Here is a 115,343-nt window from a genome sequence, read left to right as displayed (position 1 = left end):
TAGAGGCGTCTTGCAGGGGAAAATTATCCATGGATCAGATCAATGGTCTGTAAAGCATGCAATTTACTATAATCGACATGATTTAACTCAAAGTCATACACTTATGTTTTTGAGTCGAAGTGATAAAATCAACTGGCAAGAGATTGATAGGAAGGGACCATCCCTTGTCATATCTGATAAACCAGCTACTGAGTTAAAAAATGCGTTAGATAATACAACGGTTTTACACGTCAAAAGCGTGGCGCAGGCCTATTGGACATTTATCGAATATTATCGTGGTCTTTTTCATATTCCGGTTGTGGCATTGACTGGAACCTGTGGTAAAACGACAACAAAAGAGATGCTAAAACATATCGCTAGTAAGCATTGGCAAGTGCAAGCATCTGTAAGTAGTAAAAATGAGCCAAGGCAATCATTACCCTATTTGACGGGCGTGGATGATAAAACACAGGCAGCCATTTTTGAACTAGGCTTGGGGAATACAGGGAACATAAAACACCAATGCATGATTTATCAGCCGACCATCGGCATTATTACGAATATTGGTGTTCACCATCTAGATGGCTGTCTCAATCTTGAAGGTTATATTAAAGCGAAAGCAGAGATTGTAGAGGGTATTCGAGCAGATGGTACACTAATCATTAATGCAGATGATGCTAACATCGAAAAAATATCTTACCAAAAATTTAAAGGGAAAATTATTAAATTTGGTTTACAGGATTCGGCTGATTACAAAGCTTCTGCTATCCAATTTACTCATACAGGCATGAAATTTGTGCTGGAAGTAGCAGACACTAAATACAATGTATTTGTGCCGGGTTACGGTGAGCATCAAGTATATAATGCGTTAGCCGCCATTGCTGCCTGTAGCGAAATGGGACTTTCTATACGCCAAGCTATTGCAGGTTTAAGATCCTTTAAACAAATGGCGAGACATTTAGAATTTACGACAGGTCTAGGTGACAGTACCATTATTGATGATACGTGGACCAATAATCCAACTTCTGTCGAGGCAGCCCTGAAAGTGTTAGATACAGTAGGAAAAGAGAAAAAAGTTATTCTTGTGCTAGGGGATATAAAGCGATTAGGAAATTTTGAAGAAAAATATCATCGGGAAATTGGCTCCAAAGTAGCTGAAAGACAGATAGATACATTAATTACGATTGGCAAAAGGGCAGAGGCAATTGCCGACCAAGCGAAAAAAGATGGAACTAAAGCAGAGGTTCATACGTTTAAAGATGTAATAGGTGTTTTAGAAATATTGAAACCAAAGCTTGACGCGGACACCATTGTTCTCATAAAAGGACCGATGTCAAGTAAATCTATGATTGAATTTGCCAACAATCTTAAAAATTTATCTTAAATAAAAAGGGTGTCTCTAATAGTTGAGACACCCTACCATTTAAAGCTTGTTATTTTAACACACGTCGAGCTGTAACATAGTTCTTTTGCGCCCAAGTGGAGCTTAAATTTTGTTTAACAACATTGTTAGTAGTCATACTAATAAATTGATTATTTCCTAAATAGATGCCTGTTTGCGTGATAGTTGCTCCTCCATCATTCGTTGAGAAGAACAATAAATCACCTTTTTGAAGCTGAGATTTGAGCACTTTTGTACCGACTAAAGCTTGTTTACTCGCTAGTTTATCCTTTAAATCAATGCCATTCTTGTTATATACATAGTACGTAAATCCCGCACTTGTGAAAGTTAGTGCACTCTCATTATACGTATAACCAAATTTTGCTTTGCTAGTTAAACCTGAAGCTGTAGCAATAATCTTATCGGCAGACGTATTCGCTGAAGGTGCACTTACAGAGGGGGTGTTAGAGAAAACCCGCTTAGCTGTAATATAGTGTTCTTTATAGTAATCAACTAATAAAACTCTCGTCATCACACCATCGGAATTTGGGATGATAATACGGTGATCACCGGCATAAATCCCAACAATAGAAGGATTTTTTGAGCCTGCTACACTATTAAAGAATACTAAATCACCCTTTTTCAAGTTTGCACGAGCTACCGTTGATCCTTGGTTCATTAAATCAGTTAACGTTTTTGCACCAAGTGTCACACCGCTTTTACGATAGACGAAATCGACAAATGCTGGGGCTGTAAAGCGTAGGCTCGATTCATTTGTTGAAGAACTAATCGTTGCTTTATTTTTATACGTCAGCGCATTCTCTACAATTTTATCGCCTTTTGTTGCAGGGTTGGCAGATAGAAGGGTAGGTAAAACGCGTCGTGCTGATACATAGTTTTCAGTATAATAAGGTTTACTATTTAAATCTGAGATCACAATATTTTGCTTGGAATCAGCCATGTGAATCATTTTATTGTCACCTATATACATACCTACATGGTCGGGGTCAGTTCCTGTTTTTTTACTCTTAAAGAATAGTAAATCTCCCTTTTGTAATTGGTTACGTGCTACATACGTACCTTGTTGAATCATATAGTTTTCATTATACGTCCCAAGATCTACACCATTTTTCTCGAAGATATACATTAAAAATGAAGCACAAGAAAATTTATAAGGATATGTAGGCTTGTAAACCGTATTGCTATATGTCGCTTGACCCATTAAGCTTTTACCAGTTTGAATCAATTGATTGGCTTTAGCGGCAACTGCCTGAGCGTTGTTTTGTGCATTTGTTGTAGCTGCCTCTACTTGAATTGGCTGCGTCGCTGTTTGGACTAATCCGAATGAGCTAAATCCAATGGTTAATGCAAGTGTTGTAGATAAAAATCGTTTATTCATGTTGTAAATAACCTCCTGAAGCGTTTAGTAGGATTTCTCCTGTATCGTCTTGCCTTGGAAATAATCGTAGCATGAAAATATAGGGCTTCTTGGCGGTAAATGTTGCCAGGGAGATGTGGGGGAGTGCCTCAACGCCTGCTATAAATGGCTTTATCGAAGGAATTTACAGTTATATTACAAATGTTTCAGTAAACTGTAATATGGGAGGATTTCATCTAAAAAAACTGCCCAAAATAGGGCAGTTTAGGCAATTGCCTGTATGATTTCTACTCGATTACCAAAGGGATCTCGGAATTCAAAACGCTCATAATCGGGGATAGGTACAGAGTCTTCTATTTCGATTTGATGTTCGGCTAGTTTCTTCTTCCAGTAATCAATATCTTCAACTTGATACGCAATATGAGCCTTGGTCGACAATCGATCAAAGCCATCCTCTGTTCCTACATGTATCTCTTGGTGACCAAGCTGTAACCAAAAGCCGCCTCTGCCTTTAAGAGAATCGGGTTTTTCTATTTCTTTCAGACCTAAGACACCGCAATAAAAATCTTTCCCTTGATTCTCTGACCCTTTTGGAATAGTAATTTGCACATGATGTAAAGCAATAATCATAGTTAGACCTCCTGTTTCAAATACTTATAGCTAATTATAGATTAATTTCAAAATAGTTGAAATGAAAGGTCGTGTCTACTCTCAGACTGTAGACAAACTCAAAAAATTTGAGAGTTTGCCAACAGTCTTTTTTCTTTTACAATGAAATAAAGTAAAGCCGTTGATTTCCACTACGGGCGGACGCTTTCTGCGGGCGGGGTCGAGCTGCTTCCCTCGCTTCGCTCAGTCCAGGATCTCGACTTTCCCGCTTTTCCCGCAGGAGTCGCCGCCCTTCGTTCCCATCAACTTCTACATAAAGTCTTACTTAATGCAAGTGAAACCATGAAGAATATTATGAAATAGCTGAATGAGTAAATAAACTATAGTTTTTTGAATCTATTAAGATCATACAAACCTTATGGTATAATAATAAAAACGGAATAATAGGATAGAGGTACAAACCAAATTGGGTTTGTTTAAAAGGGAAGATCGGTGGAAATCCGACGCTGTCCCGCAACTGTAAATGGGAGCACATTTCAAGAGACCACTGTTACGCCTTGTAATGGGAAGGTGAAAGGTGTGAAGAACATAAGCCAGGAGACCTGCCTTTATCTAGTACAGCCAAGAAACCTACGCGGATAGGGGGTGTTGAGTGTGACTAGAGAAATTCTCCTGCATGCTCATAGTACGATGATTGCTAAAAAGATAGCTTCTATGAAGAATAGAAAGCTTATTTCCATATGGCAAACATCGTATTATGTCGTGTATTTGTCATAAAAGACATCTTTCTAATGAGGGAAAGATGTCTTTTTTATGTAAATTATTAAAGGAGTGGTCCACATGAATCCACAAGTTGTTGAGTATTATGAAAGTTTATTTAAATTAGAAATTATGCAAGAGCCAAAGCCTTTAAAGGAGCTTGTTGAACAATATGTTGGGCATGATACAGCACATGAGCAATCTATTTTAGCAGCGTACGCGAATGTGATGAAGGAATTAATTGGATAATCAACGTTTGAGGGCTACTTCTTGATGGGGTAGCCTTTTTGATTGTGCATTTGTTGACAACATTTTTGTGGAAGGCGTAAAATTCAATGGCTTATTAATTTTGCAAGCTATGAAAGCAGCGAGAGCAGTGAATTCGAGGTCATTCGAATACTGGCACGTGGGGTAATCGATGGGCAGGCAGTTATGACAAGCAAAATTGCTTTAGAAAATATCGTAGAAAGGCTTTAAAGCATTAATGAAAAATCGAAGTCCGTGTAAAATTCTTGTGAATTTGAGTTTATAAATCTTTCCTAAATCGTAGCTAAACTTGTGTCCACATTTGTTTGGCTATGATTGTTTCATCTTTAAATAGCATAATACCACTAGGAATACATTTGTTTGTCATAAAACCGCCTTTAGGACTTCATTCATATTTCACTTTTACTTTATATAATAAATTTGATATTTATCTTCATTCAGCAACTGTTTGTACTGAAAGTAGTATCAAATACAGATGGTTCCTCCTTCAAAGGGAGTGATGAATGCTTATTAAGTGTTCAAACGCCTACTGAATCAAGATAATGCCTCAATCGGATATCACAGATTTTGAAGAGGAACTTTCCAGCCAAGCTCCTCTTCAAAATCTGGCCGTAGCCTAACGTCAGCGGCCATTACGGTGAGGCGTATTTGATTAAATAGATTGGAGATTAAAAATGAAAAATCTGCTTTATTCAAGGTTTTGGCGTTTGCATTTTTTCGCAGCCCTTTGTATTACGCCATTACTGCTATCTCTCACATTAAGTGGGATTGGTTATTTGTTTTTTACAGATGTAGAAAATCGTTTATATGATGATTATTTTTTTGGCGATAGCCATAAAGAAGAGGTCTTAACAATTGATGAAGCAGTGGAAAAAGCAGAGGCAGCATTTGCAGGTTACTCCACTACAAAAGTGATTATGTTGGAAGAGCCTTATAATACGCGTTTAACTTTATCAAATGGGAATGAACAGAAGTATGTATTTTTAGATGATCATTATCAAATGGTTGGTAGTCAGGATGCCAATTATACATTCTCTAATATTATGAGAAATACCCATAGCTCATTATTTATTGGTGGTACATTTGTCAATTATTTAGTAGAACTAGCGGCATGCTGGACAATCTTTTTACTACTATCCGGACTTTATATGACGTTTAAAGGGGATTTATTGAAAAAGCGCAAATCGGAAAATAAACGACAAAAAAGTAAGAGATACCATGCGCTTGTTGGGACAATCATTACTATTCCCATGGTGATGTTCATTGCTACAGGGCTTTTATGGTCTGCTTTTCAAGGTTCCATATTGGCAAATATAGCGTCAGAAAGTCCAACTTTCGGCTACCCATTATTACAGCAAAAGCCACCAACATCCGATGTGTCTGAAATTCCATGGGCAACGCGTCAATTAGAGGCGCCATCATCTGAGGGAGAACATGCACAGCATCACGGTGGGGGGGCTGTCCGTTATACAAACGACAACCAAATGACCATTGCTAATCTTGAAAAAGAAATAACTGCCATGAATATTGCCAAACCTTATTCGATTATTTATCCATCAAACGAAGAAGGCGTATTTACAGTGGCAAAGGCCAGTAATTCAGGTGTAACAGGACTTGATGTCAAGCCTACAGACGAGGCAACGATGTATTTTGATCAATATAGCGGCAAGTTTATTGATCAGGTTAACTATGAGGATTATGGTATGCTGGCGAAATTCTTTACATGGGGCATTCCTTTACATGAAGGCCATTTGTTTGGCTGGCCAAATAAGCTGTTAAACTTACTGGTATGTTTAGCCTTTTTAGCAGTAATTGTATGGGGGATTCGCACTTGGATTTTACGTAGGAAAAAAGGTGAGCTATCTGCACCACCACAAATTTCACATAAAATCTCACTTCCTTTCGTAATTTTCCTTATTATTTTAGGAATTATTATGCCATTGTTTGGTGCCTCATTGATTGCGGTAGTGTTGATTGAATATTTCATTTTAGGATGGCAAACCAAAAAGAAACTAAGAGCAGAAGAAACTAAATAAAGATAATGGATACGGCACAACCCAAATGTGTCGTATCTTTTTTTGTTGTTTATTTCATTTGGAGTAAGCCGAATACTATGTTGATGCAGAAAATTATTTATAGATTTTTCAGCGCGATTTTATAAAGTTTTAAGATTTGTATGGTACATTGCTATTAGTTTCAGCTTATTGGGGGAATTTAGATGTCGATTAAAACGAGGTTTTTGCTATCTTATGTAGGCGTTATTATGATTGCCATCACGCTTTTACTTGCAGCGGTTTTTCTTTTTTCCTTTGCCATTACAGGTGATGTTAAAGCAATTGAGCATTTTTACAAAAAGTCTTATGTCCAAAAGCCTTTAACAACGGTAGAGGAAAATGCTTTTTTAGATTTGAAATTATTGGCAAAAAAAAATCCCCAGCAGCTTTTAGATATTGAACAGCTACAAACCATAAATGCTCCTTCCATTGAGATTGTTGTGCGGAAAGACCATCAAATTGTTTATGCAACACAACAAGAGCATCAACAACTATTGCTTCAAAGTTTACCAGGTTTTGAAGCGACCAATATTAATTCACGTGACACAATTATGATTAATCAAGCCTTTTATACGTATGTGAAGTTCGATTTTTACTTCCCAGACAAAACAGAAGGGAGTATCTTTGTATTAAGAGAGGTTAGTTCACATGCGGAGGTCACGCGAGAACTGTTACCCATTCTGTTAGGTATCTTATTTGTCTTATTTATGATGATTATCGGTTTACTCAATTATTTAGTGTCTAGAAGTATCATTAACCCAATCACAGCCTTAAAGGAAGGGGCAGAACGGATTAAATCGGGTGATTTAGATTTTGAAATTACATCCCGTTCTAATGATGAAATTGGTCAGCTTAATCGATCGTTTGAGGAAATGAGAGTTAAACTGAAGGAATCTGTACTAATTCAGCTTCAATATGAAGAAAATCGGAAAGAACTGTTATCGAATATCTCCCACGATTTAAAAACGCCAATGACCTCTATTATTGGCTATGTGGAGGGCATTAAAGATGGTGTAGCGAATACTGAACAGAAAATGGATAAATATTTAACAACTATCTATACGAAAGCCAAGGATATGGACGTGTTAATTGATGAATTATTCTTATTCTCGAAATTAGATTTGAAAAAGGTTCCGTTCCAAATGGAAAGTGTCAATCTTCAACAATATATGCATGATTATGTGGAGGATGCTAGCTTTGACTTTATTGCCAGAGATATTCATTTACAATATATATCAGCAGGCTCTTCGCTTTTTGCTATGGTGGACAGGGATAAGCTAAGACGTGTCTTATCCAACTTATTGAGCAACAGTGAAAAATATATGGATAAACCTTATAAGCAAATTATTATTTCCCTACATGAGCGAGTAGATGATGCCATCATTCAAGTTACAGATAATGGTGCGGGAATTGACCCTACTGCATTACCACATATATTTGATCGTTTTTATCGTGCGGAACCTTCTCGAAATTCTCAAACAGGTGGAAGTGGTCTTGGGTTAGCAATTGCCAAACAAATCGTCCTTGAAATGGGTGGCAATATTTGGGCAAAGAGCGAATTAACAAAGGGAACGAGCATTTTCATTTCATTGAAAAAGGATGAGGAAATGGGGGGAAATCATGAAAAAAATACTATTAATTGAAGATGAAGTGAGCATAGCAGAGCTCCAACGAGATTATTTAGAAATTAATGATTATGTGGTAGATATTCAGCATCATGGCGATGAGGGGCTGAAGCAGGCGCTTCATGGCGATTATGATTTAATTATTTTAGATATTATGCTTCCTGGAATGAATGGCTTTGAAATTTGTAAACAAATTCGAGCAGTGAACAATATCCCCATCTTATTTGTGTCGGCTAAAAAAGAGGATATTGATAAAATTCGAGGTCTCGGGTTAGGGGCAGATGATTATATTACTAAGCCTTTTAGTCCTAGTGAGCTTGTGGCAAGGGTCAAGGCGCATATATCTAGATATGAGCGTTTAGCCTCAAACCAACCAACGAACAATATGATGTCTATACATGGCCTTACGATCGATACATCAGCTCGAAAGGTTTTGGTGAATGGTGAAGAAGTGGCCTTTACGACCAAGGAATTTGATTTGCTTGTGTTTTTTGTCAAACATCCAAATCAAGTATTAAGTAAAGAACAATTATATGAGCGGAACTGGGGCTATGAATCCGCTGCGGATGTTTCCACAGTTACCGTGCATATACGAAAGCTTCGTGAAAAAATTGAACGTGATCCAGCACAGCCAAAGTTTTTAGAAACCGTATGGGGTGCAGGTTACCGCTTAAATGTGTAAGACACCGCCTCGTCGTCTTGACGAGGTTTTTTAAATTGAAAATTTTAGACTTTTTTAAGAAATGGTTAATAGGCAATTTAGCAATGAATTATAAACTATACATAGACTGCTAAAATTAAATAGTGAGGGCGGTGAATAGCCAATGAAAAAAATGCAAGCAGCTATGATCGCTTTATCATTTTTATTGCAGGGATGTGCCTCAAATGATACGGAGACCATAAGGCGTGATAAAGGAGGAAATGAGGAAATGGCAACAGATTTGACGAGTCAATTGTTTCAAGCGGTAGAAAAAAGCGATGTAGAATCGCTAAAAAAAGTTATACATGAAAAAGTGAATATCAATGCACAAGACGCAAGCAATCGAACGGCTTTGATGATGGCTACCTACAATCAGGATGTGGAAGCAGTGAAATTACTCATCGATGCAGGTGCGGATGTGAACATCCAGGATGATATGAAAAACACGCCTTTCTTATATGCGGGTGCGGAAGGCTATTTGGATATATTAAAGCTAACGATTCAAGCAGGTGCCGATTCTACGATTGTAAATCGTTATGGTGGAACGGCATTAATTCCAGCATCTGAGCACGGCTACATTCATGTCATTGAGGAATTATTAACTACCACAAACATCGATGTGAATCATGTCAATAATCTGGGATGGACAGCATTAATGGAAGCGATTGTATTAAATAACGGCAACCCTACACAGCAAACGGCCATTCAAATGTTGATTGATCATGGAGCTGATGTCAATATTCCAGATAAAAATAATATGTCACCTTTACAGCACGCAAAACAGAAAGGATTTAAGGAGATTGAAGAAATCCTTGTTGCAGCAGGAGCAAAATAAACGACTAGACTTTAGCCATCGAGAAGCTTCACTCTTGATGGCTTTTATCTCGTCAAAATCGTGATGCAAGTGGCCAACGCTTTGATATTATTACTTCATTGCGCAATCGCTATGTGACTGTGATAACAAGTGAAGGGGAAGAGTTTGTAGCTAATTATGTGCCTTTCCACAAGCAGCTGTTGGAAAATAAGCTCCTCAATTTAGATTACCTGCAGGTCAAACCTTCAAACAAGGTGTTACATACCAAGTGTACTCACATTGGGCAGAAATTGATGTAAAGAGCTTTGTTGCAAAAAAATAGCACCATTTACACTGCAATCTGCTAAGGCTATTAATAGTAATTCATTGGAATTGTAATTAACTAATAATCCTCAAACGGATTTATTAGCTGGCAGAAGTGTGGAACTTCGTGGTAATGGTGGCACATTAAAAGCAGATGTAAATTATACGGTGACACCATTAAATAATTGGGCGATAGCGACAAATGTAGTTCTCCAAGGTAAATAAACAGGTGAATTTGTAATTGAACTATGTAGTATACGTTCTCCTATCAAAAAATCTCGTCACAGAGGTGGCGAGATTTTTCTGATTTATAGCCAGCCTTTATCACTAGCAATTTGAGCGGCCTGCTGTCTTGATTCTACTTGTAGCTTTTGAATAGAGGTTGATAAATAATTACGAATGGTGCCTTTTGTTAAAAATAATTGTTTACTGATTTCGTGAGTGGTTAAGCCTTCTTTCACCAGTTGTAGCACGGCAACTTCTCGCTCATTTAAAGGATTTTGCTCTTTCATAAATAAGGTAGCGGCTAAATCTTTACTGACCACCTTTTCACCTTGCATGATTTTGCGAATAGTAGCAATTAAATAATCAATCGGTTCATCTTTCAGTAAGTAGCCATGTACCTCACAATCCATGGCCTTTTGTAAATAGCCTGGGCGTGCAAATGTAGTGACAATCATCACTTTACAGGGCAAGTTGGCCTCTTTAATTTTTTCTGCAAGCTCTAATCCTGACAGATGGGGCATTTCAATATCTACCAGGCAAACATCGGGTAATTCCTGCTGAATGTAGTCCCATGCTTTTTGACCATCTGAAACTTCAGCTATCACTTCAATATCTGGTTCGAAGGACAAAAGGGATGTTAAGGCACCACGTAACATTTGTTGGTCCTCTGCTAGTAAAACTCGTATCATGTTGAGGGCTCCTTTCCATCTTGAATTGGTATGCTGAATATTACGAGAGTGCCTGTCCTTGTACCCCCTTCAAAAAGGGCATAACCTTGCAGAACACGCATTCTTTCTTTTATCGAGTTCATGCCATTACCCAGCCCCTTCTGTTCCAAACCAATCCCATCATCTTGAATGGCAATGGTAAATTGTCTATTTCGACATTCAATCTCTATGTTGCAGTTTTGAGCCTGACTATGCTTCAGCATATTAGTTGTAGCCTCACGTACACATAAAGCTAACATGGTTTCCTCCACACTTGAAAGAACAATTTTTGGACAATGATTGTTAATAGTGGTCGTAATATTCGCACTTTGTAAGAGCTGCTGGCAGTGTAGTAGCTCTGTTTGTAGAGACACAAAATTCATATCCGAAACGAGCTCTCGTACTTGCTTTAAGGCTGTACGTGTTGTAGCTAATATGTCATTTAATTCTTGTTTGACACTGGAAGGATCTCGGTCGATAAGTTTAGTGGTCAATTCCGTTTTGATTTTAATCATCGTCAGGGTGTGACCAATCGTGTCATGAAGATCTCTAGCAATGCGCTGTCTTTCCTCTTGTTGAACAAGCTGGGTATTGACATCTGCCAATTCAATTTGTAGGTTTTTCGACTTTTCTACAAAATAAATGAGAACAGGGAATACCAATTGAATGATCATTAAGGGTATTAGTACTTGTGTGTCAACAAGTGCTAGGGAATTTGCGGTCGCCCACAAAATGATTAAAAACATAGCAGCTATACCAAGAATTCCGCTAGCAATATGCCATTTTGATTTTGCCCTCCCTAATAAATCGGCAAAGGTAAATCCGAAGATAAGCATGAAGATATCCTCGTAAATAGCAAGGATGGTAATGAGAAGGAAGCCTACAAGTGAGGCAATTAGTAGCTTCCAATCTCGATTCCATAAAGCCATATAGAAGGCGACTAAGTACAAGGCTAAAATAACGATTTTAGCTGTGAAAGGGAGTACAGAATGCGACCATAATACCATGGCAATCAAAACAATTATGGATACAACATCGATGATTAAATAGTGTTTAACTTGTTCTCTGGGATATATTTTTATGGCTTACACCATCCTCTGTTGCTTATTCTTTGTCAGAGCTTGAATCGTTTTTTTACGAACCCATTCCATCGGGCCAATACGGAACTGGTGCTGCCAAAATGTTGCTAGTACTAGCTGTAGACAAGATAGGGCAACCCACATACTTATAATAAAAAGGCTATTTACATGCCCGCCTAAGCCAAGCCCCCAGCCGTAAAAAATAATAGACGCCAGCACGTTTTGCAGGACATAACAGCTCAATGACATTTTGCCGACATTGGCAAACCGTTGCCAAAGCCAATCTAGCTTCTTATATTCTACCAGTTTACCTAAAATTCCAATATAGCCAATGGATAGAATAGGTGCACATAAATAGCGAACAGGTAAATCAAAAAGTCCCCCAGGTATAAAAATTAGCAGATTCAATGGAATACCAATGAATACACCGATTGTAAAAAGCTTTTGTCGAGCTTGATAACCTTTACTTGTTGGTGAAAAAACCTCGTTGCGCATGAATTTGACCCCAAGGATAAATAAAAAAACATTCATCGGGATAATAAATATAGCTTCCGTTCGATAAAATAAAAAGTTTGTCAGGCGATGCTGTACTTGCGCCAGCCATGTACCATTTTCATAGATGGCTGTGACAGTTTCCATCCCATTTAGGGAAACGCTAGCCCCAAGCAATGTAACGACAAAAATAAAAAGAATGAGGAAGACATGAAAACTACCCAAAAGATAGAAAGCCCATGTCATGACTTTGTCGCCTAATCTAATGAGAATAGCCACGATAAATGCCGTAACGGCGTAGCTCATTAAAATATCATATTCCATGACCAGTGTGTAATGAAGTAGTCCTTCCACCCCTAAGAAGACAATGGTCCAAAGATACACGCCAGGCCAAGTATTTCCTCTACGAAGTGCCAGCTGGTATTTTAACTGTAAACCTACCCCAAACATAATCGTTAATAATCCTAGTAACTTGCCGTTTACAAAAAATAGTACTAACATTCGTAAAAAATCATTGAATGACCACCAACCAGAATAATTACTCGTTGTAATATACGATAAATCACCCAGATAAGCAAAAATCCAAATATTGGTTCCGAGGGTCCCTAAGACAGCGAATCCTCTTAGCATATCGATAAAGGGAAGCCTTTGTTGTGTTTGCATAGTTCCATCACTCTTTCTTTGTTTTTCTTATATTCATGATAAGAAAACAGGAGGATAAAACCTATTCACACAAGTCAAAGAATCGTTATGACAGGTGTCATAACAAAAAAACCAGCAACGCTTTGGATGCTGGCTAGATGGTTATTTTGTACAGATATAGATGCGATAATCTAAAATATTATCGTATTTTTCATTCATCATAATATGCTGATTCAAGACATCATACAATGTGGATTCAATCTCCTTGGAAATGTGGAATTCTGGCTTAGAGGAAATATCCTTATTTTTTTGTATGCGAATATCTTGAAACCCTATCTCTTGAAATAATGCAACCCAATCCTTTTTCGTAAAGAGAGCATCAAACCCGTAAAATTGTTGAATATCGTCTGCCAGCTGTGAGGAAAGAAGCGTAGGGATTGTAAATTCAATAGCAATCAAGCGCCCACCTTGTTTTAATAAACGAAAAATCTCTTGCAATGCACGTTGTTTATGAACAAAGGAAAGAACAGATTCAGCAAGCACAAAGTCAAATGCTCCATTGGGGAGTGATGTTTCCTCAATCGAGCCTTGAATGATATTGACTGGTAAACGTGCTTTTTTCATGCGGTGACGTGCCTTTTCTATCATAATGGGATTAATATCGATACCCGTTACATTTGTTGTATAGTAGGAAGCCAAAAAGGCAGCTGTTTGCCCTGTACCACAGCCAACATCTAAAATATGAGAGGTTGGCAGAATACTCTCATTCTTTAGGATTTCCTTTGATAGATTGATGCCACCAGGATGGGCACCACCAACACCAAATTTTGCTAGGAATTGGAGATAATTAGAGTCTTGAATGAAAACCACCTTCTTTTTCATATAGTATGAAAAGAAAACTAGTATGGTTCCCTTACATATGATGAAAAGCTAGAAATCCTATTTTTAAATAGATAATTTTTGATACTTCTTCATACGTCTAATTCCTTCATAGATGATGCACATATACTAGGGGAGAGCTTTTAGATAGGAGGTGTATAAATGCCACATTTTCAGCCGAATTATAGAAGAGGAGTCTATCCTTCAAACAATATGGGAACTTTTGGTCCTCCATTTCGAGGTAGAGCGATGCAACCTAACTATCCACCCAATCGGCAATTTCAAGGTCCTGGTTTAGGAAGATTGCCAGATCATTTACATGCAATCATGGGGCATGCTGGAACGATTACGAATGGCGTAAATATGTTAAGACAGATGGGGGCACTATTAAGTTTATTCAAATAAAAGAAAGAAGCCCTCTTAAGAATGCTTTCTTTAAGAGGGTTTCTATTGCGAACTAATGGGATGGGACAAGTTCTTTTTCGATAATGGAGCGATTTTTCTCTTTAAATAGTTCATTATGAGAGGACACCATTCCATGGCGATAAGCAGTTGGCTCTAAATAAGTTTTAATAGAGTTGACCGCGTTGGCTGCATCTTGGAATGTCCCAAGCAGCAAATTGATTTTTCCTTCAAATGATAAAATATCTCCTGCCGCAAAAATACCAGGCTGTGCTGTTTCACCAGTTGCTTTGCCTTCAAAATAATAATCATCCTTTTTAGGAATAGAAATGGCTTCATCAAACGTGAGGGACGCTTCACAATTATAGCCATGACTAATGATAACCTCGTCAATTTGACGAGTGTAACTTTCCTTCGTTTTCGAATTTTCACATCTCACTAATTGAATAGCGGTTTTATCATCATTCGCTAAAAGCTTTGTAATCGTCGTATTACATTCAATTAGGACCCCTGCATCAATGGCTTCTTTTACAGTTGCTTCATGCGCTGATAATGTATCTTTACGGTAAACCACTGTCACACTTTTAGCAAGGGGGCTCAGTTCTACAGCCCAATCAATGGCCGCATTGCCACCACCAGAAATAAGGATATCCCTATTCACAAAACGTTTATAGGATTGAACGGTATAGTGTAAATTGGACATTTCATATTTCTCAGCACCTTCCAGTGTTAGTTTCTGAGGGTTTATAATACCGCCACCAACCGCTAATAGAACAGTTTTTGAATAATGCCTTTCTCCAGTTGCCGTATGTACAATAAATAGATGTTCTTGTCGTTCAATAAAATCTACTTTTGTGTTTGTTAGAATAGTAGGGTCAAATGTTTTAGCTTGCTGGATCAATTGTTTAACAAATTTCTCACCTAAAATAGGGGGCTGGCCTCCTATATCCCAAATAAGCTTTTCAGGATAAAGTAATACTTTTCCACCAAGTTGAGATTGGCTCTCTATTAATTTTGTTTTTAATCCTCGTAAACCACTATAAAAGGCGCTATATAAGCCAGCAGGGCCTCCGCCAATAATTGTCACATCATACACATGTTGCATTTTTATTGCCACATCCTTAATTGATAGTAAAAAAGTAATTGACAAAATCTTATCATAAAACTAGACTAATTTTAGTGATAATGATTATCATTTTTAACAGTGCCTATCATAGCATGGAATGAAGTAAAATGAAAGAGAGGGTCCGAATTGCGTTTAGAAGTTGAATCGATTCGTGTTGGTTATGAGAATAAAACGATTGTGCATGACTTATCGCTACAAATTCCAGATGGCAAAATCACAACCATCATTGGTTCAAATGGCTGCGGAAAGTCTACCTTATTAAAGGCCATTACACGAATTTTAAAGCATGAGAGTGGACAGGTCATTCTGGATGGTCAAAATATTTCCAAGATGAACACGAAGGAATTGGCGAAAGAACTTGCGATTTTACCGCAAAGCCCAGAAAGTGCACATGGTTTAACAGTGGAAGAGCTTGTATCCTACGGTCGATTTCCCTATCAAAAGGGCTTTGGCAATTTATCACAGAAAGATAAAGAGGTCATTGACTGGGCTTTACAAGTGACAAAAACAGAAGAATTCCGCTTGCAATCTGTAGACGCTTTATCAGGTGGACAGCGTCAACGAGTGTGGATTGCCATGTCTTTAGCTCAAGAAACCGACATTATATTTTTAGATGAGCCAACAACCTATTTAGACATGGCACATCAATTAGAGGTTTTAGAGTTACTTTACAAGCTAAATGAAGAACAAGGGCGCACGATTGTTATGGTACTCCATGATTTAAATCAAGCGGCACGTTTTTCTGATTATATTGTGGCGCTGTCACAAGGAGAGCTTGTTAAATTTGGAACTGCGGAGGAAGTCATGGTTCCAGAAGTATTAAAAAAAGTGTTTAATATTGATGCTGTAATTGGCAAAGATCCACGAACGAACAAACCAATGTGCATTACATATAACTTATTACAAACCGTTTAAAGGAGAATGAAAGACAATGAAGAAGTGGTTATTACCAATGTTTATGATGCTCGTACTAGTACTTGCAGCGTGCGGCAATAAAGAAGAGAAAATAGAAAAGGCTGATGAAGGCTCGAAAGAAGCGACTTCTGCAGAAACAATTACTTATCAATCTGAAGCAGGACCTATTGAAGTACCAGCAAACCCTAAACGTGTAGTCGTGTTATCTTCATTTGTAGGGGATTTATTACAGCTTGATGTTGATGTTGTCGGTGTAGATGCATGGGCAGCGAAAAATCCGAATTTTGAAGATGCTATTAAAGATGCAGTAGTTGTAGAAAATACAGATATCGAAAAAATTCTTGAGCTAGAGCCAGACTTAATCATTGGTTTAAATGGTATTGAAAATGCTGATAAATTATCAGAAATCGCTCCAACTGTATTATTTACGTATGGGAAAGTAGACTATTTACAGCAATTTATTGAAATCGGTAAAGTGGTCAATAAAGAAAAAGAAGCAACGGCATGGGTAGAAGATTTTAAAGTACGTGCAGCGGAATCTGGTAAAAAAATTAAAGAAAAAATCGGGGAAGATGCAACTGTAACAGTCGCAGAAAACTTTAATAAACAATTTTATATTTATGGCGATAACTGGGGACGCGGAACAGAGATTTTATATCAAGAAATGGGCTTAAAAATGCCTGAGAAAGTTAAAGAAACAGCTTTAGAGCCAGGCTACTATGCTATTTCTCAAGAAGTTTTAGGGGATTATGCAGGGGACTATGTGATCTTCAGTATGTTCCAAGACCAAGATAATTCATTTACAGACGCAGCATGGTTTAAAGACTTAGAAGCAGTGAAAAATGGTCATTTATTTGAAGTGAATGCAAATGCCTTTTATTTCAATGACCCGATTACATTAGAACATCAACTGAAGTTCTTTGAAGAGAAATTTTTACAATAATTAGTAGAGAGTAGCGAAGGCAAATGACAAAGTTTCGACAGTTACCATTTTGGCTTCAGGTATTGCTTGCATTGCTCGTATTAATCGGCACAGCTTGTATCTCGCTGTGCTTAGGTGCAGCGAATACGAGCATTCAAGATGTCTATCAAGCAATTGTCGGACAAAGTGGTGGTAAGCATTACACGATTTTACGTGAAATTCGATTTCCTCGTATCATTGCTGCTATTTTTGTTGGCAGTGCACTCGCAGTTGCGGGAGCGATTATGCAGGGGGTTACACGCAATCCATTAGCGGATCCAGGGCTACTTGGTTTAACAGCAGGGGCAAATGCGGCCCTTGCTTTAACGATGGCATTTATCCCGAAATTCTCTTATTATACGTTAATTTTAGCCTGCTTTATTGGAGCTGGAATTGGTATGATAATCGTTTATGGGATCGGTGCTTCTACTAAGAAAGGTTTCTCACCATTGAGACTTGTTTTAGCTGGTGCAGCAGTTACTGCATTATTACAGGCGATTGCTGAAGGCACAGGCATTTTATTTCAAATTTCCAAGGATGTTTCGATGTGGACGAGTGGCGGATTCATTGGCACGACATGGCAGGCGTTATTGATTGTTCCTGTCATTGTCATAGGTCTCCTATTGTCATTTGCTTATAGTCGACAATTAACGATTTTAAGTTTAAATGAAGAAGTTGCGGTAGGAGTTGGACAAAACACAACATTGATTAAAGGTATTATGATGTTTGCTGTCGTTATTTTAGCAGGCTCTGCCGTAGCTCTTGTTGGGAATCTAGCATTTGTTGGCTTAATGGTACCTCATATTGTTCGCGCATTTGTAGGAACGGATTATCGTTTTGTCTTACCGATGAGCGCAATTATTGGCGGCTGGTTTATGGTGACGGCTGATTTTGCAGGTCGCATGATTAATGCACCATTTGAAACGCCAGTTGTAGCGATTGTTTCGATTCTTGGTCTACCATTCTTCCTACTATTAGTAAGGAAGGGAGGACGCCAATTTGTTTAAAGAAGGTCGCAAAAAACAACGAAAATGGCTTTTTACTTGGCTTGTCGTCACGTTATTCATTTTTGTTCTAGGCATTTCTTTAGGACCAGCCTCAGTTTCGTTTGATCGCATTCTACCAACCTTGTTAGGCAACGGTAGCTTTAAAGAATCCTTCGTATTATTCTCAGTTCGCTTACCAAGAATGTTGGTATTAGCAGCGGCAGGGATGGCGTTAGCTTTAGCAGGTGCGGTCCTACAAGGGGTTACACGCAATGATTTAGCAGATCCAGGGATCATTGGTATTAATGCGGGAGCAGGTGTCGGGATTACAGTCTTTTACTTACTTGTAAATGGCGATCTCCCACATTTTGCTTATATATTGCCAGTTGTAGGGTTTTGTAGTGCTCTTTTTACTGCCCTTTGCATTTACTTTTTCTCTTATCAACGCCATAAAGGGGTGCAACCTGTTCAATTGATTTTAATTGGGGTAGGGGTAGCCTCTGCTTTATCTGGGGTTATGATGGTATTAATCTCCTCAGCAGAGCGTAGTGATGTGCAATTCATTGCCCAATGGCTTGCAGGTAGCGTTTGGGGTACGGATTGGCCATTTTTCTGGGCTTTAGTGCCCTGGCTTGTGCTTGGGATTCCGTACATTTTCTATAAATCCAATGTCTTAAATGTCTTGGCGATGACGGAGCAAACAGCCGTAGGTCTTGGGATGAATATCGGGCGCGAGCGGTTACGCTTATTAATCGTCGCTGTGGCACTAGCAGCAGCAGCAGTTTCTGTAACAGGTGGTATTGCCTTTATAGGGTTGATGGCACCTCATATTGCCAAACAGCTTGTCGGACCACGCTACCAATTCTTTTTACCATTGACTTTATGCATTGGCGCAAGTTTATTAATGCTGTCCGATACGATTGGCCGCGTTGCCATTGCTACTGCAACAGTGCCAGCGGGAATTATTGTGGCCTTTATTGGCGCACCTTACTTTTTATATTTATTACGGAAAAGTGTATAGAAAAGTGATAGCACGAGTAAATGGATGCTCGAAAGCAAAGGCTTTTGAACTACTGAAATGAAAGAAAGATTTATTTTACTAAATGTATATGGCAAGTTTTTAGGAACCTCATTTGTTGAGGTTCTTTTTTTATATAATCAAGACAGGAGGTGAATAAATGATTCTATTAGCACGTCGAATATCGGAAACACAGAAGACACTAGAAGCCATTGTTCGAAGACTCTCAAACTCTCACCAGGAGTACTCGAATTATGATGAAAACTTAAGACGTTTAAAGGCTGGACACGCAGGCGAACAGCGTGTAGATGCAGAGTGGCTTGAGATAGACCTTCCTACCCCCTATTATTTTCTCCATGATTTTCAAACGATGAATAACTTCGGCTCTACTCACCAAATGGACACCATTTTTCTATGTCCACACTTTTTACTGATTGTAGAAATCAAAAATATAACAGGCGTTCTCTCATATGATACCTCCTTTGCACAATTGACACGGATGACCTCAGAAGGCAAGGTAGAGGGAATGACTGATCCATTTCTTCAACTTGAACGACATGTAGGATGGATGAAAAAACTGTTACATCAAGAAAAATTTCAATTGCCTGTTTTGCATGCAGTCGTGCTTGCAACAAAAAATGGAATTTTATCAGAAGGTTTTCATGGACAGCCAATATTTCATGTAACCGGATTACGTACACATTTACAAAAATGGTTCGACCTGCATCAACCAGTAGAGAATGAAAACCTCTTTCGATTTGCTATGCACCTCATGTCCCTGCATAGCACAATAAAAAGAGAGGTGAAGGTACCTCTTGAGGAGATGGTAAAGGGGGTTCTATGTCCCCATTGTGCGAATGGTCAGCCAATGAACTACCATTATAAAAAATGGCATTGCCCTGGCTGTAAATGTGTCGACCAGGATGCATTGAAAAAAGCCCTCGAAGATTATCGATTATTAGTAGGTCCAAAGCTCACCAATAAAAGCTTCCGCGAATTCTTTGCCATCGATTCCCCAAACGTCGCCTACAAGCTACTACAGCAGCTCCCATTAAAAGCAGACGGAATAAAGAAACATAGACAGTATTGGATCATGGAATAGAAACGAACTACAATTCAGCCAGACTGAGTTGTAGTTTTTTTGTGGGGAGATAGTGAGGCAAAGTGAGCGGAACATCAAGAGTGACGGATAGAATGAGGGAATCGCAAAGAGTGACGGATAGAGTGAAAGAAGTGACGGATAGAAAAGGAAAAGTGACGGATAGAGAGCGAAAAGTGATGGATACGCATGAAGAAGGCGCGGGTGGAGAGGCGAAAATGAGGGAATCGCAAAGAGTGACGGATAGAGGGAGGAAAGTGACGGATAGAATGGAAAAAGTGACGGATAGAGAGTGAAAAGTGATGGATACGCATGAAGAAGGCGCGGGTGGAGAGGCGAAAATAAGGGAATCGCAAAGAGTGACGGAAAGAGTGAGGAAAGTGACGGATAGAACGGAAAAAGTGACGGATAGAGAGTGAAAAGTGATGGATACGCATGAAGACGGCGCGGGTGGAGAGGCGAAAATGAGGGAATCGCAAAGAGTAACGGATAGAGGGAGGAAAGTGACGGATAAAACGGAAAAAGTGACGGATAGAGAGTGAAAAGTGATGGATACGCATGAAGAAGGCGCGGGTGGAGAGACGAAAATAAGGGAATCGCAAGAAGTGACGGATACTCCTGCTCGCTTTCTACTCCTTGTCCACCTTTCTCTTCTCCATTACAGCCGACTAATAAAATTGACATAAATACCATGCCTGAAATTATTCCCTTTTTCATTATTTCTCCTTCTCCTTCCAAAGAAATTCACCACTTAATCAAGTGCTATATAAAAATAACAAATGCACCCAAACTACCCTTATTTTATAGATGTGATATCCCGACTAGACAAATAGAGATTTTAGGTTTATAGTTAGCTAGGCTAACTAATATAAAAGGAAGAAGTGATCTTGTGACAATTGAGCAGGAGTTTTTTAATCAGTATCGTTTAATGTATAGGCCTTTTATTAATAAGCTAAATGTGCAACTTGAACCGTATCAGTTATATAGCTCACAGTGGGCAGTTCTTCGTTTATTAAAGGATAAGGGTCCGCATTCCTTTGTTGATATCGCGAATTTTATGTCTATTGAGAAGCCGAGTGTGACGAAGCTTGTACATAAGCTTGTGGAGCTAGGCTATGTGGAAACGATGGTGGGCAAGGATAAGCGAGAAAAGCTTGTGTATTTATCGTCGTATGGGGAGGAGCTTGTGCAGGAGATTAAAGCTCACTTGAAGCCATTTTTTGAGCATGCACTGGCAGGTGTACCTCAGCGAGATATCGAAATTGCGACACAGGTTTTTGAAAGAATTTGTATGAATATTAATCAATAGGAGAGCGAGTAACGTGGAAGTAACAGCAAGAAAGAAACTATGGACAAAGGACTTTTTAATTGTCTCTCTCATAAATTTTACCATTACGTTAATCTTTTATTTATTAATGGTTACGATTGCTGCTTATGCAGTGGAACATTTTAATGCGTCTACAAGTACAGCCGGTCTTGTATCGAGTATTTTTATTATTGGAACATTATTAGGCCGTCTTGGAACGGGCCGTATTATTGGGGATTGGGGAAGCAAGAAAACATTATTCTGCGGATTACTTTTATTTATGTTGTCAACGATGTCCTATTTTATAGCAGGAAATTTACCGTTACTTATGCTGAATCGTTTAATACAGGGGATTGCCCTTGGAGTAGCGAGTACAGCGACGGGGACGATTATTGCACAGATTTTACCACCTGAGCGACGCGGGGAAGGGATTGGTTATTATAGCTTAAGTGCGATTTTGGCTACAGCTATTGGACCTTTTGTCGGTATTTTATTAACACAGCTATTTGAGGATTATCGCATGATTTTTGCTGTTGATTCCGTTTTAGCTATTATCTGCTTTTTCATGTATTTTATCGTAACAGTCCCAGATGCGCCGAAGAAGGCAGTGGATGCAGCTGTGAAGGCTGGCTTTAAGATGACGAATTTCATTGAATTGCGTGCTGTACCGATTGCCTTTGTTGCACTGGTAATTGGTTTTGCGTATTCGGGTGTTATGTCCTTTATGACGTTTTATGCGAAGGAGCTTGATTTAGTATCAGCAGGCAGTTACTTTTTCATCATCTATGCTATTGTCATTTTAGCTACACGCCCATTTACTGGGAAATTACTAGATACACGAGGTGCTAATATTATTATTTATCCATGTTTGGTGATTTTTGCTATTGGTATGTATGCATTTAGTTCAGCGTCAACAACCATTGCTTTTTTAATTGCTGCAGCATGTATAGGTATTGGCTATGGTAACTTCAACTCTGTTGCACAGGCTGTTGCTATTAAGGTAACGCCGAATGAACGTTTAGGACTTGCGACATCTACTTACTTTATTTTTTATGATTTAGGATTGGGTGTCGGGCCTTATTTCTTAGGATTATTTGTGCCTTCAGCGGGCTACAGTGCCATATTCTTTGCGATGGTCTTTGTCATTTTATTATCCATTGTGCTTTATTATTTCTTACATGGTAAATATGAAAAAATGAAACAAGTAAAAATTTTGTAGATTAGAATCATTATATTGTGGAAAAAACGTCTTTTTTCTAGTTGTTTATAAAAAACAACTTAAAAATGACGTTTTTTTCTTTTTAAAAAAAATTATCTTGCATTAGAGGATGATAATCATTATCATCACAATATAAAACAAAATCGGGAGTAGGTACGAAGTATGAAAAACAAATCATTATTGTCTGTATTAGTAGCAGGAGGCATTCTAATGGCAGGCTGTGGTAATACAGAAGATACAAAAAAAGAAGATAAGCCAGAAACAGAGCAATCAGATAAAGCTGCACAAGAGGTTGATTTATCTTCTGAACTAGCAGCCTATCAACAATTTGCATTAGAGCAAATGGATCAATTTTTACTAGAAACAGAGAAATTTGTCAATCTTGTTAAGGCTGGAGATATTGAAGGAGCAAAAGCTGCGTATGCACCAGCACGTATGTATTTTGAGCGTTCTGAACCCATTGCAGAAAGCTTTGGCGACCTAGATCCACGTATTGATGGTCGTTTAGCTGATATACAGGAAGAAGGAAAAGGTGAAGAAGAATGGTCAGGCTATCATAAGCTTGAGTATGCGCTTTGGGAAGAAAATACAACAAAGGGCTATGAGGTAGTGGCTGATCAGCTTCTGGCAGATGCGAAGGAATTACATGCCCTCGTACAAACAGTTGAAGTGACTCCTGATTTAATGATAACGGGTGCAGTTGATTTATTAAATGAAGTGTCAACATCTAAAATTACAGGTGAGGAAGAAATTTACTCCCATACAGACCTGTATGATTTTAAAGCGAACATTGAAGGTGCTGAAAAAATCTTTGAAATTTTACGTTCAAAATTAGAAGCGAAAGATTCAAAATTAGTCACAGCGCTTGATGAAAAATTCAAAGCGGTGGACGATTTATTAGCACAGCATGCCACTGCCGATGGTGGTTATATTTCCTACGAGGAATTAACAGAGGACAACACAAAAGCGCTTGCGGCAGCGGTGAATCAGCTTGGAGAACCATTAAGTCAAATGGGAATCATTTTGGAGTGAACATAAATGACAGCATCAAATGAAGAAAAATGGATGAATAAAAAAATCTCTAGACGTGATATGTTGAAACTGACAGGCATTGGGGTGGCAGGTGTTGCCATTGGTGCCTCTGGTTTAGGTGGTGTAATGAAAGCAATGGGCTATGATGTTTTTGAGCCTGTGGCTGACAGTACTACGGCAAGCAATAAGGTCAATTTCTACGGCACCCATCAGTCAGGTATTGTAACACCTGTACAAACGAATATTTATTTTGCTTCTTTAAATGTGTTAGTGACATCGAAGAAGGAACTGCAAGAGTTATTCCAGCAATGGACACCTCTTGTTGTGCGTTTAATGAATGGTGAATTAATGGCTGATATTTCATCGAATACGAGAGTACCGACTGGTGATACCGGTGAGGCAGAGGGCTTAGATGCTGCCAATTTATCAATTACTATTGGTGTGGGTGCTTCCTTATTCGATAAGCTTGGTATGCAGCATTTAAAGCCAGCGGAGTTAAAGGATTTACCACATTTCCCAAAAGATCAGCTACAGAAAGAATATACAGGTGGTGATTTGTGTATTCAGGCCTGTGCAGATGATCCACAGGTGGCATTCCATGCGGTCCGTAATTTAGTGCGTGCAGCATCTGGGAAAGTGGAGATTAAATGGTCACAGTCAGGCTTTAACTCGTTCCCAGCAGGTGGTGGGACCCCCCGAAATCTTTTTGCATTCAAGGACGGCACAGTGAATCCATCCATTACAGATGAAAAGGATTTAAAAAAAGTTGTTTGGGTGGATAAAGGTTGGCTAAAAGGCGGCTCTTATTTAGTTGCACGTAAAGTTCAAATGCATCTTGAAACATGGGATCGTACATCTTTAAAAGATCAAGAAGCTACATTTGGTCGTTACCGTGATAGTGGGGCACCGATGGGTAAAACTAAGGAATTTGATGATTTTGATGTAGAGGCGAAGGATGATAAAGGGAATTATATTATGCCTGATACATCACATGTTCATTTGGCTCGTAAAGCAGGAGCTCGTATTTTGCGGAGATCGTATTCCTATGCATCTGGTGTGATGTCGAATACAGGCACTCATGATGCAGGGCTTATCTTTATTTCATTTCAAAAGGACCCTGCCCAATTTACAACGATTCAAAATAGCTTGGGACGTATGGATAAAATGAATGAGTATATTACCCATCGAGGCAGTGCAGTGTTTGCTTGCTTCCCTGGTGTACAAAAGGGGAGTTATTTAGGTGAAGCACTTTTTAACGCGCTGTAGTATCGTTATTGCTTTATTTCTGACTTTAGCTTTACCTGTGCAAGCTGCGCAATCCTATAGTCATTTATATATTGCAATTAGTGATGCATTAATGAATACAAAGCAGGATAAAGAGACAGAGGCTAAACAGGCTCTTGAACAGTTTGCCACAGATTGGGCTAAGGTTTCTTCAGAACAAAAAGAGGCGAAAGCTAAGGTTGATGACATCCTTGCCCAAGCAACAGAGGCCACATCAAAGGATGACCGATTAGAGGCGCTGTCTGCCCTGTCGAATGCTTTACGAGCCCTAGAAAAACTGGAAAATCCAGTAGATGAGGCTGCACAGCGAGCGGAGTTTGGGCAAAAGATGAAGCCGATTTTGGCAGACTTTGAAAAAGCTTTAGCTAGTGAGGATGCTCAGGCAATTGACGAAGCTTATAAGGATTTTAATCTCAAGTGGAACAAAAGTGAGCGCCCCGTACGTGAGCAAAGTATTGCCATGTATGGACAAATCGAAACACAGATGGCATTTCTACGAATCTCTATTTCTGCTGAAGAGCCTGATATCGCGTTAATGAAAACTCAATTTGCAGATTTACAACAAACGATTACAGATTTTGTAGCGGGTAAAGAAACAGCAGAAGCGGTAGAAGGTGACTATTCATTAGCTACATTAATTGCTTATATTGATGAGGCGATGGACTTTGTAGATGACGGTGATTATAAGGCAGCCTCTAATAAGGTTCGAGAATTTATCATGATTTGGCCACGTGTTGAAATAGAAATCTCAACTCGTAATGGTAGTCTTTATACTAAAATTGAAAGTGATATGCCTATTATCGCAAGTGATTTATTAAAATCCTCTGTCGATCAAGAAGCAATTACAAAAAAATTAAATACATTCCGTACAGAAATCGAATTGATTCAAGGAGATTCGGATTATACGCTTTGGGATGCAGCGTTAATTTTATTACGAGAAGGGCTAGAGGCTTTACTCATTATATTAGCTCTTGTATCGTTTCTTAATAAGTCAGGGCAAAAGAAAATGCGGAAATGGATTTATATTGGAGCATTTGTGGGTGTTTTGTTATCAGCCGTTGCCGCAGTTCTTATGTCAACAATTTTAAACTCGGCTACAATTGATACGAATCGTGAATTAATGGAAGGCTATGTAGGCTTACTGGCCGCTGCGATGATGATTGGTGTAGGTATATGGCTGCATAGTAAATCAAGTGTGGTCAGTTGGAATCGCTATATTTCGAAGCAAATGGGCAATGCTATTTCCAGTGGCTCTATTTTTGCCATGGCAGCGATTAGCTTCTTATCTGTTTTCCGAGAAGGGGCAGAAACGCTTGTTTTTTACGCGGGTATTGCACCGAAAATGGCGACTTCTCAGTTTATCCTTGGGATTGTAGTTGCACTCATTATCCTTGCCTTGCTTGCCATTGTGTTGTTTAAGGCAAGTGGGAAAATTCCTATTCATAAATTCTTTGCCGTAGCAACATGGCTCATTTATATATTAGCCTTTAAGATTATCGGTGTCAGTCTGCATACATTACAGCTGACTAATAAGATTTCTACAACAATTGTCGATGGCTTACCTGTCATAAGCATGATAGGTTTCTATCCAACCGTGGAAACAATGATTGGCCAAGCCATATTATTAATTTTAATCGTGGCAACCATCATTTATAAAAAGAAGCAAGCCTGAACGTCTTTCACAAACGCTTATGGCCTTAAGGGATGTCTCGATGGAGGCATCCTTTTTTACTGCCAGTGTGCTGGACGTTTAATATAAGAAGGTAGTTTGGTAGTGTTATCACCCTGTGCGGCGTTGATTTGCATTTGTGTTAAAAATAAACTTGTCGATAGATCAGCACCACGTAAATTGGTATCACGCAGATCGGCCCCAATGAAATCTACCCCTTGTAAATTGGCTCCTTGTAAATTGGCAGCAATTAAATAGCCACCTCTTAAATCAGTAGCTCGCAAATCTTTACCCTGAAAATTTTTACCTATCCAATCAGCGCCGCGCTGATTCAATTTGAGAGAAGCTTTCCCCTTTACAAGATGTTGTCGCATTTGTTCGCTAGTTTTTAAAAGAAGAGCATTTACTGTCATACGAATAGCCATCATGTCCAGTGCCAATAAACCATTAGCGTCAAGTTCCGCTGCCTGCTGTAGCTGTTCTAATTGAACGAGGAGCTGTTCTTGGAGCATACTGTCAATTTGATAGGATAGAGCTTCCGCTACATAAGCAATCATTTCATATAGCTGTTCCATAATTGGAAACACTTGAAACATTTTGTCAGCAAGTTCTCGTGATTGGCGCCAATCTTGCCCTTTAAATGTCACTTGGGAAACGTGCTGACCGGCACCTAAGCAATCAAATACAGTACAGCCTTTATAGCCGCTCATCCTTAGCTTGCTATGAATTTGACAGCTATAGTCCTCTGTTAAATTGGAGCATGGCTTGCCTGCTGGTTTATGCATGGCAAAATCACTGGAAGCGACTATATTTAATGCTGTACAACATAATCCAAAGCAGCTTCGGCAATCTGCCTGTAAGCTTTCTCGAATTGTCATGCCAAACGATGTGTCTCTAATTGTTCGATTAGACATCCTTTTTTTCCCTCTCTTCCCTCATGAACTTTGCTATTATTTTAGCACGGGCATATGTAGGTTATGAAATATGCAGATAACCATATTTTGAAAGACAGGTGTGATTATGTTATTCTTCTTCACAAGACGTTGTATAGAAAATTTAGAAAAGTAGTGGTGGTTGAACATGGGGTAACGGTGAAAGATTTATTGCAATTGCCTTCCTTTCGCGGGGCAGAGGTTTTAACAGGTCGAGATAATCTGCATCGCACGGTCTCTTCTTTATCTGTTTTAGAAGTATCGAATGTTGATTTTTATTCGAAAATTATTAATCGTGTGCAAGAGGAATGGTATGCAGAAGAGCTGGTGATTAGCTCCTTTTATTCCATTCGAGATAGTGTGGAACAGCAATGTGAGACAATTCAGCATTTACACGATTTAGGAGAGCTGGGCCTTATCTTATATTATGTGGGTATTGTGTTGCCACATATACCAGAGGAAGTGCTTGCCTTAGCCGAATCTCAAGGGTTTATAATTATCTGTATGCCCAAAAATGATTATTCTCTCCGTTATAATGAAGTTATTTATGAAGTTATGGAAGCGATTGTTAGTAATCAAGGTGTTAATGACCATTTCGTTAAAGAAACCTTAGAGAAGGTATCCTTATTGCCTGAGCATTTAAGAAGTGTCGAAATTACATTGAAAATGCTATCAGATCGCTTGAAAGCCAATATTCTGCTTACCAATAGTCATTTGGATATTATCAATCAAGTCATGTGGCCAAGAAATTCATCATTAGATGTGGTCTACGCTATCCATGAATGCTCACAATCACAAGTTTTTCGTGAAACAGGTAAATTTGAATTAAAACAAAGTGACATCTCATGTGTGATTGACTATAAAAGAGTGCATCAAAAAAATGGGGAGCCTCTCTTTTTATTCCTTATAAAGGAAAATACCGATTTACCTGCCAAGACAATTGAAAAGGTGAGTGAGGTTGTCCAAGTCGCCATTAATTTATGGGGAGACAAGCATGATGAGGTCAGCGAATATGCCCTGGTCAAAGCAATCATCAATGATGAAAGTGAAAAAATGAGAAGATTAGCCAATCTCCTGCATATTGATGTTTCTGCTATTCAAATGATGTGGTTAGTATATATGCATGATTTAGCGGATGAAAAAAAGGTTCGAGATGAGCTAGAAGAGCAGTTGTCTAAATATTATCAAACAAGAGTCATTCAATGTATTGACCACTGTATGATTGTGCTACTCGGAAATTGCTTGTACAAGCACCATGAGTTTGAAATTACTGTCGAATTTAATGAAACTACCAATTATGCTGGACAAATCGTAGAAATCGTCTATGCACCCAAAATGAAAAACACGAAGGCCGTTCGTCAGATGTATCAGTTAGTCAATCAGGTAGGGGATAAAGCCCACACGATATACCCCATGCGAAAATTATTTACGGCAGCTGAGGTTCGTTCCATGAAACGAGCTATTGCTGTAAGTAAGCAAGGGGAAGAAATGATTGAGGAATATTTATCGGTCATTGAACCCATCTTACATGATCATGATACATTACAGACATTGATTACCTTTTTATTAGATGCAAATGCAAGTATGGAGCGCTGTGCGGAACTACTTTATATTCATAAAAATACGGTGAAATATCGTATCAAAAAAATTAGCGAGCTGATTGGCACAGATGTAACTATTTACGCCGAATTTTATGATGTGTATATGGCTTGCATGCTCTATCGATTAATTAATGATTAAAATAATCTGAAATTTTGTTATTTTGAACAAAATTTCAGATTATTTTTTTTATTTAGGCAAAAGACTCCCTTCTATGCTTTCTTTATAATTAAAAACATTCATCCATCAACTAAGTATAAGGAGGGAGTCGCTTGAGAAATGACAACAATGTTCAATCATGGTATAGCTTAGGGATTATTTGGGGTGGTGCCATGATATGTATTCCTAGTTTATTGGTAGGAAATACACTCATTACAAGTATGAGCTTATCGAAGGCACTGGCTGTAGCATTTGTAGGCTACGCAATCGTCGTCTTCATTATGGTATTACAAGGAATGCAAAGTAGTGATTTAGGTAGGCCGACTGTCCATGTCGCTGGGCAAGTGTTTGGTAAAAAAGGCTCTCGTACGATTTTATCTATTATCCTAGCAATCGCTTGCTTAGGGTGGTTTGGTATTCAGGCTAATGTTTGTGGGGTTGCCTTAGCGAATTTGCTAGCCATCTATCACTTGAATATACCGGTTCCTCTAGCATCGTTCATAAGTGGTATGGTCATGGTGGTCTCTGCTATATATGGCATGAAGGTATTACGTATATTAAGCTATATTGCTGTCCCATTATTAGTCATTATTTGTGTATATGGTTTAGTCCAAACATTAACAGGGGAGCAGCTTGAGTTCATTCGTGCTTATGAGCCACAAGGAAATATGAGTTTTATGGATGGTTTAGCAGTGACCATTGGTTCATTCGCATTAGGGGCAGTCATAGCGGGTGATTATTCGCAATATTCCAAAAAACGTTCGGATGTTTTCAAGGCCGCTACGTTAGGAATTATTCCTGCTGGAGTGTTAATGATTGGCGTAGGAGCTATTTTAACAATTGCTTATCAAACAAGTGACATTACCGCAGTCTTTTTGCATATTGCTACACCATTTATCGGCGGGGTTGGCTTAATTTTAGCCACTTGGAAAACCAATTTGGTCAATGCAATTTCAGGCGGTATTGCCTTAATTAATGTATTTGACGTAGCAAAAAACAAAGAGAGAATGGCGATTTTTGTTGCTGGGACAATCGGTACGATTTTAGCAGTCGTAGGGATTTTAAATTACTTCACACCGATTATGTCCATTCTATCCGCGATGATTCCACCTGTTGCAGGTGTCATGATTGCTTCTTATTGGGTTATCCATAAAGGACATAAAGATAGCTGGGCTGAGGTAGAAGGCGTTAATCGCTTAGGGGTGTTTTCTTGGCTAGTAGGGGCAGTGATTGCCTGTATGCCCGTTGTATTCTCTTTCGTTCCTGGATTGCCGACATTACCTAATCAACCGATGATCGGCATTATTATTTCATTTCTTATTTATTATATTGGGTATCGTGTATCCGTACAAAAAACTGCCATATTGGAGGAACATAGATGAGATATTTAGATCAAGCGGCTATTGAACATATAGCTATAGGTGCAGCATTTTTAGGAACAGGTGGTGGCGGAGATCCGTATATTGGGAAATTAATGGCGCTTTCTGCCATTGAAAAAAATGGTCCTGTTAGGCTGTATTCCGTGAAGGAAATTGAAGATGAGGATTTTTTCATTCCCGCAGCTATGATGGGAGCACCATCAGTTTTAGTCGAGAAATTTCCTCGTGGTGATGAGTTTGTAAAAGTTTTCCAAAAGCTTGCGCAGTATTTAGGGAAAGATAAAATTGCCGGTACATACCCGATGGAAGCGGGTGGGGTCAATTCAATGATTCCAATTGTGGTGGCTGCACAGCTAGGTTTACCTTTGATTGATTGCGATGGTATGGGGCGGGCATTCCCAGAGCTGCAAATGGTGACGTTTAACTTAGATGGTATTTCCGCAACGCCTATGGCCATCACAGATGAAAAAGGCAATATAGGCATTTTTGAAACGATTGATAATAAATGGACAGAGCGTATCGCCCGCGCCGCTACTGTTGAAATGGGCGCTAGCTCTTTGGTGAGCCTGTATCCAACAACTGGTGCTCAACTAAAGAAAAGTGGTGTGCATCATATTGTGACACTTTCTGAAAAAATCGGTGAAATTATTGCCTCTAAAGATCAAGAGGTGAACGATAAGCTTGCAAGCCTTTTAAAGCTCATTGCAGGGTACGAGCTATTTCAAGGGAAAATTGTCGATGTAATTCGCGAAACGAAGGGTGGCTTTAACTTAGGGAAAATGCTTCTAGAAGGAATTGATGGCTATAAAGAGGGTCAGATGAAGGTTCATTTCCAAAATGAAAATTTACTGGCAGAAAAGAACGATCAAGTTGTTGCGATGACACCAGACCTGATTTGTTTAGTCGATTTTGAAACCTTGTTGCCTGTGACGACAGAAAGTTTAAAATATGGCAAACGTGTGCGCGTAATTGGTTTACCATCACATGAAAAATGGCGCACAGCAAAAGGGATAGAAACTGCAGGACCAAAATACTTTGGCTATAATTATGATTTCGTGCCAATTGAAGAATTGGTGAAAAAGGGGGTAGCTGAACATGTATAAGATTGGAATTGACGTAGGTGGAACAAATACAGATGCTATTCTTTTAGATTATAATAGTCAGCTAATTTATAGTGTGAAGTCACCGACAAGTTTAGATATTAAATCAGGTATTGAACAATCATTGCAGCAATTATTACAAGGTGCAAACATTGATAAAACGAAAATTACACATGCCATGCTAGGGACAACACAATGCACCAATGCCATTGTTGAGCGTAAAAAGCTAGCAAGGGTTGGTGTTATTCGACTAGGTTATCCAGCTACAGCCTCGGTGCTACCTTATACAGCTTGGCCTTCCGATATGATTGATAAATTATCAGGGAATTATGCAATCGCACATGGAGGCTATGAATACGATGGCCAGCTATTGAGTGCGCTTAATCACGCAGAGATTACAAAGCTCTTAGAAGAGTGGCGTGACCAGGTAGAATCAATTGCCATTGTAGGTGTCTTTTCATCTATTAAAAATGATCAAGAATTGCAGGTTCGTGACTGGATTCGAGCGATCTATGGGGAAGATTTCCCGGTTTCTTGCTCATCACTAATTGGCTCTGTAGGCTTAATTGAACGTGAAAATGCAACGATTTTAAATGCCGCTTTATGCAAGGTCATTGAGACGACAACACAGGGCTTTATTCAGGCACTTCAAGCGGAGGGTATTTTCAATGTAGACGTGTACCTATGTCAGAATGACGGAACATTAATGTCCATCGACTATGCAAAGCAATTCCCAATCTTGACGATTGCTTGTGGGCCTACTAATAGTATAAGAGGGGCTTCGTATTTATCACAAATTCAAAATACAATGGTATTAGATGTAGGTGGTACGACTTCGGATATTGGCGTGTTACAAGATGGATTCCCCCGAGAATCTTCAGTCGCAGTGGAGGTAGGGGACATCCGCACCAACTTTAGAATGCCTGACATTATTTCAGTCGGGCTAGGTGGTGGTAGTATCGTTCGAGTGAAGGAAAATAAAATTACCGTTGGCCCCGATAGTGTCGGTTATAAAATTAGTGAAGAGGCATTAGTATTTGGTGGGTCAACTATGACAACCACAGATATTGCCGTCCGTTTAGGTCTTGCAGAAGTAGGAGATCGAAATTTAGTGGCACATATAGATGAAGCATTCGCTAAAGCCGTTCAAGAAGAAATTTCTTCATTACTAGAACAAGCCATTGATAAAATGAAAACATCATCAGAGGATGTATCGCTTGTTTTAGTGGGCGGTGGTAGTATTATTGTGCCAGAAAAAATTCAAGGTGTTTCTACTATTGTTAAATCAGAGTTTGGCGGTGTGGCAAATGCGATTGGAGCATCCATTGCACAAATTAGTGGGCAATACGAGCAAATTTATATTTATTCTAAAGAACCTCGGGAGGAATCTTTAGAGGATGCACAAAATAAAGCAGTAAAACAAGCTGTATTAGCAGGTGCCCTTGCGGAAACAATCGAATTGGTTGAAGTGGAAGAAACACCATTAGCGTATCATCCAGAAAACGCAACAAGATTAAAAGTGAAAGTTGTAGGCAAAATGGTGTAGCGATGAAAAGAGTCGTAAAAAGGGCTCTTCTCAGACTGTAGACAAAAGTCATCGAGAAATGTATTCTCGATGGCTTTTGTCATTTTTCTTTCTCTTTCATTTTCAATATTTGGTAAATCATTGCTGTATCCAACATACTCTTCGAGCATAAATGCTCTCTTAAGCTGTCTGCCACGTCCAAGTAGCTAGTTTCTTTAAATTAATTCATGGCAGCAAAAGTAAGCATCGCCTGCATGGATCGAATACCAAAAACGTACTGAATAAACGTCATTTTAAAGAGAACAACAGGATCAGTACTAGGACGCCCATTAGGTAAATAGAGCTGTTCGACTAAAGGATAGATAAATGAAAAATCAATAGCAGCCTCTAGTTTTCGCACTAAATGATTGTTGGGAACTAATTGATCAATCGTTAACATTTCTAATTGTTCTCGTTCATTGGATGGATTCTTCGTCATCATCGTTTATCACCTCAAAAATTTACTTTTCAACACTCTATGTAGATAAAGTAAGTACTTTATGTAGAAGTTGATGGGAACGATGGGCGGCGACTCCTGCGGGATAAGCGGGAAAGTCGAGATCCTGGACTGAGCGAGGCGAGGGAAGCAGCTCGACCCCGCCCGCGGAAAGCGTCCGCCCGTAGTGAAAATCAACGACTTTACTTTATTTCATTGTAAAACAAAAAAGACTGTAGGCAATCTCTCAAATTTTTTGAGTTTGTCTACAGTCTTAGAAGAGTCCTAAAAAGGGCTCTTCTTTTTTTTACTTCATGATAGTGGAATTAATAGCACTCTTCGGACTAATCTGTACGTCCTAATTTCTCCTTTTTGGTTTGTCTTTTAAGTTTTTCATTCATCATTTTCTTGTTAAGAATGCTTACTCTATCAACCATTAGCAATCTCATATCCTCTACAATATATTGGGCTAACTTCGGATATGTCATCTCCTTCAATACCGAGTCGGAATTTTTGCCCTTGAATGCCCCCTCTATTTGTAAACTCAATATAGTAGTAAAATAGCACCATTTTTTCCATTTTGGTTCTGCCTTTTGTTGTCTTTGTGTCCTCGCAATGTATTCTGTTTTAGACTTTATTGATAGCTGAAGAGAGCTCATGCTATACAAGTTAAATGTTTCATTTTAATCAAACGAGGCTCTCATTTCCTTTTTCTTGTATTTGGTACTTGAAAATAAAGAAGTCATAGTGTAATATCTGACTAGTACACTATGACACGAGGTGTTGAGCATGAAAAGTTTTGTAGGACTTTTAAAAAAAGAATGGGTACTTTACCGCTCATGGTTTTTAATGGGGATATTTGCGGGAATTATGTTTTCTTGGATCGTTCCCTATGGATTACATCAATTTGTTGATCTCTTCCCTAAAGAAAATCAGCTAGCATTTGCCTTTACGCTTCTTGTCCTTTTTGTAGGTGGATTTTATTCTGTTTTACAATTTTTAGCGAGTATGCGTTTGGATATTAAAGCTAAGGAAAGCTGGCTCCATTCCACTAGTTCCATCACAAAGCTAGTAGGAGCCAAGATGGTCTGTTCGCTCATAGGCTATGCGCTTTTTAATACGCTCTTTGTGGGTATTGCCATCTTTAATATAAAAGAAGAGTTTATCGCAAATATTGGACAAATCGTATTCGTTTTAATAGGAATTGTGATTGCGTTAACTATTTTCCAATTTATGTTATTTGTTTTGCTGTTGTTCTTTTTAGCTTTTTACTTGCAATTGAAGCATGTGATTGGGCGTTTTTCCATTGTATTGACGATGGTTGCTTTTGGACTTACCACATCGGCTTGGGTACGAATAACGGAGAGTCAGTTTTATGACACGGTTTTCCACCGTGGCGCCATTTCGTTAAGCAAATTAGAACCGTTTTTACCCAAAGTAAAAGCAACGACAACGATGGAATGGAGGCTGGGCTCTATTTATATTGTTGAAGAAGTAGCTTCTATTTTACTCATCGTACTGCTTTTTTTAACGGCATCCAAGTGGCTTGAAAAGGTGGTATTACGATGACGATGGATTTTTCACGTGATAAACCAATTTATAGTCAGCTTGTCGATCGGATATGCGGGGACATTTTAAAGGGGCAGATATTGCTTGGAGATCGACTGCCCTCTGTAAGGGAATATGCAGTCGAAACGGGTGTCAATGTTAATACGGTGCAACGAGTCTATAAGGAGTTAGAGGCAATGAATATAACGGAAACCAAACGAGGACAGGGTACTTTTATTACGACTAATGAGGAACGCATCGAAGGATTACGAGATGATATGAAAAATAAGTTAGCCGAAAGTTTTTTAACATCTATCGAGGCGTTGGGATTTTCGAAAGAAGAAATGCTCGTTGTATTAAAAAATAAAGCATGAGGTGAAGGAATGTTACAGCTATTAAATGTGTCTTTTCAGTATAAGAATAAGCCCATTTTACAGGATTTATCCTTTTCCTTTCCTATTGGACAGATCATTGGGCTCGTTGGGGAAAATGGTAGTGGTAAATCTACACTTCTCAAAGTTTTAGCTGGCTTATTACGCTCCTCAACTGGTGAAGTGGTATTGAATGGTCAACCAATTACTCGACGAAGTGCGGATCAAATTGCTTATTTACCAGATACTGATTTGTTTTTTGATTATTATACGGGGGAACAGCTCTTTCAGCACTACGCTTCTCAATTTGAAGACTTTTCCTATGATAAGGCATGTATAGTAGCTGAATTTTTACAGGTGGATAAAAATAAGAAGCTACGTCAATTATCAAAAGGGAATCGTGGACGTATGAAAATGGCTGCTACACTGGGCCGAGAAGTTCCTTATTATTTAATGGATGAACCATTTGCTGGGCTAGACCCCATTGTGCGAGAGCAGCTCATTAAAGGTTTAATTCAATTTACGGACATTGAAAATCAAACGATTTTGCTGTCTACGCATGAATTATATGAGGTTGAACCTATTTTAGATCAAATTATTTTATTAAAAGCTGGCTCTATCACAGCTTATGAAGACGTAGAGACATTGCGTGATGTGACCAATAAAGATGCGGTTCAATGGATGAAAGGTTTTTATGGTCATTCTTCCAATGATAACGATCGCCAACACTTTTAACGATAAAGGCTCAGGCGTAACTAAAAAGAAAGGGTGAATAAATATGACAGAACCAATTGTTCAATTGCAAAATCTATCGAAAACCATTCGTGGAAAGCAATTAATACAACAATTAAACATTGATTTATATCCAGGACAAATTACAGGTTTTTTAGGACCCAATGGGGCAGGGAAAACAACAACGATTCGTATGATGACGGGCCTTATGCATCCAACAGAGGGCAAGGTCATCATTGATGGACTATCGCTACAGGAGCATTATGAGGAAGCGATTAGCAAGGTTGGTGTGATTGTCGAAAATCCAGAAATGTATAAATTTATGTCGGGCTATAAAAATTTATTGCATTTTGCACGTATGCATAAAAATGTTTCAAAGGAACGAATCATGGAGGTCGTTAAACAGGTTGGTCTAGAAAATCGTATCCATGAAAAGGTTGCAACGTATTCTCTTGGTATGCGTCAACGACTAGGGCTTGCTCAGGCGCTATTACATCGACCAAAATTTCTAATATTAGATGAACCAACGAATGGTTTAGACCCAGCTGGTATTCGCGAATTCCGTATGTACCTTCGCAAAATTGCGGCAGAAGATAACGTGTCGGTTTTTGTATCCAGTCACTTATTATCTGAAATTGAGCTAATGTGTGATCGAGTGGCCGTCATTCAAAATGGGAAGCTAATCGACATTCGTGAAATTCATAATGAAAGCACGTCGTTTTACTATGTGGAAGCACAGCCACAAGAGCAGGTTTCTGCCCATCTGGCACAACATGATTACAAGTTTGAGGAAATAAAACAAGGCTATGTAATTGAATTGAAGAAAGAGGATGTTCCTGCATTGACATTAGGGCTTGTGCAAGCAGGTATGCAACTATTTGCCGTACAGCCACATCAGAAAACATTAGAGGATCAATTCTTAGAAATGACTGGAGGCGGACAAATTGCTGAAGCTAATTCAAAATGAATGGATGAAATTATGGCATAAAAAAGGGACGTGGGCAATGGTCGCTATGCTTGTCCTTGTCATTCTAGTTCCTGGCGGCATCATGAAATATTATGAGGGTAAATCGTCAGATGAGGGATCATGGCAGGAGATAGAGCAGCAGTCTATCCAAAATAATAAGGCAATGCTGGCAGAGGAGGACATATCCGAGGAAGACAAAGCATTTTTTGAAGAGCGAATTGCTATTTCGGAGTACCGATTAGCCCATGATGCGCCGAGTCAAGAAGATAGCAGCCTTGCAAGCTTTATGTCCTTTACAAGCAATATGCTAACACTTGTCACTTTATTTACGGTGATTACTGCCGCAAGTATTGTCTCCAGCGAATTTTCAACAGGTACTATTAAAATGCTGTTGACTCGTCCTATGTCCCGTGCGAAGGTGTTAACGTCTAAATTATTGACGACCTTCTTATTCGGTTTGTTTTTAGTTGCTGTAAATGTAGTTGTGAGTGCAATTGTAGGTTTAGTATTATTTGGTGTAGGCTCAGGTGTGGAATTAGAGATTGTTAATGGTCAGGTGGCTGAAAAGGCAGTATGGAATGATTTAGCCTACCATTATCTATTATCTGGCGGTGATTTTGTTATGTCTACATTATTTGCCTTTTTAGTTGGTTCAGTATTCCGTTCGAGCTCATTAGCAATCGGCTTAACGATGTTCCTGTCATTTACAGGTGGCATGATCATTATGTTCTTAAGTAGATACGACATTGTCAAATACATTTGGCTAACACATGCAGATTTAACTCAGTATGAAAAAGATATGTTAATGGTTCCAGATATGACAATGCCTTTCTCGCTAACTGTATTAGCTATTTATGCTGTAATTTTCCTAGTGATTAGTTATACATCCTTTATGAAACGAGACGTTACTGCATAATTTAAAGAAGAACTGTGCCCTAATGCTTTATTAGGGTACGGTTTTTTTACATCAAGAATTATTAAAAAAGTATTTATTTTTTTTCAAATTGCGCCTATAATAATAGCAACTTAATGAAAACGCTTTTTTTTCATAAAAGTGGTCTAGACAACTATACCAAAGGGGGATAAAGAATGTTTGCTTTCTTACAAAAAATCGGTAAGTCACTTATGTTTCCAATCGCGACATTACCGGCAGCAGCCTTGCTTTTGCGTTTAGGTTCTGGGGATATGCTTGGAGCAGTGCCGAATGAAGCCATTCAGTACATTGCTAGTATTATGGCCGCTTCTGGGAATGCTATACTAGGCAATTTACCTATTATTTTTGCGATTGGTATTGCGATGGGGTTAGCACATGATAGCAGTGGGGGAGCAGCTCTTGCAGGTGCGATTGCTCACCTCGTATTAGTAGCCGTTTTAGGGACGGTTAATGAAGAATTAAATATGGGTGTGTTTGGTGGTATTATTGCCGGTATTACGGCAGGCTTACTGTATAACAAATATTATAATGTGAAATTTCCAGAATGGTTATCATTCTTTGGTGGACGGCGGTTTGTACCAATTATCACGTCCATCACTATGGCGATTTTAGGGAGCATTTTAGCCATTGCTTGGGGACCAATTCAGGGCGGTATTGATGCTGTCGGCAATTGGATGATCGGTGCAGGATCACTTGGCGTTGGGATGTATGGTTTCTTCAACCGTCTATTAATACCAGTTGGTCTTCACCATGTAATCAATACGGTTATTTGGTTTGATTTCGGTGAATTTACGAATGCCGCGGGTGAAATTGTGAAAGGGGATATCCATCGTTTCTTAGCAGGCGATCCAACAGCTGGACATTTCCAAGCTGGTTTCTTCCCAATAATGATGTTCGGTTTACCAGCAGCTTGTCTTGCGATGTATTTCACAGCGAAAAAAGAAAAACGACCGATTGTGGGTGGAATGTTCGTATCTATCGCTTTAACAGCCTTTTTAACAGGTGTGACGGAGCCGATTGAATTTTCATTCATGTTCTTATCACCTGTTCTTTATGGTATCCATGCAGTATTAACAGGTATTTCCCTTGCAGTTGCCTATATGGTTGGGTTCCGTGATGGCTTTGGATTCTCAGCAGGGTTAATTGACTACTTGCTAAACTTAGGTTTGGCCGATAAACCATTAATGCTTCTACCATTAGGTTTAGGCTTTGGGGCCATATATTTTGTCGTCTTTTATTTCTTGATTAAAAAACTGGACTTAAAGACACCAGGACGTGAAGATGATGAGGAAGAGGATGGGGAATCAAATTCAGCCATTTCCGATGATATTGATGTACGTGCCTACTACACAATTGAAGCATTAGGTGGTAAAGAGAATATTCAGCAAGTGGATTACTGCACGACTCGTTTACGTATGTCCGTACAGGATGCCAGTGTCGTGGATGAGAAAACATTGAAGCAAACAGGTGCGCGAGGTGTTATGCGTATTAGTAAAACCAATGTACAAGTAATTATTGGAACATCTGTTGAGTTTTTAGCGGAGGCTATGAAAGAACGTCTGCAAAAAGGCAACCCAGCACCTGCTAATGCCCAGTTGCTGACAGAACAGCCTGTAGCGACAGCAGAAGTAAAAAGTGACGCAACAACAACTTTCCATGATTTTGAAATGCCAATGACAGGGGATTTATTACCGTTATCAGAAGTACCGGATGAAGCATTCTCTGCTGGCCTGATGGGTCCTGGTTTTGGGATTCGTCCAACAGATGGAACTGTTTATGCACCGTTTGACGGTCAAGTGGTGATGATTTTCCCAACGAAGCATGCGATCGGTTTAAAATCTGAAACTGGTGTAGAATTATTAATTCATGTCGGTTTAGATACTGTAACACTGAATGGTGAGGGCTTTGACATGCTTGTATCAGATGGTCAAACAATTAAACGTGGAGAGGCATTATTAAAAGCAGACATCACAAAAATAAAGGAACAAGTGCCTTCCATTATTACCCCTGTCGTTTTCACTAGCCTAATGGGGCAAGAGATTACGTTAGAAAAATCAAGTTTCCAAAGAGCAGGCGCTACCAATATTATTTCATTGAAAAAGTAACAAGTCATGGGGCTGTGTGCAGAGGGAACATAGGCAATCATATTGCAAATGGATACCTTTTCAACAGCCCTTGTTCAAGAAGAGGAGATGTTTTTCTTGAGTTTAATAATTCGGAACATCACAGTGGTCAATGCGAGTGGTCGAGATGAACAGATGGATGTGTGGATGAAGGACGGCAAAATTGCTCAGATTGCCCAGCATATTCACGCGCAGGGCGTTGATCAATTAGAGGGTTCAGGAAAGTTTTTATTGCCAGGATTTATTGACATGCATATTCACGGGTCTGCCCAAATGGATACGATGGATGCATCTGATGAAGGGTTACATATCATGGCCCAATCACTATTAAAAGAGGGTACAACCAGCTTTTTAGCCACTACGATGACCCAAAGCTTTGACAAAATCGAACGGGCCATCGTCAATGTGGCACAATTTCAGCCAAAGTCAGATGAAGCGGAAGTACTTGGTCTGCATATTGAGGGACCTTTCGTATCGAAGCAGCGTGCAGGAGCTCAGCCACTTGATTATATTGTCCAGCCAGATGTGGAAGTCATTAAAAAATGGCAAGCATTAAGTGGTCAAAAAATTAAACAAATTACGCTGGCACCGGAGGAACCTAATGGAATGGCAGCTGTCCAAAGCCTTTCTGAAAGTGGCGTTATTGTATCAATTGGTCATTCCGACGCTACATTTGAGCAAATGCAGGAAGCTGTTCAATTAGGTGCATCACAGGGGACTCATTTATACAATCAAATGCGTCCATTCCATCATCGTGATCCAGGTGTGGTTGGTGGTGTTTTGCTAGTAGATGCCATAAAGGCTGAACTAATTGTTGATTTTATTCATATGCATGAAGGAGCTGTGGAAATGGCTTATCGCTTGAAGGGGGCAGACGGCATTATTTTAATAACGGATGCGATGCGAGCGAAGGGTATGCCCTACGGTGAATATGATTTAGGTGGTCAATTGGTGCATGTGACAGAATCAGGCGCACATTTATCGAACGGTTCATTGGCAGGTAGTATTTTAACAATGGATCAAGCAGTACGAAATATGCGTCAGATTACCAATTGTACATTGGAGGAGCTTGTGAAAATGTCCAGCTATAATGCTGCCCAGCAATTAAAATTAACGAACAAAGGGCAGCTTACAGAAGGTTATGATGCGGATGCAGTGATTGTAGATGAACACTTGCTGCTCCATCAAACGATTAAAGCTGGCCGGATCAGGGTGCAGACAAACAATTAGGAAGAAATGTTTGAAATGAAAAGGTGATAGATGATGAATACCTATTTTCAACAAGTCAATCGCTATTTAACAATGGTGGCACAACAAGAAAGTGAACAAATTAACCGTGTAGCTCAGTTAATCGTTAAACGTCTAGTACAGGGAGGCATTATCCAGTTATTTGGTTCAGGTCATTCCATGTTATTAGCACAAGAATGTTATTTCAGGGCTGGTGGCTTAGTTCCAGTCAAACCGATACACATTGAATCCTTAATGCTACATCAGGGAGCCCGGCAATCTTCACAAAATGAAAAGAAGCAAGCATTTTTAGCTCCTTATAAGGATGAGCTACAGTTTGATGACAAAGATGTTTGTATCATCATTTCAACCTCTGCCAACAATCCAGTACCAATTGATATGGCGATTTACGCAAAAGAAGCAGGTGCGCATACGATATCACTACAATCATTGGCCTATCAACAGCAGCCATCACGCCATCCCTCAGGTCAACGTTTAGAGGATATCGTGGATGATGTTTTAAATACGCATGTACCACTAGGGGATGGGGTTTTAACAGTTGATGAGTTCCAATATGGACCTGTATCTACCGTATTAGGGGCAGCGCTACTAAATGCTCTATGCGCTCAAATTATTGAAATTCTGCATGAACAAGGGGCAAGCTTACCCGTATTTGCTAGCAGTAACTTAGGGAACACCAATAATGATGAGCTCATTGATCAATATGGTCAGCGTATTCATTTTTAAGACCTTAGGAAAAGGAGGATATGTGGTGAACATAGAAAGATTTAATTCAAAAGAAGATTTATATGCACGAGCCGTTGCCATCATTGCGGCTGCTAAAAATAATGGGTCCACAACGTTCGGGCTAGCTACTGGTGGAACGATGGAACCGTTGTATGCTAAAATCTGTAAAACAGATATTGATTTTTCGAATTGCATCAGCTTTAATTTGGATGAATATGTAGGGCTTGAAGCTAACCATGAGCAAAGCTATGCCTATTACATGCATCAGCATTTATTTCACGAAAAACCATTCCAAGCTTCTTATTTACCAAATGGCTTAGCGACGAATCCTTTAGAGGAAGCAGCTCGCTATGAAGCGCTATTACAACAACATTCCTTAGACTTTCAATTGCTTGGTATCGGACAAAATGGCCATATTGGCTTCAATGAACCAGGTACATCATTTGAGTCCTTGACACATCTTGTAACATTGGAAGAATCGACTCGTCAAGCCAATGCTCGCTTCTTTTCATCGATTAATGAAGTGCCCACGCAAGCGTTCACTATGGGGATTCAATCTATTATGCGTGCAAAATGCATTTTGTTAATTGCAGTGGGAGAAACTAAGCGTGAAGTATTAGAGCGTGTGCTGGCCTCTGATTATACAGAGGAAATTCCAGCAAGTGCTTTAACCAAACATCCAAATGTCATCATTTTAACAGATTTACAAGTAGAGGAGAATAAATCATGAAAACACAACAATTTACAGTAATCGATCCGTTAGGAATTCATGCACGTCCAGCAAGCCAGCTTGTGGCAAAAGCTACACCATTCGCTTCCGCAATTGAAGTGCGTACTGAAGAAAAAGCAGCGAATTTAAAATCTATTCTTGGCGTAATGGGATTAGCTTTAAAGCAAGGTTCTCAATTTACACTATATGTAGAGGGGGAAGACGAAGATCAAGCATTTGAGGCATTAGCAACATTACTGACAGAAATGGGGCTTGCACAATGACACATCTCGCTGGTATTGCCGCTTCAGACGGCATTGCCATTGCTAAAGCGTATCGGTTTGTACAGCCGAATTTAACATTTAGCCAAACAACGGTTCAAGATGTTCAGGCGGAGCAGCAACGTTTAGCCGCTGCCCTTGCCAAAACGGAGCAAGAGCTAGAGGCCATCAAACAGCAAACATTAAAAAAATTCAGTGCCGAGGAAGCAGCCATCTTTGAAGCGCATTTATTAGTGGTGAAGGACCCAGAATTAATTGGGCCTATCAATCAAAAAATAGCTGATGAAGGAGTCAATGCAGAATTTGCCTTACATGAAGTTTCATCAATGTTTGTGGCGTTATTTGAAAGTATGGATGATGAATACATGAGTGCACGTGCTTCAGATATTAAAGATGTGACCAACCGCATTTTAGCACATTTACTCGGTGTACATATTCCTAACCCAAGTAGTATTACTGAACAGGTGATTATTGTAGCTAATGATTTGACTCCTTCAGAGACAGCTCAATTGGATCGTAACTTTGTCCTAGGCTTTATTACGGATATTGGGGGGCGCACCTCTCATTCAGCCATTATGGCACGTTCATTAGAGATTCCAGCAGTAGTTGGAACTGGTGTAGCAACGACTACGATTAAAGATGGAGATATATTAATCGTGGATGGTTTATCCGGTCAAGTGTTTGTCAATCCAACGGCTGATGTGATCGTTAGCTATCAAGAAAAAGCCCAAAGCTATCATACTCAACAAGCGGAATGGTCGACCTTAGTAAACGAACAAACGGTGTCCAAAGACGGTGTACATGTAGAGCTAGCCGCTAATATTGGCTCTCCAGGCGATTTGGAGGGCGTATTGCGCCATGGGGCTGAAGGAATTGGCCTATATCGTACAGAGTTTTTATATATGGGCAGAGAAAACCTGCCATCTGAGGATGAGCAATTTACGGCTTATCAAACGGTTCTTGAGGGAATGCAGGGGAAGCCAGTAGTCATTCGCACACTAGATATTGGTGGAGACAAACATTTGCCCTATCTACCGCTACAGGAGGAAATGAATCCATTCCTTGGTCATCGTGCCATTCGTCTATGCTTAGAGCAACAGGAATTATTCCGTACGCAATTGCGCGCTCTACTGCGAGCATCTGTATATGGAAACCTCAAAATTATGTTCCCGATGATAGCGACTATTCAAGAGTTCCGTGATGCCAAAGCGATTTTGTTAGAAGAGCAAGAAAAGCTAAAAGCAGCGGGAGAGGAAGTAAGTGCTGACATTGAAATTGGTATGATGGTTGAAATTCCTGCTACAGCAGTGATGGCTAATGTTTTTGCGAAGGAAGTGGACTTTTTCTCCATTGGAACGAATGATTTAATTCAATATACAATGGCTGCAGATCGTATGAATGAAAAAGTATCTTATTTATATCAGCCTTATAATCCAGCTATTTTACGCTTGATTCAAATGGTCATTCATGCCGCCCATCAAGAACAGAAATGGGTAGGGATGTGCGGAGAGATGGCAGGCGACGAGCTAGCAGTTCCTTTATTGCTTGGCTTAGGCTTAGATGAATTTTCAATGAGCGCAACATCCATTTTGAAAACACGCTCTTTATTGAAGCGTCTGTCTGTTAAGGACATGCAAGCTTTAGCGACTGAGGCGTTACAAGTAGCAACAGCTGAAGAGGTTATGGAAAAAGTAAAGCAAGCGGTGAAATAACTTTTCTATTAGCTACACGTGGTAAATGGTTCAGGCTGTAGATGAGCTCAAAAAAATGTTGAGTTGTCTACAGTCTTTTTTCTTTTTCACAGCAAAACCCGATTTTTTTGCCATGACATAAAATCATCTCCTCCATACGTGTGCTTGGAGATAAAAAAGTAGTTGAAGTGCTCTTCAACTACTTTTTATTGAATTTATATATGCTTTGAAATAAGTTGTTGAAGTTTTTCTGGAAGCGTCGGTAGATCATGCATCGTAATCGTTGTTCGAACGTAGCTTTCATCCATCTCTAGAGCCTCTGCGAAGAAGCTTCCAATCCCTCTTACTTTGCGGTCAATTTGTAATAGAATTTCTGCAGAGTGATTGGACTGCGAGAGGAAAACTATTTCAAGTTCATCTAGATGTCCTCTAAAGGAACCTGTTGGTACAAATTCAAACTCCTGTACAAATGGATAATATCCACGGAAGCGTGCTGGGGCTTGTTCACATTCTGCTTCTCGTAAACGAAAACCTAATTGCCCTATAGCGTCAAGTATATGTGATGCGAGGCTTGTTGGCTCTACACGAATATAATCTTTATCACTTGGGTCTACGGCATTTTTAATATCAAGTCCAGTTTGAATCCAAACTTGCGTTTTGCCCGCACTAATGGGTGTTTCAAAGGGCAGTGTCAATGAAATGGGAATGACCTTCTCTTCACTAGCTGCTAGTGTAAAAGGCTCTGTTACTTTGACTTTTTGTAGAGTGGCCACCTCTGTATGTTTATGATCATTGGACTCTCGTATATATGTCGTATTTATAGATAAATAGATAGAATCCACTTGTTGTTCAACTTGACCACCACGCACGATGATTTCACCTCGCATGACTTCTCCAGCTCGATAAGTATCCTTTTCCAACCTTGTATCAACTGTTGCTGAACCTATTCCAAAACTTGCTAGTGCTTTATGAAAAAAAGACATTCTTACATTCCTCCTACTGACATTGTTAGATATACATACGCACAGTTTGAAAAAAGGTTTCAAGACTCATAAATTTTTCGCCATACTCATTGGAAATCGAAAGAGGGATGGCGATAGCACGAGCAATGAAACCATATCTAGTATCGCTCTCCCGGTGTGGATTCGTATGATAGCGTCTACCAACAAAAAGACATACTTTGATCACATCATAGTTTTCTCAAAACGGTGTGTTCGATTTCTGCACCGTTTATTCATATTTAACCTTTATACTAGTTTTGGCTAGTTTTAAAGCTGAAATGATGAACAGATAGAGGGTGTTTCAATTGTATAGTTTTTTGTCAGCGATTAGTCAATTTATGAGTGAGCCAATCAACCAATTTTTAAATGCCTATGAGCATTCAGCTTGGGCTATGGCGCTTCTTTTAGGTCTCATAGGGGCACTAGCTCCCTGCCAAATAACCGGTAATATGAGTGCTGTTACATTTTATGGAAATAGGACGCTTCAAATGAAAAATAATTGGCAGGATATTCTGTTTTTTATTTTTGGAAAAGTAGTTGTTTTTAGCGGACTTGGTTTTTTAGCATGGTTATTTGGACAATCGTTTGAAACTAAAATGACATTGTATTTCCCCATTTTTCGTCAGGCCATTGGACCAATTATGATACTGACAGGGCTCGTTTTATTAGGTTTATTAAAGCTAAAATTTTTAAATCGCCTGTCGAATCTTATTCCTCCTGTTATGAAAGGGGGCAAATTAGGCTCCTTTTTAATGGGGGCTAGTTTCTCTATTGCCTTTTGTCCAACCATGTTTGTGCTGTTTTTTGTATGGCTAATGCCCATTGTGACAGGCACTTCCTATGGGTTTATCTTACCGAGTATTTTTGGGGTTGCCACTTCTGTACCACTACTCATCATGCTTCTCTTCATTTATCTTTTCGATGCTAAGCGTCTCATTTTACGAACAAGCATGAAGATGGGGAGAGTTATTCAATTAATGGCAGGCATATTGTTACTATTACTAGGTATAATGGACACCATTACATATTGGGGGATAACTTAACTTGTAAGATGTAAGGAGCGAACAAAATGAATCCAGATATGAATCTTTTTTTAGCCTTTGGCGCAGGGTTTTTAAACTTTATTTCGCCTTGCACCTTACCGCTCTATCCAGCTTTTATTTCTTATATTACAGGAATGTCATTGGATGAGCTTCAGGGAGACAATAAAAAATTAAGAACGATTGGTATGTTGCATACACTATTCTTTTTAATTGGATTTTCTGTGATTTTTATTTTCTTAGGCTATGGCTCATCTGTTGTGGGGTGGTTTTTCTTCCAGTACCAAGATGTTTTGCGACAGGTTGGGGCTATATTAATTGTGCTGTTTGGTTTAATTATTATAGGTGCTTTATCCCCGAAATTTTTAATGCAAGAAAAACGTCTTTCCTTTAAAAATCGTCCCACAGGCTATTTGGGCTCTTTTTTTATTGGTCTTGCCTTTGCAGCGGGCTGGACGCCCTGTACAGGCCCAATTACGGGGGCAGTTTTTATGATGGCTTCCCAGCATCCAGGGATGGGTATGTTTTACATGATCGCCTATGTGTTAGGGTTCGCCATCCCATTTTTCCTTCTATCACAATTTGTCACGAAATTCGCATGGATACGAAAGTATAGTCACATGATCACAAAAGTGGGTGGCTATTTTATGATTGTGCTAGGCATTATTCTATTTTTCGATGGTTTAACAAGAATCATCATTTGGCTAAGCCCCTTGTTCGATGGTTTTTCAGGATTTTAACGACCTTCATCATTTCTCCATACTTCTTTGTTACATTCGTTTTGTTGTAACAAAAGGAGGAAAATAGATGAAATCTAAAGTATGGTTTTCATTACTGACGCTATTGATTTTACTAATAGGCGGGTGTAGTACTAGTAAAACAGCTGACGAATTATCTACTAAACCAATGAACAAGGCTCATGAGGGAATGGATAGGACAAATGGTCATATGAGTCATACAAATCCCTTACAGCTTGCACCTTCTACAGGAGAAAATGAGTTGGTCATCCCACCTTTACTAGAACCAGATGGAGATAATCCAGCTCACTATTCAATTGTCGCACAAGAAGGGACAACAGAGTTTTATCAAGGGGTTCAAACAGAAACCTATGGCTATAACGGGTCCTTTTTAGGGCCGGTGATACAGATTCAATCGGGACAAACTGTGCAATTTTCAACAACAAATGAAATGAGCAAAGAGACAACATTTCATTGGCATGGTTTAGAAATACCAGGTGAGGGGGATGGTGGCCCTCATGAACGAATAGAACCTGGTCAATCGAAGCAGCTGACTTTTAATATCCGCCAGCAAGCAGCTACTTTATGGTTTCATCCTCACCCAGAAGGACAGACGGCTGAGCAGGTATATAAAGGCTTGGCAGGACTGATTTACGTGGAGGATGAAAATTCACAGCGTTTAGGATTACCTCATGAATATGGCGTGAATGATATTCCGTTAATCTTTCAGGACCGCCAGTTTGATGATCAACAGCAATTGAACTACCAGCAATTCAAAAATAATGATGGGACAATTGGTGATACATTACTCATCAATGGTACGCTCAATCCGAAGCTTCATGTCCGCCAAGAGCCTGTTCGACTTCGATTAGTGAACGGCTCCAATGCTCGGAATTTCACTTTTAAGCTTAGTACAAATGAGAATTTTCAACAAATCGCCACAGATGGAGGATTTTTAAATAGCCCTGTTCCACTAAATAAACTGACCTTAACACCAGGTGAACGTGCTGAAATTATCATCGATTTTTCCAAGCTACGTACTTCCACTGATTTATCATTGATAAATGAAGAAGGTGTAGTCCTGTTACCGTTTACGATCACAAATGAACGCACTACTCCACAGAAGATGCAGGATGTATTTAATCAATTCTCTACAACTAGTGAAGAACAACAATTACCTGTATCTAAACGTATAGAGCTATTTGGTATGGGGACGATGGTAACGATTAATGGCAAGCAATTTGATAAGAATAGAATTGATTTTGTTCAACAGCAGGGAGTGACAGAAATTTGGGAAATTTACAATAAACCTGATATGATGGGAGGCATGACCCATCCGTTTCATATACACGGCACGCAATTTAAAATTGTATCCATTAATGGTCAGGCGCCACCGCCCAATGAACAGGGCTGGAAGGATACGGTGTCCATTGAACCAGGTGAGTCAGTTAAATTAGCAGTGAAGTTTCAAGATAAGGGCATCTATATGTTCCATTGTCATTTATTGGAGCATGAAGATAATGGTATGATGGGACAAGTAAAGGTAGAATAGAAATTTTTGGTGGATAAAAAGGTAGCTGATTTTTAATCAGCTACCTTTTGTTATTGCTCAAGCTTTGTTAATGTTTTGCCACTCCAGCCAAAAATAACGGTTAGAATCGGGCCGAGTAAACAGAAGAAGGTGAAAGGTAGATAATCCAGTGTGGAAATTCCAAGGACACTTGTGATGAAAATACCACAGACACTCCAAGGGACAAGTGGATTGACAACCGTTCCAGCATCCTCCATGACACGAGATAGGTTTTTAGGAGCTAGGCCAACCTTCGCAAATTGAGCTTTAAATGCTTCACCAGTTAACAGGATAGATAAATACTGCTCACCGATTAATGTATTGATGCCAATGCCAGTAATCGCCGCGCCTGTAATAACTGAGCCAGCACTTTTTAATAAGCTTTCAACCTTGGCTAAAATACTTTGTATGATACCAAGTGTGAACAAGAGGCCACCCATTGTTAAGGCCAGTAGTACAAGTGCAATAGTAAATAGCATGCTATTCATGCCACCGCGTGTCAGTAAGGCATCTACATCCTTATTACCAGAGTGAGAGACATAGCCATCAAATAAAATTTTGAAGACGTCTGAAGCAGATAGGGGGTCCAGTGTATAAGATAAACCCACTCCAAGAATTGAGACAACCGCTAATGTAATAACGGCAGGAGCTTTATAGAATGTCATAATAACAAGGACAACTATTGGCAATAATGTATACCAATGAATAAGTCCTGTAGACAGCAATCCTTCTTTAAATTGCTCAACCGTATCAAAAGATGTTGCTTCACCTGTTGGTGATAAAATGGCGTATAGTACGAATGAAATCAGGAAAGCAGGGATTGTTGTCCAGCCCATATTTTTAATATGTTCAAATAGATCTACACCGACTGTTCCTGAAGCAAGATTGGTTGTATCGGATAAGGGTGACATTTTATCACCAAAAAAGGCGCCAGAAACAATTGCACCAGCAGTTATTGTTAACGAAATGTCCATGGCACCTGCGATACCCATAAATGCCACACCGACAGTTGCCACGGTTGTTAACGAACTACCAACAGAAATACCTACAATGCTACAAATTAAAAAAACGATGGCAAAGAAAAAGTTTGGTGAAACGGTTAAAAAACCATAGTAGATGAGCGTTGGGATTGTTCCACCCATAATCCAGCTCGAAATTAAAATACCAATAAAGAAGAAAATGAAAACAGCGCCCAATCCAGCACTAGCACCAGCAATCATCCCACCTTCTAAATCGCGAAAGGAAACTCTTTTTAACAATCCATAGGCTAGTAAAAGTGAAATAACCAGAAATATTGGGATATGGGGTGTTGCTTTTAAATACCCAATACTAAAAGCCATTGTGGCAATAATTAAAAGTATAACGAAGCTTGCCTCAATAAATCGAGGGTTGCTTTTAGCTTCAATTCGAAACATATGTAACCTCCTACTAAATACTTCTTCGCTTCAATGCGGTGAAGCCCAAAAGTATTATAGCACGCTAATATTTTTTGTCAATTGACAGAAAATTGAAGAATTCCTTTAAGTTATACAAAATTGTTGTTTTTTATTTTATGTATAAGCAACAACGAGGACGAGCATAACAAATAGGAAAGGTTACATGTTTCGACATTCTTTAGGTAAAAAATAACAGAGGAATATTTATTTAGAATGTAAATCTTGTTTACAATTCCTTAACATTTCAAGTGGTAAACAAATAGAAGGGAAAAAGTAAATTTCAAGTATTTTTATAAAAATAACAGAAAAAACGCTCATATTTAAAGAAAAATAGTGATTTTTATTATTTGATTTCCAACGTTTTCAACTTGGAAACTGCCCTGAAAATAAATGTGGCAAATTTTATATTACAGTTTTGTAAAATCAACACGTAAGTGTTTAAAATTTTGTAGAATTGTGTAAATGTTTTGTTATGATGGTTCAGATATTGATAATTTTTATTTTACAGGAGGAACAAGATGTTCAACTCAAACAAGCAAGATCCTTTTTTTCAGTCCTTATTAAAAATCGCTAAAAATGTGAATGAGGGAATTTATTATGCTCATAATGCCCATATTCAAGATATAGATGCGTTAAAAGAAATTGCCGATACAATGAAAGAATATGAAACAAGCGGCGATAAATTAATTCATGAGCTCATCGTTATGCTTAATAAATCATTTATGACACCAATTGAGCGAGAAGATATTTTAGCTTTAGCGAATAAATTGGATGATGTGATTGATGGAATGGAAGGCTGTATTGCCCACTTCAATATGTACAATTTAACGGAAGTAACGGAGCCAATGCGTCAATTCCTAACATATATTTCGAAGAGTACAGATGAAATGGTACAAGCCATGGAGCTATTAAATAATAAAAAGCTTGTTGAGATGCGTAAACATGCTATTCAAATTAAAGATAACGAACGTGAATGTGATGAAATCTTCCGTTCCTCAATGAAGCAGTTATTTATTCAAGAAAAAGATCCAATGCGCCTCATTGTTTTCAAGGATATTTATGAGCAATTCGAGGATATTGCTGATAGCTGCCAAACAGTGGCAAACACAATTGAAACAATAATTATGCGTAACGCATAAGATGGAGTGTAACAAATGGATACAATATTACTCATTACCATATTAGTCGTTATATTTGCATTAGTATTCGACTTTATAAATGGCTTCCATGATACAGCGAATGCTATTGCAACATCTGTATCAACCCGTGCGTTAAAACCACGTACAGCGGTTTACATGGCTGCAGTTATGAACTTCGTCGGAGCCATTACATTTGTTGGAGTAGCAAAAGCCTTAACAAAAGACATTGTGGACCCGTTTAGCTTAAATGCTTTTGATGGCGATATCACGGGTTCTGTCGTTATTTTAGCAGCTCTATTATCTGCTATCACATGGAATTTACTTACATGGTATTTTGGAATTCCGTCAAGTTCTTCCCATACATTAATTGGGTCAGTAGCAGGTGCCGCTATTGCAGCAGCAGGATTCAATATTTTGAACTATGCAGGGTTTATTAAAATTTTACAAGCACTGATTTTCTCACCATTATTAGCATTTGCCGCTGGTTTCCTAATGATGACCCTATTGAAGGTCATCTTTAAAGATATGAATTTATACCGTACAAATAAAGGCTTCCGTACCATGCAAATCGGGACAGCTGCCCTACAATCATTTACACATGGAACGAACGATGCGCAAAAAGCAATGGGGATTATAACACTTGCTTTAATCGCAGGAGGATTACACACAGGTGACGATATCCCTTTCTGGGTGCGCTTTGCAGCAGCTACAGCAATGGGTCTTGGTACCTCAGTAGGTGGATATAAAATCATCAAAACGGTGGGCGGTAAAATTATGAAGATTCGCCCAGTGAATGGCGTCGCAGCCGACTTAGCATCGGCTTCCATTATCTTTGGTGCGACATTAATTCACTTACCGGTATCCACAACACATGTTATTTCTTCATCTATCATGGGTGTAGGAACAGCACATCGTGTCAAAGGCGTTAAATGGGGAATGGCCCGTAAAATCGTAACAACTTGGGTCATCACTATGCCAATCTCTGCAGTAATGGCAGCATTAATTTACTATATTTTAAGTTTATTTTTCTAGTTTGACGAGGAGAATGCACAACGACTGTGCATTCTTTTTTTGTTTTGGGAAGAAGGATAGCTCCGCATAGTAGAAATGGACAATCCTAATCATTTGTGCAAAATAAGAATTCGTTCTAAGTTAATTATAAAGAAAGTGTAAAGTTCAGGGAAAATCACTTTTTCCGTAGTAAGGTTTAAGCAGGAGGAGAACTGATGAAGGTAAAGTTATTACTGATTGAGGATGATGCTGCAATTGGTCGCATTGTCAAAGATACACTGGAGCAAGAGGGCTATCAAGTGACGTGGGCAACTACGGGTCTTGAAGGGCTGGAAGATTTTCAGAAGCAACCATTTGATTTAGTGTTAGTTGACTGGATGCTACCAGAAATGGATGGTCTTACGGTTTGTCAAAATATACGCTGGGAAAGTGATGTCCCCATCCTCATGATGAGTGCTCGTAAGGAAGAAGCGGATAAAGTGGAGGGCTTGCAAGGAGCGGATGATTATATCGCGAAACCGTTTAGTTTGGAGGAATTAAAGGCTCGTGTGGCATCGCATCTTAGACGCTGGAGACGCTATAACAAGCAAGACGAAGTAGAAGAGCAAACTGCCTATGCAAATGGATTAATCATTGATTGGAAACGGGAAATAGTGAGCATTAATGAGCAAGAAATCGCATTAACCCAAAAAGAATTTGCTCTTGTCAAGCTACTAGCAAAAAATCCGAGTCAAACCTTTACGAAGAAGGAACTGTATCAGTATATTTGGCAGCAGGCAACGTTAGAGGACACTCATACTGTTACAGTACATATTAAGGCACTAAGAGAAAAGCTAAAAGATTCAGTGAAACATCCATATTTTATTCAAACTGTATGGGGCAAGGGTTATCGTTTTATTGGTGAACCGCTATGAAAATAAAATCTTGGTTACTTATCACTTTTTTTATTGTTATGGTGTTGCCCATATCTGGTGCTTATAGTCTGTATGTGTGGATAAATGCTTATTATCAAGATAAAAATGTTGCGGAATACTTTGACAAGTGGACAGAGCTAAATCAGGTAAAAGCAATCGTTGACAATCCAGCACTATATCAAAAACAGGCAAATTTAGAAGAAATAGAAGAGCTGACCAATGAGCAGTTGGCGATTACACTTTACACGAAATCTGGTTTTGTCTTATATTCCTCTAACCCGTTAAAATCGGGCTATGTATGGAAAGAGCGCATGTTTAAAGGTTTATATGAGTTACAACAATCATACAACGCCTTTACCTACAAGGAACCAGTATATCGCAATGGGGACTTGTTAGGCATCTATGAAATTCAATTAATAAGAACTGATTGGGTGAAAGGCGTGGAGAAGCGTTCATGGCTTGTCATTACAGGCTCTATCTTGCTGTTTCTAGTGATTTATATAGGGGTCATTTTGTTGCTTAATCGAAAACTTAATCGACCATTACGAGAATTGATGCATCAAATGCGGAATTTTGCCAAAGGTGAGCATATAGAATCTAATTTAAGTACAAGGAAAGATGAGATTGGTTCACTCGCTCAAACATTTGTGGCGATGCAACATGAAATTGAAAAGACCCGAGCTTCCTTAAAAGTAGAACAACAGCAAAAGGAAATGATGATTGCAAGTATCTCCCACGATTTAAAAACGCCTCTTACGGCTATTCAAGCCTATGCGGAATCCTTACTAAACAATGGCTTATCACAACAGCAGCAAGCAGACTATCAGCGGGTTATCATCACGAAGGCTGATCGAATGAAGCATATGCTAGAAGATTTATTAATGTTTACATTACTCCAATCTACGAGCTATGAATTAGAGCTGGTAGACGTAGATGGGGAAGAATTTTTTGAGATGGCTTTGTCAGACTATGAACCGTTATGTGAGGAACAGGGGTTTACATTAGAAGTGTTCTGTGATGTAGATGGGCTATATGCTGTGCATCCTAAACAACTTCAACGTGTAATTGATAATTTATTGAGCAATGCTTGGCGCTATGGTGAGATCGGCACATCTATTGGTTTAGCAGCGGTTAAAGCTGGAAGTGTTCCGGAATGGGGGTTTGATTTCCTTAAGCCAGCTTTGACGAAGCAAGAGGGTATGTATATGATTGTGCAAAATAGCGGACAGGGCTTGCCACAAAAGGACATTGTAAAATTATTCGAGCCCATGTATCAAGCGGACCATGCCAGATCAAAGGCTGGAGAACGAGGCACGGGACTTGGCTTAAATATTACGAAACAAATTATTGAAAAACATGGTGGTACGGTAGAGCTGCTTTCTCGTGAGAACATTGGAACAGCTGTTGTCTGCTGGCTTCCACCTAATAAAGGAGTAGACGAACTATGAGTTGGAAAAATTCATGCCGAGCAGCAGGCTTAATCGCTGTCATGACATTTAGTTTAGTAGGCTGTAATACCGAGGCATCGTATTCACCCCAGGAAATTATTGAGCAGACGCTCCAAGAATCGAAGCAACCGCTTACCTATTATGGCGAATATACGTTAGATATGGGAGAGCTAGGGGGCAAAGCTCAGGTAAAAGAATGGGTCAAGGATAAGTATAGACGTATAGAAATGAAAGGTGACAATGGTGAACATGTCATCACGGTCAAAACTGAATCTGAGCTGATAAGCTATGATGTCACGGAACATACAGCCTTTAAAATGGCGTATCCACAAGGCGAACTTGACGGGCTACGATCGCCTAGGGAAGAGGTACAGCTTGTTTTTAATTTGGTTAAAGATACACATGAGATTAAGATAGCAGGCGAAGAGAAGGTCGCTGGGAGAGACACATATAAAATTGTAGCAAAAACTAAAAAAACCGAATCACTATTTGGGGATATAGAAGCATGGATTGACAAAAAAACATGGCTGATGTTAAAAATGAAGTCAGATAATGCAGGTAATCAAATAATCACCGAATACTCAAAAATAAATGTTGATGAAAAAATAGATGATCAACAATTTATACTTGATCTACCAGAGGATGTAACGATCCAAGAAATTAGCGGTGAAGATACTTCAGCATTAATTTCATGGGACGAAGCAAAGCAACAACTAGGAAAGTTTTTAATGGTTCCGCAAGAAAATGCCCTTTCTATAGATAAAATTTCAATGGTTAAAGGATTAGAGGATCGACCAGAATATTCCTTTGACTTTGGATTAGATGGGCAGCCAGCGTTTTTCATCACTATTTTTAAAGCGGATGAGAGTATGAGTGAAATTGGTCCCATCTTAAATGAAAAAGAGATGGATATTCGAGGACAAAAAGGAACGGTTATGGATGATAAAAATTTCCGTTCGATTGCTTGGCAAGAAAACGGCTATCAATATAGTATCGTTGGCGAAAATCCAGAGTTAACGATTGAGGATCTTATAAGCTATGCACAACAAATGGAAATTGTACAATGAGGTGATGCTATGAAAAGAGCACATGGGATGAAATGTCTTGCATTGTTTTTATTTACAACTATTTTTTTATACGGGGTAGGGGATACCTATCAAGTGTCTTGGCTACAATTTCATTTTACGGGTCGATACGATGAAGTAGGCTTTTATTTCAGCTTTACTTCACTTATTCCGATATTGATTGGATTATTGATGGTAGGGCTATATGAATCACTTTTAAAACGATTAATATAAAAAGTGAAAGGCAGGATCTCAGATGAGGATCCTGCTTTTTATAGTAGGAGTACGCTATTGTTTTATCGTTGACCACCTTTTTTTATGGTTTTGCTCAACCATTGATATTCCTTTATTCAGGCTTCTTCTTATTCATTAAGCAATCTGCTGTAAATGTGTTTTCGTAAAGGCTTCCTCATATTTTAAACCGTAACCGAGTGCTCGATCTAAGAAAATATGTGCTAGCCAAATCAAGGCAACCATTAGAAGTATTGGCGTAGATAGCGTAAAGCCGATTACGAGAAGTAAGGCCGGTATGACAAAGCTATGTCCAATATTATAGAAAAGGGCCCCCATTTTTGAATTGATCATATATCCGAGCATCGTGATATCAGGTAAAAGTAAAAATATCATAAATGATAGCCATGAAAAATCTAAGTGCCCATAAAAAAAGATAGTCATGATCAAGGCGATGACATATTCTAGAGAGAGAATTTTACGTAGTTTCATTGTGACCACGACCTTCCTGTAAGTTTTGGTACATATCTTCCATTAGTAAGTTAATTTTTTCTTGGTTGTTCTGAAATTGTCCGTCAGCCATTAATGCTTTGGTTAGCTGTAAGGAATGTAGTGCGTGCTGATAAAAGTACATGAGCTGTTCAATATGGGCAATCTTTGCAGAAAATAGCTGTACGGTTGCTTCATTACATTCCGTGGATATAGGTTTCTGTTCGAGTGTCAGTAAAAAATTAATTTCTTGTAAGCTAAAGCCAAGCTGGCGTAGGACGAGAATAAATTTCATGGTCTGTTCACATGTGCCATCATACACACGGTAGCCATTGTTTAACTTCTGCGGATGTAAAAGTCCTTCTTTTTCGTAATAGCGGACTGTATCGGTGGATAATCCAAACTTCTCAGCAAATTGTTTAATTTTCATAAAAGCACCTCCTACAATCATCCTAACATTGGAGTAAGCTCCAAGGTCAATACACTTTAAGAAAAAATTTGATACGGTTAGGGGGAGGGGGGCGTATTAAAATATAGAAGGGCTATTGGAGGTTTACTTTATCTCCAAAAGAGAGGAAGTGGAGAAGTTAAATTTACCTCTGCAAAGGCCAAGAAATTAAAAGAATTATTGGGTATTGAAGAATCTTAACAAGTCTCTGTGAAAGAGGCTTGTTTTTTGGTTGCGAGAAAATTATAGTGAAAGTACCATGTTAAATTTACCAGTAAAATATAAAAATAGTAACATAGTAAAATATACACAATCACTCATTTGTCTAGTATTAATTGCTTAATTTTGTAAAAACAAATGAGTCCAAAGAATTGTAATATTTTATTCGTGCAGGTAGTATTAAAGATGTAAGGGTGAAAATAAGGGGGAGCGGTATGAACGTACAAGAATTTGAAGAATTATGGATTACGCTCAATGAATTATATAACGCGGATCGTTTTTTAGAATATATAGAAATAAGTAGTGCCGCAGTCGAAAGTGCCATTAAGCTTGGAATGTATGATAAGGCCATCCTTCTATTACGTTATAGCTGTGCCAGTTATTTTCAAACTGGTGATTTACAGCTATCGATTAGTGTACTTGAACAATATCGAGAGCTGACTTTTCAACATGGTAATGATATTGATCTTATTCAATATTATAATATAGCTGCCATTTATTGGGGGACTTTTGGTCACTTAAAGAAATCTGAAGAGCTGATGTTAAAGGGATTAAAAATTGCTGAATCTATTCAACATGTGGAGAGCCTGGGGAAAATTTATAATAATCTAAGCGATTTGGAAATATCAATGGGCAATTATCGCACAGCCAAGGAATTCGCCTTAAAAAGTCTTTATTACTCAAATGCGTTTGAAGTGCAGCATAAAGAACCTTATACAGGAATTATGTATCCAAAAACAAACCTAGCAGTAGCACTTATATGGCTGGAAGAGTTTGATGAGGCTAATGTACTATTACAAGAATTATTAGCAACAATTCATAACCCACCCTATTCAAAAGTACAATTAGAGGTCTTCAATGCATATGCTGTTCTTTGTGAACGACAAGGACGCGTAAGTGAGGCTATTGATTTATATCAAAAGACTAAACATTATGCTTTGCAAAACAATGACCTGTCCTTGCTCCAAATCATCTATAATTCATTAGTGAAGCTAATTGAGGATCAAGGGAATAAAATTGTTTTATGTGCTGTTCAGAAGGAATATATTAATATTTTGTTAGAAATCCAACGTGAAAATTACTCTCATGTATTATTTGAAATGGAGTACAATGATCATAAAAAGCAATTTGAAAAAAATGCTTATTTTGATCCGCTAACGAATATTTACAATCGACGTTATTTTGATGAAAATGCCAAAAGGATGCTCGAAAAAGCAGCTGAAAGCAATCAGCAACTAGCGTTGATGATGGTGGATTTAGACCATTTTAAAGAAATCAATGATATGAATGGCCATTTATTTGGAGACGATGCGCTAACGAATACTGCTAAAACATTACAAGATTATTTTCAACCCTTTGAAGCTATCGTTGCTCGCTTTGGGGGAGACGAGTTTATCATTCTCAGTCAAGTAAAAGAGGGGGAAACGGTGCAAACATTGGCCGACAACCTCTATCAAACCTTAACGGCTTTGTCACTCACGGTAAATGGCGAAACGGTTCAATTGGAATTTAGTATCGGAGTTAGTACGAATCATTTTGGCAAAATCAAGAAAGTGGAAGAGCTGATTCAGCATGCGGATGAAGCACTTTACAAGTCAAAGCGTAATGGACGTAACCAAATTACACACTATAATCATTATTGTGATGTGGGAAATGGTATTTAAAGAGAAAGAGGCATGACTTTATAGTAGGTGCCTCTTTTAAATACGTTTACAAGCTGCTGTCAGGATTAATAATGCCGTAAAATACGATATCTTCAAAAGTACCATTTTTAAAAACATGAGATTTTAACGTTCCCTCATAGCACATGCCACACTTCTCCATGATTTTGCCAGAGGCGGGATTAGATAGAAAATACTGCGCGAAGACACGATGATACTGTTTTTCTTTAAAGGCAAATTCAATGATGGCACGAGCAGCTTCTGTTCCATAGCCATTCCCCCAATACGGTTCCCCAATCCAATAAGCCATTTCTCCATTTCGATGCTGTTGTCGATTGGATAGCCCGATAGCCCCATATAAATGTCCGCTTTGTTTGTCCGTTATAGCAAATTCATATAGTTTCTCTTGTTCAAAATTTTGTAGATGGTTGGAAATCCATGACAAAGCACAATCTAACGTATAAGGATAGGGCAAATTTAACGTGCTCTTGTAAAGGGCAAAATTGTTACATAACAAACTTACTTCAGGTGCATCAGCCTCTGTAAAAAGTCGGAGCATGAGACGCTCTGTTTCGATTGTTTTGTCTGTTGCTTGGTAAAACATTGAATTACCCCCTTCAAAAATGGTAAAACAGATTATAACACAATTAAATAGAAGGAATAAACTACATAATGGAAATTAATGATTTCTTGAAATTAGATAAAAATTTATTGAAAAACGATAAATGTTATGGTAAATTGAACAAGATAATAAATAAAAGAGGTGCGTAATATGAAACGAGAAACGCTCTTTTTAAAGATCGCTGTTTTTCTAATGGGATTGCCGGTTTTTGCTTTATGTATATGGGTGGTGCCACGTGTTGCTTTAGATACAGCTCAGCATTCTCCAATCTTAACCATTGTTGCATTACTTGGCGTCTATGCAACGGCAATTGCTTATTTTGTTGCTCTATATACAACAATCAAGCTGCTAAGCTATATTGATCAAAACATTGCTTTTTCAGAGCTGTCAGTGAAAGCTTTAATTAATATTAAATATTGTGCAATTATCATTAGTAGTGTTTACGTGGTGGGGATGCCACTGATATACTATGCTGCAGAAGTAGACGATGCCCCTGGTCTTATACTTATTGGAATGGTTATTATTTGTGCTTCTTTTGTGGTTGCAGTTTTTGCTGCTGTTCTTCAAAAGCTACTAGAAAATGCCATCGATATCAAATCAGAAAATGATTTAACGGTTTGAGGTGAATACTATGGCGATGATTATCAATATTGATGTCATGTTGGCGAAACGGAAAATGAGTGTAACTGAACTTTCAGAGAAGGTTGGCATCACGATGGCGAATCTTTCTATTTTGAAAAATGGCAAAGCGAAAGCAATTCGCTTTTCAACATTAGAGGCGATTTGTGAGGCGTTAGAATGTCAGCCTGGGGATATTTTAGAATATAAACGGAACGAAGGATAAAGACTGTAGTTCAAAGCCGTCGAGAGAATAAGTCTCGATGGCTTTTGTCATTTTTTCACACGGGTCATCCGTATTTACTTAGAATAAAAAAATGTAGTAAATATTGCCAAAAGAATATAGTTATGCTACGATAAAGCTAAGATAAATCGACAGTCAGTCGGTCTATTGAGAGGAGTGTTTGGATGAGGGAAATGAAAAAAGCAGAGGAACGGAGAAATGAAATTTTAGATGCAGCAGATGAGCTGTTTACGCAGAAGGGGTTCGATGGCACTAGCACCAATAATATTCTTGAAAAAGTTGGGATTGCCCGCGGTACGCTATATTACCATTTTAAATCCAAGGAAGATATTATGGATGCCCTCATCGAACGATATACCGAAACCATGTTAACGAAAGCAAGGGCAGTTGCAGTGGACAACAGTATTGCGGTGAATGAGCGCATATTAAGGGTTGTGATGGCATTAAATATGCAGAATGAAAATGAAAATGGTCAGGAAATTATGGACCACATTCATAAGCCGCAAAATGCATTAATGCATCGAAAAATACAGCAGGTAGTCATGAATCAAGTGCCGCCATTATTGACGGACATCATCCGTGAGGGTATTGAGCAAGGGATTTATCATACACCGTACCCATACGAATGTATGGAGATGATTGTCGCTTATACAAATACCGTCTTCGATGATGACTTGGTATTGTTGTCAGATGAAGAGCGGGCCGCTCGTATCCCACCATTTATCTTCAATGTGGAGCGAATGCTTGGCGTGGAAACCGGTAGTTTGTTGTACATGATGAAAATGTTTAGTCATGCAGGGCAAGGCGAGACGAAATAAATGGATGAGGGTCTTAATACTGACAAAGGGGTGACCTATGTATTTCAAAATTGTACGGAATGATATAGCGAATAGTAAGGTGATTACATGTTTGACAACATTATTTGTGGCAGGTGCGGCTATGCTTGTTACGCTTTCGGCCGTTCTTATTGTTCATTTATCCACTTCCATTGATACATTATTAAAGCAAGCGGAAACATCTCATTTTCTTCAAATGCATTCGGGTACTATCGATCAAGAGCGTCTCATTCATTTTGCGGAGCGCAATGAGCAGGTGGATGAATTTCAGATAAATGAATTTCTCAATGTAGATGGTGCCAAGATAAACATTGCAGGCAACACACTTGCACAAAATGTACAGGACAATGGGTTTACCACCCAAAGTGAGAAGTTTGATTTTTTACTAGACCTTGATGGCCGTGTGATTGAAGTGGAAAAAGGAGATATTTACGTACCTGTAGGCTATATGAGGGACGGCACAGCCAAGCTTGGTGATACAGTAATGATCCATAATAAGCCATTTACAGTTGCAGGTTTTTTAAGGGATTCACAAATGAATTCTATGCTAGCGTCGTCTAAACGATTTCTCGTTAGTGAAGAGGACTATGCAGCCATTAAGGCAGTTGGCACTATTGAATATTTAATAGAGTTTCGTTTGAAAGATTTGGCTGATTTGAGAAGCTTTGAAGAGGCCTATCAACGTGCAGATTTAGAAGCGAACGGACCTACGATTACGTGGCCACTCTTTAAAATGCTAAATGCCCTATCAGATGGTTTGATGATCGCTGTTATTTTATTAATCAGCGTGCTAGTGGTGGTCATTGCATTGATGTGTATCCGTTTTACATTGCTAACTAAAATGGAAGAGGATTATCGTGAAATTGGTGTAATGAAGGCAATTGGTTTACGGGTTGCCGATATACAGAAAATGTATCTTGCAAAATACGGTGTGATAGCGGCCTTGGGCTGTGTACTTGGCTTTACCTTTTCATTTATGGTAAGGGATATTCTTTTAGCAAATATCCGTCTTTATATGGGGGATACAGCCAATACGGCACTTATCTGGCTGTTCACCATTATAGGTCTTGTGCTAGTATTTGCTTCCATTCTGATTTATGTACAATTTGTTTTGAAACAGTTTCGTAAGCTTTCGGCTGTTCAGGCTATCCGATTTGGAGCGGTGCAAAGTAAAGCAAGACATGCGAGGTGGCTAAAAATTAGCACCAATAAAAGGCTTCCTATCAATCTCTTTTTGGGCGTGAAGGATGTACTATCCCGTAAAAGATTATATGCCACGATGCTTACTGTCTTACTATTAGCAACATTTATCATTATTGTACCTCAAAATTTATACAATACCATTTCCTCCAAAAAATTTATCACGTATATGGGGATTGGCAATAGTGACATCCGCATAGATATCCCACAAGGGGACCAACATATTCAGCATGTAACAGATGTGCTCGAAACGCTAGAGCGTGATAAAGATATTACGAATTATACGGTTCTGACGACAAAAAAATTTACAACAATGACAGATGACGGAGTGGAAGAGAGTCTAAAAATAGAGTTGGGCGACCATACCGTTTTCCCAGTAGAATATGCGCAAGGTAGGGCGCCGGTAGCCCAGGATGAAATGGCCCTTTCTGTTCTTAATGCGGAGGAGCTTCACAAAAAAGTGGGTGATACTATTATCCTTATCGTCCAAGGTGAAATGAAAAGTTTAACAGTGAGTGGCATTTATTCAGATATTACCAATGGTGGGAAAACAGCGAAGGCAGCATTCTTAGATGATTCTACAGATAGTATGTGGAACGTATTTTATGGAACGTTGTCTAATCAATCGGAAGTCGAAAAAAAGGTTACGGAGTATGCAGATAGATTTCATTTTGCCAAGGTTTCAGGCATCGAGGAATATATTTATCAAACATTCGGAACGACCATCAGTGCTATTAAGAAAGTTTCAAGTGTAGCACTTGTAGGAGCTCTCCTTATGTGTGTGCTGATGACAGTGTTGTTTATGAAAATGCTTATCGCAAAGGATCGATCTCCCATTGCTATCTTGAAATCGATGGGCTTTACAAACGTAGATATTTCCATACAATATGCGGCACGTTCAGTTGTTGTCTTGATGCTGGCCATTACTGTGGGGACAGTTCTCGCTAACACATTAGGAGAATTCCTGACATCCACGATCATTGCATCATTCGGTGCAGCTTCATTTAATTTTATCATTAATCCACTATCTGCCTATGTTTTTTGCCCGTTAGCTCTCCTAAGTGTCGTACTCCTAGCAACACTTATTGGTACTTTTAAGGCGGGACAGTTAAAAATAATGGATCATATAAAGGAGTAGAATATGAAAAAGCTTTTGAGTGGTGAACAAATAGCCAAGTCATTTCAGGTCGGAACTGAACGACATGAGGTTTTAAAGTCTATATCTATTGATGTATATGAAGGCGAGTTCGTTTCAATTATGGGCCCTTCTGGTTGCGGTAAATCAACCTTACTATACGCTCTTAGTGGGATGGACAGCATTGATCAAGGACTGGTTTCTTTTGATGGAGTCGATGTAACAACACTCCATGACAAGGAGCTAGCTGAACTTCGTCGAACGAGGATGGGTTTTGTGTTTCAGCAGCCAACCTTTCTTAAAAGTTTAAATATCCTTGATAATATATTGTTACCAGCAGTACGTGATCAGCGAAAGAATATCGTAGCTTTAACGGAAAAAGCACAGAGCATCATGAAAAAAGTAGGGATTGAGGACTTAGCAACGCGTGATATTACGCAAGTTTCAGGTGGCCAGCTTCAGCGGGCAGGCATTTGTCGTGCTTTAATTAGTAGTCCATCGATGATTTTTGGTGATGAACCAACGGGCGCATTAAATTCAACGACTGCCCAGGAAATTATGGATATTCTAGCCTCCATCAATCAAGAAGGTACAACGGTTATGCTTGTGACACATGATCCGAAAATTGCTGCACGAACCGAGCGTATTCTCTTTATGAGTGATGGTTCTATTATCAGTGAATTGCGTTTACCACGATTCAAGGGTATTGATTTGGATGATAGAATGGCAAAAGTTGCAACCATGATGCGAGAAATGGGTATTTAATAGATGAATTCAAAAAATCCGCAATGACTTGGAGTAGCTATTGCGGATTTTTTTATTTTTTTTAGAAAAAATGAATCGCTTTAGCAATGGCGTCCGTCAGTAGTATAGAAAGTAGGTGAGAGCAATGATGGATATTGAACAAGTAATCGAGGAGCATGGGGATTACTTACTAAAGGTCGCCTATTTATACGTGAAAAATAAAGCGACAGCGGAAGATATTGTGCAGGATGTGTTCATCGCCTTTTATCAAAAGCAGGAACAATTTCGCCAGCAAGCATCATTGCGTACATATTTAGTAAAAATGACAGTAAACCGGAGCCATGATTATTTACGGAGCTGGAAAAGTAAACGACTGACATTATTTGAAAAGATTATGAGTCGTACAACGGCAATAACGCCGGAGATAGAAATGCTCGAGAAGTCTGTTAAAAAAGAGCTGACAGAGGCGTTATTTACGTTATCAGTAGCCTATCGCGAGGTTTTAGTTTTGTATTATTTTGAGGAGATGACAACTGTGGAAATTGCACAGCTTGTACGATGTCCAGAAGCAACAATTCGTACAAGGTTACAACGAGCGCGTAAACAGCTGGCAACAGCAATGGGAGACTTTGATTGGGAGGTGCTACGTCATGAATCAATTTAAAGAAGGGCTATTAAAGGAACTACAAGATGTGAAATTCTCTCAGAAACGTAAACAACTAATCGCAGAAAAGGCTCGACGAAAGGAAAAACATCAAGTAGGTCATCAATGGACGTATCGTATCGTACTGGCAACCTTTACGGTATTGGTCATTGGTTTTAGTTATCTTTTAACAGAGCAAAAGGAACAGCATTCCACAGGTCACCAAGCAGCAACTATTCAGTCGGATGCCTGGAGTTGGTGGTCACTATTCAATTCGGATTATGTGCGAGGAATGTTGTTGTTGGGCTTTTTTGTCGGTGCCGCTTTTATTGTCAAGCGTGTATTAATAAAAAAAGGATACGGTCTTCCTATTTGTATTGAATGCGGGGAGAGCTGGTCTGCAAAAGGCGCGCGCAAATTGTATCGCAAAAATGGAGAAATTGTGTGTCCTCATTGTGGCCAAAAACAGTATCGCACGAAAAAATCTATGCAATTAGGGGGGATGCTTTCTATGCCAATACCACTAATCATTTTGTTGCAACATGTGTTCCATAATTACTACATCGGTTTTATTTTCTTCCTAGTAGGGGTGATTATTTTTCTTTATCAAATCGTACCATATGTATTTAAGCTACAAGATAAGGATTCTATGAATGAACCTTTATGGTAATCATCATATCGAAGGGGAAATTGCGAAGTTCATCTAGCAATTTCTTTTTTATACTAAAATACATTGACAACCGTTTTCATTTGCATTATCTTTGTGTTAACTTATTTTTATTATTAGTTAACGTATAGCAAAGGGAGGCTTTTTACATTGAAAAAAGGAAGTACATATCAATATGTGTTAGCGGCATTTGGGGCAGCGATTATTACTGTTTTGGCACAGGTGACTATTCCACTACCTCTAATTCCAATTACAGGACAAACTTTAGCAGTTGGCATCGTCGTCACTATTTTAGGGACAAGATTAGGGACATTATCTGTTCTTTTATATATGTTGTTAGGGGCAGCTGGTTTACCTGTGTTTAGTGGGATGTCTGGGGGACTAGGAATTTTGGTTGGGCCGACAGGGGGATATATTGTAGGATTCCTTGCCACAGCAATTATTATGGGCTTATACTTAGATAAATTTGGTATTTCATTTACCCAAGCGATTATTGCAAATATCATAGGGATGATTATTACCTTATCATTTGGTACAGTTTGGTTAAAAATTGTAGCAGACTATACGTGGACAGCTGCCTTTATGGGCGGTGTGGCACCATTTATCGTAGTAGGAATCGTTAAAGCGGTGCTTGCAGCATGGATAGGTGTCATTGTCCGTCGCCGCTTAGAAAGAGCACATTTAATTGAAGCAATAGCGTAGGACATAGGGGGAATTGTTTTGGCAACATTATGGACAGGTGGAAAGATTTACACGATGGCTCAGGTTGATGAAACAGTAGAAGCAGTCCTTGAAGAAGATGGGAAAATTGTGGCGACAGGCTCTGTAGAGAGCTTGTCGCCACTAGCTACTTCTACTCGACATTTACAAGGCAATGTGATGTATCCAGGTTTTGTGGATAGTCATTTACATATTATTGGTTACGGGGAAAAACTGAAGCATATTGATGTATCGGCGATAACGAGTAAAGAGGCGTTACTAGCAAAGCTTCAAGAACGTATGTCCAAGGCATCGTCCAATGAATGGGTCATAGCGATTGGATTAAATGAAAACCAATTTGAAGAGCCCATTTTTCCTACTTTAGCGGAGCTGGATGCGCTTGGTGAAGCTTATTTAATCATAAAACGTAGCTGTCACCATTTAATTTTAGCTAATTCTAAGGCACTTGCATTTGCAGGGATTACCAATGCTACGCCTTCACCAGAGGGGGGAATCATTGAAAAAATAGATGGTCAGCTCACGGGCGTATTAAAGGATGCGGCATTATATTTAGTGGTTAATCATATGCCCCATATTACACCTGCGTATATTGAGGATGCCTTGGTAAAAGCTGTGGCCTCATTACAAGCATATGGTTTAGTGGGTGGTCATTCGGAGGATTTAAGCTATTACGGGCCGCCAAACCAACCCATTCAAGCTTACCGTAAAATAGTGGAATCACAGCATTCATTCAAGGTTCATTTATTGCAGCATCATACGGTTTTTGAGGAGGTCGAAAAATTGGATACTACATCCTCGCCTTTCTTGGAGTTTGGTGCTATGAAAATCTTTATTGATGGGGCCTTTGGAGGAAGAACCGCAGCGCTACGTCAACCATACAGCGATGACCCACATAATACAGGAATGCTTATACATACGACAGAGCAATTAACGAAGTATGTTCAGTTGGCTCGTCAATCTGGACAAACTGTCGCTGTCCATGCAATCGGTGATTTAGCCATCGAACTGATTGTAGATATTTTTGCGGCATATCCACCACAGGCCGGTCAGCTTGATCGTGTGATCCATTGTAGCTTGGTCGATGATGACATTTTAACTAAATTAGCTAAATTGCCTGTTGCTATCGATATGCAGCCGCAATTTGTTCAGGGAGAATATGACGCTGAGCTATCGAAGCTTGGTGAGGAGCGCGTTCAAGGTTTACACCCTTTAAAGTCACTTCTTGACCATGGGCTTGTAGTTGCTGGTGGTAGTGACGCACCGATTGAAGTACCGAATCCATTAATGGGAATCTATGCGGCTGTCACAAGGTGCAATGTGGGAGAAAAACATGATGGCTACAATCCTAAGGAGAAAATTTCTCGTTTTGAAGCAGTCCATTTGTATACAGGAGGAGCGGCTGAAATAATTGGTCAGCAGCACACTCGTGGTAAAATCGCAGCAGGCTATTCAGCTGATTTTACGATTTTAAAAGAGGATATTTTCACTGTGGATATAGAGCAACTACCTCAAATTGACGTATTTTGTACCGTGGTAGATGGGAAGATTGTATATGAAAATCGCTGCGAAGGGTAACCTTGCAGCGATTTTTTTGAAGCTATTTTCTATTTACAATATGATGTATTTGTTGTTCTAAGGTTGTCACACGTTTTGTTAAGTCCTCTACTTGCTGTTGCATGGTTGGTGGAGGAGGCACAGGAATCGTTGCTTTCATTTTTTTGATCATACGAATCATCCCGAAAAAGATTGCTAAAAACAGGCCTAAAAGAACCGTTGTACTAATCATATCGCCAATGTCGAATTTCATGTTTGCGCTCCTTTCTCTACAGGGTATCTAGTTATATACAGGATGGCTTCGAGAAAAGTTTCAAGAAAATGGAGAACGTCACGATAAATACACAAATATTTTTTCTACAAGTTGCATAGGATACTTGAACAAATTGCTATTTTATTGCTTTGAGTACTGTGTCATGGCGGTCAAAACATACGTTAGAAGAGAGCGATTTTAACTGTAACAGGGGTGATTATGTGCACAAGGCAGGACAAGTAATGCGACAGGCTGTTAATAATATTTATATTTATCGATTAGACTATGTACAGGTTTTCGCATTAATTAGAGTCTTTCAGTTTTTATTAATGATCCCTGTAAGTACTATGCTGTTAAAGCTCATGCTACGAGTAACAGGATATACACATATAACCGAGCAAAATTGGCAAAGCTTTATGGCACATCCTTTTGTCATAATGATGATTTGTCTATTAATCTTGTTGTTCTTATTATTTGTTTATTATGAAATGGGCTTTCTATTTTTAATGGCCTTTCATCAACAAAGAGGAATGCGCTATCGATTTTTTTCTTTATGGCAGCAGCTAAATCGGAAGGTTGTTTATTTTTTTAGTGTCCAAGTCCTATTTTTAATCGTCTATCTTGCTCTATTAATGCCACTTGCTTCTTTTATGCTACCACTCACCTTAACCCAATCCATCTCACTTCCACATTTTTTAACAGAAGAAATCATGAGTAGTCGAACTGGTAGATTAGCATATGCAGCAGTGGCAAGTATTTTAGTAATGATCGGTATTCGGAGTATTTTAACGTTACCTATCTTTACAATCCAGCCAAAGATTTCTATTTTACGTTCTTTCAAGCAAAGCTGGCGATTTTCCAAAAAAGGTTTATTGGAGCTTTTAGCCCTATTGGTTATGCTTTTAACAGGTCATCTATTCGTCATGCTCAGTATAACAGTAATTAGCACACTTCCACTTTATTTTATGGAGCGCTTATTACCAAGTGCCGCATTGATAACAGCAGGGGTAACGCTCGCCTTTCTAGAAATGGTGTTTGTGGTGCTCTTTAGTTTATTACAGGCCATGTTTTCACAAGTTATGGTTGCCATCACCTACAATACACCTATCCTAGGGAAAATCAACAGGTCTGCTAAACAAAGAAAACGACGCTATAAACCTTTACTGCTCATTAGCCTTGTTGTTTTTGTTGTCTTAAGTATGATGAATATTAATTCGTTAGAGAAAAGCGTCTATGCACCCGATACTAAAATTATTGCCCATCGAGGCTATGTGGCGGGCAATGTGGAAAATACGATTAGCGGGCTAGTGAGCGCAGCAAATGCCGGAGCAGACCTCATTGAAATTGATATTCAGCAAACAGTGGATGGCGAATTTGTTGTATTCCATGATCGTACTTTGAGGCGATTGGCAGGGAAAAATGGAGTCATTGCTAATATGACCTTACGTGAATTAAAAACATTAACGATTCATCAAAATGGCTATAGCGATAAAATTGCTTCTTTAGAGGACTGTATCGAAATTGCTAAAGCTTTAGACGTCGCGTTACTAATTGAGTTAAAGGTACATGGCAAGGAAACGGAAGATGTGTTGCCCAAATTAGTAGAAAAGCTACGAAAATACAAAGTACTGGATTCGTATTATGTGCAATCTGTAGATGGGCAGAAAATGACTCAATTAAAAAAAATAGTGCCGAATTTAAGAGTGGGTATTGTCTATGCACTTAATATCGGCCCAATGGAAGAAAGTGTGGATTTCATTGCCTTAGAGGAGTCATGGGTAACTGAGCAGCTTATTGAAGAGCTGAAGCAAAACCCGATGGATTTATTTGTTTGGACGCTGAATGATGACCGTTCCTTACAAACCTTTATCGAGAAAAATGTGAGCGGCGTCATTACCGATCATCCTGATGTTGCCCGCGATTTAAGGACAAAGCAAAGCGAACATCAATATTTTTTACAACGGATCCTTAACCGATTGAAATTTATATTTTAAGTATGGAATGCGATACCTGCCCAACGGCTTTTAAAAAAATCTGGCCATATTGTAACCTTTTTCATATGAACACGACTACTTCTATGAATTCGTGAAATAAAGGAGATGCTTTTTATATGAAAATGACGAAAGTCGTACCATTTGCTATGACAGCACTATTAGTAGGGAGCGCGATGGGCGTTCCAACTGCATCAGCGAGCGAGGCTGAGACTGTAGTACCTGTTTCAGAAACTATTGAACAACAAGCTCAGCCAGTTTTTATTAAAGTAACTGGGAAAGTTGAAAATGTAGAGGTCCGTGAGAACGCAACCTACTATACAGTAGTAGAAGGTGAACAGACGAATATAGTGGTTGTCGATAAAGATTCATTCGTGTTCGACAACATGGGAAAAGAAGTGAAGCTTCAAAAAGGGGATAAGGTGTCAGCTTACTCTTATGCGAAAAAGCCTATGCTTGCTATTTATCCACCACAATATAACCCAGAGGTTATTATTGTAGAAAAAGATAATATGGGCAGTGTGGAAGTCGATTACTTCGATAAAAACTTAATCGATACGGACAATTACTTGAAATTAAACGTTGGAGAAGACACAAAAATTGAAAGTGCTTCTGGAAAAAAACTAAAAGCAAGTGATTTAGAAGAACAGCACTTAGTTGTGTTCTACACAATCGCAACAATGAGTATTCCTGCTCAAACACCACCTTCAAAGGTTATCGTGTTGGATACTATTGAGAAGGAAGAGCCAGTTGAGGTGGACCCAGTGCCAACGCCTGAACCAACACCAGATCACGCTGCCATTGAAGAGATTATGCAAAAAGATTTTTATGAGGTAGAAGGGACGAAAATGGTTCCTTTACGATTAATTGTAGAAAAGCTTGGCTTTGACGTAGAAGTAACGCCTAAAGGTGCCATCATTTCTAAAGGTGCTGTTTCCTACACAATTACTCGTGGCCAAAAAGAATATGGCTACAATAAAGCGCTTCGCCAATTTGACGTAGCACCTGCTTTATTAGAAAATGGTAAAACATATGTATCTGTAGAGTTCGTCAAAGAATTAATGAAATAAAGAGGATGAAGTATCTAGCAAATCGCTAGGTACTTCTTTTTTTTGTATTTTCTTCCCATGAAAAATTCAGTACAATAATTAAGAAAAAGTCGCCAATAAAGGAGAAACCTATGAAACAAGCTCTTATCATTATCGATATACAAGAAGCCTTCTTTTTAGATAACGAACAAAATCTATGGAATGACGAAACGATCATCAAGCATATTAATTCGTTAATCGCATGGGCACGCCACAATGAGGCACCTGTTATTTTTATTCAGCATACAGACGCCGAGGATGTGGATTTCGCTTATGGTCAGCCTGGGTGGGAGCTATACCACGGTCTTCATCGACAAGCGGAGGATAAGGTAATTCAAAAACCAACATGGGATGCCTTTTATCGAACTGAGCTTGCCGAATACTTGCAGGAGCAGCATATTGAGCAATTAATTTTTGCTGGTGCACAAACTGAGTTTTGCCTTGATACAACCATTCGTAGTGCTTTCAGTCATGGCTATCATCACAATATTTTAGTGAAGGAAGCCCACAGTACATTAGCTAATGATATTCTTGAAGCACCTCAAATTATTCAGCATCATGAATGTATCTGGCACAATCGATTTGTGCGAATTCAACCAGTTGCGGGGTTCCAGCATGTGGATTAATAAGAGAGACTATCCCTGTAAAGAATGGTCCTACACGGTTCGCTGTGCCGAATGGGATGATGCACAAGCCTTGTCAGACCTACGTTTACAATTAGATGGTGAAACGGAATACTTTGACCGAGCACAAGGGGAGGGATTCATTGACCGAGCAGGATTCGAGCAGCTCATCTCTAATGACCTAGCAAGCCCCAAAAATCTATGCTTAGTAGCGGTCGTTGATGATCAACTTGTAGGGTACTCAAGATGTGAGGGTTCTACATTCATAAGGCTTGCCCATAAGGTTATTTTTGGCGTAGGCGTTAGGAAGGATTTTTGGGGGTACGGCATTGGAAAAGCCCTGCTGCAAGTATCTATCGACTGGGCAGATGCAAATGGTATTCAGAAAATGGCACTAGAAGTGTTAGAATCTAATGACAAGGCCGTTCAGCTCTATCAAAAATGTGGCTTTGAAGTGGAAGGTATGCTAAAAAATGATAAGCGCCTTTCTGATGGACAATACTATCACACTATCCTGATGGGCAGATGGAAGGCATAGGGAAGTTGAAGGAATTTACAGTATGACAAATTTTATGTATCTATTTTGTTTAATCGTATGGGGTCTTAATTTTATTGCCGTAAAAATACAGGGGACCCCCGTTAGTTTAGAATTATCATTAACCTATCGTTTAGTCATAACAGCTCTATTATTTTTAATACTTGCTTGGTTGATGAAACCACAAGGCAAACCACAGAAGCAGGATGTCCCCTTTATCATTGTTTTTGGTGTTTGTAATTTTGCATTCAGTTATTTATGTTTGTATTACGCAACGATGCTCAGTTCAGCAGCCATTGTCACGTTAATTTTTTCATTAAAAGTGATATTAACGCCCATTGCTTTACGAATTTTTTTGAAAGAACCTTTGCACCGCCGTGTACTTCTTGGTGGTATTTTAGGCGTCATAGGAGTGGGTGTATTAATCTACCCAACTTTACATAGTTTTTCAGGGTTAGCTGATTTCAAAGGGATTTTTATTGCTTTTTTAGGGACACTACTGACAGCAATCGGTGATGCTAGCTCTGCCAGAAATGCGAAGCGCCACATTGACCCGGTTTATGCCAATGCGATTGGCTTTGCCGTTGGGAGTTTGGTCATGTGTGGAATTGTCTGGATGGCAGGACAAAAAATAATGATTCCAACATCCATAACCTATTTATCAGCATTGCTGTATTTAACGGTAATCGCCTCGTTTCTCGCCTGGCTATTTTATTTAAAGCTAGTCGAAAGGATTGGAGGAGCGAAGAGTGGCTATATGGTCGCCTTATTTCCTGTCATAGGCGGCATTGCCTCTGTCCTGATTGGTGAATCTACAGTAAGCATCTATTTGATCGTGGGCTGTCTATCCAGTTGTATCGGAGCGGCGATTGCCTTAGGTTTTAAAATTAAGCCTATTTTACGATGAACGAAAACCCTTATCCTTTCATAAACTAGATAAGAACGTTTGAAAAGGGTGAGGGAGTTGGCATTCGTTCCGAGAAGCACAGAAAAAGATCAGGATCATTGGGATATCGATCGTTGGGAAAATGATGGTGGCAGTAGTTTAGGGGGGAAAGGGAGGCAAATTTGTCTCCCTACAAATAGTTGAAACCTTTTTCATCTCTGTTCGTATGAATTAGTAGAGACAGATTTGATTTGAAAAGGGAGAATTGAAATTTTTGAGCTATTGAACAAAACGATTACTTTTGATTATTTATGTGATTGTCATTGCGGATGCGTATTACTCAACATTGTATATGGAACCCAAAACACCACCGCAACATCAAACAATCAAAGCGACAGCTATTACCATTAACATACTACGGTAGCAAGCCTAACAAAAAGAAACGGACAACCCGTCGTTTAAAGCCGATGATCATGCAGCCATTCCAAGGGAAAAGGATTGACAAAATGGTCATGTCGATAAATAGTTTAGACGTTCGTCCACCAGTACTTATTTTTTTACGATATCAACAGCTTCGTTGCTGACGCCCTGTCCACTGACAGGGTATTTTTTATGAGGTGCATCAGTGTGGCATGAACCAAGGGAGAGGGAGATGCGTATGACGAAAGTCTATGTGATGACCATGACGAAAGGGAATGATGAGCAGGATTACGAGCAATGGGTGAACGAAAAAATATTTGAGAAAAAATCAGACCTAAAAGAGTATTTAAACAAAGAAGGCTATTTGAAGAAATCTACATATCAATATATGAAAATAGAGGCAGAATCTATAGTTGTTGCTGACATTCAAAAAATTAAACTTAAATAACAATCGTGTTTACTAAAAAATAAATAAAGCAATCTTCGCTCTTTTCATATAAAATATGGAAGATATAACATACTTGAAAGAGGTGGCCACATGTTCCCTACTTTAAATACGGATCGATTAGTGTTACGAGAAATTACAGAAAAGGACGCGCAAGCTATTTTAAATTGCTTTTCTAACCCTGACGTATTACGTCATTACGGTCAAAATCCATTAACTAGTTTAGAGCAAGTTAAACAAATCATTAATCGTTTTTCAAAAAACTATGAGGAACAACAAGGCATTAAATGGGGGATAGAACTGAAGGGGCGAGAAGGCCTAATAGGTACTATTGGATTTCAAGAATGGTCAACAGAGCATAAGAGAGCTGAGATAAGCTATGCCCTTTTCCCTGACAGTTGGGGAAAAGGCTATGCACAAGAGGCGCTGAACAGAGTCATTTCATTTGGCTTTCAAGAGATGGAGTTATTACGTATAGGAGCCATTGTTTTCACAGAAAATGATGCTTCCAACAAGCTATTAACAAAAGTAGGCTTTGAAAAAGAAGGCTTATTAAAGAAATATATGCATCAAAATAATGTGCCATATGATACGTATGTTTATTCTCTAATCAATATGAAAAATCATAGTCTAGAATCGTGAAACATAAAAGGATTGGGGAAATGACCCCAATCCTTTTACCGTTTTTCGCCAAATGGTAGGTGAATACTTATTCTTACATTATTTTACGTTCGGGTAAATCATTGTAGCGGGGTCAACATATTCATCGAACTGCTCTTCTGTTAGCAGACCACTTGCAATAGCTGCTGCTTTTAACGTAGTGCCTTCTTTGTGAGCTTTTTTCGCAATTTTTGCTGCGCTTTCATAGCCGATATATGGATTTAATGCTGTTACAAGCATTAATGAGTTTTGTAAGTTATGATCGAGTACTTCTTTATTCGGCTCAATGCCAATTGCACAATGGTCATTAAATGATTTCATTGTATCTGCTAATAGGCGAGTTGATTGTAAGAAGTTATAAATGATGACGGGCTTAAAGACGTTTAGTTCAAAATTCCCTTGAGATGCTGCGAAAGCAATCGTCGCGTCATTTCCTACTACTTGTGTGACTACCATTGTCATCGCTTCACTTTGTGTAGGATTTACTTTACCAGGCATAATGGAAGAGCCTGGCTCGTTTTCTGGGATCGTAATTTCACCAATCCCTGAGCGTGGCCCACTTGCAAGCCAACGAACGTCATTGGCAATTTTCATTAAATCAGTTGCTAATGCTTTGAGAGCGCCATGTGCAACAACGGCTTCATCATGGCTTGTTAATGCATGGAATTTATTTGCAGCAGAGGCGAATGTTTTGCCTGTTAGCTCACTGATTTCCGCCGCAACACGATCACCAAATTCTGGATGTGCATTGATCCCAGTACCAACCGCTGTTCCACCAATCGCAAGCTCTTTCATATAGTCTATATTTTGAATAATCATATGCTCGGATTTCTCTAGCATAGCTGCCCAGCCGCTAATTTCCTGACCCAATGTAAGAGGTGTGGCATCCTGTAAATGTGTACGACCAATTTTAATAATATCTTTAAATTGAGTGGCTTTGTCTTCCAAAGTTGATTTTAATAATCGTAGTCGTGGTAATAAATAATCTTCCACTTTTAAAACTGCCGCAATATGCAATGCAGTTGGAAATGTATCATTCGAGCTTTGTGATTTATTGACATCATCGTTCGGATGAATGCGATCTGCCTCACCAGCATCCTGTAAAAGTTGGTTCGCGCGGTGTGCAATCACCTCATTAACGTTCATGTTTGATTGTGTACCACTGCCAGTTTGCCAAACAACTAGTGGGAATTGATCATCCCATTGTCCATTTAAAACTTCATCTGCTGCCTGAACGATTACATTCGCTTTAAGATCTGAAAGCTTGCCTAGTTTATTGTTCGCGATTGCAGCACTTTTTTTTAAAATAGCCATCGCCTGCACAAGCTCAATAGGCATTTGTTCCGTGCCAATTTGGAAATTTTCTTTACTGCGCTGTGTTTGCGCACCCCAAATTTTATCAGCAGGTACTTTGATTTCTCCCATAGTGTCTTTTTCAATACGATAATCCATGTCAAAACAGCTCCTTTATTATGTAAAATTCCTCCAATATACAGATAAAAACGGATACTCTTAGTCTGATGTAAGAATATCCGTTTGATACATGCTTATTCAAAAAAGAGGGGGATTCTGAAATAAGCAATTTGGAGAAAAGAAATAATCTATTGATAATGATAATTGTTATCAATTAAAATGTCAACAAATTTGTTTGGAGAAATAATAGGGTGAGAATAATTCGCAATAGTACTATGGTTATTCCCGAATTTAGAGGAAATAAACGTTATAGATTATCTCTTTTTCTTACCTAAATCTTTAAGTGGCTGCTTTTTAGGAACTTTCTCAAAAATAATCTTCACATGATAATGGTGGTCGTCAATTTGAAGCACCTCAGTTACCTTTGCCTTTCGTCCTTTAATACGAATATCCTCTTCGATGGCAGGGAGTTTGACGAGCAATTGGCTTAATACGGACGTTTTATTTTCATAATAATGAGTGACAAACATTGTTCTTCTCCTTCTAATATTTGATTGTTACTCAATTTATGAGGGGAGCCTAGTTTCTAGAACTTTTATAGATGGAATAGGTGCACGGAGAAAATTTGTTACTCAAACAGCATATAAAGGACCATGGCCTGCAAAAATGCTGATGATCTTGGGTATAATCATAGAACTCCGTTGAATATTGCTGGGAAATTACACTCTTCGCAATTGAAAAATTTCATTCCATACCGAGAATCACGCTGCCACTTAATTTTATAAAAATCAAAAATATGACATAATTTTACGGAATGAAATTGCAACTTTCGACATATTTCTTATTTATTTCTCGGGAAATATCTCTTACATAATGGCGGTGTTGAGTGGGACTACGAGCGCTCAATTTTGCACTATTCCTGCTGTGAACTTTCATTGAAAAAATAATGACTTTATGATGTGATTGACTATTCTTAATTCTTTTTTATCAAAGAGGTAGTGCGATAACGTTTCAGTAGAGACATTGTTCGTTATAATAAGAGGAAGGAGGAAATAAAATGTATTTAAAATCATGTAAAGTGCTACAGGACACGATTCCTAATAAACAAATGTATCCTTTTAATATCCCGAGCTTGCAGGATTTACAGGAGTTAGAGTTTCCAACTAATGTGACCTTCTTTGTTGGGGAAAATGGCTCGGGTAAATCAACCTTACTGGAAGCCATTGCAGATCGTTGCGATTTTAATACGGCAGGTGGTGGCCGCCAAAATCTGTATGAAGTACATAAGGCAGAATCTTCACTGGGTGAGTATATCCGTTTGTCGTGGATGCCGAAAATTTCAAATGGTTTTTTTCTTCGATCCGAAACATTTTATCAATTTGCCAGTCATATTGATTTGATAGAAGATCCAAGGAGATATAACGCTTTTGGTGGAAAATCTCTACATCACCAATCCCATGGTGAATCCTTTCTGGCACTATTTATGAATCGTTTTAAGGGTAAAGCGATTTATTTATTGGATGAGCCCGAGGCAGCATTGTCTCCAACAAGGCAATTAAGTTTGTTGAAAATTATGAAGGATCTAGAGCATGAGGCACAATTTATTATTGCCACACATTCACCGATTTTACTGGGCTATCCTAATGCAACGATTTATAGCTTTGACAATGATGAAATTGAAACAATCCGTTATGAGGATTCCATTCATTACATTGTCACCAAACGGTTTTTAGATGCACCGCAAACTATTTTTAGTGAGTTATTTGATGAGGAGAGGGAATCATGAATCAACGAAAAGGCTTAGTCATGCGAGAAATTCGATTGGATGAAATGGCACAATCTATTGACTTATTAAATTATGTCTTTCAAATGTCCATGTCTATTCATAAGGACCGTCGTTTTGTGAATGCGAAAAGTAGACAATTTAATGAGGGACATGCCATCGGATGGTTTGATGGCTCGCATTTAGTATCGCAAATTTTAAGTTTGCCTTTTGAAGTCAATGTCCATGGGAAGATTTATGAAATGGGGGGGATTACAGCAGTTGGCACCTACCCAGAGTATTCGGGCCATGGCTTGATGGAGAGCTTGATTATTGAAAGCCTACAAAGTATGCGCAACGAGGGACAATGTATATCCTATTTATTTCCATATTCAATTCCCTATTACCGAAAAAAGGGATGGGAAATTATGAGTGACATTGTAGAGTTCCAAGTGAAGGATACACAGCTCCCGCATTATGCCGGACTCAATGGGAAAATTCGACGTGTCGATCCAAAGCATCAGGATGTAGTGGATATCTACGCCCGATATGCCGAAAAAACACATGGGGTAATGGTGCGAAATAGCATTGCGTGGAATGAGAAGTTTCAGGAGGATTTCTGGGAAGAGAAATTCATTGACAGTGATGTTAACCTGCAGGCTGCCGTCTACTACGATGAAGGAGATGTGGCGCAGGGCTATATGTTCTATCGTATTATGGAGGAAAATTATTATATTGATGAAATCGTCTATTTACAGGAAGAAGCACGTAAAGGGTTATGGAATTTTGTCTCTGCCCATAGCTCCATGATTTATAATGTCTATGGGAAAACGACAGGTAATGAAGCCGTAGCATTTCTATTAGAGGATAGTGAGATTATTCAAAAGGTCTCTCCTTATTTTATGGCGAGAATTGTGGATGTTAAAGAGTTTTTATTACGCTATCCATTTGTCAGTCAAGACTTTGAACTTCAGCTAGCCGTAACAGATCGGATTGTAGCTTGGAATAATGGTACCTTCATCATCAAAATGGTGGATGGTAAGCTGTCTGTCCAAAAGGTGAGTGAGACATTAAATGAAAATGCTGTCCATTTAACGGTGCAAACCTTGGCCACGATGCTGCTAGGCTATAAACGACCAAGCTATTTAGAAAAAATCGAACGGTTACAGGGACGTAAAGAGGAAATTGCCTTACTGGAGGACATATTACCCGTAGGCATACCGACCTTCATTGATTATTTCTAGGCACATGAAACAGCATATTGAGCTGAACTACTTCTCACAATAGTTCAGCTTTTATTTGTCATAATGTTACTGCATAGTTGAACAAGGTTGTACCTTTAAATACATAGACATTCATGGATATAGTGAGGGGGATAGAAATGGATTTAATAGTCGGAATAGCTATTGTACTCATTGTGTTTTTCTCTTCTAGCCTAATTGAAAAAAGGTTGAAGACCATTGAAAAACAAAACAATCGTGTCATCGAAATACTGGAAGAAATAAGAGATAAAAAATAAAGGCATTTGCCAATAGGGGGATTTTACTTCAAGTAAAGGGTAGAGTCCTATTGGAATGGAGTTTTTATTATATGGATCTATATATTGAACGATTACAAGTGGCAGATGCCGAAAGTTTGTATAAATTTGAACTTGAAAACAGAAAATTTTTCGAAGAAATGGTACCTACTCGTGGAGAAGAATACTATAACCCTGAGATTTTTAAAAAAAGACACGAAGCTTTACTTGAAGAACAAGCTCAGGGAGGGTCATATTTCTATTTAATTAAAAATGAAGATAGTTCTATTCTAGGAAGAATAAATTTAGTGGATATTGATAGATTTCATAAAATCGGTCATCTCGGTTATAGGGTGGGGCAAGAACATACTGAAAAAGGAATTGCTAATCAAGCATTACAAAAATTAATTGAAACAATAGCTGATGAGGATATAAAACAAATTAAGGCGGAAACAACAACAAATAACATAGCTTCTCAAAGAGTTTTAGAGAAAAATGGTTTTGAGAAAATAACGACTAGCAGTGAGAGTTTCGAAATGAATGGTCAGAAATTAAATTTCATCTACTATGCTTTAACTATTTCGCCTTGTTAAACTAACAATTGAATGAACTTAAAATGTGGTAATAATTTACTATGAATGTGTAATAGTTAAAGAAACAATGCTATAATTCATTTAAATATGTATGGAAGATCAAAAAACTTGTGATAAATCGATATCCCCCAGATTTATCCGCTAGATGATAGGAGTCAAATTTCAATGAATAGTCCAATCTAATATTCCCCGATTTAGTCAAAATCAGATTGAAATATCGGGGGATATAAAATGAAATTGAATAGAAATTTTTCTTTATTACTTTTAGGTCAGTCACTCGCTAATATAGGCGATGTATTATATATAGTCAGTGTTATAAGTACAATTTTTTTGTTAACAGGCTCTGCCATTGCAGCATCGTTTGTGCCATTTACAATTGCCTCTTCTATGTTTATATCTAGTCTGCTGACACCTCTTTTGGTGGAGAAACTAAATCTTAAATGGTTACTAGCTGGGTCACAAATTGCAAAAACGATTTTACTCTTTATTCTAGGGTTTATGGTAATGGGTTTATCAGCAGCTAATTATTATTTTATCTTTTTCATAATAGGAATGATTGCTTTTTTTGATGGATGTGCTAACCCAATCAGGCAGACATTGACTCCATACTATGTTAAACCTGAAAAGTTACTTCAAGCTAATGGAATTTCGGAAACGATTACGCAGGTCATCCAAGCAGGTATGTGGTTCGTAGGAAGTTCCTTGTTAATTATTATGAGCGCTCAACAACTGATTTGGTTAGTTGGATGTTTATTTGTCACGGCAAGCGTATTACTTTGTCTGCTAGAAAGTGTAAACAATCATCCATCAACCGAAATAAAGGGGAAACTTGAAAAGATTAAAGAGGGTTGGCAAACTTTATCTAATACGCCAGTTTTAAAAAGGATTGCTTGGATAGAATTTTTAGAAACTATTGCAGCAACAGTTTGGATAGCTGCTATTTTATATGTGTTTGTCAGCGATGCTTTGAACGTTGATGAAAAATGGTGGGGATTTATCAATGGAGCCAACTTTTTAGGGTTGATTTTAGGAAGTGCCTATTGTATTAAATTTTCTTCTGTGGTGGAAGAGAAAATAGGAGCTTATATTTTTGTTGGTTCCTTTGCAAGCTTCATATTTACAATGTTATTTAGCATAAACAGCATTCCAATGATTTCCTTACTTTTATCACTTTGTGTAGGGCTTTTTGGACAAATTAAACAAATTCCTCAACAAACAGTGATACAAACCAGTGTGTCAAAAGAACAGTTATCAACGGTTTATACTTCATTAGGTGCTATCGGGACTGGGATTTTCGGCATTGGCTCTCTTGTTATGGGGGTGATAGCAGATTTAGTAGGAATTAGACTGGTTTTTGTCATTTCGGGGCTATTACTTGCGATAGTCAGTGTAATCGCTCACAAAAATAAGCAACTGTTTGTTAGAAATGTTTTAAAACAATAAAATGAAAGAAGAAGTTGGACCATCATATTTTTGATGGTCCTTTTTATGAAACTCATTGTACGAAAAAGGTGTTATTTTGAAGGGGTGACCATGCTTTTTTTAGTAGTTGAACGCCTAATTTAATTTCTTCCATTGATAACTTACTGAAGCCTAGTTGTAGCATCGGTTCTATACTTGCTTGCTGGAGAAAAAACGGACTGGTTGGATAAATTCTTACACCGTGGGACTCTGCTTGTTGGATGAGCTGTTGTTCAGAAAGTGAAGTCTTTATTTTCACTAATACATAGAGGCCCGATTGTTCGCCTAAAATAGTGATTTGCTCTCCGAATTGTTGTTGTAGCTCCTGCACAAGGCAATGCATTTTTTGTTTATAGGTTAGACGCATTCTTTTAATATGGCGTGTCCATTCGCCTTGCGCCATAAATTGGGCCATGGTGCGTTGATGAAGGGTGGATGCGTTTTGTTCAAAATGAGCAAATTTCCTTTTGTAAGGCTGCACGAGGGCATTAGGTAACACCATATAGCTTATTCGTATGCCTGGTAAAAAGGATTTCGAGAATGTACCCAAATAAATTACCCGAGATGGGTCGATGGAGGCAAGGGCAGGGAATGGCTGTTGTGTATAGCGAAATTCTCCATCATAATCATCCTCAAGAATATAGCCATTCACTTTTTGTGCCCATTGTATCAGTGCTTGCCGTTGTTGAATGTTCATCGAGACACCATAGGGGAAATGGTGTGAAGGTGTGACATACAAGAGACGTGAAAGACAATTTGTTAAGACATCAAGCTGTGCACCTGCTTCGAACACAGGTAAGGTCTCAATGTCAAAGTTATGTAATTGAAATGCCTCCCGAGCCCCATCATAGCCTGGGTCCTCCAGCAGTATGCTAGGGAAATTTTCCTTCAGTAAAAATGCAAGATACAGAAGCATCTGCTGTGTACTACTTCCAATAATGATATTTTCATGATTGGTATAGAGCCCTCTTGCCTGTAGTAAATACTGGACAAGCTGTTCTTTTAGTATAGGCTCTCCAAACAGTGCCCCATATTGATAACAGGCTGGCTCCTGTAAAACCTGATTGGCGATTTGACGCCAGGCCTTGATGGGAAAGTGTTGTTGATCGACAGCCCCAGCTAGGAAATTCACAAGTAATGCCGAAGTATCCTTTATTGCCTTCGATTGAATAGGCTGTGGTTGCTCTTGTAAGAAAACTTGCTCCAACGCATTCACAAAGTACCCTTTCCGACCTTCACCTCGAATATACCCCTCAGCTACAAGCTGATCGTAGGCCGTTAATGTCGTATTGCGACTCACCTGCAAAGTTTCTGCTAGCTTCCGAATAGAAGGCAGGGTATCATTCTTTTCCAATGTGCCTTCCATAATGAGGGTTTTCAGTTGCTGATAGATTTGTTTATATTTGGCTTCTTTGTCCGTTAATAAAAAGATGAAATCGTCCATAATGCACCTCATCGACATGTTGAAATGTTTGAAACTGTCTCTTTTGAAATGTCAGATAATCTACTACCATCATACTAGAATGACCAATAAATTGAAATGGGGAGTAGAATATGAATATTTGTACTGTATCACAGACAACAATTAGGATGTGGTCCCGTTATTTAATGCTTATCGTGAGTTTTATGGACAACCGACTGATTTAAAGCAAGCCTAACAGTTTATCCAAGAACGTGTGGAAAAGGAGCAATCCACTATTTTTCTCGCATACTTGAATGGGGAACCAGTAGGTTTTGCGCAGCTATTTCCTACCTTTTCATCAGTAGCTATGAAAAGGGCATTTATTTTAAATGATTTATTTGTGGCAGTGCATGCCAGAAAAAAAGGGGTGGCCAAAGCATTAATCGAACAATGCTACATCTATTGCCAGCAGGAGAACGCTCGTTACATGATGCTCGAAACAGCAAAGGACAATGTTAATGCCCAAAAGCTCTATGAAAAAGTAGGGATGACCACAGATGATCATGTGTATTACTACAGTATGTATTGGTGAAAAGCGGCGCTATAGTTTTTAAAAGTCATTGTTTGTATGAAATCTACTAATCACCTGGTGAAAGCCCCCGCCAATTGAGCTAAATGGCGGGGGCTTTCGGTTAGGCATGACTCATCCAGCCTGCAAAAAGACCAGAAGTGAAAAAGCGAGTAACCTGCTTAAATCCAGCCTCTTTCAGTAATTCCTGCATGTCTTGATCGGATAGGAAAGAGATATTCATAATGACTTTCCCCATATCTTCGACCTTAGCTTTTTTGTATCCTGCGTCTAAAAAGAAGCTTTGCCAGATTTTAATGCGATCTTGCAGTTCGTCACTATTTCGATCTCCATAGGCACATGCGAGGATAAAAGGTTTCCCGGGCTTTAATTGCGCATGAATGTTGTGTAATAAGTTAAGTTTTTGCTGTCGATTTTCGATAAAATGCAGCACAAGGATGCAGCTAGCAGCATCATAGGTTAATGGAGAGGGGGGCAAGGTTTCGATGGTTCCTTGAAGAAGCTGAACTCGGCTTTCTATAGATAATTGCTGTGCCTTATACTGAGCAATTTGTAGCATCTCTTCAGACGGGTCAATACCTGTAAAAGTCCAGTTTGGATTAGAGGGTCCCCATGCGGATAGCTCATTACCGCCCCCAGCTCCTACAACTAGCAGGGATGAGTCTTGCTCACCTAAATGAGCTCGGAAATAGGCTTGTGTCATGGCGAATAAAGTGTCATAAGCTGGTACAGAGATACGAGTACTTTGTTCATAGATGCGAGCCTTCTCTAATAGATGTATATTCATAGTTATTACCTCCAATACTATTACATACATTAAAGACCTTAATAATCTGTAATTGAGTATATATGAAATTTTACCAAAGCACAACAAAGAAATCTCACCCGATTATAATTAAAGTGAAACGATGAATAATTAATATTTAAGATTAATAATTTAATGATTATCATTAAATTATTATTGAATTTAATAGCTCTTTCTTCTACACTTAACGTAATGAATAGGGGGAGAAAATATGATTAATGCTATTGTGCAAGTGTTGTTATTTTCAGTCATACCGTATGTTTGGTGGAGTTTTTCAGCAAAAAAGGAACAACCCTTTCTTGAATGGTTAGGGTTGCATAGGCCTATTATTGTCGATAAGGGGAAATATGCCATATTTTATATACTTTCTATTGTAATAGTAGTGATGCCTAATTTCGCTCTCGTCTTTTTTTATATGGATGGTTCCATATTAGCGTCCAATCAATTTGCTGGCCTTGGCTTAGCGGGGCTCATACCCGCTCTTCTATATGCTATGATTCAAACCGGCTTATCAGAGGAGCTATTGTTCCGTGGTTTTTTATTGAAAAGGCTGGCAAAATCCTTTGGTTTCCAAGTCGGAAATTTACTACAAAGCCTCGTTTTTGGGTGTATTCATGGGGCTCTGTTGTGGACGGTATTACCATTTCCAATCATCTTGTTAGTTGTACTATCTACAGGACTAGCAGGCTATGTAATGGGATGGATGAATGAGCGAGTTGGCGGAGGTTCCATTGTGACAAGCTGGAGTATTCATAGTTTGACTAATTTAATGACTGCTTGCTTATCATTGTTTCAAATTCTATCTTTTTGACTTATTTGCATTTCTTTGACGTCACTTGCATAATAGGGCAGAGAAGATTTTTCGTGAAGGGAAGTGCAAACATGACAGAATGGCCAAAGGGAGTAGCCAAGCCTGCAATTCGTGCATTACAAGCAGCAGGCTATACACAATTGAAACAGCTGGAAAACATTGAGCTTTCCACTTTAGCTCATTTACATGGAATGGGTCCAAAAGCGCTTGCCGCGATTGAGGCGGCATTAGAGGAAAGTAGGGAGCCGCGTGAATAAGCTAACATTATTTTTACTGGCAATGGTGGTCTATTATATAGTCGTTGTTTTCCTCATCAGTAAGCTTTTTATCATTCCTATCATGAAAGTAATGGCACTTGTCTTCTTTATAGGAGCGGGTTTCATCTTTTCACGTAAGATGCGCAGGAAGCTGCAGTAGGAGGCATTATGAAAATTGTTCAATTAACAGTCATTTATTTAGCCATTATTTTGCTGGCAATGGGGCTATCTTTATCAGGGGTGCGGCTATCCTTTTCCCTCGGTATAATTGCTTTGTTCGTGGTAGCTATTATTTATCGTCATGTACATATTTTATATCGAACAAACAATATGGAACTTGTAGATAAATGGGTGAAGCGCCGTCGGAAAGAACCAATATTTGCGGCTCTCTATGCATCCGCTTATGAAACGGTAGACGAACAGATTCGTGCTATGGATGTCATCATCCACCATTATAAGCAGCCAGCCATCAAAAACAATTACCTATTTACGAAAGCGATTATGGAAAAAAATCTTGGAGCGGCAAAGGCTGCTGCCCAGCAAATTAACAAGGAGCCATTGTCAAGCTACGCCCTATGCTATATTGCAGCCATGGAAGGTCGAACGGCAGCTATGAGAAGTGACAAGCTGACACAGCCTTGGATGCAACCTGCTGTAGAGGCAGTTTACGCCCATAGCCAAAACAATAAAGAATTGTTCCGCCAATGGGCTGATGCTAGCATCGAACAAGCGCGTGGTGTACAAAAGTATGGTTTAATACATAATTTTAGACAAATGGAAAGAGAATTGGATGGTGAATAACTATTTGGTATACTAAATAAAACATGAAACGTATGAGGAGTCGATCATTTGAAGGTAAATAGATTTCCTACAATTGTTCATAAGGGGACGAATGCCTAAGTTAGTGATGATCAATGAGCACCGACTAGTGGAAGGTGGAGAGGTCCGTCTTACAGTGGTTGATACAATAGTCTAAAGTCAATCGTGGTTCGGATAAAGAGATGAAAAATGTTCTTTTGAAGGTGGAACTAGAAGTAATCGTTTTGTAGAGCGAAACGGTAACAAATTCTTTTGAGTAGAAAAACTGAAAATACAGCATTTCATTGTGAGCAGTGTGGGCTGGACGTGATCCCATTAAACAATGGTAGTTTCCGCAATCATTGCCCACATTGTTTATATTCTAAGCACCTAGATATTATACCTGGTGATAGAGCCAATCCATGTAAAGGGTTAATGCAACCGATTACTATTGATTATTCATCTAAAAAAGGTTATCAAATTGTACATCAATGTAAAAAATGTGGTCACCTGTCACGTAATAAAGTTGCCATCGATTGCATACAAGAGGATCAGCTTATTTTATTTATGCAATCCATAGAGTAGTTTCATGTTTGGAAGACGTATTAAAGAGCAACTCTTTAATACGTCTTTTTTAATGCTTTTTATTCAATAAAATGCCTCGTACGATTCCCATACTGAAAATACCACAGAGCAAGAAAAGAAAGAGATACGCATGCCATTGCTGTAAAATACGATCGTGCCCAAGTGCGATCGTAAGGTCATTGAAAAGGGAGTACGTAAAGTACAATAAAATACTATTTTTTATGAGACAAAATGTCATGATGCCATTTTGACGCTGACTATGGGACAGCGGCGGTTTATTTTTACGCATCACAGGATAGGCTGCTTTCATCTCTAAATAGTGCAAAAGTAAAAATAGCATGAGTGCAATAAAAGGTAAATAAAATATGGCGATTTTTGGTCCGAATTGTGCGTGGTCACTCGTAAAGCTTTGTAAAACTGGAATCGTTGCAGGAAGCTTTTGATATTGAATCAGTGTAGCTGTGAAGCCAGCTAAAAAAATGATGGCCACGACGACCGTTAGCTGGTGACAAAAGCGTGGTGTTGGTGTTTTTTGTTGTGTTTGCATCCTTGCCCTCATTTCCATCCTCATTCAAAATTACAATCTGTTATACTGTATCATAGAATGATTGCTTTTGTGAGAGAGAAAGAAGGATATGATGGAATACTTGTTATTTTTATTCATTGGAATCATTGGGAATGTCATTGGTACATTAGTGGGTGGCGGTGGTTTAATCACCTTACCAACGATGATGTTAATGGGGGTGCCAGTTCATTCTGCCATTGGCGCCAATAAAGTGTCCAATATGGTAAGTGCTTTTTCGAGCTTTTATACGATCTATAAACGAAAAGAATTAGCATGGTCAGAAATGCAGCCAGTCTTATTAGTATCGTTAATCGGTGGAACATTGGGTGGACTTTTTGCTTCGTTTATGAGTAGCCAAGCATTGACGTTTATTGCCATCGTTTTACTAGGCTTTGCGTTAATGATGTCCTTTATGGGTGGGGCTGATTTTGGCCATAAAGAACTCTTTATGATGAATCGAAAGAATGGTCCAATCCTTCTTGGAGTTGGTTTTTATGATGGCATGTTTGGGCCTGGCAGTAGTACACTAGCCCTTTATACATATGCTCATGAGAAAATTTCTTATATTAAAGCAGTTGGACTCTCAAGGGTAGGTGTATTCGCCATGTGCTCAGGAGCAGCAATTACTTATATTGCTACGGGAAAAATTGAATGGCCACTTACATTGATTTTAATGGTAGGCTCTACGATTGGTGCGCAAATTGGCATTGTTTTAGCAAGAAAGGTGAAGGCAAATCAAGTAAAACTCCTACTTCGTATTGTAACCATTGTGTTGATCGTACAGCTTGTTTATGATTTTATCCAGCAGTTATAGGAGGTGATTGTCCTGTTTGAAATTACACCATATCCTACCTTTTCGTGGTCACTGTCACGCCATAAAACGCTAACAAGTTGTGCCCGTAAATATGGCTATGAATATTATTTTTCTCATAACGGGTGGCTGAGCTACAATGTGGAGCCTTATCATCAACTTGTTTATCGTTTGAAAAAGCTGCAGCCCATGCCTATTTTATTTGGGCAAATTGTTCACCGTTTTATTGAGCAGGCTATTAATGATTATTTACAAACCGGACAGCCCCCCACATTAGAGGAGCTGATTCATGGGGCTAGAGGACAGCTGAATGCGGCATTTATAGATTCTACTCGCCATCTTGAATCTTGGAGGCACAAGCCAAATAAATATTATATGATGCAGGAAATATACTATTCTGGCAAACTTTCTTCTGACCTAGTAAAGGATTATAAAGAACGAATCCAGCTTGTCTTTGAGCATTTTTTGATAAGTGAAACATTTCAACAAATTACATCACAAAGAGGCTCTTTACGAATTGGAGAACCAGAACAATTTCGGTCGATGAAAATCAACGATATCCAAGTGTTTGTTGTAATGGATTTTCATTACTTTAATGAACTAACAGATAAATGGGTTATCGTGGACTGGAAGACGGGGGGAGAGTCAGATGATGATCGTCAGCAATTAGCCCTCTATGCCTATTATGTGCAGCAAAAATATCGGGTGCCGCTTGAGCAAATCGAGGTCTATAATGAATATTTACTAACGGGAAAACGGAAAAAATATAGCTTCACCGATATTGATATGGAAAATATTTTACATACATTTCAGTATAGTGTGTTAGAAATGAAAAAGTATCAAGCCGATATTTTTTCCAACGAGCCTGTAGACCTTGTGGATTTTGAACAAACACAAGAAAAATGGCATTGTCGTGGATGCAATTTTAGAGAATTATGTGCGCAAAAGTATGACGAAAAATCGAGCAAGTGACCAAAAAGTGACCAATTAATTTAATTCATCGAAATGGTCGCTTGCTTCATTTTTATCCTTTTTGGTTAAATGACTGTATGTGTTAATTGTCATTTTTATATCAGAGTGACCTAGTTGCTCCTGTATGATCTTAAAATTTACATTCCGACTGACCATAAATGAGGCATATGAATGTCGTAAAGCGTGAAAATTCAACTTTGGTAAACTATTCTTTTCAATAATTCTTCTCCAAGCAAGATCTATAGCAGCAGGTTTTGATGGATAACCATCTGATTTTGTAAAGATTAAATTTAAGGGAGTACCATCATCATCTTTTATCGGATTCCAAGCGTCATCCATTTTATTTTTTAGTTCCAAATAGTCGTCAACAAATAACTTTAGTTCACGAATTAAACTCTTTGGGACGTTAACTAATCGAGGCTTTTTGTTTTTTGGAGGTAAAATTTTTAGTTCTCTAATTTCAATATCAAATTGAAGGGTTTTATCTATATAGATAGTATTATTTTCAAAATCAATAGATTCCACACATAATCCTGCTACTTCTGCTAGTCGTAGTCCGACCATTGCTGCCAACTTAATCTGGAGTTGTGTTTAGGATTTACACTTTCCAATACTCTGAAAAGATGTTTTAACTGTTCTTCATCGTAAAATTCTAAGTCCTTCTTTTTGGTTTCCAAACGAAGAGATTTAATGTTGTCCATAGGATTATCTTTAATTAATTTCCATTCAATTGCTTTAGAGAAGATGCTTTTTAAAACAGTATATTGTCCTTTTGCTACACTAGGACATCTTTCTCTCCATCTTTTTAGACATTCCACTAGGTGTAGAGTTTTGATGTTAGAAAGTTTATAGTTACCTAAATCCTCTATAATACCGTTATTCAAGCTCACTTTGTAAGTATCTCGTGTTTTAAAAGACAACTCAGCTTTAACATACAAATTCATCCATTGATCAATAAAATCTACAAATTTAATATTTTCAACTTTTTTTAAATTTTCATCTTCTTTATTTGATACTTCAATTTCGAAATCTGTAATAGCTTTCTTTATTGCACGATCAGACATGGATTTCATACGTATGGTTTTAGTATATCTAAGTCTTTCACCCGTATCTTCATCATACCCATGCTCAACAGTAACTTTTATTCGAGGTTCTCCTTTCTTGGTAGGTGGTAAAACTGTATAACTTGCCATAATTATTCTCCTTTCTTAAATCTTATAATTGCTGTGAAACTTACATAATAACCACCACCTTTAAAGAATGTATGTTCTATTCAGAGATAAAAAAATTTTATAAAAAAGTTTAAGAAATGTTATGTTCCATATTTTAATTTTGGTGTTTCAATCCAATCAAATTTCAATAACCCCTAATGGTTCGAAACAAATAGTGAAATTATCAATTGATACACATAACCCATATTTGTTTTCATACCAATCAAGAGCATCATCTAAAAGGGAAGGCCATACCCAATCTTTATACATTCTTTGGTTCAGGAACTACAGGTTGGTTGCATTAAAACATGGCCGTAATTTTATTGGAATAGAGCTTATTCCTGATTATATAAAATAGCTTAAATGTATAGTACAGCTAGAACTAATTCACGTACTGGGTTGCTGAACAATATGAGGATAGAAATTATAAAAGGGTCACTGTGGCATCATCAGCGACCCTTTAAGATGGAGGTATAAAGTAAATAAGTTAGCTTTATACACTACTATTTTATGATTTGAAATGTATTTTTTATGGGTATTTATCTGTGAGGAAGAAAGAACTTGTTAAACAATCTGTGCGAATTTAAAAAGGGCCACTTCCATTTCTGGATGTGACCAAGAATTTTTTCGGGTGGGTTTATTGTGGAAACACTATTATGTTATTCGTTGTAGTTAGATGATTCTAGGTGTAGAGCATGTATAAATAAAAAAAGCCGCAGCGTTTGCACACGCTACAGCTCGAATTGGTTTATGCCCTAAATGAAAAAGGGTTTATCTGCTTTAATAATATCAATTACTCTTGTTTTATTTTTCCATCCAAAGACAGGAATCGAGATGAATGAACCCACTCAAGACTAACGCACTTAGAATGCAGGATATGCACTCATGCTTACTCCTTATATTGAAAAAGATTTGACTAACTAAAATACACCTCTTTAAAAATATATATAAATTTATTATTAACAATCCCTTTAGCTTCAACAGTAGTTAACTGCACAATATGAGTAAAGTGGTGATTCAATGATGAACTACTATCAATTGGCACCATTAAAGAGTTAGGGGAAGAATTTAATGTTGGTGAAAGGACTATTAAGTTTAATATGTCACCAACCTATAGAAAGCGTACTAGAAATACTAAAGGTAGACGATTAGCTTGATTAATGAAATAAACAAGGTAGGTGCTGCACATGCCTACGTTATCGAGTAGTGAAGCACAAAATGCCATTTATAAATTGTGGAGGGCATATGAGTAAATTATCAACAGTACAAAATAAAACTATAGAAGAATATTGGTCAAGTTTAGATGAGCTTAAAAAGCAGTTGCGCTATCGTGAATGGGAATTGTTGAATGCACATCAAGAAACAGATGCAAATATTGGTGGCGGCAAATCTAATCGAATTTCAGACAATACAGGTAATAGGACTATTATTCTTGCAGAGGATAAGAATTATTAGCATTTGAAAAACATCATCACAACACTTGAACAACTTTACAAAGAATTAGATCATGACCAAAAAACAATTGTGGACATGCGATATTTCGATAAGCACGAAGCGTACGAATGGCAACATGTTGCAGATAAGTTGTATATGTCAATACAAAGGGTATTACGTAAGAGAAATATGCTGATTGATGAAACAGCTAAACGATTGGGATGGGTTTAATATTCATTGAAGAAAGAAGTCCTTTTGTACAATCAAATATTTTTTTACAAACATAATATATTCTAATCGTAATGATAGTGGGAGGAATATATTTGTCATCTAATAAGAGAGAATTCAAATCGAGTTGCGAGGATTGTGAAAGCTGTAAAAACTTCCCTAGGTTTAGAGTTTCTAGTTGTCCACTTGGGCCAACTGTTCCTCAAAATGGACCAGAACCACCAGTATTTACCCCAGTTTACGGTTCATTGTATCGCACTTCATCAACATTTTCTTTACCTGGTACAAATGTTGATTTTGACACAGTTGGACCTTCTAGTGGAGTAACGTTAGATATCGTTGGTAATTCTATTACTGTTAATAGCACAGGTGTTTATAACATCACGTTTTCAACTATAGTAAACGCTATTGGTGTCGCAGCAACCCTTCATGTTGTTCTTTTTAGCCTAAGAATTAACGGAACTGATGACACAACAAAACAAGCTATATATCAAACCGAAATAGTTACTATATCCAAAAGCAGTACATTATCTCGAACGGATCAAGTAATGTTAAACGAAGGTGATGTTATACAAATAAGAATAGTTGCATCTACAGTTGGAAACATGACCTATGATGATTCTGCATTGGTAGTAACGAAAGTTGCATAGTTCAAACAAATTTTTTGTAATTGTGCCATATAGTGAATTACGCTAAAAAACAGTGTAAATTGATATTATCAAGTTTTATCAAAAGCGTACGGAAATACGCAAACAAAATAACAACTACAAAATAAACACGTTCGCTTGTACGTGTATGTCGGAAACAAGCATTTGAGACTACTAAATTGGTAGTCTCTTTTTATGAGAACAAGTTATCACCGATATATGCAACAGCATATAAAAATGCGAAAGTAATAATGATTGTTATAATCGGTACTATAATTTTGTTTCGAATAAATTGCATGATTTCACTCCTATTACTTATAATTTTCAATCATGCATCATACTTCTTTTAATAACAATTTGTTCCATTTGTCCTATGATATAGGTAGATGGGAGGTGGAATAATGGATAACAAAAAAAGTATAATAAAAATTTTATCTGTATTAAATGACACTATAACTGATGATACAATTCCTGTACAAAAACTAAATGTACAAGCATTAGGTATGACTGAACCGGAATATGGTAGATTAATTAAAATTATGCTTGAGGCTGGTTTAATTAAAGGTTTCCATCCTATTAGAAAAATGGGCCAAACATATTACGATTATAAAATTGTAAATCCTAGTTTAACTCTTATGGGTATTGAGTATTTTAATTCCAACAAATAATTCGTAAGTCAAGTCACACTCATTACGAGTTGTGGCTTTTTATTATGCAATTAACTAAGAATTGTGGAGGGATGAATAATGCAAGTTTGTGAATGTATGAATGACTCGTCTCATGTATGTATAGGTAGACATTTAGATGGTGTGTCTTGTCCTATTTGTGGAGGACCTGTCTTACCTAAGCCTTACGATGAGAGGAAGGATAGTAACCTTCTGTGTTACAGGGACTTAAAGAAACAATCGTCAAAACCAAAGTCTGCAATCACTATTGATTTGAATTTCGATGACAAATCTAAATTAAAGTTACGAGCAATCGCCAAGCATGTTGGTGCATTGGCTGATGAGTTGGATGCGATTGATAACTTTGAAGAATGTCCTAAGTGCAGTAAGCTAATGAGTACTTCTAAATTGTATTCGAGTGATGAATTAAAAAGCATGAACAGCGAATGTGAATGTGAATATATTATGGGTTGTGACTTCGGAAATAAACTACCAACTCAATTAGAAGGTAGTGAATAACATGGAACCAATCTACGCTAAGTGTAACAAGTCATGTGGTCATAGGTTTTATGTCCAGCACTTCAAGTTAGACAAACTGGATAACAAAGTAGAGAAGACATACTTCACCTGTCCTAACTGTGGACGTGAGTATGTCTGTTTTTATACAGACGAATCAACACGTAAGCTACAAGCAAAGATGCGTGAGCTACACCGAAAAATGAAGTGGACTGATGGCCATAAGCTAGACCAGCTAAAACAGGACGAGGCACAGCTAAAGGACACCATAGCACAGAGCATGGATAGGGTGAAGCAAGAGGTAGAGCAGCATGAATAGTAAACCTCTACGACCATGCAACAAACCAGGCTGTCCGAACCTAACACGTAATGGATTGCGAACAACATAAAACATCCAAGACAGATAATAACCGTTACTATGACAAGTACATCGTAACAAGAAGCACTATCGCTTTTACCATTCGTCATCTTGAATTAAATGTCGTGACTACATCAAGATTCGAGATAACGGTTTGTGCCAGCATTGCCTAAATGAAAAGCGAATCACAGTCGGGGTTCTTGTGGACCACATCATGCCACTAACTGCTGACTGGATCAAGCGATTAGATGAAAACAATTTACAATTGCTTTGTCAATCTTGTCATAACAAGAAGACGACCGAGGATGTACAGAAGTACGGCAAGAAATAGGGTATCCCCCCTCCATTCGTTTCCCATACGGCAGGGGGCCTTACATGGGCTGAGTGAGTGAATTACGATGAACTATCGCAACAACAATAACGCAGGTCGTATGAACAAGCGCGCTACTTTCTTTAATCAACCAGGTACGATAACTAATGGATGGCCAAGTGAAGAATGGACTCAACACGTAACGGTATGGGCGGAATTGAAGACTGCAAAAGGTTACAGATTATTTAGTTCTGATGCTACACAATGGCAAGGGAAATGTGTTATTGGTATACGGTACCAGAAGGATATTACAGAAGATATGCGGGTTGAAGTAGCTGGCAAAACATATAAAATGGATTCACCACCTGTGAATAATAATGGAGATAATCAGAGGCTCACAATCTTTTTAAAAGAGGTGGTTTAGATGTATTTTGAAATATAAGGTATGGACGCTTTAATGCAAAATCTAATGAATTTGCCATTAGAAGAGGATGAAGAAAATAAATCACTTAATGCAGGAGCAAAAGTAGTCAAAGAAGCTGTTGAAAAAGAAGTGCCTGTTAGGAAATCAAAAATAAGAAAAATAAATTGAAAAGTAACATTAAAATAAAACGGGCAAAAAACGGTGAAGCAAAAGTACACACTGATTATATATTAACACGCTGTTTACTGGTTCGTTGGAGGGATACTCATAAAATAATCTATTATTTTCTTGAAATTCTTCAGTCAAAAAAGATAACTCAACAATTAAAACCAGGTGCCCTAAATGGTGAGTATCTTACATATTGATGTTTATTCTTATCTTTTAGTTCAAAAACTCTTTTTTGAAAATCAGAAAAATCTAGTATACAAGTCCATATAGAGATTTAATCGCTACATATTCTAGCAATATAGAGAGCGCTCTCTAATACTAAAAAATGAAAAGAGGAATTATTTTGATTGAACAATCAGAAAATCTAAATCAAATATCACCTTGTCCTGTAGCATCAACGGAGCAAATACCATTAACAAATGAAGTTACACCAGTAATCGCTACACCGGTTACAGCTCCAACTATTAAAATTCCAGTTGTACTTGCAGAACCAACACTTCAAATAGTTGTGGAGTCAGATATTACACTAAATCCTGCTGCAACTGAAATCAAAAGAGTGAAAAAAAATGTTTTCCTAAATCAAGTTAAATTAGTGCCTGTTAGATTTGCACGTATTGATAACACTGACTTTTTTAGGGTAACAAGAGCTAAATTGTTTGTTGCAGGACATATTCGTAAAAATATAGAATATGCTTCATCAGCGTGTAATGGAGCACTTCGAGATAGAATTGCTGATGTTCCGTTTTCTGGTTTTACAGAACTTATTTTTCCACAAACACCTGAAGGACCTACTCCAATCATCGGAATTTCCGAGTTTGCCGAAGCGAACTTCCTGAACGAAAGGACTCAATTGGATGCTCGTCTTGATAAAGCTTTCTTCCAAAATCTTGTGAAATACAATGAACAACCATTTGGTGAATTAGTAGCAGCGAACTTCTTTGAGCTTGATTTTTCACCAATTATGGCAGCACCAGAAGGTACTTTCAGCACATTACGTGAAAAAATCGTATTAGAATTAACTGTGAAAGTATTGCAAGTTCAACAAATTCGTTTGGGAGCCGGTAGTGCTGTAATAACTCCTATTTTACCAGGGTTGACTCCACCGGTTAGTCCTTAATCTAGTTTTTAGTGGTGCAAAACAAGTAAAAAAGGCAATTTACTGCAAAAATGTAATCAAAAACAACCCTTTAATATTTAAGGGGCACTAATAAAAATATAATATTTGAGTTGGCAGTTGAAAGGTCGGTTGAATTTTCAACTGCCTTTTTGCAACTTAATAACCAAGATGTATTAGACGGTGTGTAATTTAGGGAGGTCTATTTATGTAGGATGATGTTCTAGTGCATTTCTACAATTGGTTAAAAGAACGTGGTAGTCGTTCAGAGATATTTAATAGACCAAGTTTAAAAACTGGCTTGAATGGTAGAGATGGGATTTATAATTTGTGTATTTGAACTATTATTGAGTAATAAAAAAAGAGATAAAATTTACTGAAACTATATTTAAACCTAAAACGTAATAAATACATGGTTTACATAACTAATAATTATTATAATTATCACTTTTTGAATGCATTGGAGGATAAGGAAAATGACAGTTAGTTATTGGACTGGGGAAAACTTACATTACGAGCAAAACAACCAGAAGATATCATTATTTTTGAATTTTTAGATGACGAAATTCTGCGAAATATGGATTCGATTCATTTTCCTCGCTCTGCTGATAAAATGACAGAATGGGTAGAGGAGCAGTTGTCTGAAGAAGATGATGAATTCCTTTTTGTTGCAGTAGATAAAGACAATAATATTGTTGGAATGATAGAAACGTTTGATTGTGATTTGAAAAATGGTATCTTTGATTACTATTTAGCTGTATTTGAGCCTTATATAGGTAAAGGGTATGCAAAAGAAATGATTCTCATGGTTCTTCGATTCTTCTTTTCGGAGCGCGCTTATCAGAAAGTAAATACAACAGTTTACTCTTTCAATGAAGCATCAATGTGCTTACATGAAAAATTAGGTTGCATGAAAGAGGGGCAACTAAGAAAAATCAATTTCACGAAAGGCGATTATTTCAATGGTATTTGCTATGGAATGACAAGAGAATAATTTGAACAATATCATGATTCACTTTAAAAAAATAATTAATCAATAAATTAGCCATACAAATTGAATTAGCTGATTTTCCTAATAGAGAAGATTAGCTTTTTTGTATAAACATAAACCTTTCACAAATGTTAATAAATCTGTTGATAAGAAAGTAAAAGAGCCTCGCAAAGTTGGGTATATTGTTCGGTGATTTTTATACCCACTTGTATACCCAATACTGTGCCTGATTGAATGCCATGCGAGTATTGAAGTGGGCATAAATGAAATGTTGTTAGATCAAAGCTTGGTCAATGATTATGAATGCTGGGCTGGGTTATGTATTGATAAACCTTAGTCCACTATTTCTGCAAATTTTAAAACAAATAGGTGAGGCTATTTAATAAGAAAAACCACCCATACGAGTGGTCTTTTGCTATAAAATAAGTGACTAAAAAGTGACCAAAAAGTGACCTAAAATGACTTTTAGTAACAGTTGGTGATTTATAATGAAAATACAATGATTGAAAATCGTTATTAAATAGAGCTTTTGATTTACACTGAAACTTTATGAAAGTTATAGTTAACTATCAAGGTGATATTTTTTCCAACGAGCCTGTAGACCTTGTGGATTTTGAACAAACACAAGAAAAATGGCATTGTCGTGGATGCAATTTTAGAGAATTATGTGCGCAAAAGTAGAAATGGAGAATCGCCTATTTTCATTTGTACAAGAGGAGGGGGAAAATGATAAGAAATAAAAAGGCGCTTGTTACTGCCATTATCCTTTTAGGAATTTGTATGTGTTTATTTTTCCCATTTCCTAATTATCAAATGCTGAATGCTCGAATTTCTTTTATGTCGTTTCCTATCCTCAAAGATGAGGGCTATGTGTTGCTTGGTATACTTGGTTCAGTTCTCTTTATCCTTGCTGTGATTTTATTGGTCAAAGGTATAAAAAAATTCCATCTGCTTTCGATTGGTGTAGTGCTAATCACCTTTACCTTTTTCCCTTTACTTCTGATAACCATCTATCAAGAGACTTTCGCTAGCGGCATCATGGCGATTTCCTATACAGAGAATGGCGAATGCCAATTTGATGTAGTTAGCCAACATATATTACAGGGGGAATGTCATCTTGAATTACAAAATCGAAGTAATGAAGCGGTGTCATTTGAGCTAGAGTTTTTAGATGATCATTTAACGGAAAAAGGACAGCGTATGGAGTCGCTCATGAATGTAGCTGGTCCTTACTTTATGACGATTGAGCCTAACCGTAAAAAGTCCATTCATATAAAGGAATTCCTTGATGTATCTGAAGTGCCAAACCATTTTATTCAAGGTGGAGGTTCGTCGTATATACATGTTAAAATTATCGACGGGAAGACTGCACGAATTTTATAAAAAAGTGTTGTTAAAACAGTTGAAGTGTAGGTAGTAGCTTAGGAGTTGCATGTGCAGCTCTTTTTTATTTAACTTCTGAGCGGTTTAGTTGAATAAGAAATGAAATGATTTATGTTAAAATAATGGAAGAAAAAACCATAAGGGGTGAGGTAATGGTGTTTAGAAAATATTTGAGTATGATTTCATTGTTATTATTTTCTTTGTTCATTCTTTTTGCTTTTATTACCCCCATTGTAGTGAATGGAACCTCTGAAATTGGGGACATTGTGGTCATCTCCTTAATATTAGCGTCATTTCTAGCCGCTCTTTTTAGCCAAAAAGGGAAGTTGAAAATAGTGGCTTTAATTGTTTCCTTGATGCCAGTCCTTTTACTAGTAGGATACCTTTTACTTCCTAGTAGATTGATTAGTAACTTGTGTAAATCAGGCTGCCCTTTTTTATTTAAATAAAAGAACTAGGGATAAAGTTGTCTATATTTTTTTGAGTATGACTCTCTTTTGAAAGGAAATGGCTAGTATAAAAACGAGTTATGAATCATATATAAGAAAAGTAGGCAATAGTATGTACATTTTTAAAAATCATAAGGGGGGATGAATATGGCTAAACAACTAACCATGTTTGAACTTTTGATAACTCCTATGAAAAAAAATCCAGATGATCGTATGAAAAGTGTTGAAAAGCAAAACGTAGTGGCTCCACGTAAGGTGGGGTATATTGTGCACAGATAAGTTCCTAGGTTGTACGAAGTGGCGCTAAATGATTGTGATGGTGGAAAACTGAATTTGCATTTTTAATTATTTTGTATTAGATTATAATGTATTGATATTTCGAAAGGAGGCAAAAAGTGATGGATACTATTTTTAGAATGGCTGCAATGGAAGTAAAGACATTTTTACAATTAGCTGATGTCCATTCAACGGGACCAGTCTGTCTTTTTTTAGCGAAACTTCATATAGAATTCAGCAACCGGAAGCTTTTTGCCCTTGTATTTAATAGATAAAGTTTTTTTAAAATACTCTATGCATTTCCTGACGCCGGTTTTCTGGCGTCTTTTTGCGTTTTTTAAAAAAATAATTGACCAAAAAATTTTTGAAAGGGTGAGACTATTGCTGAAAAAGTTAAGGCAATTTAGGAATGTTTCAGTGTGCCAAGCGCTTCTAATTTAAAAGATTAATTAGAAGCGAGGAATTTTAAAATGAAAAAACAAACTATTTTTACTTCAGCATTTCTTTTATTATTTATGAGTAACTTTTTAACTTTTATAGGATTTGAAATGTTACTACCTATTCTACCTGCCTATTTGATGAGCTTACATGCTTCTCCCTTTCAGGTAGGGTTAGTGACTACAGTATTTACAATAGGCGCTATTATCATTCGACCTTTTGTAGGCTATTATTTAGTCGATAACAATAGAAAAGGTTTAGCTATGGGGGCAGGCATAACGCTAATGATTATTACAATCATTTATCCCTTTATGAACACGATTTGGCTCATTCTACTGTTACGGTTTTTCCATGGAGCCACATGGGGAGTGTCGACTACTGCAAATAGTACAATGGCGGTGGATTTAATTCCTAAAACTAGATTAGGTGAAGGGATAGGCTATTTTTCTATTTCGACAACCGTAGGAGCTATTATTGCCCCTAGCTTAGGCATTCTAATCTATCATTCTTTTTCTTTCAGTATATTAATCTATTCTTCTTGCATGCTTTGCCTTTTGGCAGTGATAGCACTTCAATTTGTTTATTCGGCTGAACCGGTTAAGCATGAGAAACAGCCATTTCAATTTATGGAAGCAATTTTTGAGAAAGAAGTATGGTTTCAAGCATTATTGACTGTTATGACGACGCTTGGCTTTGGTGCAATTATTACCTTCCTAGTGCTATACGGCGAACAAAGAGGATTAGATCATATTTTTTTATTTTTCCTTATCAATGCAATTGTTTCCACCTTACTACGTCCCTTTACAGGAAAATGGTTTGATAAAACGGGGCCATGGTCTATTATCATTGTGTCAGCAGTAGTAGGGTTTTTATCATTGATGGTGTTGTCTTACGCGACTAATAGTTGGTTGCTTATTATCGCAGCCATCCTGTTCGGAGCAGGCTATGGAACAGTTATGCCTTGTTTACAAACATGGACTGTTCAAAAAGTCAGTGAGGCAAAAAGTGGTGCGGCTAATGCAACATTTCTTTCTAGTTTTGATAGTGGAGTTGGCATTAGTGCCTTTCTATTAGGGCTTTTAGCTGAATGGATGAGTGTAGAGATGATTTTCCGTCTTGTTAGTCTAAGCTTTCTACTTGTTGCTCTGTTCGTTTATATAGATGCTAAGAGAACGAGAAAAAATAATCACATACAGACTACAAAATTTTAAAGTCCATGACGGGGTTGGCAGGAAATTTTAGTCTGAAAGCAGAAACTAAATAGAGGATCACATTATCTCTTCATGTTTGGCAAAGGGGGCGAATGCTATAGAAATATCGAAAGGCGTAAAGGTACTGGAACTGAATTATCAAGGATTCATGATTCATCCTACGCTTTTGTGGGATCAAGATATGGCTGTTTTAATAGACGCAGGTTTTCCTGGACAAATGGAAGAATTGCGAGAGGCTATGGCACAGGTTGGTGTTTCATTGAACCAGCTAAGGGCGGTCATTCTCACGCATCAGGATGTGGATCATATTGGTTGCCTGCCGGATTTAATAGATACATGTGCACAGGAAATACGAATATACGCGCATGCACTAGAGCAACCTTATATTCAAGGGGAACTACCCTTATTAAAAGATGCACATTTAGAGAATCCTCCTAAGGGGCGAGTGGATAAGACTTTAAGTGATGGTGAGGAACTGCCGTTTTGTGGAGGTATTCAAATCATCCATACACCTGGGCATACGCCGGGACATATTAGCCTTTATTTGACACAAAGCAAAACGTTAATTGCCGGAGACTCGCTATACAGTGTTGATGGCAATATTGTGGGTATCCATGAGCCATCCGTATTAGATTTGGCGGAAGCTCAGGAGTCTTTAAAAAAATACCTAGACCTCGAAATTGAGACGGTTGTTTGCTATCACGGGGGCATAAGTAGAGGAGCGGTCCTTGATCAGCTTCATCAAGTGCTATCATAAACAAGAGACCACTCCAATTATTGGGTGGTCTCTTATTGTTATTCGGTAAGAGTTTCTTCAAACGATTTTCGCCCTGGGCTTACTTTGTTGATATGAATATCGATTTTACTGATGGATTCCTTGGTTAAAGGGATTTTGCCATCCTTCTGTATTTTTTTCCATACCTTCACATTGTCACGATAGAGATATTCTGACAAACGAAAGACGTCTGTATCCAATTTTAAGCCTTCCTCAAAAGTAGCTATAATTTCCTTTTTGACTTCTTTCTCCACCTTTTTCCTGACCTGACTCGGTGTCACTTTCCCTTTAAAGCCATTCAAAATAGTATTAAATTTTAAATACACTTCAAATTTCACTTGATTGTTTCGCACAATCGGTTTGACCTTGACATCTAATTTTTTAATATCAACAGTTAAGTAGTCCCGCTCCTCGCTATTGTCTAATTTTACCGTAATTTCCCCTTGCTTCGTTGCATCATTCATCCATTCAATTCCTCGAGCTGTATTGCCTTTAATAAAGCCTTTGAAACCGTTCTTTGAAAGAATGCCAACACCTGCAAAAGCGGTTTCAGTTTGGGATTCCTTTTCCGTTTCCCAGTTTTGATTGATAGAAATGAATGGGACTTTCATTTCATGATTCGGCTCATTCAAGCCAATAACTAGCTGTCTCAAGTTAACAGGCTCTATAAACGACTCTTGTTTCGAAGTATTTTTGGGATTACTCAATTTGGTAGCAGTCGGCGATTTTTCAAGAATAGGGGCTACTAATAATACTTCATCGATTGGGTCTTGTGTACAATAGACCCAAATATGATATCTTGTTTCTCGAAAGCGTAAAAAAGTGTCGATTATGGGAATGGCATGTTCACTTTCCATTGCTTTTTCCGAGAAAAGGAGAAAGGTCATATGTCCCCAAAAAACTTCTTGGTCCATTGAACGATACAATTTATAAATGGCTTCTTCGATAGTTTTTCCTGTAGCTTTACCGACTTCAGTTGGTGCCGCTTGTGGGTTCGATTGTTCAGTTTTTGCTACGTTGGCGAAGTTCATAAGTTGGATGTACGCTATATATTCATTATCCTTATAATCAACACCAACACCTTGCACATAATACATCCGTTGGGGTTCTGTTACATCCCAACAGCCTGACATGAGTAGTGTGGTCGTAAGCATTAAAATAACAAGCAGTATATTTTTTTGGCTCATATGTCTCCCTACTTTTTAAAGTTCCTATTATTTATTTTGTACAACTAATAGGTGTATTATAAGTAGAGATTATAAGTATGTAAGGAAAAAACCAAATAAGAAAGTGCTGCTCGCAATGTTTACGCGACAGCACTTCATCATTAATGGAAATATTTTTCGACACGCTGAACGACATCGTTAGCTGAAAGCCCATTCGCATCAATGACAGGACCCTTTATAATTGGATCACTAATCCCCATGACGTCACGGTCCTGACCAGTAATGATGCAGGCATCACATTTTTTAGCATCCTCTTCATTTCGAAGCTGGATGACTTCATAGCCTTTCGCTTTTAAAGCATCTTCAATATTGGATAAAGACTCTTCAACACCAATAATTCTAGACATAATTTGTCCACCTCCTATAAGTAATGTGCCATTACATGTAGCGCATTATTCATATTATTTTTTTGAACGTGGATCATGACTGTGAAAGTGACAAACTATGATGATGAGAAATCTTCTCTTCATTATGGTTGCTAATGGTTTGTCTGTTAAAAATTCATTATCTTTCAGATTATGCTTGGCTGGAAATGCAAATTCTGATTGAGCCTACACAACTTTTTTTAAAAGTACAAACTAAAGGATACATGGTACTTCCTCCTGTTACATGAAATATCTTTATCATCCCCCTATACTGAGGAATATAGTTACTACATAGTGAACATACATACAAAGGTGGTGAACAGATGGGCATTGCAGAAGTATTGACTATTGTTTTTGTCCTATTAAAGGTAACGGATATTATTACTTGGTCATGGTGGCTTGTTTTATTACCGACCATACTATCATTTAGTGTATATGTAATCATCATGGTGGTGAAGCTCATTATGGTATTGGTAGCTGTATTCGTGGTGAAAAAGCGAGATGCGACGAGATAAAAAAAGGGTGGTAAGCATAGTCGAATAAAAGGATGACTACCCTTACCACCTGATTATTTGCTTAGCTCGTAGGTTTTTATAGCGGGAGGAACAAAATTTTGACATTGATCTAAAAGCGCTGTAGCTTCTGCCTCAACAATTAGGGCTTCCCGATATTGGGCCTTTAAAAATTGTTCCTGTTGCATATGATCAAAAAATGAGATTAATAAATCGAAATACTGTTCAATATTGAAAATGGCGCAAGGTTTTTGAATGAGGCCGATTTGATTCCAAGTAAACACTTCAAAAAATTCCTCTAGTGTACCAGGACCACCAGGCAGGGCGATAAAGCCATCTGCTAGTTCCATCATTTTACTTTTGCGTTCATGCATGGTGTTGACAACAATCAGCTCTGTTAACTGCTGATGAGCAATTTCACGCTCCTCTAACAAGGTAGGAATCACACCAATAACCTTTCCACCTTCCTGTAGCACGGTATTGGCCACTGTTGCCATAATGCCGACGCTTGCCCCACCATAAATAAGGGTAATTTGACGTTTGGCTAACTCTTTCCCTAGCTGAATTGCACCTTCACGATAGGCGTCTAAAGCGCCGATACTAGATCCGCAAAATACTGCGATACTTTTCATTGTTGACTCCTCCATATCTGATGAGATTCTTTTATAGTATAATTTAATTTGAATAGGAAAGAAATGGAGGGGGAACGAAAATGGAGTTAAATGAGTTTCAACATTGGGTAAAGGACTACTATGAAAGCCGCGGGTGGTCAGAGCTTAACATATTTACACGAATTGGCTTTTTAGCTGAAGAAACTGGTGAGGTAGCTAGAGCAATACGAGCATTAGAAATTGGCCGAGATCGACCAGATGAAATTCCACCAACCTATGAGGAAAATAAGCAAGAGCTCATTGAGGAGCTAGGCGATGTAATAGGGAATATTATTGTCATTGCCAATCAATATGATATACCACTTGAGGAAATTTTTGTCGCGCATCAGGATAAACTATTGAAACGTTATCAGGATTAGGAGGAACTTCATATCGATACGCATATTTCTATTTTATAAGAACCGTATGATGATTTTACGAATTTTTCACATGATAAAATTCGTAGCTTTAATAACGAGCATTCTCCATATCATCTGGAAAGTAGACAGAAGGGAGCGGTTCGTCCTCTCCATTTGATCGTAACGGATCAACAACAGCAATGGGTCGGTGGTTTGACCGCTGAAGTTTATTGGGGATGGCTGGAAATACATAAATGTTGGTTTCAAGAAGCGTATCGGGGAAAAGGCTTGGGCAGTAAGCTGCTAGCACAGGTAGAAATAGCCGCACAGGAAATGGGTGCTAAGAAGGCTTTGCTTACAACCTATTCGTTCCAAGCTCGTACGTTTTATGAGGAAAGAGGGTATCAAGTAGTGGGGGAAATAAAAGATTATCCGCCTGGCAGTAGCTACTATACAATGGTCAAAACATTTAATGCTGAAGAAGGCTGTCTCTAAAAATAGGCAGCCTTTTCTAATTGATGTCACCTAAATAAATAGTGGTTTGTAGCCCTTGCTCATATCGCTGAAGCTGTGGAATTAATAATTTGGGATATAGTGGGAACTCGTGGAGCCTTGCCACTGAGACCCATTCTGTCCCAATTTGGTGACTATCTGGATTAGTGGGTTGGGGCAATTGCTCATGGAGCTGACATAGAAAATAATATTCTACTTGATGAACATCCGCGTCAAAGGCAGCATGCTCATGATTTTTCCCAATATATTCGCGGATAAAAAGAAGCTCTCCAATATGCACAGATGCGCCTATTTCTTCAAGGCATTCTCGTTGGAGAGTCGCATGAAATGTTTCACCATGCTCTTGTCCACCTCCAGGACAAAGATAAAAATGTTCCTCCGAAATTTTATTTTTGATCAGCAAGATTTCACCATCAACGAGGATGATGGCTTTGACAGAATTTCTTATCATAGGAACCTCCCTAGCTTGGTTAATTTTTTATGTCTATGACTAAAACGTTCCATGAATGTCTACCTTAATAAAAAGGGGAGATGAAGCGTGTATTCAATGTCCAATTTTAAAATACTTGTTGAAAAACAGACTGAGATTGATACAATTTATCAAAATTGTGATGATTTAATCCAATCAACGGTCACGCCAAAACTAGATGCTGAGGTTGATCAGTTTTTACAGCTCGTTGAACAACATTTAACAGAGCAAGGCTTTAACATTACGAAAACTTCTACAGGCCTCATCGCCCATTTTCAAAAGGCGGTCATTAATATCGATAAACATTCTAAGCATCTGGAACAATGCTTTTTTATTAATTTAAATAGCTACGCAGAGGATCAGGTATCAATTGTGTTAGATATCTCACCTATTATGCTACCTAAAATCTCGAATCAGCTTGACGGCTATACGGATATTATTGAGCAAATGACAGATAAGTTAAAGCAAGCCAAAAGTCTTGAGAAAGCCTGTATGAATCCAAAATTCCTTTATAAGACTCAAAGCAATAAGGTGTTTCAATCCGCACAAGAAGTTGTGGATCACTATTTTCAATAAAAAAGAAGCCACCCTGTAAAACAGGGTGGCATTTTTGTTTTAGTAGATAAGATGCCCGCTAACATCCATTATCGAATATATTTTTTTGCACTTAACCACATCATGGTCGTTAATCCCAAGAAATAAAGTGGCATCGTCAGCAAGGATTCATTGTGAAGCAAACTCATACCATATGTGATCACACTGACAAGCAAGTAATAGCCGAGACTAAAGATGGCGCCTGCTGTTCCAATGACGTCCTGAAAGTTTACTAATGCTAGACTTAAACAGTTAGGAAGAGCAATGCCCGAGCCTAACAGCAAGATAAAAACTGTACCCATAATGCCTATGGCTAGCATACTTGTAGGCAATGGCAAAGTACAGACAATTATTAAGAGGAAAGCCCCTATCAACATCACCGAACAACCTATATGAATAATTTGTTGAGGTAAACGTGTGGTGATAAGTCGCTTAGAAATCATAGCCCCTATAATCGAGGCCAATGCTACGATGATGCCAAGAAAACCATAGAGACCCGGCGTCATCTGAAAGTAATCAATGAAAATAAAAGGTGCCTCCGCATAATAGCTAAATAGCACACCGTTAATGCCCCCAATGACCAAACCGTAGACAAGAACGGTCGGGGAAGCGAAAATGCGTTTGACGACAGGCCAAATCGCTATTCTTTGCCTAGCAGTTGGTTGCGTCGTTTCAGGTAACCTAACAAAGGCATAGATGAACAACCATATACTCATGACCACTAGGACAAAAAATACTGCCCGGAAGCCAAGTGCTTGATCCACCCAGCCCCCAATCAATGGTCCTACCGCAGGAGTAAACGCAATGACTGCGGAAATTTGTGCAAACATTGCATGTCGTTTATGACCGGCTACACTTTCTCGCAAAATGGTTTGCGTAATAATAGAGCCAGTAGCAGCACCGAATGCTTGAATAAAACGACTTACAATGAGAAAGGAGATTGTGTCCGCAAAAAAACATAATGCGCTCCCGATTCCATAAAAAACTAAACCGCCTAACATGGCAGGTCTTCGGCCAATAATATCAGAAATCCATCCCCAGCTAAAAACACCGAATGCAAATCCAATAAAATAGATGCTTAAGGTTAATTGGACAGAACTATTGGATACACCAAGTGCATCTGCAATGTCCGGTAGAGATGGTGTATAAATGGTTTCACTAATTTGTGGGAACGCCACAAGAACAATCATTAACAATAAAGATGGTACAGCCTGTTTTTTCAACATATTGCCCTCCTACAAGCAAATTCTACTCTGTTAGTGACAAGTAGAAAGCGTAGCTAGGGAACCGGCGGGACCATTATTAGAATACGTTCATAAGATAGCATGTTGAAATCACCTTTATATGCTTAATGTAGGAGTGCATAGTCAGCTTTCTATTATAAGCTATTTTATAAATTTTTTATAGTAATATTTGTTATTTCTATTAAAATTTAAGAGAAATGACTTGTGCAAAAAATGGAAATTTCATAAGATGGAATAAATATATTTTTTGTAATAGGTGATAGTATGTATCGATCATGGTGTATGAGAAGTCGCCTTTATGCTTGAGATTAAAGATATAGAAGTGGGAAGGGGGAAGAAGGATGTTTCCAAAGTTAGAAACAGATCGACTAAAATTAAGAAAACTGACGCAGGCTGATGTACCTGCCATTTTTCATTGCCTTTCCAATGAGGAGGTAACACGCTATTATGGGCAGGAACCTTTTATTGAAAAACAGCAGGCTGAACAGTTAATCAAGCTTTTTGACAAAAACTATGAGGAAAAGAGAGGCATACGGTGGGGTATTGAGCGTAAAGAAACTGGAGAAGTCATGGGTACGATTGGTTATCATTTATGGTCTGCTCCACACAAACGAGCGGAAATCGGCTATGAAATCCATCCAGATTACTGGCGACAGGGATATATAAAAGAAGCCATTCAGCAAGTAATCGCCTATGGCTTTGAACACATGAATTTACAGCGGATTGGGGCTGTTGTGTATTTAGAAAATGAAGCATCCAATCAGTTACTGCTGAAGCTAGGTTTTCAGCAAGAGGGAATTCTAAGAGACTATATGGTGCAAAATGAAAAAGCATATGATACGTTTATCTATTCTTTATTAAAAAAAGAAGTAGCCACTAGGTAGATTGATTTGTTTACATAAATTGAATAACAATTCTTAACAATTAGGCGCAATTCTGCAACAAGAATTGTGCTTTTAATCATGACAAGAGCCGTATTCTGAGACTATATGTGAAAGATACCGTGAACAAATGTACGTAAGCGAACGGCAAAGGAAAAAGATTTGAATGTCGTTATTTTCATTAAATGTATAATGTGGTGCTTATTAATAAGGAGTGATACAATTGAAAATTTATCCTGATTGCCCTGTTATTGCTAAGTCAATAGAGGTTGGTGGACTAACGAAATGGCAGCTAATTCAAAAGTTACAAGAGCATTCTATCTCGATGAATCATTACGGAGAGAAATTATTATCTGATGATAAATTTATTACTTCTGAAAGAAAGTATAGCCTAAAAATTGTTGAACTTGCTGTTAGAAATCTTGGTTTTCCTGATGGAGCCACGATGCCTCGGCTTATTGAACAAGCAAACAAACTTGGCTTGGATTTATGTCCTCTTGAGGTCGGACCTTACGTAAGACTTGCATATTTAGACCAACCTGAAAGTAAATCAGGGAATCCTCAACAACAAAATCGAGCGCCTTCTGGGTCCATCACAATTGCCTCAGAAATCGTAAGTGATGAGGAGGATTTTCCTAAAGGATTTTACATTAGAAAAATAGATGGAGTACTTTGGCTACGTGGATATCTTGCTGACGACTTGCATGTTTGGAATCCTGATGATCTATTTATCTTTCGTAATCATTCAGAATAATTCAATGTTGGCAATTAAAAATCAAGATGAGGAAATAACAGAAATCCCCCTCACTGTTTTAATGATGAGGGGGGATGTTAATTATTTAACTAATGCTAGCAAAAACTGATCGCGATCCGATTCATCCTGCATTTTACTATCCACTAACATTGCACCTGATTGAACATTTGTCCTATCATTGTCAACAAGGAATTGCACATTGACCTTTGCAACCTTATTATTAACGGAGCAATCTCCTTTGAACTCGACTACATCCTGTCTTTTTTGTGTTTCAAAATAAACCCAATAGGGATTTTCGCAGGCAGCAGCAAAGCCATTTTCTAAAGTTTTTGTACTATTTTCATAAGTATAGTTTTTTACATATGTAATATATTCATTGTCAGTAATATCCTTTTGTGGACCATAGAAGTACCAAAATACCCCTAAAATGCCGATTGGTACAATCCACAATATATTCCTTTTACTCAATTTTCCCATACCTTGCCTCCCCCTTTATGAGAATATTTTAACATTTTCCTTCGTATTTTTGCTAGCTTACGATAATATTTTCTAAAGAGTGAATCGTTTCTGTTGATTTCACATGCTTTGTATTCATTCATTAGATATGATAACGTTAGCTGGTAGAATGATTTATGATTCTTAGGGTTGGATTGAGGAGGTTTTTTCATGCATAAAAGAAGACGTGGCTTGCTCCTATTTCTTGTGCTGGTTTTAATGGGTTTGCTCTTTTTTATCGGTATGAAGATGCGACCAGCCACACAAACGACTAGAAATTCGGAGTCACCCCCAGTCCAGGAGCATAGCGATTATGCAACTGAGGGCGGCGATACCGGAAATCTTGACGTAGTCATTCAGGATATTGTCAACCTAGCAGGAGAAGGAAAAGTACCTGATGTGCCATTTGTCGCAGGGGAGTCAGATAGCCGTACGGTTCATCAGCAATGGGGGGACCCTCAGCAAGTAACGGAGTCCGCTAATGGACAATACGAGGATTTTCTTCAACAAGAGATAACGATTGGCTTTCAAAGTACAAAAGCTTTCGATATCCGTTCATTTAAAGCAGATATAAGGAATATTCATTTAGCAGATATTAAAAATAAATTGGGCGAGCCTGATGAGGTCCGCTATTATCAGGACACAAAGACCAATCAAATTATTTTAGTGTATCAGGTTAACGACCACTATCAACTAAAGTGGATTTTGCCAAAGCCGACTGACGGTGATGCCAATCCTGCTGTTCATCACATCTCTGTCTATACAGCAATAACGGATGATATAGCAGAGACAATCAACCAGATGACATTGGATGAAAAGCTGGGTCAAATGATGTTTGCCGGTGTTTCGGGCACATCACTTCAGCAAGAGACAACGAGTTTAATTCGTGATTACAAGGTTGGAGGATTGATTCTTTATGCCAATAATCTTGAAACACCACAGCAAACAGTCTCACTGATGAATGATCTAATGGCAGCGAACGGGACTAATCGACTACCATTATTTTTGGGAACTGACCAAGAAGGGGGCAAAGTAGTCAGATTACCAGGGCCGTTAAAAAATTTCCCAACGAACCAAAAGATTGGGCAAATCAATCAATCACAATTCTCCTATGAGATTGGTCAATTATTAGGGGAACAATTAAAGGCATTTGGCTTCAATCTAGACTTCGCCCCTGTAATGGATGTGAACAGCAATCCGAACAACCCGATTATTGGTGATCGTTCGTTCTCTAATAAGCCTGATATCGTTAGTCAATTAGGAATTCAGACTATGCAGGGGTTAGAAAGTCAGCAGGTAATTCCAGTCATTAAGCATTTCCCTGGTCATGGTGATACATCAGTAGATTCTCACTTAGAGCTACCCAAAGTGTCGAAAAGTCTAGACGATTTAACTAAGCTAGAACTTATTCCATTTAAAGCGGCGATTGATAAAGGCGTTGATGTGGTTATGGTCGGTCATATTTTATTACCTAAAATCGATCAACAATACCCTTCATCGATGTCAAAGGAAATTATTACTGGGATTTTAAGAAATCAGCTTGGCTTTGATGGGGTTGTAATGACTGACGATATGACGATGAAGGCCATTACGAATCATTTTAATATTGGGCAAGCTGCTGTAGATTCTGTGAAGGCGGGTAATGATATTATTTTAATTGCCCATGAATTCGCCAATGTCACAGCGGCCATAGATGCATTGAAGGCAGCCGTAAAGAACGGGGAAATCACAGAGCAGCAAATTAATGACAGTGTCCGTAGAATCATTCAGCTGAAAGAAAAATATCAGCTTGTGAATCAGCCAGTATCAGCAGTTGATCTTAATAAGCTCAATGCACATATGGACCAAGTATTAAATACGTATTTGAAATAAGAGGGAAAGGGACATACATATCGATATGTATGTTCTTTTTTTGAAGGGTAGAAGAGGATGAGCGCATGGATCAGGTATTTACATTAGCTAGTCAATTGACGAACCACACCTTGATAGTGTAACTATTAAGGTGTTTTTAGTTTGGTGGCGGATAGAAGTGTTTATAACTTAATGAATATGTAAGGAATGAGTAAGAAAAAAGTGATGACTGATAGATACAATGAAACTAGATTAAAACAAATAGTTTGATGAGAAGATAAGGAGGCAATAGGAAATGGGCATGATGATTGGGATTATTACAGGTGCAATAATAGGGGGTGTTTTATTAATCATCAGCTTCATTTTATTTTGGATAGGCAAGAGAAAACAGGAAGAAAACCGATATGCGCTATGGATGATGCTTGCAGGTTTATTAGCGCTAATAACCTCTGGAAGCAATGCTTTAACATATTTCTTTTGAGGTAGTGGGAAAGAAAGGGCGATATAAATATATCGCCCTTTGAAGTGCCTTCCCGCCTAAATGCTCTATTATTGAGGAAATTTAAAATGTACCCTATGTTCTTGTTTATCCCAAATAAGATGCGCATTGAAGGTTTTTTGTCCCTTCTTAAACCCTTTTATCATGTCTGTTTCACCAGTGGCTAGTAGCTTTCTTACATTCGTCTGTGAAATGGTTTTACTAAGAATTTTCTTGGACACAGAAAATTTACAGTTTGCAGCTTTATAGTTTGAACAACCGTAAAAAGTTCCATGATCTATAATAGAGCCATTACAAAGAATACATTTTCCGACAACGGTTTTTTCTTTTTTATATTTCTTTTGATAAGGATTATTGGCACTGATTTTTTCGACTTCCTTTTGATCGAATGTCCATGCTTTTTCGCGTTCATGTGCATCGGTAATCAATTTGTAGGTAAGCTTTTTTACTTGCTCCATAAATGCTTGAGGAGAAGCATGTCCTTCACCAATTTCAGCTAGTCGCTGCTCCCATTTTGCCGTCATGGAGGGTGATGTTAATAGGCTGTTTTCACCGAGCGCTTCAATTAATAGCATACCTTTAGACGTAGCAAATACTTGATTTTTCTTTATTTCAATGTACTGTCGATCTTTGAGTGTACCAATAATACCCGCTCGTGTTGCTTCAGTCCCTAAACCTTCTGTTTTAGACAAAACCTTTTCTAATTCCGCATCATCAAGATGTTTACCAGCTGTTTTCATCAATGTAATTAAATGACCTTCTGAATATCTATTAGGTGGCTGTGTTGCCCCTTGTTTAACGCTAGCTTGAGCCACAGTTCCTAGCTCATTTTCATGAAGCAGGGGAAGCATTTCTTCCTCTTCTTGAGATGAACTATCTTTAGCTGGATAAATGACTTTACGCCAGCCCTCCTCGATTTGCTCCTTCCCCTTCGATATGAACTCTGCTCGTTTATCGACAAGCGAATGAATGGTGGTGTAAGCAAAAATGGCATGGTTATAATGTGCTGCAATGACTTGTCTAGCTACTAAATCGTAAATCTTCTCTTCTTCCATGCTTAGCTTACTAAGATTAGGCATCTGTTCTGTCACAATGATTGCATGGTGGTCCGTAACCTTTTTCTCATTTACATATCTTTTGTTATGCATAATGGAGTTTATTGGGGGAGGCAGAAGGTTTTTATATTTATCCATTTTGCTCAAATTGTTTAATATAGTTGGTAGTGTTTTGGCTTCTTCGCTTGTTAAAAACTGTGAATCAGATCTTGGGTATGAAACTAAACCTTTTACATAAAGCTTTTGTAAAATATCAAGAGTTTTTTGTGGTGAAAACTTATAAGCCTTATTTGCTGTAGCCTGTAACCCTGACAAATTAAATAAAAGAGGCGGTGCGTATTCCTTTGTCTCTTTAATTATTTTTGTGATGTCTACATTTTTATGTAGACAGAAATTAGCGATGGCTATCGCTTGTTTTTCTTCCAATACTCTTGACATATTATTTTTGTGCCATTTTGCTTTTAGCATCTTACCTGCAAAATGAAAGACTGCTTCGACTTCCCAAAAAGGCTCTGATTTAAAATTCGCGATTTCATGTTCTCTATGAACAATTAATGCAAGGGTTGGGGTTTGTACTCTGCCAATTGAAAAGACATCTTTGACACCGTTTTTCTTAAGTAGGACCGTATATAATCTCGACGTATTAATACCAATTAGCCAATCTGCACAGGAACGACTTAAAGCTTCGTAATAAATATCCTTCGTTTGTGCTTCAGGTAGTAAATTAGAGAAGCCATTTTTTACCGAGTTTTCGGTTAAGGATGATATCCATAATCGCTTCATCGGTTTGTTTACACCGCATACCCTTAAAATGGTACGAATAATTAATTCCCCTTCACGACCCGCATCTCCACCGATAATAATTTCCTGAATGTCTGCTCTTTTAACTAGATTTTTGATGATAGTAAATTGTTTATACTTAGATTTAGAGACTTTATATTCAAATCGATCGGGGATAATGGGTAATGTTTCCAACTTCCACTTTTTCCATGTAGAATCATATTCTTCGGGTGTTTTTAATTCACATAGATGCCCAATTGCCCATGTGATAATTGCTCCATTTGGGAAATATGAGTTGGCTTTGACTTCAAAATATCCTGTCTTTTTAGTAAAAGAAAAGGGAGCAGCTAACTTGGCAGCTTGGTCTGGTTTTTCTGCAATTACTATTTTCATCTATCATTCTCCTGTTAATAATCATTCCAGCTCTTGTCATATCATTATAAATTAATATTCAGTA

123 protein-coding genes, 3 pseudogenes and 1 riboswitch (1 of these 127 only partly in view) are annotated in these 115,343 nt (G+C 38.3%); of the genes and pseudogenes, 97 read left to right on the top strand and 29 right to left on the bottom strand.

Going from position 1 to position 115,343, the window contains the following annotated elements; translation table 11 throughout:
• Positions 1-1,363: the 3' portion of a UDP-N-acetylmuramoyl-tripeptide--D-alanyl-D-alanine ligase gene (locus tag ACOZBY_RS13380; RefSeq protein ID WP_422762470.1), read on the top strand. The gene continues 26 nt to the left of window position 1, outside the view; only the last 1,363 of its 1,389 coding nucleotides appear in the window; its start codon lies beyond the left edge, outside the window; its stop codon occupies positions 1,361-1,363.
• Between the two features lie 49 nt (positions 1,364-1,412).
• Here ACOZBY_RS13380 and ACOZBY_RS13375 read toward each other — a convergent pair whose 3' ends face one another.
• Complete coding sequence (locus tag ACOZBY_RS13375) at positions 1,413-2,759, bottom strand: C40 family peptidase (protein WP_036167966.1); 1,347 nt, start codon at positions 2,757-2,759, stop codon at positions 1,413-1,415.
• Positions 2,760-3,002: 243 nt separating this feature from the next.
• On the bottom strand, positions 3,003-3,368 hold the full coding sequence (locus ACOZBY_RS13370; RefSeq protein WP_012293959.1) for a VOC family protein: 366 nt from the start codon (positions 3,366-3,368) through the stop codon (positions 3,003-3,005).
• Between the two features lie 414 nt (positions 3,369-3,782).
• Positions 3,783-3,971, top strand: a riboswitch (cobalamin riboswitch).
• Between the two features lie 30 nt (positions 3,972-4,001).
• Between ACOZBY_RS13370 and ACOZBY_RS13365 the strand changes: the two genes are divergently transcribed.
• The 6 genes from ACOZBY_RS13365 (at position 4,002) to ACOZBY_RS13340 (ending at position 9,587) form a co-directional block, all read left to right on the top strand.
• On the top strand, positions 4,002-4,124 hold the full coding sequence (locus tag ACOZBY_RS13365) for a hypothetical protein (RefSeq protein ID WP_258858684.1): 123 nt from the start codon (positions 4,002-4,004) through the stop codon (positions 4,122-4,124).
• 63 nt (positions 4,125-4,187) lie between these two features.
• On the top strand, positions 4,188-4,355 hold the full coding sequence (locus ACOZBY_RS13360) for a hypothetical protein (RefSeq protein WP_012293960.1): 168 nt from the start codon (positions 4,188-4,190) through the stop codon (positions 4,353-4,355).
• Between the two features lie 692 nt (positions 4,356-5,047).
• Positions 5,048-6,409 carry a PepSY-associated TM helix domain-containing protein gene (locus ACOZBY_RS13355; RefSeq protein ID WP_031419645.1) on the top strand — a complete coding sequence of 454 codons (1,362 nt, stop codon included), beginning with the start codon at positions 5,048-5,050 and terminating at the stop codon, positions 6,407-6,409.
• A 182-nt stretch (positions 6,410-6,591) separates the two neighbouring features.
• The gene (locus ACOZBY_RS13350; protein WP_036215595.1) at positions 6,592-8,070 is read left to right on the top strand and encodes a sensor histidine kinase; all 1,479 of its coding nucleotides are present in this window, start codon (positions 6,592-6,594) and stop codon (positions 8,068-8,070) included.
• Positions 8,048-8,734 (top strand): response regulator transcription factor, encoded by a 687-nt coding sequence (locus ACOZBY_RS13345; RefSeq protein WP_031419648.1) that lies wholly within the window; start codon positions 8,048-8,050, stop codon positions 8,732-8,734. The genes ACOZBY_RS13350 and ACOZBY_RS13345 overlap by 23 nt, the downstream gene beginning before the upstream one ends.
• A 142-nt stretch (positions 8,735-8,876) precedes the next feature.
• Positions 8,877-9,587, top strand: a complete 711-nt coding sequence (locus tag ACOZBY_RS13340) for an ankyrin repeat domain-containing protein (protein ID WP_080720007.1) — start codon at positions 8,877-8,879, stop codon at positions 9,585-9,587.
• Between the two features lie 590 nt (positions 9,588-10,177).
• Here ACOZBY_RS13340 and ACOZBY_RS13335 read toward each other — a convergent pair.
• The 4 genes from ACOZBY_RS13335 to ACOZBY_RS13320 form a co-directional block, all read right to left on the bottom strand.
• Complete coding sequence (locus ACOZBY_RS13335) at positions 10,178-10,783, bottom strand: response regulator transcription factor (RefSeq protein WP_031419650.1); 606 nt, start codon at positions 10,781-10,783, stop codon at positions 10,178-10,180.
• Positions 10,780-11,406 (bottom strand): sensor histidine kinase, encoded by a 627-nt coding sequence (locus ACOZBY_RS13330; RefSeq protein ID WP_422762520.1) that lies wholly within the window; start codon positions 11,404-11,406, stop codon positions 10,780-10,782. The genes ACOZBY_RS13335 and ACOZBY_RS13330 overlap by 4 nt, the downstream gene beginning before the upstream one ends.
• A 480-nt stretch (positions 11,407-11,886) precedes the next feature.
• Positions 11,887-13,035: a DUF418 domain-containing protein gene (locus tag ACOZBY_RS13325; protein ID WP_422762469.1), complete on the bottom strand. Its 1,149-nt coding sequence runs from the start codon at positions 13,033-13,035 to the stop codon at positions 11,887-11,889.
• Between the two features lie 141 nt (positions 13,036-13,176).
• Entirely contained in the window at positions 13,177-13,884 is a 708-nt protein-coding gene (locus ACOZBY_RS13320) for a class I SAM-dependent methyltransferase (protein ID WP_281486590.1), read from the bottom strand.
• A gap of 171 nt (positions 13,885-14,055) precedes the next feature.
• Between ACOZBY_RS13320 and ACOZBY_RS13315 the strand changes: the two genes are divergently transcribed.
• Positions 14,056-14,298, top strand: a complete 243-nt coding sequence (locus ACOZBY_RS13315; protein WP_031419654.1) for a hypothetical protein — start codon at positions 14,056-14,058, stop codon at positions 14,296-14,298.
• A 52-nt stretch (positions 14,299-14,350) separates the two neighbouring features.
• Here the strand turns inward: ACOZBY_RS13315 and ACOZBY_RS13310 are convergent, their stop codons facing one another.
• Entirely contained in the window at positions 14,351-15,400 is a 1,050-nt protein-coding gene (locus ACOZBY_RS13310; RefSeq protein WP_012293971.1) for an NAD(P)/FAD-dependent oxidoreductase, read from the bottom strand.
• A gap of 147 nt (positions 15,401-15,547) precedes the next feature.
• Here ACOZBY_RS13310 and ACOZBY_RS13305 point away from each other — a divergent pair, with 147 nt between their 5' ends.
• The 11 genes from ACOZBY_RS13305 (at position 15,548) to ACOZBY_RS13255 (ending at position 26,913) form a co-directional block, all read left to right on the top strand.
• Positions 15,548-16,336, top strand: a complete 789-nt coding sequence (locus ACOZBY_RS13305) for an ABC transporter ATP-binding protein (RefSeq protein ID WP_012293972.1) — start codon at positions 15,548-15,550, stop codon at positions 16,334-16,336.
• Between the two features lie 16 nt (positions 16,337-16,352).
• Entirely contained in the window at positions 16,353-17,279 is a 927-nt protein-coding gene (locus tag ACOZBY_RS13300) for an iron-hydroxamate ABC transporter substrate-binding protein (RefSeq protein ID WP_031419655.1), read from the top strand.
• Between the two features lie 23 nt (positions 17,280-17,302).
• Positions 17,303-18,304 (top strand): FecCD family ABC transporter permease, encoded by a 1,002-nt coding sequence (locus tag ACOZBY_RS13295; protein ID WP_422762468.1) that lies wholly within the window; start codon positions 17,303-17,305, stop codon positions 18,302-18,304.
• A complete protein-coding gene (locus ACOZBY_RS13290) occupies positions 18,297-19,304 on the top strand; it encodes a FecCD family ABC transporter permease (RefSeq protein WP_031419657.1) in 1,008 nt (335 codons plus the stop codon). The genes ACOZBY_RS13295 and ACOZBY_RS13290 overlap by 8 nt, the downstream gene beginning before the upstream one ends.
• Positions 19,305-19,461: 157 nt before the next feature.
• Positions 19,462-20,403 carry a nuclease-related domain-containing protein gene (locus ACOZBY_RS13285; protein WP_422762467.1) on the top strand — a complete coding sequence of 314 codons (942 nt, stop codon included), beginning with the start codon at positions 19,462-19,464 and terminating at the stop codon, positions 20,401-20,403.
• Positions 20,404-20,465: 62 nt separating this feature from the next.
• Entirely contained in the window at positions 20,466-20,696 is a 231-nt protein-coding gene (locus tag ACOZBY_RS13280) for a hypothetical protein (protein WP_422762466.1), read from the top strand.
• 593 nt (positions 20,697-21,289) lie between these two features.
• Entirely contained in the window at positions 21,290-21,709 is a 420-nt protein-coding gene (locus ACOZBY_RS13275) for a MarR family winged helix-turn-helix transcriptional regulator (RefSeq protein WP_036166436.1), read from the top strand.
• Between the two features lie 13 nt (positions 21,710-21,722).
• Positions 21,723-22,925 carry an MFS transporter gene (locus ACOZBY_RS13270; RefSeq protein ID WP_099805950.1) on the top strand — a complete coding sequence of 401 codons (1,203 nt, stop codon included), beginning with the start codon at positions 21,723-21,725 and terminating at the stop codon, positions 22,923-22,925.
• Between the two features lie 162 nt (positions 22,926-23,087).
• The gene (efeO, locus tag ACOZBY_RS13265; RefSeq protein ID WP_012293979.1) at positions 23,088-23,957 is read left to right on the top strand and encodes an iron uptake system protein EfeO; all 870 of its coding nucleotides are present in this window, start codon (positions 23,088-23,090) and stop codon (positions 23,955-23,957) included.
• Positions 23,958-23,963: 6 nt separating this feature from the next.
• A complete protein-coding gene (gene efeB / locus ACOZBY_RS13260) occupies positions 23,964-25,223 on the top strand; it encodes an iron uptake transporter deferrochelatase/peroxidase subunit (protein ID WP_031419662.1) in 1,260 nt (419 codons plus the stop codon).
• Entirely contained in the window at positions 25,198-26,913 is a 1,716-nt protein-coding gene (locus tag ACOZBY_RS13255; protein WP_422762465.1) for an FTR1 family iron permease, read from the top strand. The genes efeB and ACOZBY_RS13255 overlap by 26 nt, the downstream gene beginning before the upstream one ends.
• A 56-nt stretch (positions 26,914-26,969) precedes the next feature.
• Here ACOZBY_RS13255 and ACOZBY_RS13250 read toward each other — a convergent pair whose 3' ends face one another.
• The gene (locus tag ACOZBY_RS13250; RefSeq protein ID WP_422762464.1) at positions 26,970-27,824 is read right to left on the bottom strand and encodes a pentapeptide repeat-containing protein; all 855 of its coding nucleotides are present in this window, start codon (positions 27,822-27,824) and stop codon (positions 26,970-26,972) included.
• Positions 27,825-28,001: 177 nt separating this feature from the next.
• Here ACOZBY_RS13250 and ACOZBY_RS13245 point away from each other — a divergent pair, with 177 nt between their 5' ends.
• The 4 genes from ACOZBY_RS13245 (at position 28,002) to ACOZBY_RS13230 (ending at position 33,625) form a co-directional block, all read left to right on the top strand.
• On the top strand, positions 28,002-29,582 hold the full coding sequence (locus ACOZBY_RS13245; RefSeq protein WP_230584374.1) for a PucR family transcriptional regulator: 1,581 nt from the start codon (positions 28,002-28,004) through the stop codon (positions 29,580-29,582).
• A 131-nt stretch (positions 29,583-29,713) separates the two neighbouring features.
• On the top strand, positions 29,714-30,982 hold the full coding sequence (locus ACOZBY_RS13240) for a cytosine permease (RefSeq protein WP_012293984.1): 1,269 nt from the start codon (positions 29,714-29,716) through the stop codon (positions 30,980-30,982).
• Complete coding sequence (locus ACOZBY_RS13235) at positions 30,979-32,082, top strand: DUF917 domain-containing protein (protein WP_422762463.1); 1,104 nt, start codon at positions 30,979-30,981, stop codon at positions 32,080-32,082. Before ACOZBY_RS13240 ends, ACOZBY_RS13235 begins: the two co-directional genes overlap by 4 nt.
• Complete coding sequence (locus ACOZBY_RS13230) at positions 32,075-33,625, top strand: hydantoinase/oxoprolinase N-terminal domain-containing protein (RefSeq protein ID WP_031419667.1); 1,551 nt, start codon at positions 32,075-32,077, stop codon at positions 33,623-33,625. The genes ACOZBY_RS13235 and ACOZBY_RS13230 overlap by 8 nt, the downstream gene beginning before the upstream one ends.
• Before the next feature lie 229 nt (positions 33,626-33,854).
• Here the strand turns inward: ACOZBY_RS13230 and ACOZBY_RS13225 are convergent.
• Positions 33,855-34,085 (bottom strand): annotated as a pseudogene (locus ACOZBY_RS13225) (transposase); the annotation flags it as partial.
• A 783-nt stretch (positions 34,086-34,868) separates the two neighbouring features.
• Between ACOZBY_RS13225 and ACOZBY_RS13220 the strand changes: the two are divergent.
• From ACOZBY_RS13220 to ptsP, 11 genes are all read left to right on the top strand, one after another.
• Positions 34,869-35,648, top strand: a complete 780-nt coding sequence (locus ACOZBY_RS13220) for a hypothetical protein (RefSeq protein ID WP_422762462.1) — start codon at positions 34,869-34,871, stop codon at positions 35,646-35,648.
• Positions 35,645-36,001 carry a GntR family transcriptional regulator gene (locus ACOZBY_RS13215; protein WP_012293990.1) on the top strand — a complete coding sequence of 119 codons (357 nt, stop codon included), beginning with the start codon at positions 35,645-35,647 and terminating at the stop codon, positions 35,999-36,001. The genes ACOZBY_RS13220 and ACOZBY_RS13215 overlap by 4 nt, the downstream gene beginning before the upstream one ends.
• Positions 36,002-36,010: 9 nt before the next feature.
• The gene (locus ACOZBY_RS13210) at positions 36,011-36,733 is read left to right on the top strand and encodes an ATP-binding cassette domain-containing protein (protein ID WP_012293991.1); all 723 of its coding nucleotides are present in this window, start codon (positions 36,011-36,013) and stop codon (positions 36,731-36,733) included.
• A gap of 43 nt (positions 36,734-36,776) precedes the next feature.
• A complete protein-coding gene (locus tag ACOZBY_RS13205) occupies positions 36,777-37,697 on the top strand; it encodes an ABC transporter ATP-binding protein (RefSeq protein WP_422762461.1) in 921 nt (306 codons plus the stop codon).
• Positions 37,675-38,613 (top strand): ABC transporter permease, encoded by a 939-nt coding sequence (locus ACOZBY_RS13200; protein ID WP_036161327.1) that lies wholly within the window; start codon positions 37,675-37,677, stop codon positions 38,611-38,613. The genes ACOZBY_RS13205 and ACOZBY_RS13200 overlap by 23 nt, the downstream gene beginning before the upstream one ends.
• A gap of 173 nt (positions 38,614-38,786) precedes the next feature.
• Complete coding sequence (gene nagE / locus ACOZBY_RS13195) at positions 38,787-40,736, top strand: N-acetylglucosamine-specific PTS transporter subunit IIBC (RefSeq protein WP_036166379.1); 1,950 nt, start codon at positions 38,787-38,789, stop codon at positions 40,734-40,736.
• 96 nt (positions 40,737-40,832) lie between these two features.
• Positions 40,833-41,984 carry an N-acetylglucosamine-6-phosphate deacetylase gene (gene nagA / locus ACOZBY_RS13190; protein ID WP_036170285.1) on the top strand — a complete coding sequence of 384 codons (1,152 nt, stop codon included), beginning with the start codon at positions 40,833-40,835 and terminating at the stop codon, positions 41,982-41,984.
• Positions 41,985-42,017: 33 nt separating this feature from the next.
• Positions 42,018-42,728 (top strand): sugar isomerase domain-containing protein, encoded by a 711-nt coding sequence (locus ACOZBY_RS13185; protein WP_031419726.1) that lies wholly within the window; start codon positions 42,018-42,020, stop codon positions 42,726-42,728.
• Entirely contained in the window at positions 42,706-43,458 is a 753-nt protein-coding gene (locus ACOZBY_RS13180) for a glucosamine-6-phosphate deaminase (protein WP_422762519.1), read from the top strand. The genes ACOZBY_RS13185 and ACOZBY_RS13180 overlap by 23 nt, the downstream gene beginning before the upstream one ends.
• Positions 43,455-43,721: an HPr family phosphocarrier protein gene (locus ACOZBY_RS13175; protein ID WP_012293998.1), complete on the top strand. Its 267-nt coding sequence runs from the start codon at positions 43,455-43,457 to the stop codon at positions 43,719-43,721. The genes ACOZBY_RS13180 and ACOZBY_RS13175 overlap by 4 nt, the downstream gene beginning before the upstream one ends.
• On the top strand, positions 43,718-45,430 hold the full coding sequence (gene ptsP / locus ACOZBY_RS13170) for a phosphoenolpyruvate--protein phosphotransferase (RefSeq protein ID WP_422762460.1): 1,713 nt from the start codon (positions 43,718-43,720) through the stop codon (positions 45,428-45,430). The genes ACOZBY_RS13175 and ptsP overlap by 4 nt, the downstream gene beginning before the upstream one ends.
• A 194-nt stretch (positions 45,431-45,624) precedes the next feature.
• Here the strand turns inward: ptsP and ACOZBY_RS13165 are convergent, their stop codons facing one another.
• Positions 45,625-46,392 carry a sporulation protein gene (locus ACOZBY_RS13165; protein ID WP_012294001.1) on the bottom strand — a complete coding sequence of 256 codons (768 nt, stop codon included), beginning with the start codon at positions 46,390-46,392 and terminating at the stop codon, positions 45,625-45,627.
• A 323-nt stretch (positions 46,393-46,715) separates the two neighbouring features.
• Here ACOZBY_RS13165 and ACOZBY_RS13160 point away from each other — a divergent pair, with 323 nt between their 5' ends.
• From ACOZBY_RS13160 to ACOZBY_RS13150, 3 genes are all read left to right on the top strand, one after another.
• Complete coding sequence (locus ACOZBY_RS13160; RefSeq protein ID WP_207889840.1) at positions 46,716-47,453, top strand: sulfite exporter TauE/SafE family protein; 738 nt, start codon at positions 46,716-46,718, stop codon at positions 47,451-47,453.
• 26 nt (positions 47,454-47,479) lie between these two features.
• Complete coding sequence (locus tag ACOZBY_RS13155; RefSeq protein WP_031419731.1) at positions 47,480-48,190, top strand: cytochrome c biogenesis CcdA family protein; 711 nt, start codon at positions 47,480-47,482, stop codon at positions 48,188-48,190.
• Positions 48,191-48,257: 67 nt separating this feature from the next.
• Positions 48,258-49,739 carry a multicopper oxidase family protein gene (locus ACOZBY_RS13150; protein WP_422762459.1) on the top strand — a complete coding sequence of 494 codons (1,482 nt, stop codon included), beginning with the start codon at positions 48,258-48,260 and terminating at the stop codon, positions 49,737-49,739.
• A gap of 50 nt (positions 49,740-49,789) precedes the next feature.
• Here the strand turns inward: ACOZBY_RS13150 and nhaC are convergent, their stop codons facing one another.
• Positions 49,790-51,172 carry a Na+/H+ antiporter NhaC gene (nhaC, locus tag ACOZBY_RS13145; protein ID WP_422762458.1) on the bottom strand — a complete coding sequence of 461 codons (1,383 nt, stop codon included), beginning with the start codon at positions 51,170-51,172 and terminating at the stop codon, positions 49,790-49,792.
• A 539-nt stretch (positions 51,173-51,711) separates the two neighbouring features.
• Between nhaC and ACOZBY_RS13140 the strand changes: the two genes are divergently transcribed.
• The 6 genes from ACOZBY_RS13140 (at position 51,712) to ACOZBY_RS13115 (ending at position 57,003) form a co-directional block, all read left to right on the top strand.
• Positions 51,712-52,332, top strand: coding sequence for a DUF47 domain-containing protein (locus tag ACOZBY_RS13140; RefSeq protein ID WP_031419734.1), 621 nt, complete (start codon positions 51,712-51,714; stop codon positions 52,330-52,332).
• A gap of 15 nt (positions 52,333-52,347) precedes the next feature.
• Positions 52,348-53,364 carry an inorganic phosphate transporter gene (locus tag ACOZBY_RS13135; RefSeq protein WP_012294007.1) on the top strand — a complete coding sequence of 339 codons (1,017 nt, stop codon included), beginning with the start codon at positions 52,348-52,350 and terminating at the stop codon, positions 53,362-53,364.
• A gap of 194 nt (positions 53,365-53,558) precedes the next feature.
• Positions 53,559-54,257: a response regulator transcription factor gene (locus ACOZBY_RS13130; protein WP_031419736.1), complete on the top strand. Its 699-nt coding sequence runs from the start codon at positions 53,559-53,561 to the stop codon at positions 54,255-54,257.
• Positions 54,254-55,705 carry a HAMP domain-containing sensor histidine kinase gene (locus tag ACOZBY_RS13125; RefSeq protein ID WP_207889842.1) on the top strand — a complete coding sequence of 484 codons (1,452 nt, stop codon included), beginning with the start codon at positions 54,254-54,256 and terminating at the stop codon, positions 55,703-55,705. Before ACOZBY_RS13130 ends, ACOZBY_RS13125 begins: the two co-directional genes overlap by 4 nt.
• Positions 55,702-56,772, top strand: coding sequence for a LolA family protein (locus tag ACOZBY_RS13120; RefSeq protein ID WP_422762457.1), 1,071 nt, complete (start codon positions 55,702-55,704; stop codon positions 56,770-56,772). The genes ACOZBY_RS13125 and ACOZBY_RS13120 overlap by 4 nt, the downstream gene beginning before the upstream one ends.
• Positions 56,773-56,781: 9 nt before the next feature.
• Positions 56,782-57,003 carry a hypothetical protein gene (locus ACOZBY_RS13115; protein WP_012294012.1) on the top strand — a complete coding sequence of 74 codons (222 nt, stop codon included), beginning with the start codon at positions 56,782-56,784 and terminating at the stop codon, positions 57,001-57,003.
• A 135-nt stretch (positions 57,004-57,138) separates the two neighbouring features.
• Here ACOZBY_RS13115 and ACOZBY_RS13110 read toward each other — a convergent pair whose 3' ends face one another.
• The gene (locus ACOZBY_RS13110; protein ID WP_422762456.1) at positions 57,139-57,492 is read right to left on the bottom strand and encodes a DUF4260 domain-containing protein; all 354 of its coding nucleotides are present in this window, start codon (positions 57,490-57,492) and stop codon (positions 57,139-57,141) included.
• Entirely contained in the window at positions 57,479-57,919 is a 441-nt protein-coding gene (locus ACOZBY_RS13105) for a MerR family transcriptional regulator (RefSeq protein ID WP_031419742.1), read from the bottom strand. Before ACOZBY_RS13105 ends, ACOZBY_RS13110 begins: the two co-directional genes overlap by 14 nt.
• Positions 57,920-58,371: 452 nt before the next feature.
• Here ACOZBY_RS13105 and ACOZBY_RS13100 point away from each other — a divergent pair, with 452 nt between their 5' ends.
• On the top strand, positions 58,372-59,820 hold the full coding sequence (locus ACOZBY_RS13100) for a tetratricopeptide repeat-containing diguanylate cyclase (RefSeq protein WP_036161350.1): 1,449 nt from the start codon (positions 58,372-58,374) through the stop codon (positions 59,818-59,820).
• 46 nt (positions 59,821-59,866) lie between these two features.
• On the opposite strand, the gene ACOZBY_RS13095 is transcribed toward ACOZBY_RS13100, so the two are convergent.
• Positions 59,867-60,421 carry a GNAT family N-acetyltransferase gene (locus tag ACOZBY_RS13095; protein ID WP_012294016.1) on the bottom strand — a complete coding sequence of 185 codons (555 nt, stop codon included), beginning with the start codon at positions 60,419-60,421 and terminating at the stop codon, positions 59,867-59,869.
• A 168-nt stretch (positions 60,422-60,589) separates the two neighbouring features.
• On the opposite strand from ACOZBY_RS13095, the gene ACOZBY_RS13090 reads away from it, so the two are divergent.
• The 9 genes from ACOZBY_RS13090 (at position 60,590) to ACOZBY_RS13050 (ending at position 68,821) form a co-directional block, all read left to right on the top strand.
• Complete coding sequence (locus tag ACOZBY_RS13090) at positions 60,590-61,060, top strand: DUF2975 domain-containing protein (protein WP_031419745.1); 471 nt, start codon at positions 60,590-60,592, stop codon at positions 61,058-61,060.
• Between the two features lie 10 nt (positions 61,061-61,070).
• Positions 61,071-61,283 carry a helix-turn-helix domain-containing protein gene (locus tag ACOZBY_RS13085; protein ID WP_031419746.1) on the top strand — a complete coding sequence of 71 codons (213 nt, stop codon included), beginning with the start codon at positions 61,071-61,073 and terminating at the stop codon, positions 61,281-61,283.
• 182 nt (positions 61,284-61,465) lie between these two features.
• Positions 61,466-62,119, top strand: a complete 654-nt coding sequence (locus tag ACOZBY_RS13080; RefSeq protein WP_197150763.1) for a TetR/AcrR family transcriptional regulator — start codon at positions 61,466-61,468, stop codon at positions 62,117-62,119.
• A gap of 37 nt (positions 62,120-62,156) precedes the next feature.
• Positions 62,157-64,475 carry an ABC transporter permease gene (locus ACOZBY_RS13075; protein ID WP_422762455.1) on the top strand — a complete coding sequence of 773 codons (2,319 nt, stop codon included), beginning with the start codon at positions 62,157-62,159 and terminating at the stop codon, positions 64,473-64,475.
• Positions 64,476-64,478: 3 nt separating this feature from the next.
• On the top strand, positions 64,479-65,237 hold the full coding sequence (locus ACOZBY_RS13070; RefSeq protein WP_036161355.1) for an ABC transporter ATP-binding protein: 759 nt from the start codon (positions 64,479-64,481) through the stop codon (positions 65,235-65,237).
• A 124-nt stretch (positions 65,238-65,361) separates the two neighbouring features.
• Entirely contained in the window at positions 65,362-65,880 is a 519-nt protein-coding gene (locus tag ACOZBY_RS13065; protein ID WP_422762454.1) for a sigma-70 family RNA polymerase sigma factor, read from the top strand.
• Positions 65,867-66,529: a TIGR04104 family putative zinc finger protein gene (locus ACOZBY_RS13060; protein ID WP_031419754.1), complete on the top strand. Its 663-nt coding sequence runs from the start codon at positions 65,867-65,869 to the stop codon at positions 66,527-66,529. Before ACOZBY_RS13065 ends, ACOZBY_RS13060 begins: the two co-directional genes overlap by 14 nt.
• 147 nt (positions 66,530-66,676) lie before the next feature.
• Positions 66,677-67,228, top strand: a complete 552-nt coding sequence (locus tag ACOZBY_RS13055; RefSeq protein ID WP_422762453.1) for a biotin transporter BioY — start codon at positions 66,677-66,679, stop codon at positions 67,226-67,228.
• A gap of 18 nt (positions 67,229-67,246) precedes the next feature.
• Complete coding sequence (locus ACOZBY_RS13050; protein WP_197224982.1) at positions 67,247-68,821, top strand: amidohydrolase; 1,575 nt, start codon at positions 67,247-67,249, stop codon at positions 68,819-68,821.
• Positions 68,822-68,843: 22 nt separating this feature from the next.
• On the opposite strand, the gene ACOZBY_RS13045 is transcribed toward ACOZBY_RS13050, so the two are convergent.
• Positions 68,844-69,053 carry a hypothetical protein gene (locus tag ACOZBY_RS13045; protein WP_012294026.1) on the bottom strand — a complete coding sequence of 70 codons (210 nt, stop codon included), beginning with the start codon at positions 69,051-69,053 and terminating at the stop codon, positions 68,844-68,846.
• Positions 69,054-69,274: 221 nt separating this feature from the next.
• Between ACOZBY_RS13045 and ACOZBY_RS13040 the strand changes: the two genes are divergently transcribed.
• From ACOZBY_RS13040 to ACOZBY_RS13010, 7 genes are all read left to right on the top strand, one after another.
• Positions 69,275-71,047 (top strand): glycerophosphoryl diester phosphodiesterase membrane domain-containing protein, encoded by a 1,773-nt coding sequence (locus ACOZBY_RS13040; RefSeq protein WP_031419757.1) that lies wholly within the window; start codon positions 69,275-69,277, stop codon positions 71,045-71,047.
• A gap of 116 nt (positions 71,048-71,163) precedes the next feature.
• Entirely contained in the window at positions 71,164-72,114 is a 951-nt protein-coding gene (locus ACOZBY_RS13035) for a stalk domain-containing protein (protein WP_031419759.1), read from the top strand.
• A 110-nt stretch (positions 72,115-72,224) separates the two neighbouring features.
• The gene (locus tag ACOZBY_RS13030) at positions 72,225-72,758 is read left to right on the top strand and encodes a cysteine hydrolase family protein (protein WP_012294029.1); all 534 of its coding nucleotides are present in this window, start codon (positions 72,225-72,227) and stop codon (positions 72,756-72,758) included.
• The gene (locus ACOZBY_RS13025; RefSeq protein ID WP_012294030.1) at positions 72,748-73,293 is read left to right on the top strand and encodes a GNAT family N-acetyltransferase; all 546 of its coding nucleotides are present in this window, start codon (positions 72,748-72,750) and stop codon (positions 73,291-73,293) included. Before ACOZBY_RS13030 ends, ACOZBY_RS13025 begins: the two co-directional genes overlap by 11 nt.
• Positions 73,294-73,315: 22 nt before the next feature.
• Positions 73,316-74,197 (top strand): DMT family transporter, encoded by an 882-nt coding sequence (locus tag ACOZBY_RS13020; protein ID WP_036166330.1) that lies wholly within the window; start codon positions 73,316-73,318, stop codon positions 74,195-74,197.
• Between the two features lie 637 nt (positions 74,198-74,834).
• On the top strand, positions 74,835-75,044 hold the full coding sequence (locus tag ACOZBY_RS13015) for a hypothetical protein (protein ID WP_031419762.1): 210 nt from the start codon (positions 74,835-74,837) through the stop codon (positions 75,042-75,044).
• Between the two features lie 90 nt (positions 75,045-75,134).
• Complete coding sequence (locus ACOZBY_RS13010) at positions 75,135-75,683, top strand: GNAT family N-acetyltransferase (RefSeq protein ID WP_422762452.1); 549 nt, start codon at positions 75,135-75,137, stop codon at positions 75,681-75,683.
• Positions 75,684-75,761: 78 nt separating this feature from the next.
• On the opposite strand, the gene fumC is transcribed toward ACOZBY_RS13010, so the two are convergent.
• Both fumC and ACOZBY_RS13000 read right to left on the bottom strand, forming a co-directional pair.
• The gene (fumC, locus tag ACOZBY_RS13005) at positions 75,762-77,153 is read right to left on the bottom strand and encodes a class II fumarate hydratase (RefSeq protein WP_012294038.1); all 1,392 of its coding nucleotides are present in this window, start codon (positions 77,151-77,153) and stop codon (positions 75,762-75,764) included.
• Positions 77,154-77,428: 275 nt separating this feature from the next.
• Positions 77,429-77,644, bottom strand: a complete 216-nt coding sequence (locus ACOZBY_RS13000; protein WP_012294039.1) for a hypothetical protein — start codon at positions 77,642-77,644, stop codon at positions 77,429-77,431.
• A gap of 527 nt (positions 77,645-78,171) precedes the next feature.
• Between ACOZBY_RS13000 and ACOZBY_RS12995 the strand changes: the two genes are divergently transcribed.
• The 5 genes from ACOZBY_RS12995 to ACOZBY_RS12975 all read left to right on the top strand — a co-directional run bounded on the left by ACOZBY_RS12995 (position 78,172) and on the right by ACOZBY_RS12975 (position 82,428).
• Positions 78,172-78,900 (top strand): AAA family ATPase, encoded by a 729-nt coding sequence (locus ACOZBY_RS12995; RefSeq protein WP_012294040.1) that lies wholly within the window; start codon positions 78,172-78,174, stop codon positions 78,898-78,900.
• Entirely contained in the window at positions 78,897-80,120 is a 1,224-nt protein-coding gene (locus tag ACOZBY_RS12990; protein ID WP_031419764.1) for a GNAT family N-acetyltransferase, read from the top strand. The genes ACOZBY_RS12995 and ACOZBY_RS12990 overlap by 4 nt, the downstream gene beginning before the upstream one ends.
• Before the next feature lie 137 nt (positions 80,121-80,257).
• The gene (locus ACOZBY_RS12985; RefSeq protein WP_422762451.1) at positions 80,258-80,395 is read left to right on the top strand and encodes a hypothetical protein; all 138 of its coding nucleotides are present in this window, start codon (positions 80,258-80,260) and stop codon (positions 80,393-80,395) included.
• Between the two features lie 71 nt (positions 80,396-80,466).
• The gene (locus ACOZBY_RS12980; RefSeq protein WP_422762450.1) at positions 80,467-80,985 is read left to right on the top strand and encodes a GNAT family N-acetyltransferase; all 519 of its coding nucleotides are present in this window, start codon (positions 80,467-80,469) and stop codon (positions 80,983-80,985) included.
• 231 nt (positions 80,986-81,216) lie between these two features.
• Entirely contained in the window at positions 81,217-82,428 is a 1,212-nt protein-coding gene (locus ACOZBY_RS12975; protein ID WP_036166320.1) for an MFS transporter, read from the top strand.
• A gap of 52 nt (positions 82,429-82,480) precedes the next feature.
• Here the strand turns inward: ACOZBY_RS12975 and ACOZBY_RS12970 are convergent, their stop codons facing one another.
• Complete coding sequence (locus ACOZBY_RS12970) at positions 82,481-83,890, bottom strand: PLP-dependent aminotransferase family protein (RefSeq protein WP_422762449.1); 1,410 nt, start codon at positions 83,888-83,890, stop codon at positions 82,481-82,483.
• Between the two features lie 232 nt (positions 83,891-84,122).
• Here ACOZBY_RS12970 and ACOZBY_RS12965 point away from each other — a divergent pair, with 232 nt between their 5' ends.
• On the top strand, positions 84,123-84,440 hold the full coding sequence (locus ACOZBY_RS12965) for a GNAT family N-acetyltransferase (RefSeq protein WP_422762448.1): 318 nt from the start codon (positions 84,123-84,125) through the stop codon (positions 84,438-84,440).
• 100 nt (positions 84,441-84,540) lie between these two features.
• On the opposite strand, the gene ACOZBY_RS12960 is transcribed toward ACOZBY_RS12965, so the two are convergent.
• Positions 84,541-85,224 (bottom strand): class I SAM-dependent methyltransferase, encoded by a 684-nt coding sequence (locus tag ACOZBY_RS12960; RefSeq protein WP_036166311.1) that lies wholly within the window; start codon positions 85,222-85,224, stop codon positions 84,541-84,543.
• Between the two features lie 229 nt (positions 85,225-85,453).
• Between ACOZBY_RS12960 and ACOZBY_RS12955 the strand changes: the two genes are divergently transcribed.
• The 5 genes from ACOZBY_RS12955 to ACOZBY_RS12935 all read left to right on the top strand — a co-directional run bounded on the left by ACOZBY_RS12955 (position 85,454) and on the right by ACOZBY_RS12935 (position 87,693).
• Positions 85,454-86,053, top strand: coding sequence for a CPBP family intramembrane glutamic endopeptidase (locus ACOZBY_RS12955; protein WP_422762447.1), 600 nt, complete (start codon positions 85,454-85,456; stop codon positions 86,051-86,053).
• A 71-nt stretch (positions 86,054-86,124) separates the two neighbouring features.
• Complete coding sequence (locus ACOZBY_RS12950) at positions 86,125-86,310, top strand: hypothetical protein (RefSeq protein WP_422762446.1); 186 nt, start codon at positions 86,125-86,127, stop codon at positions 86,308-86,310.
• Positions 86,303-86,470 carry a hypothetical protein gene (locus ACOZBY_RS12945; protein ID WP_008175876.1) on the top strand — a complete coding sequence of 56 codons (168 nt, stop codon included), beginning with the start codon at positions 86,303-86,305 and terminating at the stop codon, positions 86,468-86,470. Before ACOZBY_RS12950 ends, ACOZBY_RS12945 begins: the two co-directional genes overlap by 8 nt.
• 8 nt (positions 86,471-86,478) lie before the next feature.
• Positions 86,479-87,111, top strand: a complete 633-nt coding sequence (locus ACOZBY_RS12940) for a hypothetical protein (protein WP_031419775.1) — start codon at positions 86,479-86,481, stop codon at positions 87,109-87,111.
• A 270-nt stretch (positions 87,112-87,381) separates the two neighbouring features.
• Positions 87,382-87,693, top strand: a complete 312-nt coding sequence (locus tag ACOZBY_RS12935) for an RNHCP domain-containing protein (protein WP_031419777.1) — start codon at positions 87,382-87,384, stop codon at positions 87,691-87,693.
• Between the two features lie 49 nt (positions 87,694-87,742).
• Here the strand turns inward: ACOZBY_RS12935 and ACOZBY_RS12930 are convergent, their stop codons facing one another.
• Complete coding sequence (locus ACOZBY_RS12930; protein ID WP_031419779.1) at positions 87,743-88,240, bottom strand: hypothetical protein; 498 nt, start codon at positions 88,238-88,240, stop codon at positions 87,743-87,745.
• A 91-nt stretch (positions 88,241-88,331) separates the two neighbouring features.
• Here ACOZBY_RS12930 and ACOZBY_RS12925 point away from each other — a divergent pair, with 91 nt between their 5' ends.
• Both ACOZBY_RS12925 and ACOZBY_RS12920 read left to right on the top strand, forming a co-directional pair.
• A complete protein-coding gene (locus tag ACOZBY_RS12925) occupies positions 88,332-89,072 on the top strand; it encodes a sulfite exporter TauE/SafE family protein (protein ID WP_031419780.1) in 741 nt (246 codons plus the stop codon).
• 3 nt (positions 89,073-89,075) lie between these two features.
• Entirely contained in the window at positions 89,076-90,041 is a 966-nt protein-coding gene (locus ACOZBY_RS12920) for a PD-(D/E)XK nuclease family protein (protein ID WP_257216146.1), read from the top strand.
• Positions 90,042-90,056: 15 nt separating this feature from the next.
• Here ACOZBY_RS12920 and ACOZBY_RS12915 read toward each other — a convergent pair whose 3' ends face one another.
• Both ACOZBY_RS12915 and ACOZBY_RS12910 read right to left on the bottom strand, forming a co-directional pair.
• Positions 90,057-90,566, bottom strand: coding sequence for a site-specific integrase (locus ACOZBY_RS12915; RefSeq protein WP_155273157.1), 510 nt, complete (start codon positions 90,564-90,566; stop codon positions 90,057-90,059).
• 20 nt (positions 90,567-90,586) lie between these two features.
• Complete coding sequence (locus ACOZBY_RS12910) at positions 90,587-91,234, bottom strand: phage integrase central domain-containing protein (protein WP_422762445.1); 648 nt, start codon at positions 91,232-91,234, stop codon at positions 90,587-90,589.
• A gap of 1,263 nt (positions 91,235-92,497) precedes the next feature.
• Here ACOZBY_RS12910 and ACOZBY_RS12905 point away from each other — a divergent pair.
• From ACOZBY_RS12905 to ACOZBY_RS12830, 16 genes and pseudogenes are all read left to right on the top strand, one after another.
• Positions 92,498-92,707 (top strand): hypothetical protein, encoded by a 210-nt coding sequence (locus ACOZBY_RS12905; RefSeq protein WP_031419793.1) that lies wholly within the window; start codon positions 92,498-92,500, stop codon positions 92,705-92,707.
• Between the two features lie 3 nt (positions 92,708-92,710).
• Entirely contained in the window at positions 92,711-92,917 is a 207-nt protein-coding gene (locus ACOZBY_RS12900) for a hypothetical protein (RefSeq protein ID WP_422762444.1), read from the top strand.
• A gap of 92 nt (positions 92,918-93,009) precedes the next feature.
• Positions 93,010-93,564 carry a hypothetical protein gene (locus tag ACOZBY_RS12895; RefSeq protein WP_051889631.1) on the top strand — a complete coding sequence of 185 codons (555 nt, stop codon included), beginning with the start codon at positions 93,010-93,012 and terminating at the stop codon, positions 93,562-93,564.
• 398 nt (positions 93,565-93,962) lie between these two features.
• A complete protein-coding gene (locus ACOZBY_RS12890) occupies positions 93,963-94,229 on the top strand; it encodes a YjcQ family protein (RefSeq protein ID WP_031419795.1) in 267 nt (88 codons plus the stop codon).
• Positions 94,230-94,307: 78 nt separating this feature from the next.
• Entirely contained in the window at positions 94,308-94,745 is a 438-nt protein-coding gene (locus ACOZBY_RS12885) for a hypothetical protein (protein WP_422762443.1), read from the top strand.
• Between the two features lies 1 nt (position 94,746).
• Positions 94,747-95,061: a hypothetical protein gene (locus ACOZBY_RS12880; protein ID WP_422762442.1), complete on the top strand. Its 315-nt coding sequence runs from the start codon at positions 94,747-94,749 to the stop codon at positions 95,059-95,061.
• 193 nt (positions 95,062-95,254) lie between these two features.
• A complete protein-coding gene (locus tag ACOZBY_RS12875) occupies positions 95,255-95,431 on the top strand; it encodes an HNH endonuclease signature motif containing protein (RefSeq protein WP_257216144.1) in 177 nt (58 codons plus the stop codon).
• A gap of 67 nt (positions 95,432-95,498) precedes the next feature.
• The gene (locus ACOZBY_RS12870; protein ID WP_422762441.1) at positions 95,499-95,834 is read left to right on the top strand and encodes a phage head closure protein; all 336 of its coding nucleotides are present in this window, start codon (positions 95,499-95,501) and stop codon (positions 95,832-95,834) included.
• A 33-nt stretch (positions 95,835-95,867) separates the two neighbouring features.
• The gene (locus tag ACOZBY_RS12865) at positions 95,868-96,002 is read left to right on the top strand and encodes a hypothetical protein (RefSeq protein ID WP_422762440.1); all 135 of its coding nucleotides are present in this window, start codon (positions 95,868-95,870) and stop codon (positions 96,000-96,002) included.
• 343 nt (positions 96,003-96,345) lie between these two features.
• Positions 96,346-97,119: a CsxC family protein gene (locus ACOZBY_RS12860; protein ID WP_422762439.1), complete on the top strand. Its 774-nt coding sequence runs from the start codon at positions 96,346-96,348 to the stop codon at positions 97,117-97,119.
• 473 nt (positions 97,120-97,592) lie between these two features.
• Positions 97,593-98,110, top strand: a pseudogene (locus tag ACOZBY_RS12855) (GNAT family N-acetyltransferase).
• 723 nt (positions 98,111-98,833) lie between these two features.
• Positions 98,834-99,490, top strand: a complete 657-nt coding sequence (locus tag ACOZBY_RS12850; protein ID WP_416277789.1) for a hypothetical protein — start codon at positions 98,834-98,836, stop codon at positions 99,488-99,490.
• 596 nt (positions 99,491-100,086) lie between these two features.
• Entirely contained in the window at positions 100,087-100,218 is a 132-nt protein-coding gene (locus tag ACOZBY_RS12845) for a hypothetical protein (RefSeq protein WP_257216143.1), read from the top strand.
• Between the two features lie 119 nt (positions 100,219-100,337).
• Positions 100,338-100,490: a hypothetical protein gene (locus ACOZBY_RS12840; protein ID WP_196244418.1), complete on the top strand. Its 153-nt coding sequence runs from the start codon at positions 100,338-100,340 to the stop codon at positions 100,488-100,490.
• A 195-nt stretch (positions 100,491-100,685) separates the two neighbouring features.
• Positions 100,686-101,864, top strand: a complete 1,179-nt coding sequence (locus tag ACOZBY_RS12835; RefSeq protein ID WP_012294058.1) for an MFS transporter — start codon at positions 100,686-100,688, stop codon at positions 101,862-101,864.
• Positions 101,865-101,961: 97 nt separating this feature from the next.
• Positions 101,962-102,621 (top strand): MBL fold metallo-hydrolase, encoded by a 660-nt coding sequence (locus tag ACOZBY_RS12830; RefSeq protein ID WP_036215718.1) that lies wholly within the window; start codon positions 101,962-101,964, stop codon positions 102,619-102,621.
• A gap of 38 nt (positions 102,622-102,659) precedes the next feature.
• On the opposite strand, the gene ACOZBY_RS12825 is transcribed toward ACOZBY_RS12830, so the two are convergent.
• Positions 102,660-103,826: a Ger(x)C family spore germination protein gene (locus tag ACOZBY_RS12825; RefSeq protein WP_422762438.1), complete on the bottom strand. Its 1,167-nt coding sequence runs from the start codon at positions 103,824-103,826 to the stop codon at positions 102,660-102,662.
• A 140-nt stretch (positions 103,827-103,966) separates the two neighbouring features.
• Positions 103,967-104,212 (bottom strand): YkuS family protein, encoded by a 246-nt coding sequence (locus ACOZBY_RS12820; protein WP_012294061.1) that lies wholly within the window; start codon positions 104,210-104,212, stop codon positions 103,967-103,969.
• A 341-nt stretch (positions 104,213-104,553) separates the two neighbouring features.
• Between ACOZBY_RS12820 and ACOZBY_RS12815 the strand changes: the two genes are divergently transcribed.
• Positions 104,554-104,745 (top strand): hypothetical protein, encoded by a 192-nt coding sequence (locus tag ACOZBY_RS12815; RefSeq protein ID WP_012294062.1) that lies wholly within the window; start codon positions 104,554-104,556, stop codon positions 104,743-104,745.
• Positions 104,746-104,798: 53 nt separating this feature from the next.
• On the opposite strand, the gene ACOZBY_RS12810 is transcribed toward ACOZBY_RS12815, so the two are convergent.
• Complete coding sequence (locus ACOZBY_RS12810; protein ID WP_031419819.1) at positions 104,799-105,374, bottom strand: TIGR00730 family Rossman fold protein; 576 nt, start codon at positions 105,372-105,374, stop codon at positions 104,799-104,801.
• An 80-nt stretch (positions 105,375-105,454) separates the two neighbouring features.
• On the opposite strand from ACOZBY_RS12810, the gene ACOZBY_RS12805 reads away from it, so the two are divergent.
• Entirely contained in the window at positions 105,455-105,772 is a 318-nt protein-coding gene (locus ACOZBY_RS12805; RefSeq protein WP_422762437.1) for a MazG nucleotide pyrophosphohydrolase domain-containing protein, read from the top strand.
• Between the two features lie 75 nt (positions 105,773-105,847).
• Positions 105,848-106,246 (top strand): annotated as a pseudogene (locus ACOZBY_RS12800) (GNAT family N-acetyltransferase); the annotation flags it as partial.
• A gap of 16 nt (positions 106,247-106,262) precedes the next feature.
• Here the strand turns inward: ACOZBY_RS12800 and ACOZBY_RS12795 are convergent.
• Positions 106,263-106,715: an NUDIX domain-containing protein gene (locus tag ACOZBY_RS12795; RefSeq protein WP_012294066.1), complete on the bottom strand. Its 453-nt coding sequence runs from the start codon at positions 106,713-106,715 to the stop codon at positions 106,263-106,265.
• Positions 106,716-106,811: 96 nt separating this feature from the next.
• On the opposite strand from ACOZBY_RS12795, the gene ACOZBY_RS12790 reads away from it, so the two are divergent.
• A complete protein-coding gene (locus ACOZBY_RS12790) occupies positions 106,812-107,309 on the top strand; it encodes a hypothetical protein (protein WP_012294067.1) in 498 nt (165 codons plus the stop codon).
• A 68-nt stretch (positions 107,310-107,377) separates the two neighbouring features.
• Here ACOZBY_RS12790 and ACOZBY_RS12785 read toward each other — a convergent pair whose 3' ends face one another.
• Entirely contained in the window at positions 107,378-108,550 is a 1,173-nt protein-coding gene (locus tag ACOZBY_RS12785; RefSeq protein ID WP_031419824.1) for a multidrug effflux MFS transporter, read from the bottom strand.
• A 362-nt stretch (positions 108,551-108,912) separates the two neighbouring features.
• Here ACOZBY_RS12785 and ACOZBY_RS12780 point away from each other — a divergent pair, with 362 nt between their 5' ends.
• Both ACOZBY_RS12780 and ACOZBY_RS12775 read left to right on the top strand, forming a co-directional pair.
• On the top strand, positions 108,913-109,455 hold the full coding sequence (locus ACOZBY_RS12780) for a GNAT family N-acetyltransferase (RefSeq protein WP_031419825.1): 543 nt from the start codon (positions 108,913-108,915) through the stop codon (positions 109,453-109,455).
• A gap of 220 nt (positions 109,456-109,675) precedes the next feature.
• The gene (locus ACOZBY_RS12775) at positions 109,676-110,206 is read left to right on the top strand and encodes a hypothetical protein (RefSeq protein ID WP_031419826.1); all 531 of its coding nucleotides are present in this window, start codon (positions 109,676-109,678) and stop codon (positions 110,204-110,206) included.
• Positions 110,207-110,287: 81 nt separating this feature from the next.
• On the opposite strand, the gene ACOZBY_RS12770 is transcribed toward ACOZBY_RS12775, so the two are convergent.
• On the bottom strand, positions 110,288-110,683 hold the full coding sequence (locus ACOZBY_RS12770; protein ID WP_012294071.1) for a hypothetical protein: 396 nt from the start codon (positions 110,681-110,683) through the stop codon (positions 110,288-110,290).
• 189 nt (positions 110,684-110,872) lie between these two features.
• Here ACOZBY_RS12770 and nagZ point away from each other — a divergent pair, with 189 nt between their 5' ends.
• On the top strand, positions 110,873-112,573 hold the full coding sequence (gene nagZ / locus ACOZBY_RS12765) for a beta-N-acetylhexosaminidase (RefSeq protein ID WP_099805228.1): 1,701 nt from the start codon (positions 110,873-110,875) through the stop codon (positions 112,571-112,573).
• A gap of 274 nt (positions 112,574-112,847) precedes the next feature.
• Entirely contained in the window at positions 112,848-113,033 is a 186-nt protein-coding gene (locus ACOZBY_RS12760; RefSeq protein WP_036166283.1) for a hypothetical protein, read from the top strand.
• Positions 113,034-113,101: 68 nt separating this feature from the next.
• Here ACOZBY_RS12760 and ACOZBY_RS12755 read toward each other — a convergent pair whose 3' ends face one another.
• Positions 113,102-115,279: a DNA topoisomerase III gene (locus tag ACOZBY_RS12755; RefSeq protein WP_099805227.1), complete on the bottom strand. Its 2,178-nt coding sequence runs from the start codon at positions 115,277-115,279 to the stop codon at positions 113,102-113,104.
• Positions 115,280-115,343 lie beyond the last annotated feature (64 nt).

Origin of the sequence: Lysinibacillus sp. NPDC056220 (genome assembly GCF_049315265.1) — a bacterium.
In the GTDB taxonomy this organism is placed as follows: domain Bacteria; phylum Bacillota; class Bacilli; order Bacillales_A; family Planococcaceae; genus Lysinibacillus; species Lysinibacillus pinottii.
Note: the sequence above shows the minus strand (reverse complement) of the source record. Positions and strands in the feature narration are given on the sequence as shown.

Bases quoted from the DNA above. Each gene is read 5' to 3' on its own strand.
- ACOZBY_RS13210 (WP_012293991.1), top strand. From the start codon at position 36,011: ATGTTACAGCTATTAAATGTGTCTTTTCAGTATAAGAATAAGCCCATT.
- ACOZBY_RS12905 (WP_031419793.1), top strand. From the start codon at position 92,498: ATGAGTAAATTATCAACAGTACAAAATAAAACTATAGAAGAATATTGG.
- ACOZBY_RS12820 (WP_012294061.1), bottom strand. From the start codon at position 104,212: ATGTCTAGAATTATTGGTGTTGAAGAGTCTTTATCCAATATTGAAGAT.
- ACOZBY_RS12980 (WP_422762450.1), top strand. From the start codon at position 80,467: ATGGATCTATATATTGAACGATTACAAGTGGCAGATGCCGAAAGTTTG.
- ACOZBY_RS12890 (WP_031419795.1), top strand. From the start codon at position 93,963: ATGGATAACAAAAAAAGTATAATAAAAATTTTATCTGTATTAAATGAC.
- ACOZBY_RS13355 (WP_031419645.1), top strand. From the start codon at position 5,048: ATGAAAAATCTGCTTTATTCAAGGTTTTGGCGTTTGCATTTTTTCGCA.
- ACOZBY_RS12845 (WP_257216143.1), top strand. From the start codon at position 100,087: ATGGCTAAACAACTAACCATGTTTGAACTTTTGATAACTCCTATGAAA.
- ACOZBY_RS13125 (WP_207889842.1), top strand. From the start codon at position 54,254: ATGAAAATAAAATCTTGGTTACTTATCACTTTTTTTATTGTTATGGTG.
- ACOZBY_RS12865 (WP_422762440.1), top strand. From the start codon at position 95,868: ATGCAAAATCTAATGAATTTGCCATTAGAAGAGGATGAAGAAAATAAA.
- ACOZBY_RS13010 (WP_422762452.1), top strand. From the start codon at position 75,135: ATGTTCCCTACTTTAAATACGGATCGATTAGTGTTACGAGAAATTACA.
- ACOZBY_RS13155 (WP_031419731.1), top strand. From the start codon at position 47,480: ATGAATCCAGATATGAATCTTTTTTTAGCCTTTGGCGCAGGGTTTTTA.
- ACOZBY_RS12990 (WP_031419764.1), top strand. From the start codon at position 78,897: ATGAATCAACGAAAAGGCTTAGTCATGCGAGAAATTCGATTGGATGAA.
- ACOZBY_RS12790 (WP_012294067.1), top strand. From the start codon at position 106,812: ATGTCCAATTTTAAAATACTTGTTGAAAAACAGACTGAGATTGATACA.
- ACOZBY_RS13045 (WP_012294026.1), bottom strand. From the start codon at position 69,053: ATGAAATTCGACATTGGCGATATGATTAGTACAACGGTTCTTTTAGGC.
- ACOZBY_RS13000 (WP_012294039.1), bottom strand. From the start codon at position 77,644: ATGTTTGTCACTCATTATTATGAAAATAAAACGTCCGTATTAAGCCAA.
- ACOZBY_RS13080 (WP_197150763.1), top strand. From the start codon at position 61,466: ATGAGGGAAATGAAAAAAGCAGAGGAACGGAGAAATGAAATTTTAGAT.
- ACOZBY_RS12930 (WP_031419779.1), bottom strand. From the start codon at position 88,240: ATGCAAACACAACAAAAAACACCAACACCACGCTTTTGTCACCAGCTA.
- ACOZBY_RS13360 (WP_012293960.1), top strand. From the start codon at position 4,188: ATGAATCCACAAGTTGTTGAGTATTATGAAAGTTTATTTAAATTAGAA.
- ACOZBY_RS13025 (WP_012294030.1), top strand. From the start codon at position 72,748: ATGTGGATTAATAAGAGAGACTATCCCTGTAAAGAATGGTCCTACACG.
- ACOZBY_RS12755 (WP_099805227.1), bottom strand. From the start codon at position 115,279: ATGAAAATAGTAATTGCAGAAAAACCAGACCAAGCTGCCAAGTTAGCT.
- ACOZBY_RS12805 (WP_422762437.1), top strand. From the start codon at position 105,455: ATGGAGTTAAATGAGTTTCAACATTGGGTAAAGGACTACTATGAAAGC.
- ACOZBY_RS13215 (WP_012293990.1), top strand. From the start codon at position 35,645: ATGACGATGGATTTTTCACGTGATAAACCAATTTATAGTCAGCTTGTC.
- ACOZBY_RS12950 (WP_422762446.1), top strand. From the start codon at position 86,125: ATGACAGAATGGCCAAAGGGAGTAGCCAAGCCTGCAATTCGTGCATTA.
- ACOZBY_RS13120 (WP_422762457.1), top strand. From the start codon at position 55,702: ATGAGTTGGAAAAATTCATGCCGAGCAGCAGGCTTAATCGCTGTCATG.
- ACOZBY_RS13075 (WP_422762455.1), top strand. From the start codon at position 62,157: ATGTATTTCAAAATTGTACGGAATGATATAGCGAATAGTAAGGTGATT.
- ACOZBY_RS13100 (WP_036161350.1), top strand. From the start codon at position 58,372: ATGAACGTACAAGAATTTGAAGAATTATGGATTACGCTCAATGAATTA.
- ACOZBY_RS13140 (WP_031419734.1), top strand. From the start codon at position 51,712: ATGTTCAACTCAAACAAGCAAGATCCTTTTTTTCAGTCCTTATTAAAA.
- ACOZBY_RS13180 (WP_422762519.1), top strand. From the start codon at position 42,706: ATGGTCAGCGTATTCATTTTTAAGACCTTAGGAAAAGGAGGATATGTG.
- ACOZBY_RS12840 (WP_196244418.1), top strand. From the start codon at position 100,338: ATGGATACTATTTTTAGAATGGCTGCAATGGAAGTAAAGACATTTTTA.
- ACOZBY_RS12815 (WP_012294062.1), top strand. From the start codon at position 104,554: ATGGGCATTGCAGAAGTATTGACTATTGTTTTTGTCCTATTAAAGGTA.
- ACOZBY_RS13185 (WP_031419726.1), top strand. From the start codon at position 42,018: ATGAATACCTATTTTCAACAAGTCAATCGCTATTTAACAATGGTGGCA.
- ACOZBY_RS13110 (WP_422762456.1), bottom strand. From the start codon at position 57,492: ATGAAACTACGTAAAATTCTCTCTCTAGAATATGTCATCGCCTTGATC.
- ACOZBY_RS12760 (WP_036166283.1), top strand. From the start codon at position 112,848: ATGGGCATGATGATTGGGATTATTACAGGTGCAATAATAGGGGGTGTT.
- ACOZBY_RS13065 (WP_422762454.1), top strand. From the start codon at position 65,362: ATGATGGATATTGAACAAGTAATCGAGGAGCATGGGGATTACTTACTA.
- ACOZBY_RS13095 (WP_012294016.1), bottom strand. From the start codon at position 60,421: ATGTTTTACCAAGCAACAGACAAAACAATCGAAACAGAGCGTCTCATG.
- ACOZBY_RS13310 (WP_012293971.1), bottom strand. From the start codon at position 15,400: ATGCAACATGTGTATGATGTGACAATTATTGGCGGAGGCCCTGCTGGC.
- ACOZBY_RS12910 (WP_422762445.1), bottom strand. From the start codon at position 91,234: ATGGCAAGTTATACAGTTTTACCACCTACCAAGAAAGGAGAACCTCGA.
- ACOZBY_RS13370 (WP_012293959.1), bottom strand. From the start codon at position 3,368: ATGATTATTGCTTTACATCATGTGCAAATTACTATTCCAAAAGGGTCA.
- ACOZBY_RS13205 (WP_422762461.1), top strand. From the start codon at position 36,777: ATGACAGAACCAATTGTTCAATTGCAAAATCTATCGAAAACCATTCGT.
- ACOZBY_RS12955 (WP_422762447.1), top strand. From the start codon at position 85,454: ATGATTAATGCTATTGTGCAAGTGTTGTTATTTTCAGTCATACCGTAT.
- ACOZBY_RS12925 (WP_031419780.1), top strand. From the start codon at position 88,332: ATGGAATACTTGTTATTTTTATTCATTGGAATCATTGGGAATGTCATT.
- ACOZBY_RS13105 (WP_031419742.1), bottom strand. From the start codon at position 57,919: ATGAAAATTAAACAATTTGCTGAGAAGTTTGGATTATCCACCGATACA.
- ACOZBY_RS13165 (WP_012294001.1), bottom strand. From the start codon at position 46,392: ATGTCTTTTTTTCATAAAGCACTAGCAAGTTTTGGAATAGGTTCAGCA.
- nhaC (WP_422762458.1), bottom strand. From the start codon at position 51,172: ATGTTTCGAATTGAAGCTAAAAGCAACCCTCGATTTATTGAGGCAAGC.
- ACOZBY_RS13175 (WP_012293998.1), top strand. From the start codon at position 43,455: ATGAAAACACAACAATTTACAGTAATCGATCCGTTAGGAATTCATGCA.
- ACOZBY_RS13015 (WP_031419762.1), top strand. From the start codon at position 74,835: ATGACGAAAGTCTATGTGATGACCATGACGAAAGGGAATGATGAGCAG.
- ACOZBY_RS13300 (WP_031419655.1), top strand. From the start codon at position 16,353: ATGAAGAAGTGGTTATTACCAATGTTTATGATGCTCGTACTAGTACTT.
- ACOZBY_RS13295 (WP_422762468.1), top strand. From the start codon at position 17,303: ATGACAAAGTTTCGACAGTTACCATTTTGGCTTCAGGTATTGCTTGCA.
- ACOZBY_RS13085 (WP_031419746.1), top strand. From the start codon at position 61,071: ATGGCGATGATTATCAATATTGATGTCATGTTGGCGAAACGGAAAATG.
- ACOZBY_RS13220 (WP_422762462.1), top strand. From the start codon at position 34,869: ATGAAAAGTTTTGTAGGACTTTTAAAAAAAGAATGGGTACTTTACCGC.
- ACOZBY_RS13035 (WP_031419759.1), top strand. From the start codon at position 71,164: ATGAAAATGACGAAAGTCGTACCATTTGCTATGACAGCACTATTAGTA.
- ACOZBY_RS12825 (WP_422762438.1), bottom strand. From the start codon at position 103,826: ATGAGCCAAAAAAATATACTGCTTGTTATTTTAATGCTTACGACCACA.
- ACOZBY_RS12770 (WP_012294071.1), bottom strand. From the start codon at position 110,683: ATGGGAAAATTGAGTAAAAGGAATATATTGTGGATTGTACCAATCGGC.
- ACOZBY_RS13375 (WP_036167966.1), bottom strand. From the start codon at position 2,759: ATGAATAAACGATTTTTATCTACAACACTTGCATTAACCATTGGATTT.
- ACOZBY_RS12940 (WP_031419775.1), top strand. From the start codon at position 86,479: ATGAAAATTGTTCAATTAACAGTCATTTATTTAGCCATTATTTTGCTG.
- ACOZBY_RS12995 (WP_012294040.1), top strand. From the start codon at position 78,172: ATGTATTTAAAATCATGTAAAGTGCTACAGGACACGATTCCTAATAAA.
- ACOZBY_RS13070 (WP_036161355.1), top strand. From the start codon at position 64,479: ATGAAAAAGCTTTTGAGTGGTGAACAAATAGCCAAGTCATTTCAGGTC.
- ptsP (WP_422762460.1), top strand. From the start codon at position 43,718: ATGACACATCTCGCTGGTATTGCCGCTTCAGACGGCATTGCCATTGCT.
- ACOZBY_RS12780 (WP_031419825.1), top strand. From the start codon at position 108,913: ATGTTTCCAAAGTTAGAAACAGATCGACTAAAATTAAGAAAACTGACG.
- ACOZBY_RS13325 (WP_422762469.1), bottom strand. From the start codon at position 13,035: ATGCAAACACAACAAAGGCTTCCCTTTATCGATATGCTAAGAGGATTC.
- efeB (WP_031419662.1), top strand. From the start codon at position 23,964: ATGACAGCATCAAATGAAGAAAAATGGATGAATAAAAAAATCTCTAGA.
- ACOZBY_RS13350 (WP_036215595.1), top strand. From the start codon at position 6,592: ATGTCGATTAAAACGAGGTTTTTGCTATCTTATGTAGGCGTTATTATG.
- ACOZBY_RS12850 (WP_416277789.1), top strand. From the start codon at position 98,834: ATGATAAGAAATAAAAAGGCGCTTGTTACTGCCATTATCCTTTTAGGA.
- ACOZBY_RS12970 (WP_422762449.1), bottom strand. From the start codon at position 83,890: ATGGACGATTTCATCTTTTTATTAACGGACAAAGAAGCCAAATATAAA.
- ACOZBY_RS13090 (WP_031419745.1), top strand. From the start codon at position 60,590: ATGAAACGAGAAACGCTCTTTTTAAAGATCGCTGTTTTTCTAATGGGA.
- ACOZBY_RS13285 (WP_422762467.1), top strand. From the start codon at position 19,462: ATGATTCTATTAGCACGTCGAATATCGGAAACACAGAAGACACTAGAA.
- ACOZBY_RS13115 (WP_012294012.1), top strand. From the start codon at position 56,782: ATGAAAAGAGCACATGGGATGAAATGTCTTGCATTGTTTTTATTTACA.
- ACOZBY_RS13060 (WP_031419754.1), top strand. From the start codon at position 65,867: ATGAATCAATTTAAAGAAGGGCTATTAAAGGAACTACAAGATGTGAAA.
- ACOZBY_RS12885 (WP_422762443.1), top strand. From the start codon at position 94,308: ATGCAAGTTTGTGAATGTATGAATGACTCGTCTCATGTATGTATAGGT.
- fumC (WP_012294038.1), bottom strand. From the start codon at position 77,153: ATGGATTATCGTATTGAAAAAGACACTATGGGAGAAATCAAAGTACCT.
- ACOZBY_RS13130 (WP_031419736.1), top strand. From the start codon at position 53,559: ATGAAGGTAAAGTTATTACTGATTGAGGATGATGCTGCAATTGGTCGC.
- ACOZBY_RS13315 (WP_031419654.1), top strand. From the start codon at position 14,056: ATGCCACATTTTCAGCCGAATTATAGAAGAGGAGTCTATCCTTCAAAC.
- ACOZBY_RS12960 (WP_036166311.1), bottom strand. From the start codon at position 85,224: ATGAATATACATCTATTAGAGAAGGCTCGCATCTATGAACAAAGTACT.
- ACOZBY_RS12870 (WP_422762441.1), top strand. From the start codon at position 95,499: ATGAACTATCGCAACAACAATAACGCAGGTCGTATGAACAAGCGCGCT.
- ACOZBY_RS13135 (WP_012294007.1), top strand. From the start codon at position 52,348: ATGGATACAATATTACTCATTACCATATTAGTCGTTATATTTGCATTA.
- ACOZBY_RS13020 (WP_036166330.1), top strand. From the start codon at position 73,316: ATGACAAATTTTATGTATCTATTTTGTTTAATCGTATGGGGTCTTAAT.
- ACOZBY_RS13345 (WP_031419648.1), top strand. From the start codon at position 8,048: ATGAAAAAAATACTATTAATTGAAGATGAAGTGAGCATAGCAGAGCTC.
- ACOZBY_RS13335 (WP_031419650.1), bottom strand. From the start codon at position 10,783: ATGATACGAGTTTTACTAGCAGAGGACCAACAAATGTTACGTGGTGCC.
- nagE (WP_036166379.1), top strand. From the start codon at position 38,787: ATGTTTGCTTTCTTACAAAAAATCGGTAAGTCACTTATGTTTCCAATC.
- ACOZBY_RS12810 (WP_031419819.1), bottom strand. From the start codon at position 105,374: ATGAAAAGTATCGCAGTATTTTGCGGATCTAGTATCGGCGCTTTAGAC.
- nagZ (WP_099805228.1), top strand. From the start codon at position 110,873: ATGCATAAAAGAAGACGTGGCTTGCTCCTATTTCTTGTGCTGGTTTTA.
- efeO (WP_012293979.1), top strand. From the start codon at position 23,088: ATGAAAAACAAATCATTATTGTCTGTATTAGTAGCAGGAGGCATTCTA.
- ACOZBY_RS12985 (WP_422762451.1), top strand. From the start codon at position 80,258: ATGGATTTAATAGTCGGAATAGCTATTGTACTCATTGTGTTTTTCTCT.
- ACOZBY_RS12835 (WP_012294058.1), top strand. From the start codon at position 100,686: ATGAAAAAACAAACTATTTTTACTTCAGCATTTCTTTTATTATTTATG.
- ACOZBY_RS12880 (WP_422762442.1), top strand. From the start codon at position 94,747: ATGGAACCAATCTACGCTAAGTGTAACAAGTCATGTGGTCATAGGTTT.
- ACOZBY_RS13340 (WP_080720007.1), top strand. From the start codon at position 8,877: ATGAAAAAAATGCAAGCAGCTATGATCGCTTTATCATTTTTATTGCAG.
- ACOZBY_RS12975 (WP_036166320.1), top strand. From the start codon at position 81,217: ATGAAATTGAATAGAAATTTTTCTTTATTACTTTTAGGTCAGTCACTC.
- ACOZBY_RS13235 (WP_422762463.1), top strand. From the start codon at position 30,979: ATGAGATATTTAGATCAAGCGGCTATTGAACATATAGCTATAGGTGCA.
- ACOZBY_RS13230 (WP_031419667.1), top strand. From the start codon at position 32,075: ATGTATAAGATTGGAATTGACGTAGGTGGAACAAATACAGATGCTATT.
- ACOZBY_RS13150 (WP_422762459.1), top strand. From the start codon at position 48,258: ATGAAATCTAAAGTATGGTTTTCATTACTGACGCTATTGATTTTACTA.
- ACOZBY_RS13250 (WP_422762464.1), bottom strand. From the start codon at position 27,824: ATGTCTAATCGAACAATTAGAGACACATCGTTTGGCATGACAATTCGA.
- ACOZBY_RS12795 (WP_012294066.1), bottom strand. From the start codon at position 106,715: ATGATAAGAAATTCTGTCAAAGCCATCATCCTCGTTGATGGTGAAATC.
- ACOZBY_RS13030 (WP_012294029.1), top strand. From the start codon at position 72,225: ATGAAACAAGCTCTTATCATTATCGATATACAAGAAGCCTTCTTTTTA.